Origin of the sequence: Rhodococcus sp. PML026, from assembly GCF_000963615.1 — a bacterium.
GTDB classification, from domain to species: Bacteria; Actinomycetota; Actinomycetes; order Mycobacteriales; family Mycobacteriaceae; genus Rhodococcoides; species Rhodococcoides fascians.
The window spans coordinates 288,926-404,268 of sequence record NZ_KQ031375.1; the positions used below are offsets into that span (position 1 = coordinate 288,926).

106 protein-coding genes and 4 tRNA genes (2 of these 110 running past the window's edge) are annotated in these 115,343 nt (G+C 65.7%); 30 read left to right on the top strand and 80 right to left on the bottom strand.

The features are described from left to right. The 3 genes in view from zwf to pgl are tightly spaced (each overlapping or abutting the next) and all read left to right on the top strand, a layout consistent with a single transcriptional unit that may run on beyond the window. A protein-coding gene (gene zwf / locus VF34_RS16790) for a glucose-6-phosphate dehydrogenase (RefSeq protein WP_032372462.1) crosses the window boundary here: on the top strand, positions 1-756 show its 3' portion. It extends 801 nt beyond the left edge of the window; the window shows 756 of its 1,557 coding nt (coding positions 802-1,557); the start codon falls outside the window, past its left edge; the stop codon is at positions 754-756. After that, positions 753-1,661 carry a glucose-6-phosphate dehydrogenase assembly protein OpcA gene (gene opcA, locus VF34_RS16795; protein WP_027497011.1) on the top strand — a complete coding sequence of 303 codons (909 nt, stop codon included), beginning with the start codon at positions 753-755 and terminating at the stop codon, positions 1,659-1,661. The genes zwf and opcA overlap by 4 nt, the downstream gene beginning before the upstream one ends. Continuing rightward, complete coding sequence (pgl, locus tag VF34_RS16800) at positions 1,654-2,397, top strand: 6-phosphogluconolactonase (RefSeq protein WP_027497010.1); 744 nt, start codon at positions 1,654-1,656, stop codon at positions 2,395-2,397. The genes opcA and pgl overlap by 8 nt, the downstream gene beginning before the upstream one ends. A gap of 53 nt (positions 2,398-2,450) precedes the next feature. On the opposite strand, the gene VF34_RS25030 is transcribed toward pgl, so the two are convergent. The 16 genes from VF34_RS25030 to rpe all read right to left on the bottom strand — a co-directional run bounded on the left by VF34_RS25030 (position 2,451) and on the right by rpe (position 18,886). Beyond that, positions 2,451-2,636, bottom strand: a complete 186-nt coding sequence (locus tag VF34_RS25030; protein ID WP_139278435.1) for a hypothetical protein — start codon at positions 2,634-2,636, stop codon at positions 2,451-2,453. Between the two features lie 61 nt (positions 2,637-2,697). Further along, positions 2,698-5,529 carry a phosphoenolpyruvate carboxylase gene (gene ppc / locus VF34_RS16805; RefSeq protein ID WP_032372464.1) on the bottom strand — a complete coding sequence of 944 codons (2,832 nt, stop codon included), beginning with the start codon at positions 5,527-5,529 and terminating at the stop codon, positions 2,698-2,700. 51 nt (positions 5,530-5,580) lie between these two features. Continuing rightward, positions 5,581-5,814, bottom strand: a complete 234-nt coding sequence (gene secG / locus VF34_RS16810; RefSeq protein WP_027497008.1) for a preprotein translocase subunit SecG — start codon at positions 5,812-5,814, stop codon at positions 5,581-5,583. Between the two features lie 119 nt (positions 5,815-5,933). After that, the gene (gene tpiA, locus VF34_RS16815; RefSeq protein ID WP_032372465.1) at positions 5,934-6,719 is read right to left on the bottom strand and encodes a triose-phosphate isomerase; all 786 of its coding nucleotides are present in this window, start codon (positions 6,717-6,719) and stop codon (positions 5,934-5,936) included. Between the two features lie 3 nt (positions 6,720-6,722). Further along, complete coding sequence (locus VF34_RS16820) at positions 6,723-7,934, bottom strand: phosphoglycerate kinase (protein WP_027497006.1); 1,212 nt, start codon at positions 7,932-7,934, stop codon at positions 6,723-6,725. Positions 7,935-7,939: 5 nt separating this feature from the next. Next, complete coding sequence (gene gap / locus VF34_RS16825; protein WP_008716538.1) at positions 7,940-8,959, bottom strand: type I glyceraldehyde-3-phosphate dehydrogenase; 1,020 nt, start codon at positions 8,957-8,959, stop codon at positions 7,940-7,942. Between the two features lie 121 nt (positions 8,960-9,080). Continuing rightward, a complete protein-coding gene (whiA, locus tag VF34_RS16830; protein WP_027497005.1) occupies positions 9,081-10,064 on the bottom strand; it encodes a DNA-binding protein WhiA in 984 nt (327 codons plus the stop codon). After that, entirely contained in the window at positions 10,055-11,083 is a 1,029-nt protein-coding gene (locus tag VF34_RS16835) for a gluconeogenesis factor YvcK family protein (RefSeq protein ID WP_045841763.1), read from the bottom strand. Before VF34_RS16835 ends, whiA begins: the two co-directional genes overlap by 10 nt. Next, entirely contained in the window at positions 11,080-11,946 is an 867-nt protein-coding gene (gene rapZ, locus VF34_RS16840; protein ID WP_032365838.1) for an RNase adapter RapZ, read from the bottom strand. The genes VF34_RS16835 and rapZ overlap by 4 nt, the downstream gene beginning before the upstream one ends. 86 nt (positions 11,947-12,032) lie before the next feature. Continuing rightward, positions 12,033-14,126: an excinuclease ABC subunit UvrC gene (gene uvrC, locus VF34_RS16845; protein ID WP_045841911.1), complete on the bottom strand. Its 2,094-nt coding sequence runs from the start codon at positions 14,124-14,126 to the stop codon at positions 12,033-12,035. An 80-nt stretch (positions 14,127-14,206) separates the two neighbouring features. Next, positions 14,207-14,680 (bottom strand): PH domain-containing protein, encoded by a 474-nt coding sequence (locus tag VF34_RS16850; RefSeq protein ID WP_027497001.1) that lies wholly within the window; start codon positions 14,678-14,680, stop codon positions 14,207-14,209. Next, positions 14,677-15,174 (bottom strand): 6,7-dimethyl-8-ribityllumazine synthase, encoded by a 498-nt coding sequence (gene ribH / locus VF34_RS16855; RefSeq protein ID WP_027497000.1) that lies wholly within the window; start codon positions 15,172-15,174, stop codon positions 14,677-14,679. Before ribH ends, VF34_RS16850 begins: the two co-directional genes overlap by 4 nt. After that, a complete protein-coding gene (locus tag VF34_RS16860; protein WP_045841912.1) occupies positions 15,171-16,481 on the bottom strand; it encodes a bifunctional 3,4-dihydroxy-2-butanone-4-phosphate synthase/GTP cyclohydrolase II in 1,311 nt (436 codons plus the stop codon). The genes ribH and VF34_RS16860 overlap by 4 nt, the downstream gene beginning before the upstream one ends. An 87-nt stretch (positions 16,482-16,568) precedes the next feature. Further along, on the bottom strand, positions 16,569-17,180 hold the full coding sequence (locus VF34_RS16865; protein ID WP_027496999.1) for a riboflavin synthase: 612 nt from the start codon (positions 17,178-17,180) through the stop codon (positions 16,569-16,571). Further along, entirely contained in the window at positions 17,181-18,173 is a 993-nt protein-coding gene (gene ribD, locus VF34_RS16870) for a bifunctional diaminohydroxyphosphoribosylaminopyrimidine deaminase/5-amino-6-(5-phosphoribosylamino)uracil reductase RibD (RefSeq protein WP_045841913.1), read from the bottom strand. A 38-nt stretch (positions 18,174-18,211) separates the two neighbouring features. Beyond that, positions 18,212-18,886: a ribulose-phosphate 3-epimerase gene (rpe, locus tag VF34_RS16875; protein WP_032365752.1), complete on the bottom strand. Its 675-nt coding sequence runs from the start codon at positions 18,884-18,886 to the stop codon at positions 18,212-18,214. A gap of 36 nt (positions 18,887-18,922) precedes the next feature. On the opposite strand from rpe, the gene VF34_RS16880 reads away from it, so the two are divergent. Beyond that, positions 18,923-19,312 carry an MmcQ/YjbR family DNA-binding protein gene (locus tag VF34_RS16880; RefSeq protein WP_032372467.1) on the top strand — a complete coding sequence of 130 codons (390 nt, stop codon included), beginning with the start codon at positions 18,923-18,925 and terminating at the stop codon, positions 19,310-19,312. On the opposite strand, the gene VF34_RS16885 is transcribed toward VF34_RS16880, so the two are convergent. The 19 genes from VF34_RS16885 to VF34_RS16980 all read right to left on the bottom strand — a co-directional run bounded on the left by VF34_RS16885 (position 19,313) and on the right by VF34_RS16980 (position 40,140). After that, positions 19,313-20,782, bottom strand: coding sequence for an RsmB/NOP family class I SAM-dependent RNA methyltransferase (locus VF34_RS16885; protein ID WP_032372468.1), 1,470 nt, complete (start codon positions 20,780-20,782; stop codon positions 19,313-19,315). Next, entirely contained in the window at positions 20,779-21,702 is a 924-nt protein-coding gene (gene fmt / locus VF34_RS16890; RefSeq protein ID WP_032372469.1) for a methionyl-tRNA formyltransferase, read from the bottom strand. Before fmt ends, VF34_RS16885 begins: the two co-directional genes overlap by 4 nt. An 87-nt stretch (positions 21,703-21,789) precedes the next feature. Continuing rightward, a complete protein-coding gene (locus VF34_RS25880) occupies positions 21,790-22,209 on the bottom strand; it encodes a PadR family transcriptional regulator (RefSeq protein WP_032372470.1) in 420 nt (139 codons plus the stop codon). Between the two features lie 513 nt (positions 22,210-22,722). Beyond that, positions 22,723-24,690 carry a primosomal protein N' gene (locus VF34_RS16905; protein ID WP_196249498.1) on the bottom strand — a complete coding sequence of 656 codons (1,968 nt, stop codon included), beginning with the start codon at positions 24,688-24,690 and terminating at the stop codon, positions 22,723-22,725. A 156-nt stretch (positions 24,691-24,846) separates the two neighbouring features. Further along, on the bottom strand, positions 24,847-26,061 hold the full coding sequence (gene metK / locus VF34_RS16910) for a methionine adenosyltransferase (RefSeq protein ID WP_032372472.1): 1,215 nt from the start codon (positions 26,059-26,061) through the stop codon (positions 24,847-24,849). A 180-nt stretch (positions 26,062-26,241) separates the two neighbouring features. Next, positions 26,242-27,495 (bottom strand): bifunctional phosphopantothenoylcysteine decarboxylase/phosphopantothenate--cysteine ligase CoaBC, encoded by a 1,254-nt coding sequence (coaBC, locus tag VF34_RS16915; RefSeq protein ID WP_032372473.1) that lies wholly within the window; start codon positions 27,493-27,495, stop codon positions 26,242-26,244. A 23-nt stretch (positions 27,496-27,518) separates the two neighbouring features. Then, on the bottom strand, positions 27,519-27,824 hold the full coding sequence (gene rpoZ, locus VF34_RS16920) for a DNA-directed RNA polymerase subunit omega (protein WP_008716576.1): 306 nt from the start codon (positions 27,822-27,824) through the stop codon (positions 27,519-27,521). 72 nt (positions 27,825-27,896) lie between these two features. Further along, complete coding sequence (gene gmk / locus VF34_RS16925; protein WP_032372474.1) at positions 27,897-28,508, bottom strand: guanylate kinase; 612 nt, start codon at positions 28,506-28,508, stop codon at positions 27,897-27,899. A 5-nt stretch (positions 28,509-28,513) separates the two neighbouring features. Next, on the bottom strand, positions 28,514-28,834 hold the full coding sequence (gene mihF, locus VF34_RS16930) for an integration host factor, actinobacterial type (protein WP_027496987.1): 321 nt from the start codon (positions 28,832-28,834) through the stop codon (positions 28,514-28,516). 205 nt (positions 28,835-29,039) lie between these two features. Continuing rightward, entirely contained in the window at positions 29,040-29,870 is an 831-nt protein-coding gene (pyrF, locus tag VF34_RS16935; RefSeq protein WP_032372475.1) for an orotidine-5'-phosphate decarboxylase, read from the bottom strand. Continuing rightward, positions 29,867-33,208 (bottom strand): carbamoyl-phosphate synthase large subunit, encoded by a 3,342-nt coding sequence (gene carB, locus VF34_RS16940; protein WP_032372476.1) that lies wholly within the window; start codon positions 33,206-33,208, stop codon positions 29,867-29,869. The genes pyrF and carB overlap by 4 nt, the downstream gene beginning before the upstream one ends. Beyond that, entirely contained in the window at positions 33,208-34,449 is a 1,242-nt protein-coding gene (gene carA, locus VF34_RS16945; protein ID WP_371828006.1) for a glutamine-hydrolyzing carbamoyl-phosphate synthase small subunit, read from the bottom strand. The genes carB and carA overlap by 1 nt, the downstream gene beginning before the upstream one ends. Further along, positions 34,335-34,841, bottom strand: coding sequence for a PH-like domain-containing protein (locus tag VF34_RS16950; protein WP_032372477.1), 507 nt, complete (start codon positions 34,839-34,841; stop codon positions 34,335-34,337). The genes carA and VF34_RS16950 overlap by 115 nt, the downstream gene beginning before the upstream one ends. 4 nt (positions 34,842-34,845) lie before the next feature. Next, positions 34,846-36,162, bottom strand: a complete 1,317-nt coding sequence (locus VF34_RS16955) for a dihydroorotase (protein ID WP_027496982.1) — start codon at positions 36,160-36,162, stop codon at positions 34,846-34,848. Further along, complete coding sequence (locus VF34_RS16960; RefSeq protein WP_032372478.1) at positions 36,159-37,127, bottom strand: aspartate carbamoyltransferase catalytic subunit; 969 nt, start codon at positions 37,125-37,127, stop codon at positions 36,159-36,161. Before VF34_RS16960 ends, VF34_RS16955 begins: the two co-directional genes overlap by 4 nt. Beyond that, positions 37,124-37,711, bottom strand: a complete 588-nt coding sequence (gene pyrR, locus VF34_RS16965; RefSeq protein WP_032372479.1) for a bifunctional pyr operon transcriptional regulator/uracil phosphoribosyltransferase PyrR — start codon at positions 37,709-37,711, stop codon at positions 37,124-37,126. Before pyrR ends, VF34_RS16960 begins: the two co-directional genes overlap by 4 nt. A 141-nt stretch (positions 37,712-37,852) precedes the next feature. Then, positions 37,853-38,407 (bottom strand): transcription antitermination factor NusB, encoded by a 555-nt coding sequence (nusB, locus tag VF34_RS16970; RefSeq protein ID WP_032370491.1) that lies wholly within the window; start codon positions 38,405-38,407, stop codon positions 37,853-37,855. Between the two features lies 1 nt (position 38,408). After that, positions 38,409-38,972 carry an elongation factor P gene (efp, locus tag VF34_RS16975; protein ID WP_027496978.1) on the bottom strand — a complete coding sequence of 188 codons (564 nt, stop codon included), beginning with the start codon at positions 38,970-38,972 and terminating at the stop codon, positions 38,409-38,411. 76 nt (positions 38,973-39,048) lie between these two features. Next, the gene (locus tag VF34_RS16980) at positions 39,049-40,140 is read right to left on the bottom strand and encodes a M24 family metallopeptidase (RefSeq protein WP_032372481.1); all 1,092 of its coding nucleotides are present in this window, start codon (positions 40,138-40,140) and stop codon (positions 39,049-39,051) included. Positions 40,141-40,255: 115 nt separating this feature from the next. Here VF34_RS16980 and VF34_RS16985 point away from each other — a divergent pair, with 115 nt between their 5' ends. Next, a complete protein-coding gene (locus tag VF34_RS16985; protein ID WP_032372786.1) occupies positions 40,256-40,906 on the top strand; it encodes a B-4DMT family transporter in 651 nt (216 codons plus the stop codon). Between the two features lie 102 nt (positions 40,907-41,008). Here the strand turns inward: VF34_RS16985 and aroB are convergent, their stop codons facing one another. The 13 genes from aroB to VF34_RS17050 form a co-directional block, all read right to left on the bottom strand. Continuing rightward, on the bottom strand, positions 41,009-42,121 hold the full coding sequence (aroB, locus tag VF34_RS16990; protein WP_032372482.1) for a 3-dehydroquinate synthase: 1,113 nt from the start codon (positions 42,119-42,121) through the stop codon (positions 41,009-41,011). Between the two features lie 10 nt (positions 42,122-42,131). Continuing rightward, positions 42,132-42,686 (bottom strand): shikimate kinase, encoded by a 555-nt coding sequence (locus VF34_RS16995; protein ID WP_032372483.1) that lies wholly within the window; start codon positions 42,684-42,686, stop codon positions 42,132-42,134. Then, positions 42,683-43,870, bottom strand: a complete 1,188-nt coding sequence (gene aroC, locus VF34_RS17000) for a chorismate synthase (protein WP_032372484.1) — start codon at positions 43,868-43,870, stop codon at positions 42,683-42,685. Before aroC ends, VF34_RS16995 begins: the two co-directional genes overlap by 4 nt. 12 nt (positions 43,871-43,882) lie before the next feature. Then, positions 43,883-44,470: a prepilin peptidase gene (locus tag VF34_RS17005; RefSeq protein WP_052062822.1), complete on the bottom strand. Its 588-nt coding sequence runs from the start codon at positions 44,468-44,470 to the stop codon at positions 43,883-43,885. Positions 44,471-44,632: 162 nt separating this feature from the next. Next, complete coding sequence (locus VF34_RS17010) at positions 44,633-45,445, bottom strand: shikimate dehydrogenase (RefSeq protein ID WP_032372485.1); 813 nt, start codon at positions 45,443-45,445, stop codon at positions 44,633-44,635. Between the two features lies 1 nt (position 45,446). Next, positions 45,447-46,880: an endolytic transglycosylase MltG gene (locus VF34_RS17015; protein ID WP_080730204.1), complete on the bottom strand. Its 1,434-nt coding sequence runs from the start codon at positions 46,878-46,880 to the stop codon at positions 45,447-45,449. Next, complete coding sequence (gene ruvX / locus VF34_RS17020) at positions 46,877-47,410, bottom strand: Holliday junction resolvase RuvX (RefSeq protein ID WP_032372486.1); 534 nt, start codon at positions 47,408-47,410, stop codon at positions 46,877-46,879. Before ruvX ends, VF34_RS17015 begins: the two co-directional genes overlap by 4 nt. Before the next feature lie 2 nt (positions 47,411-47,412). Further along, positions 47,413-50,082, bottom strand: coding sequence for an alanine--tRNA ligase (gene alaS, locus VF34_RS17025; protein ID WP_032372487.1), 2,670 nt, complete (start codon positions 50,080-50,082; stop codon positions 47,413-47,415). A 43-nt stretch (positions 50,083-50,125) separates the two neighbouring features. After that, positions 50,126-51,433 carry a replication-associated recombination protein A gene (locus VF34_RS17030; RefSeq protein ID WP_442970689.1) on the bottom strand — a complete coding sequence of 436 codons (1,308 nt, stop codon included), beginning with the start codon at positions 51,431-51,433 and terminating at the stop codon, positions 50,126-50,128. Between the two features lie 133 nt (positions 51,434-51,566). Continuing rightward, positions 51,567-52,736 (bottom strand): protein kinase family protein, encoded by a 1,170-nt coding sequence (locus tag VF34_RS17035; RefSeq protein ID WP_032372489.1) that lies wholly within the window; start codon positions 52,734-52,736, stop codon positions 51,567-51,569. 153 nt (positions 52,737-52,889) lie between these two features. Beyond that, positions 52,890-53,798 (bottom strand): transglutaminase family protein, encoded by a 909-nt coding sequence (locus tag VF34_RS17040; RefSeq protein WP_032372490.1) that lies wholly within the window; start codon positions 53,796-53,798, stop codon positions 52,890-52,892. After that, positions 53,795-56,479, bottom strand: a complete 2,685-nt coding sequence (locus tag VF34_RS17045; protein WP_032372491.1) for a circularly permuted type 2 ATP-grasp protein — start codon at positions 56,477-56,479, stop codon at positions 53,795-53,797. The genes VF34_RS17040 and VF34_RS17045 overlap by 4 nt, the downstream gene beginning before the upstream one ends. Before the next feature lie 126 nt (positions 56,480-56,605). Continuing rightward, on the bottom strand, positions 56,606-59,995 hold the full coding sequence (locus VF34_RS17050; protein ID WP_032372492.1) for a transglutaminase family protein: 3,390 nt from the start codon (positions 59,993-59,995) through the stop codon (positions 56,606-56,608). Between the two features lie 230 nt (positions 59,996-60,225). Here VF34_RS17050 and VF34_RS17055 point away from each other — a divergent pair, with 230 nt between their 5' ends. Further along, complete coding sequence (locus tag VF34_RS17055; RefSeq protein WP_032372493.1) at positions 60,226-61,272, top strand: DUF2189 domain-containing protein; 1,047 nt, start codon at positions 60,226-60,228, stop codon at positions 61,270-61,272. An 81-nt stretch (positions 61,273-61,353) separates the two neighbouring features. On the opposite strand, the gene aspS is transcribed toward VF34_RS17055, so the two are convergent. Continuing rightward, positions 61,354-63,141: an aspartate--tRNA ligase gene (gene aspS / locus VF34_RS17060; protein ID WP_032372494.1), complete on the bottom strand. Its 1,788-nt coding sequence runs from the start codon at positions 63,139-63,141 to the stop codon at positions 61,354-61,356. A gap of 169 nt (positions 63,142-63,310) precedes the next feature. Between aspS and ypfJ the strand changes: the two genes are divergently transcribed. Beyond that, the gene (gene ypfJ / locus VF34_RS17065; RefSeq protein WP_032372495.1) at positions 63,311-64,228 is read left to right on the top strand and encodes a KPN_02809 family neutral zinc metallopeptidase; all 918 of its coding nucleotides are present in this window, start codon (positions 63,311-63,313) and stop codon (positions 64,226-64,228) included. 11 nt (positions 64,229-64,239) lie between these two features. On the opposite strand, the gene VF34_RS17070 is transcribed toward ypfJ, so the two are convergent. Then, positions 64,240-65,268 (bottom strand): Rv2578c family radical SAM protein, encoded by a 1,029-nt coding sequence (locus tag VF34_RS17070; protein ID WP_032372496.1) that lies wholly within the window; start codon positions 65,266-65,268, stop codon positions 64,240-64,242. Between the two features lie 128 nt (positions 65,269-65,396). Between VF34_RS17070 and VF34_RS17075 the strand changes: the two genes are divergently transcribed. After that, the gene (locus VF34_RS17075; RefSeq protein WP_032372497.1) at positions 65,397-65,867 is read left to right on the top strand and encodes a DUF3237 domain-containing protein; all 471 of its coding nucleotides are present in this window, start codon (positions 65,397-65,399) and stop codon (positions 65,865-65,867) included. A 13-nt stretch (positions 65,868-65,880) separates the two neighbouring features. On the opposite strand, the gene VF34_RS17080 is transcribed toward VF34_RS17075, so the two are convergent. Genes VF34_RS17080 through VF34_RS17090 form a run of 3 tightly spaced genes read right to left on the bottom strand, consistent with a single transcriptional unit; the run spans position 65,881 to position 68,475 of the window. Continuing rightward, positions 65,881-66,519, bottom strand: a complete 639-nt coding sequence (locus VF34_RS17080; RefSeq protein WP_032365086.1) for a hypothetical protein — start codon at positions 66,517-66,519, stop codon at positions 65,881-65,883. Further along, the gene (hisS, locus tag VF34_RS17085; protein WP_032372788.1) at positions 66,509-67,780 is read right to left on the bottom strand and encodes a histidine--tRNA ligase; all 1,272 of its coding nucleotides are present in this window, start codon (positions 67,778-67,780) and stop codon (positions 66,509-66,511) included. Before hisS ends, VF34_RS17080 begins: the two co-directional genes overlap by 11 nt. Positions 67,781-67,782: 2 nt before the next feature. Next, the gene (locus VF34_RS17090) at positions 67,783-68,475 is read right to left on the bottom strand and encodes an MBL fold metallo-hydrolase (RefSeq protein WP_032372498.1); all 693 of its coding nucleotides are present in this window, start codon (positions 68,473-68,475) and stop codon (positions 67,783-67,785) included. Positions 68,476-68,666: 191 nt separating this feature from the next. Here VF34_RS17090 and VF34_RS17095 point away from each other — a divergent pair, with 191 nt between their 5' ends. Next, entirely contained in the window at positions 68,667-69,530 is an 864-nt protein-coding gene (locus VF34_RS17095) for a peptidylprolyl isomerase (RefSeq protein WP_027496954.1), read from the top strand. Beyond that, positions 69,527-70,324 (top strand): peptidylprolyl isomerase, encoded by a 798-nt coding sequence (locus VF34_RS17100; protein ID WP_052053307.1) that lies wholly within the window; start codon positions 69,527-69,529, stop codon positions 70,322-70,324. The genes VF34_RS17095 and VF34_RS17100 overlap by 4 nt, the downstream gene beginning before the upstream one ends. Before the next feature lie 72 nt (positions 70,325-70,396). Here the strand turns inward: VF34_RS17100 and VF34_RS17105 are convergent, their stop codons facing one another. The 12 genes from VF34_RS17105 to VF34_RS17160 form a co-directional block, all read right to left on the bottom strand. After that, complete coding sequence (locus tag VF34_RS17105) at positions 70,397-72,745, bottom strand: RelA/SpoT family protein (RefSeq protein WP_371828218.1); 2,349 nt, start codon at positions 72,743-72,745, stop codon at positions 70,397-70,399. Between the two features lie 206 nt (positions 72,746-72,951). Then, positions 72,952-73,509 (bottom strand): adenine phosphoribosyltransferase, encoded by a 558-nt coding sequence (locus VF34_RS17110; RefSeq protein ID WP_045841766.1) that lies wholly within the window; start codon positions 73,507-73,509, stop codon positions 72,952-72,954. Beyond that, positions 73,506-75,209, bottom strand: coding sequence for an ABC transporter substrate-binding protein (locus tag VF34_RS17115; RefSeq protein ID WP_032372499.1), 1,704 nt, complete (start codon positions 75,207-75,209; stop codon positions 73,506-73,508). The genes VF34_RS17110 and VF34_RS17115 overlap by 4 nt, the downstream gene beginning before the upstream one ends. A gap of 20 nt (positions 75,210-75,229) precedes the next feature. Then, positions 75,230-76,411: a protein translocase subunit SecF gene (gene secF / locus VF34_RS17120; protein ID WP_032372500.1), complete on the bottom strand. Its 1,182-nt coding sequence runs from the start codon at positions 76,409-76,411 to the stop codon at positions 75,230-75,232. 1 nt (position 76,412) lies between these two features. Then, positions 76,413-78,182, bottom strand: coding sequence for a protein translocase subunit SecD (secD, locus tag VF34_RS17125; protein ID WP_045841767.1), 1,770 nt, complete (start codon positions 78,180-78,182; stop codon positions 76,413-76,415). A 160-nt stretch (positions 78,183-78,342) separates the two neighbouring features. Beyond that, entirely contained in the window at positions 78,343-78,768 is a 426-nt protein-coding gene (gene yajC, locus VF34_RS17130) for a preprotein translocase subunit YajC (protein ID WP_027496947.1), read from the bottom strand. Between the two features lie 138 nt (positions 78,769-78,906). Further along, positions 78,907-79,935 carry a Holliday junction branch migration DNA helicase RuvB gene (ruvB, locus tag VF34_RS17135; protein WP_045841916.1) on the bottom strand — a complete coding sequence of 343 codons (1,029 nt, stop codon included), beginning with the start codon at positions 79,933-79,935 and terminating at the stop codon, positions 78,907-78,909. A gap of 54 nt (positions 79,936-79,989) precedes the next feature. Continuing rightward, entirely contained in the window at positions 79,990-80,595 is a 606-nt protein-coding gene (gene ruvA / locus VF34_RS17140) for a Holliday junction branch migration protein RuvA (protein ID WP_027496945.1), read from the bottom strand. Next, the gene (gene ruvC / locus VF34_RS17145) at positions 80,592-81,209 is read right to left on the bottom strand and encodes a crossover junction endodeoxyribonuclease RuvC (protein WP_032370470.1); all 618 of its coding nucleotides are present in this window, start codon (positions 81,207-81,209) and stop codon (positions 80,592-80,594) included. Before ruvC ends, ruvA begins: the two co-directional genes overlap by 4 nt. A gap of 106 nt (positions 81,210-81,315) precedes the next feature. Beyond that, positions 81,316-82,074 (bottom strand): YebC/PmpR family DNA-binding transcriptional regulator, encoded by a 759-nt coding sequence (locus VF34_RS17150; protein ID WP_027496944.1) that lies wholly within the window; start codon positions 82,072-82,074, stop codon positions 81,316-81,318. A gap of 88 nt (positions 82,075-82,162) precedes the next feature. After that, positions 82,163-82,765, bottom strand: a complete 603-nt coding sequence (gene pdxT, locus VF34_RS17155) for a pyridoxal 5'-phosphate synthase glutaminase subunit PdxT (protein ID WP_027496943.1) — start codon at positions 82,763-82,765, stop codon at positions 82,163-82,165. Next, positions 82,762-83,613, bottom strand: a complete 852-nt coding sequence (locus VF34_RS17160) for an acyl-CoA thioesterase (RefSeq protein WP_027496942.1) — start codon at positions 83,611-83,613, stop codon at positions 82,762-82,764. The genes pdxT and VF34_RS17160 overlap by 4 nt, the downstream gene beginning before the upstream one ends. A gap of 40 nt (positions 83,614-83,653) precedes the next feature. On the opposite strand from VF34_RS17160, the gene VF34_RS17165 reads away from it, so the two are divergent. Further along, entirely contained in the window at positions 83,654-84,307 is a 654-nt protein-coding gene (locus VF34_RS17165) for a nucleoside/nucleotide kinase family protein (protein WP_231578239.1), read from the top strand. Positions 84,308-84,329: 22 nt separating this feature from the next. On the opposite strand, the gene pdxS is transcribed toward VF34_RS17165, so the two are convergent. The 9 genes from pdxS to VF34_RS17210 form a co-directional block, all read right to left on the bottom strand. Then, complete coding sequence (pdxS, locus tag VF34_RS17170) at positions 84,330-85,205, bottom strand: pyridoxal 5'-phosphate synthase lyase subunit PdxS (RefSeq protein WP_094652899.1); 876 nt, start codon at positions 85,203-85,205, stop codon at positions 84,330-84,332. 239 nt (positions 85,206-85,444) lie between these two features. After that, positions 85,445-86,470, bottom strand: a complete 1,026-nt coding sequence (locus tag VF34_RS17175) for an NUDIX hydrolase (protein WP_032365079.1) — start codon at positions 86,468-86,470, stop codon at positions 85,445-85,447. Further along, entirely contained in the window at positions 86,470-87,594 is a 1,125-nt protein-coding gene (locus tag VF34_RS17180) for a glycosyltransferase family 4 protein (protein WP_027496938.1), read from the bottom strand. Before VF34_RS17180 ends, VF34_RS17175 begins: the two co-directional genes overlap by 1 nt. Further along, positions 87,591-88,496, bottom strand: a complete 906-nt coding sequence (locus VF34_RS17185) for a phosphatidylinositol mannoside acyltransferase (RefSeq protein WP_045841768.1) — start codon at positions 88,494-88,496, stop codon at positions 87,591-87,593. The genes VF34_RS17180 and VF34_RS17185 overlap by 4 nt, the downstream gene beginning before the upstream one ends. After that, positions 88,493-89,176, bottom strand: coding sequence for a phosphatidylinositol phosphate synthase (pgsA, locus tag VF34_RS17190; protein ID WP_045841769.1), 684 nt, complete (start codon positions 89,174-89,176; stop codon positions 88,493-88,495). Before pgsA ends, VF34_RS17185 begins: the two co-directional genes overlap by 4 nt. 25 nt (positions 89,177-89,201) lie before the next feature. Then, positions 89,202-89,756 (bottom strand): ATP adenylyltransferase, encoded by a 555-nt coding sequence (locus VF34_RS17195; RefSeq protein ID WP_027496935.1) that lies wholly within the window; start codon positions 89,754-89,756, stop codon positions 89,202-89,204. A 1-nt stretch (position 89,757) separates the two neighbouring features. Continuing rightward, positions 89,758-91,818: a threonine--tRNA ligase gene (gene thrS / locus VF34_RS17200; RefSeq protein WP_045841770.1), complete on the bottom strand. Its 2,061-nt coding sequence runs from the start codon at positions 91,816-91,818 to the stop codon at positions 89,758-89,760. Between the two features lie 101 nt (positions 91,819-91,919). After that, positions 91,920-92,312, bottom strand: coding sequence for a TIGR02611 family protein (locus tag VF34_RS17205; RefSeq protein ID WP_027496933.1), 393 nt, complete (start codon positions 92,310-92,312; stop codon positions 91,920-91,922). 147 nt (positions 92,313-92,459) lie between these two features. Then, positions 92,460-92,531, bottom strand: a tRNA-Val gene (locus VF34_RS17210). A 265-nt stretch (positions 92,532-92,796) separates the two neighbouring features. Here VF34_RS17210 and VF34_RS17215 point away from each other — a divergent pair. The 7 genes from VF34_RS17215 (at position 92,797) to VF34_RS17245 (ending at position 95,240) form a co-directional block, all read left to right on the top strand. Beyond that, positions 92,797-92,868: transfer RNA gene (locus VF34_RS17215), tRNA-Gly, on the top strand. A gap of 17 nt (positions 92,869-92,885) precedes the next feature. Beyond that, positions 92,886-92,956: transfer RNA gene (locus VF34_RS17220), tRNA-Cys, on the top strand. A gap of 38 nt (positions 92,957-92,994) precedes the next feature. Then, positions 92,995-93,069: transfer RNA gene (locus tag VF34_RS17225), tRNA-Val, on the top strand. Between the two features lie 126 nt (positions 93,070-93,195). Continuing rightward, positions 93,196-93,546: a hypothetical protein gene (locus VF34_RS17230; protein WP_052718683.1), complete on the top strand. Its 351-nt coding sequence runs from the start codon at positions 93,196-93,198 to the stop codon at positions 93,544-93,546. After that, entirely contained in the window at positions 93,539-94,246 is a 708-nt protein-coding gene (locus tag VF34_RS17235; RefSeq protein ID WP_052718684.1) for an alpha/beta hydrolase family protein, read from the top strand. The genes VF34_RS17230 and VF34_RS17235 overlap by 8 nt, the downstream gene beginning before the upstream one ends. 17 nt (positions 94,247-94,263) lie before the next feature. After that, the gene (locus VF34_RS25620) at positions 94,264-94,716 is read left to right on the top strand and encodes a hypothetical protein (RefSeq protein WP_027496931.1); all 453 of its coding nucleotides are present in this window, start codon (positions 94,264-94,266) and stop codon (positions 94,714-94,716) included. After that, on the top strand, positions 94,713-95,240 hold the full coding sequence (locus VF34_RS17245; RefSeq protein WP_045841771.1) for a GNAT family N-acetyltransferase: 528 nt from the start codon (positions 94,713-94,715) through the stop codon (positions 95,238-95,240). Before VF34_RS25620 ends, VF34_RS17245 begins: the two co-directional genes overlap by 4 nt. Positions 95,241-95,261: 21 nt before the next feature. Here VF34_RS17245 and zapE read toward each other — a convergent pair whose 3' ends face one another. Then, positions 95,262-96,275, bottom strand: coding sequence for a cell division protein ZapE (zapE, locus tag VF34_RS17250; protein WP_027496929.1), 1,014 nt, complete (start codon positions 96,273-96,275; stop codon positions 95,262-95,264). Between the two features lie 34 nt (positions 96,276-96,309). Here zapE and VF34_RS17255 point away from each other — a divergent pair, with 34 nt between their 5' ends. The 6 genes from VF34_RS17255 (at position 96,310) to VF34_RS17280 (ending at position 101,984) form a co-directional block, all read left to right on the top strand. Further along, positions 96,310-97,095 (top strand): pyrimidine reductase family protein, encoded by a 786-nt coding sequence (locus VF34_RS17255; protein WP_032370461.1) that lies wholly within the window; start codon positions 96,310-96,312, stop codon positions 97,093-97,095. A gap of 48 nt (positions 97,096-97,143) precedes the next feature. Next, positions 97,144-98,718 carry an alpha/beta fold hydrolase gene (locus VF34_RS17260; RefSeq protein WP_045841772.1) on the top strand — a complete coding sequence of 525 codons (1,575 nt, stop codon included), beginning with the start codon at positions 97,144-97,146 and terminating at the stop codon, positions 98,716-98,718. A 47-nt stretch (positions 98,719-98,765) separates the two neighbouring features. Further along, entirely contained in the window at positions 98,766-100,043 is a 1,278-nt protein-coding gene (locus tag VF34_RS17265) for a glycosyltransferase family 87 protein (protein ID WP_205912393.1), read from the top strand. A gap of 27 nt (positions 100,044-100,070) precedes the next feature. Further along, positions 100,071-100,499, top strand: a complete 429-nt coding sequence (msrB, locus tag VF34_RS17270; protein WP_027496925.1) for a peptide-methionine (R)-S-oxide reductase MsrB — start codon at positions 100,071-100,073, stop codon at positions 100,497-100,499. A 125-nt stretch (positions 100,500-100,624) separates the two neighbouring features. After that, on the top strand, positions 100,625-101,437 hold the full coding sequence (locus VF34_RS17275; RefSeq protein ID WP_045841774.1) for a polysaccharide pyruvyl transferase family protein: 813 nt from the start codon (positions 100,625-100,627) through the stop codon (positions 101,435-101,437). Between the two features lie 88 nt (positions 101,438-101,525). Beyond that, the gene (locus VF34_RS17280; RefSeq protein WP_027496923.1) at positions 101,526-101,984 is read left to right on the top strand and encodes a MaoC family dehydratase; all 459 of its coding nucleotides are present in this window, start codon (positions 101,526-101,528) and stop codon (positions 101,982-101,984) included. On the opposite strand, the gene VF34_RS17285 is transcribed toward VF34_RS17280, so the two are convergent. The 5 genes from VF34_RS17285 to hemE are packed head-to-tail and all read right to left on the bottom strand — an operon-like array spanning position 101,962 to position 108,107. Next, complete coding sequence (locus VF34_RS17285) at positions 101,962-104,283, bottom strand: molybdopterin-dependent oxidoreductase (RefSeq protein WP_231578240.1); 2,322 nt, start codon at positions 104,281-104,283, stop codon at positions 101,962-101,964. The two genes, VF34_RS17280 and VF34_RS17285, sit on opposite strands and share 23 nt — an antisense overlap. Next, positions 104,280-104,984, bottom strand: a complete 705-nt coding sequence (locus VF34_RS17290) for an HAD family hydrolase (protein ID WP_231578241.1) — start codon at positions 104,982-104,984, stop codon at positions 104,280-104,282. The genes VF34_RS17285 and VF34_RS17290 overlap by 4 nt, the downstream gene beginning before the upstream one ends. Continuing rightward, complete coding sequence (hemQ, locus tag VF34_RS17295; RefSeq protein ID WP_045841775.1) at positions 104,981-105,676, bottom strand: hydrogen peroxide-dependent heme synthase; 696 nt, start codon at positions 105,674-105,676, stop codon at positions 104,981-104,983. The genes VF34_RS17290 and hemQ overlap by 4 nt, the downstream gene beginning before the upstream one ends. A 5-nt stretch (positions 105,677-105,681) precedes the next feature. Then, on the bottom strand, positions 105,682-107,037 hold the full coding sequence (locus VF34_RS17300; protein ID WP_045841776.1) for a protoporphyrinogen oxidase: 1,356 nt from the start codon (positions 107,035-107,037) through the stop codon (positions 105,682-105,684). After that, a complete protein-coding gene (gene hemE, locus VF34_RS17305; RefSeq protein WP_032387502.1) occupies positions 107,034-108,107 on the bottom strand; it encodes a uroporphyrinogen decarboxylase in 1,074 nt (357 codons plus the stop codon). The genes VF34_RS17300 and hemE overlap by 4 nt, the downstream gene beginning before the upstream one ends. Before the next feature lie 164 nt (positions 108,108-108,271). On the opposite strand from hemE, the gene VF34_RS17310 reads away from it, so the two are divergent. The 6 genes from VF34_RS17310 to VF34_RS17335 form a co-directional block, all read left to right on the top strand. Next, positions 108,272-108,871: a DUF3000 domain-containing protein gene (locus VF34_RS17310; protein ID WP_027496917.1), complete on the top strand. Its 600-nt coding sequence runs from the start codon at positions 108,272-108,274 to the stop codon at positions 108,869-108,871. Between the two features lie 59 nt (positions 108,872-108,930). After that, positions 108,931-110,208 (top strand): HRDC domain-containing protein, encoded by a 1,278-nt coding sequence (locus VF34_RS17315; protein WP_045841777.1) that lies wholly within the window; start codon positions 108,931-108,933, stop codon positions 110,206-110,208. A gap of 72 nt (positions 110,209-110,280) precedes the next feature. Next, positions 110,281-111,507, top strand: a complete 1,227-nt coding sequence (locus VF34_RS17320) for a thiolase family protein (protein ID WP_045841778.1) — start codon at positions 110,281-110,283, stop codon at positions 111,505-111,507. After that, on the top strand, positions 111,504-113,609 hold the full coding sequence (locus tag VF34_RS17325) for a 3-hydroxyacyl-CoA dehydrogenase NAD-binding domain-containing protein (RefSeq protein WP_045841779.1): 2,106 nt from the start codon (positions 111,504-111,506) through the stop codon (positions 113,607-113,609). Before VF34_RS17320 ends, VF34_RS17325 begins: the two co-directional genes overlap by 4 nt. Positions 113,610-113,706: 97 nt before the next feature. After that, entirely contained in the window at positions 113,707-114,567 is an 861-nt protein-coding gene (gene sigJ / locus VF34_RS17330) for an RNA polymerase sigma factor SigJ (RefSeq protein WP_045841780.1), read from the top strand. A gap of 92 nt (positions 114,568-114,659) precedes the next feature. Next, on the top strand, positions 114,660-115,343 hold the 5' portion of the coding sequence (locus VF34_RS17335) for an SDR family oxidoreductase (RefSeq protein WP_045841781.1). The gene runs 63 nt beyond the window's last position; only the first 684 of its 747 coding nucleotides appear in the window; it begins with the start codon at positions 114,660-114,662; its stop codon lies beyond the right edge, outside the window.

Here is a 115,343-nt window from a genome sequence, read left to right on the forward strand (position 1 = left end):
GTCATTCAGAACCATCTCCTCCAGTTGCTCGCGATCACTGCGATGGAGGAGCCGGTGAGTTTCAACCCCACCGAGCTGCAGTCCGAGAAGATCAAGGTGCTCTCGGCGACCAAGCTCGCCGAGCCGCTCGATCGCACGTCCGCCCGCGGGCAGTACTCCGCCGGGTGGCAGGGCAGCCAGAAAGTGAAGGGGCTCAAGGAGGAAGAGGGGTTCGACTCCGAGTCGAACACCGAAACCTACGCCGCCATCACCCTCGAGGTCGACACTCGGCGCTGGGGTGGAGTTCCGTTCTATCTGCGTACGGGAAAGGCGTTGGGCCGCAGAGTCACCGAGATCGCAATGGTGTTCAAGCGTGCCCCCCATCTGCCGTTCGACGCCACCATGACCGAGGAACTGGGGCAGAACGCACTGGTCATTCGAGTCCAGCCGGACGAGGGCGTCACGATGCGCTTCGGTTCCAAAGTTCCCGGGTCCAGCATGCAGGTGCGCGACGTCAGCATGGACTTCAGCTACGGCCAGGCGTTCACCGAGTCATCTCCCGAGGCGTACGAGCGACTGATACTCGACGTACTCCTGGGTGAGCCCTCACTGTTCCCGGTCAACGCCGAAGTGGAACTGTCGTGGAAGATTCTCGACCCGATTCTCGAGTACTGGGCCTCGGGCGGCACCGCCGAACCGTACGAGGCCGGCACCTGGGGTCCGTCCTCGGGTGACGAGATGATGCACCGCACCGGACGCGAATGGAGAAGGCCTTGATTGTCGACATTCCCGCCACCACGACGGCCGAGGTCGGCAAGAAGCTCGTCGAGGTTCGTGAAGCAGGTGGCGCGGTCACCATCGGCCGTGTACTGACCTTGATCGTCGCAAGCCGTGATGCGAGCAAGGCCGAACGGGCGATCGATGCCGCCAACGAGGCGAGCCGGGAACATCCCTGTCGCGTCATCGTCCTCATCCACGGTGATCGGTCCGCCGAGTCGAGTCTCGACGCCCAGATCCGCGTCGGTGGAGACGCCGGCGCGTCCGAGGTCGTCGTACTACGACTGAACGGCGAGCTCGCCGATCACGAACACAGCGTCGTCATTCCGTTCCTGCTGCCCGATACGCCGATCGTCGCCTGGTGGCCGGACGAGGCACCGACGGTACCGGCGAAGGATCCACTGGGCCGGTTGGCGATCAGGCGGATCACCGACGCCACCAATTCGTCGGATACCACCGCAGCGATCAAGGGACGGCTGAGCAGCTACACCGAGGGTGATACGGATCTGTCGTGGAGCCGAATCACCTACTGGCGCGGCCTGCTGGCGACTGCCCTCGATCAGGCACCGTTCGAGGCCGTCACCTCGGCCACCGTGTCGGGACTGGCAGAGGAGCCTGCACTCGACATTCTGGCCGGCTGGTTGGCGGCGAAGCTCGACGTGCCGGTCTACCGGCGAGCCGGCGAGCTCAAGGTCGAGCTGACCAGGGAGAACAGCAGTATTTCGCTGACCCGTCCGCAGACCGGAAAAACCGCCACACTGCGGCGTACCGGTCAGCCCGACGCTCAGGTTGCTCTGGCACGTCGCAACACCCGCGAGTGCCTGGCCGAGGAACTGCGGCGGCTCGATACGGACGAAATCTACGAACTCGCCCTCCACGGTCTGTCGAAAGTGAGCTATGAGTAATCAGTCGGTCCTCCGATACCTCGACGCACAAGGGCTGGTCGATGCCGCCCGCACTCGCTTCGTCGACGTTGTCGTCGCGGCGCAGGCCGAGCGCGGTGTCGCGTCGGTGGTGTTGACCGGAGGCGGGACAGGAATCGCCCTCCTCGAGGCATTGCGCGCGGATTCCGGGGCCATCGACTGGTCGCGGGTGGATATCTACTTCGGTGACGAGCGCTTTCTGCCCTCGGGCGACCCCGAGCGCAACGAGGTCCAGGCATCGGACGCGCTGCTGAAGCACGTGGACGTGCACCCGGATCGACTGTTCACGATGGCGACGTCGGACGGTGCCTACGGCTCCGACCCGGAAACGGCTGCGGCGGCGTACGCACAGACGCTGCACTCACGGGCCGACGACGGTCAATGCCCCGACTTCGACATCCACCTGTTGGGTATGGGCGGCGAGGGCCACATCAACTCGCTCTTCCCGCACACCGACGCGGTGCGCGAACAGCATCGCTTTGTCGTGGCCGTCGAGGACTCCCCCAAGCCGCCGCCGGTACGCATCACACTCACCCTGCCCGCCGTCCGGAGGGCGAAGCACGTGTGGTTGCTGGTGTCCGGTGCAGGGAAGGCCGAGGCCGTTGCCGCCGCCGTCGGCGGAGCAGCGTCCGACGACTGGCCGTCGGCCGGTGCCATCGGCGCGGAATCGACGGTCTGGTTCGTCGACGAGGCAGCGGCCTCACAGCTGGACCGGTGATCGGCTCGAGCCACAGCTGACAGCAGACGTACTGCGGCGTCGATTCAGGAGATTCACTCCCCTGAATCGACGCCGTAGTCGTTCGAACCGACGCCGTCCGAAGCACTGCCGTCCGAACCACGCATGGACTCGCCGTCGTCACCGAGTCCGCCTCGGAAGTCCGCATACCGCGATCGAGCGATCACCCGATACGCCGTCCCGTCCCGCCACGCGTCGAGAGTGTTTCTGCACGTCCTCATACCCGGTTGGACGCAGACTGTCGGCCACCGGTTCCGCGGCAGCGCAGCGAGACGTACGGTGCTAGCCGCTGTTGCGTAGTGCCGTGGCCAGGCCGTTCATCGTCAGCAGGATTCCTCGTTTGACCCGTTCGTCGTCGTCGCCGTTGCGGTATCGACGCAACATCTCGACCTGCATCTGGTTGAGAGGTTCCAGGTACGGGAACCGGTTGTGTACCGATCGCTCCAGCGCCGGGTTGTCCTCAAGCAGTCGACTGTGACCGGTGATCTTCAGATACATCCGAACGGTGGTGGCGTGTTCGGCCTCGATCATGCCGAAGATGCGTGCGCGGAGGTCGGCGTCGGGAACGAGTTCCGCATACCGAGCGGCGATGCCCAGATCGGACTTGGCCATGACCTGCGCCAGGTTGGACAGCACAGTGCGGAAGAACGGCCACTTTCGATACAGATCCGCGAGTACCTCCAGCTTGGAGTCGTCGTCACCGACCCACTCCTCGAACGCCGATCCGGTGCCGTACCAGCCGGGCAGCATGACGCGGCACTGACTCCACGACATCACCCAGGGGATAGCACGCAGGTCGTACACGGAATTCGTCGGCTTACGCGACGCCGGACGCGACCCGATGTTCAACTCGCCGACCTCGGCAACGGGCGTGGACGTGCGGAAGTACTCGACGAACCCGGGCTCCTCGTGCACCAGCCGGCCGTACGCTGCCCGAGCTTTGGCCGCGAGATCGTCCAGAACGTCGTAGGCGGCCTCGGCGCCGTCACCCAATCCTTCGAGGTCGAGCAGCGTCGATTCGAGTGTGCCCGCGACCAACGATTCGAGGTTGCGCCGCGCCATCGACGGTTCGGCGTACTTCGCTGCAATGATCTCGCCCTGCTCGGTGAGACGAAGCGATCCCTGCACCACGCCGGGCGGTTGCGCCAGAATCGCGTCGTAACTGGGGCCGCCGCCGCGCCCGACGGTGCCACCGCGACCGTGGAAGAGTCGCAACCGAATTCCTGTCTTACGGGACGCTTCGAGCAGGTCGAGTTCTGCCCGATACAGCGCCCAGTTGGCCGCGAGATAGCCACCGTCCTTGTTCGAGTCCGAGTAACCGAGCATGACCTCCTGGTTCATGCCTCGACCGGCGACGAGAGCTCGATAGATCGGAACGTCGAGAGTGGCGAGCAGCGTCGCGGCACCCTGCTGCAGGTCCTCGATCGTCTCGAAGAGCGGCACGACACCCACCGTCGACGTAGGTGCCGAACCGTCGACGCCGGGATCGAAGATCCCCGCTTCCTTGAGCAGCAGGGCCGCCTCGAGCATGTCACTGACGGACTGACACATGCTGATGATGTAGTTCTGAACGGTGTCCGGGCCCAGGTGGTCGATGGCCTCCTTGGCCGCCTTGACGATGCCCAGTTCCTTCGCAGCGAGGTCACTAAGTTGCGCGGTGGGCCCGATCAAGGGACGCCGAGTGGCGAGTTCGTGGGACAGCACCGACACGCGCTCGTCCTCGTCGAGAGACCGGTAGTCCTGATGAACCCCGGCCCAGGCCAACAGCTCCGCGACCACTTCCTCGTGGGTCTCGGAGTTCTGCCGCATGTCCAGAGCCTGGAGATGAAATCCGAACGTCTCGACCGATTGCCGCAGTCGAAGCAGCCGATCGTCGGCGATCAGACCGTCTCCGTCGGCCCGGAGCGCGCGGTCCAGAGTGTCGAGATCGTCGAGGACTTCCTGCGGGCTCGCATACGGGTTGGCACCGAGATCGATTCCGGACACCGGAACCGCGTCGAGCACCGCCCGTGCCGTTGCTGTCAGCCGGGCCCGGATACCGACAACGGCAACACGGTACGGTTCGTCGGCCCGGCGGTCGTCCGGTTCCGCAGACGCCTCGGCCAGAGCCTCCAGTTCCTCGGTGACCGCGACGAGCCGCGCGGACATCGACAACTCTTTCTCCAACGCAACCAGTTCGTCGAGGTAGTGCTCGAACGCCACGTAACCGGCCTGATGAGTGGCCGTGTGCACCACCTCGCCGGTGACGTTCGGGTTACCGTCGCGGTCTCCTCCGATCCACGACCCCGGCCGAAGTATCGGCCGCGGCAGCAGGTCGTCCTCCGGCCATCGCGCTCGCAGCGCCGCGCGGACATCGGCATTGAGGGCGGGCATGACATCGAACAGCGAGGACTCGAAGTATCGGAGACCCACTTCGATCTCGTCTTGGATGCGCAATCGCGACAGCCGAATCAGGGCGGTTTCCCACAGCGTCAGCACCTGCCGGCGAATCTGCACGTCGATCACGGCCAATTCCTTGGCGGCTCCGGCGGCTTTGCCCTCCGGGGCAGCCGACGCGACCTCGCGCCGACGCATCAGTGCGGTGATCTTCGATTGGACGTCGAACACCGTTCGACGACGCGTTTCGGTGGGGTGCGCGGTGATGACCGGGGCCACCAACGCGTCGGTCAGCGCGGCGGCGACCTGCTCGCGCGACGGAGCGGCGGCGTCGATCTTCGACCACGTGGCGTCCAGGCTGCTGTCCTGCGGCGGGTCTCCGTTGTCCAGATGAATGGCTCTCCGGCGCTCACGGTGAAGATCCTCGGCCAGGTTCGCCAGCAACGAAAAGTGGCTGAACGCGCGGATCAACGGAACAGCTTGAGCCACTTCGACATCGGTGTACCGGCCGACAGAGTCGTCGCGTTCGATCTCCGAGCGGCGCACCGCGAAGGATTCCACTCGCGCGGACTCGATGAGCTCGAAGACCTCGTCGCCCTCGTGTTCCCGAATGATCTCACCGAGGATGCCGCCGAGATAGCGGATGTCCTCCCGCAGTGGCTCGGTCAACTCTCGCCCGCGAGCTGTCGGTGTGACGAATGCCGGGGAACCGACTGACTCGTAAGAGGATTCGCTCATCCCCCCAGTATCGTCGCTCGGCCGTCAACTCGCACTCGGAGCCGGGACGGATCAGGTGTACTTGATCTCGAGACCGATCCCGAGGATCGCGATGAGCCAGATGAGGCCGGTGAATACGGTGAGGCGGTCGAGGTTCTTCTCGACGACCGTGGAGCCGGACAGGCTGGACTGCACGCCGCCACCGAACAGGCTGGACAGACCGCCACCCTTGCCGCGATGCAGCAGGATCAGCAAGATCAGCGCCAGGCTGGTGATGACCAGCAGAATATCCAGAAACAGATCCATGTCCACCTCAAACTCGATTCGATGCCCTCAGCAGCCTACCTGGCCCCACGAACGACTTCGGACACCCCGCCGAAGCGAGGTGTCCGAAACCAGTTCTGTGCAGCGGTGACGATGGCCGATCAGGGCAACGGTCCCCCTGCGGCGATGGCCGACAATGTGGCGAACTCGTCCGCCTTGAGCGAAGCGCCACCGACCAGCGCGCCGTCGACGTCGGGCTGGCCGACGATCTCGCCGACGTTCTTGGCGTTGACCGAACCGCCGTACAGCACGCGGACGCCCGCGGCGACCTCGGCCGACGCCAATTCCTTCAATTCCTCCCGAATGGCACCGCACACTTCCTGAGCGTCCGACGCCGAGGCCACGCGTCCCGTGCCGATGGCCCATACCGGCTCGTAGGCGATGACGACCTTGGCGATGTCGTCGGCCGAGAGGCCGTCGAGCGAACCGCGGAGCTGAGCCACGTTGTAGGCCACGTGCTCACCGGCCTCACGGATGTTCAGACCCTCGCCGATGCACACGATCGGTGTGAGCCCGTTCTTCAAGGCAGCCTTCGTCTTCGCCAGAACGACGGCGTCGTCCTCGCGGTGCAACGTGCGTCGCTCGGAGTGGCCGACCACGACGAAGGTGCATCCCAGCTTGGCCAGCATCGACCCGCTGATCTCGCCCGTGAATGCGCCGCTGTCCTCGGCGGAGACGTCCTGCGCACCATAGGTGAGCAGGAGCTTGTCGCCTTCGATGAGCGTCTGGACGCTGCGGATGTCGGTGAACGGCGGAATGACCGTGACGTCCACCTTGTCGAAGTACTTCTCGGGCAGCGAGAAGGCGATCTTCTGCACAAGCGAGATGGCCTCGAGGTGGTTGAGGTTCATCTTCCAGTTGCCCGCGATGAGCGGCTTACGTGCCATGCGTTACGCCTCCAGGACGGATAGACCGGGCAGCTGCTTGCCCTCGAGGTATTCGAGGGATGCACCGCCACCGGTGGAGATGTGCGAGAAGCCGTCGTCGGGCAGCCCGAGGGTGCGTACCGCAGCCGCGGAATCACCACCACCGACCACGCTGAACGCGCCCTTCTCGGTGGCTCCGATGATCGCCTCTGCGATGCCCTTGGTACCGGCCGAGAACTTGTCGAACTCGAAGACGCCTGCAGGTCCGTTCCAGAAGATCGTCTTCGCATTGGACAGCACGACGGCGAAACGACTGACCGAGTCCGGTCCGATGTCCAGACCCATCCAGCCGTCCGGAATTTCGGACGCCTTCACGGTCTTCGACTCGGCGTCGGCCGCGAACTTGTCTCCTACGACGATGTCGACCGGAAGGTGGATCACGTCGCCGAAGCGCTCGAGCAGGTCCTTGCAGACCCCGATCTGATCCTCCTGAAGCAGCGAGTTACCGACCGAATAGCCCTGCGCCGCAAGGAAAGTGAACGCCATGCCGCCGCCGATGACGAGGGTGTCGACCTTGGGAGCCAACGCCTCGATGACGCCGAGCTTGTCCGAGACCTTGGAGCCGCCGAGCACCACCGCGTACGGACGAGCCGCATCCTCGGTCAGCTTGGCCAACACCTCGACCTCGGCCGCGACGAGTGTGCCCGCGTAATGCGGAAGCAGCTGCGCCACGTCGTAGACCGACGCCTGCTTGCGGTGCACGACGCCGAATCCGTCGGAGACGAATGCCGCATCGTCGCCGGCGAGAGCAACGAGCTCGCGAGCCAGTGCGGCTCGCTCGGACTCGTCCTTGCTGGTCTCACGCGGATCGAAGCGGATGTTCTCGAGCAGCAGTACGTCGCCGTCGGTCAGGCCCTCGGCGCGTGCCTCGGCGTCCTGACCCACAACGTCTCCCGCGAGCTGGACGTGCCGGCCGAGCAGTTCGCCGAGCTTGGCAGCGACCGGAGCCAGACTGTACTTCGCATCGGGCTTGCCGTCGGGGCGACCGAGGTGAGCGGTGACGATGACCTTCGCTCCGGCTTCGACCAGTGCACGAAGGGTCGGAATCGACGCCTGGATGCGGCCGGGGTCGGTGATCGTGCCGTCCTCGAGCGGGACGTTGAAGTCCGATCGCACGAGGACGCCACGTCCTTCGACACCGGCATCGAGCAGATCCTGCAGTGTCTTGACAGCCATCGGTGTCAGAGGGACTTGCCGACGAGACCGATGAGGTCGGCGAGGCGGTTGGAGTAGCCCCACTCGTTGTCGTACCAGGAGACGATCTTCACCTGGTCGTCGATGACCTTGGTCAGCGGCGCGTCGAAGATCGACGAGTGCGGATCGGTGACGATGTCCGAGGACACGATGGGATCGGTGTTGTACTTCAGGATGCCCTTCAGCGGGCCCTCCGCGGCAGCCTTCATCGCGGCGTTGATGTCCTCGGCGCTGGCCTTCTTTTTCAGCAGAGCGGTCAGGTCGGTGACAGAGCCGGTGGGGATCGGCACCCGAAGTGCGTAGCCGTCGAGCTTGCCGAGCAGCTGCGGGAGAACCAGGCCGATGGCCTTGGCTGCACCGGTACCGGTGGGGACGACATTCAGAGCTGCGGCACGTGCACGACGCAGATCGCTGTGCGGGCCGTCCTGCAGGTTCTGATCCTGCGTGTACGCGTGAATGGTCGTCATGAGACCCGAGACAATGCCGAACTCGTCGTCGAGAACCTTGGCGATGGGGCCGAGGCAGTTGGTGGTGCACGACGCGTTGGAGATGATGTTCTGGCTGCCGTCGTACTTGTCGTCGTTGACGCCCATGACGATGGTGATGTCCTCGCCCTTGGCGGGCGCGGAGATGATGACCTTCTTGGCACCGGCGTCGATGTGACCCTGAGCCTTCGCAGCGTCGGTGAAGATGCCGGTGGACTCGACGACGACGTCGACACCCAGGTCACCCCACGGAAGTGCGGACGGTCCCTCACGCAGCGACAGAGCCTTGATCTTCTGGCCGCCGACGACGATGGTGTCTTCGCCTTCGAGCGAGACGTCGTGCGGCAAGCGGCCCAGGATCGAGTCGTACTTGAGCAGGTGTGCGAGCGATGCGTTGTCGGTCAGGTCGTTGACAGCAACGATTTCGATGTCGGTGGTACCGAGCGCCTTCTGCGCGTCGACAGCCCTGAAGAAGTTACGCCCGATGCGGCCGAAGCCGTTGACGCCTACCCGGATCGTCACTGTTCGCTCCTAAAAGTTGTGAAAACAGATGTCTGGTCGTGCCTGCATGCGGGGTGCCACACGCGGTTCCTACCCTAGTGTGCGCTCCGGCGGAGCGCGCGCATCACTCGATCGAGGCGCTCTACGCCTCGTCGAGCAGCTCTGCGGTGACCGCCGACTCGGTGTCGGGTATCCCGGTCTCCTTCGCTTTCCGATCGGCCATGGACAGCAGACGCCGGATCCGACCGGCCACCGCGTCCTTGGTCATCGGCGGGTCGGCCAACTGACCGAGTTCCTCCAGCGAGGCCTGGCGGTGCTGGACTCGAAGCGATCCTGCCGCAGCGAGATGATCGGGTACGTCGTCGCCCAGAATGTGCAGAGCCCGCTCGACGCGAGCGGCGGCCGCAACCGCGGCCCGAGCGGACCGGCGCAGGTTGGCGTCGTCGAAGTTGGCCAGACGGTTGGCGGTGGCCCGCACCTCGCGGCGCATCCGGCGCTCCTCCCACACCAACCGGGTGTCCTGAGCGCCCATGCGCGTGAGCAACGCTCCGATTGCTTCGCCGTCTCGTACGACGACTCGATCGGTGCCGCGCACCTCACGTGCCTTGGCTGCCACTCCGAGGCGCCGAGCGGCACCGACGAGGGCGAGCGCTGCTTCGGGCCCGGGGCAGCTGATCTCGAGCGCGGACGACCGGCCCGGCTCGGTGAGCGAGCCGTGGGCGAGAAACGCGCCGCGCCACGCGGCCTCGGAGTCGCCGACCGTGCCGCCCACGACCTGAGCGGGCAGGCCACGCACAGGACGTCCACGGAGGTCGAGCAGCCCGGTCTGGCGGGCCAGAGCCTCACCGTCCTTGGCCACGCGCACCACGTACCGAGACGTCTTGCGCAGGCCTCCGGCACTGAGCATGTGGACATCAGAGGAGTAGCCGTACAGCTCGAAGATCTCGCGTCGCAGCCGCCGTGCGATGGAGCCGAGATCCACCTCGGCCTCCACCACCACTCGACCCGCGACGATGTGCAACCCGCCGGCGAAACGCAGCAGGGCGGACACCTCGGCCTTGCGGCAGCTGACCTGACTGACGGTGAGCCTGCTCAGCTCGTCCTTGACCTCCGCTGTCATGGCCACGAAGTGATCCCCTCTCTGCGCGCCGCTGTCGGTACCGAGCCGTCGGTGGACGACACGATGGCTCCGAGAGCAGCAGCCAGCTTTCCGTAATGATGTGCGTGAGTGCCGGTTTCGGCAACGTCGACGTAGACGACCCCAGCGCCGAGCCGGGCAGCGGCGCGCGCAACGTGCTCGCGGTTGCTGCCCTCCGGGACCGAGGCAGAATCGACCACCACGTGGTCTATTCCCAAATCAGGTGCGTGTTGGGAGAGTACGTGGACATGTCGCTCGGCGGAGAATCCGGTGGTCTCCCCCAGCTCCGGTGCCAGGTTGAGTACGAGCACCTTGGGCGCACTCGTGCGCGCCAATGCAGCGAGCTGATCCGGCACCAGAACGTGGGGAATGACACTCGAGAACCACGATCCTGGACCGAGCACGACCAGGTCCGCCGCGGCGATGGCGGTCAGCGCCTCCGGCGTCGCAGGCGGATCCGGTGGCAACAGACGCACGCGTCGAACCTTGCCGGGCGTCGTGGCGACGGCGACCTGACCGCGAATGACGCGACTCACGCGTGGGTCGTCCTCGAGGCCGGACACATCGGCTTCGATGTCGAGCGCAATCGGTGACATCGGCAGCACTCGTCCGTCGATACCGAGCATGTGCACCATCTCGTCGAGGGCAGCTATCGGGTCGCCGAGTACTTCGGTGAGCCCGGCGAGCACCAGATTGCCCACCGAGTGGCCGGCCAAGGCACCGGTGCCCCCGAATCGGTGCTGAATGACGTCGGTCCACAGCTGGGTCCTGGCGTCCGAGCGCGCCAGGGCAGCCAGCGCCATCCGGAGATCGCCGGGCGGGATGACGCCGAGTTCTGCCCGCAGACGACCCGAGGACCCGCCGTCGTCGGCGACCGTCACGACTGCAGTGACATCGCTGCTGAGCAGCCGAGCTGCCGACAGCGTCGCGTACAAACCGTGGCCGCCGCCCAGAGCGACGATCTTGGGACCCGATCCCGATACCGGACGGTGCGGAGTATCGCTCATTCGCGGCCCAGATCACGGTGCAGGACGCGGACCGATACGTCCCCCTGTTCGGCGAGAATACCGGCCAGGGCCTCCGTCATCGCGACGCTTCGGTGTTTTCCTCCGGTGCAGCCCACGGCCACCGTCATGTATCGCTTGCCTTCCCGCACGTATCCCTCGATGGTCAGATTCAACAGGTGCGTGTACGTCTGCAGGTAGTCGTGCGCCCCGTTCTGTCCGAGGACGTAGTCGCGCACATCCGCGTCCTGACCGGTGTGTTCGCGCAGTTCGGGCACCCAGTGCGGATTGGGCAGAAAACGCACGTCGCAGACCAGGTCGGCATCCATCGGTAAGCCGTACTTGAAGCCGAAGGATTGGACCGTCACGCCGACGCCGACAGTGTCGGAGGCCCCGAAGACCGTTTCGATCTTGCGCCGAAGCTGGTGCACCGACAACGAGGTCGTGTCGACGGTCAGGTCGGCGGCCGCCTTGACCTGCGCGAGCCGTAGTCGCTCGGCGGTGATCCCCTCGGTCAGAGTTCCGTCCTGGCCGTCGTTCTGCAACGGGTGACTGCGCCGATTCGATTCGAACCGCTGGACCAGCACGGCGTCGGACGCATCCAGGAACAGCACGCGATTGCGCACACCCTTGGAGTCGAGTTCCTTGACCACCCAGCCCAGATCGCCGGTGAACAGGCGGCTGCGCACGTCCATCACCAAGGCGAGACGCTCGATACGGGGCTGCGACTCCAGCCCGAGATCGACCATCTTGGAAATGAGCTCGGGCGGCAGGTTGTCGGCCACGTACCAACCCAGATCTTCGAGAATCTTGGCGGCCGTGCGCAACCCGGCGCCGGACACGCCCGTGACCAACGCCACTTCGATGCCGTCGTGCGGCGAATCTGCCCGCTCGTCGGGGTTTCCGGGGTGCGGCTCGGACGGTGGGTGTGCCTGTGTCTGGTGTTCGCTCACTACGAAGCCTGTCCCGCCGATTCCACACGCGGTTCGATCGCATGGTCGGCCGTGTTCTCGCCCGGTGTCGTTGCCGTTGCGCTGCCATCATCGCCTACATCGGCCCCGCTCGGGTCGGAACCCAACGCGGCCAGCACCGACTTGGCGGTGGTCGCGCCGATTCCGGGGACCTCGACGATCTCTTCGACCGTTGCCTTCTTGAGATTGGCCACCGATCCGAAATGCGCCACCAGCGCGGTTCTCCTCGACTCGCCGAGCCCGCGCACCGAGTCGAGGGCCGACGCAGTCATACGGCGTGATCGCTTGCTTCGATGGAAGGTGATGGCAAATCGGTGCGCCTCGTCGCGTACTCGCTGCAGGAGATAGAGCGATTCACTCGTGCGCGGGAGGATCACCGGATCCTCCTCCCCCGGTACCCACACTTCTTCCAGTCGTTTGGCGAGCCCGACGACGGCGACGTCGGTGACACCGAGTTCGTCCAGCACTGCTGCCGCCGCTGCGACCTGTGGTGCACCGCCGTCGACGACGAACAGGTTGGGCGGATAAGCGAACCTGCGTGGCCTCCCGGTTTGGGGATCGAGCGCAGCTTCGGGAGCGAGATCGCCGCCGCTGCCGACAGCGTTGGCTCCGTCTGCAGAATGACGAAGGAAACGACGCCGGGTCACCTCGGCGATGCTGGCGACGTCGTCGGAATGCCCGTCGCCTGCCGCTTCCTTGATCGCGTAGTGGCGGTAGTCGCTCTTGCGCGGCAATCCGTCCTCGAACACGACCAGTGACGCGACCACATCGGTGCCCTGCACGTGCGAGATATCGATGCATTCGATTCTCAGCGGTGCCGAATCCAGATCGAGCGCCTCCTGAATGCCTTGCAGCGCAGCAGATCTCGATGTGAAATCACCCGCACGCTTCAGCTTGTGCTGCTGCAGAGCCTCTTTGGCGTTGCGTTCGACGGTCTCGGCCAGTGCCTTCTTGTCGCCGCGCTGCGGAACCCGCAAAGTGACATTGGATCCACGCAACTCGCTGAGCCACACCTGCACTTCGTCGGCGTTGTCCGGTAACACCGGCACCAGTACCTCACGCGGAACCGCGTTGGACCCGCCGTCATCGCCGCCCGGGGTCTGCGCGGACAACGCAGCCTGTTCGCCGTAGAACTGGGTGAGGAACTGTTCGACGAGGGCGGGGAGGTCGGCCTCGTCCTGCCGTTCGATCACCTCACCCGCCTTCTCGACCACCCACCCGCGCTGTCCCCGTACGCGGCCACCGCGGACGTGGAAGACCTGAACGGCGGCTTCGAGGGCGTCGGTGGCGAATGCGACCAGATCTGCGTCGGTACCGTCACCGAGCACCACGGCCTGCTTCTCCAACGCCCGACGCAGCGCGCCCACGTCGTCACGTAACCGTGCCGCGGTCTCGAAGTCGAGATCCTCCGAGGCCGCCTGCATCTTCTTCTCGAGCTGTCGCACGAGTTTGTCGGTCTTGCCGGCCAGGAAGTCGCAGAAGTCCTGGACGGTACTGCGGTGTTCTTCGGCACTGACGCGTCCCACGCACGGCGCCGAGCACTTGTCGATGTACCCGAGCAGGCAGGGGCGACCGATCTGGTTGTGCCGCTTGAAGACTCCGGTCGAGCACGTTCGTGCCGGGAACACGCGCAGCAGCAGGTCGAGCGTCTCGCGAATGGCCCACGCATGAGCGTAGGGACCGAAGTAGCGCACGCCCTTACGGCGGGGTCCGCGGTACACGAACAGGCGTGGGAATTCCTCGTTCATCGTCACCGCGAGCATCGGGTAGCTCTTGTCGTCGCGGTAGCGGACATTGAACCGTGGATCGAATTCCTTGATCCAGTTGTACTCGAGCTGCAGTGCCTCGACTTCGGTGGTGACCACCGTCCACTCCACGGACGCCGCGGTGGTGACCATCTGCCGGGTCCTCGGATGCAGCGAGGCCACGTCGGCGAAGTAGGAATTGAGGCGACTGCGCAGGCTCTTGGCCTTGCCTACGTAGACGACGCGACCGTGCGGATCGCGGAATTTGTACACGCCCGGTTCCACCGGGATGGTTCCGGTGGCCGGACGATAGGTAGCGGGGTCGGACACGCCTTCCACGTTAGCGGTCGGGTCCGACGTTCTCCGCATCTCCAGCTCAGCAGCGGTGCACGAGAGCGTGCGGCAGAGAGTCAGTCCTGATCGACGCGAGCGGGCGCGTACTCGCGCTCGAGCGCACGGAACTTTCGAACGGCCGCGACGGCGTGCTCACGATCGTTGGACTGGATGGCCATCACATTGATGAACTCGTCGTCGGGGATGTCGACCCTGGCCCACATCGCCCCGTCGGGAAATGACAGGCCGCGCACGAGGTCCCACTCGATCATCCGCTCCGAGAACACGTTTCGGACCGCCACACCTGCCGGACCGACGCGAATGCGCGGGCGGGTGAGCAGCAGGGCCAGGCCCGCCAGCAGCACGCCTATTCCCGCCATCGCCAGCTGATCGGCGGTCCTGAAGTAGACCCCGGTCGGAGACACCCGAAGCAGCACCGCGACAGTCGAGTGAGCGACGACGAGCAACACCGCGGCAGCGATCGCGTACCGGGCCGACTTACGGGACTTCACTTCCATGTCCCATTCGGACGGGGATTCGTCGCGCGTCATTGGAAGTCCTGATTCGTCCACGGCTGCCGGAGGTGCTTGAGGGTCAGGGCCGTGTCGATGGCGGCCGCGGTGGCCTGCCCACCCTTGTCCTCGAACGAGTCGGGCAGACCGGCGCGATCGAGCGCCTGCTGCTCGTCGTTGGTGGTGAGCACCCCGTTGGTGACCGGAGTGCCCTCGTCGAGCGATACCCGTGTCAGGCCGGCTGTGACGGCATCGCAGACGTACTCGAAGTGCGGTGTGCCGCCGCGGATGACCACGCCGAGAGCGACGACGGCATCGTGGGTGCGAGCCAGGGCCTGGGCGACTACGGGTAGTTCGATGGCTCCGGCGACGCGTATGACCGTGACGTCGCGTACCCCGGCGGACTCGGCTTTGCGGAGCGCACCGGCGAGCAGCGCCTCGGAGACCGTCCGATGCCACTGACCGGCCACGACAGCCAACTTCAGATCACTCGCGCCTGCGAGCTGCAGGGTGGGTTCGCCGTCGCCGCTCATGGGTTGACCCCGTTCTCGCGGGCAGGAGTGGAGCCTGCGGAATGACCGTTTTCGCCAGTGGGGTCATTTTGCTCGAAGTCGTCCAGGCCGACCAGGTCGTGGCCCATGCGGTCGCGTTTGGTGCGCAGGTAGGTCAGGTTCTCGGCGTTGGCGCGCAACGGCATCGGCACCCGCTCGGTGACGTGCAGGCCGTAGCCGTCGAGCCCGACTCGTTTGGCCGGATTGTTGGTGAGCAGGCGCATGGACGAGACCCCGAGGTCGACGAGGATCTGGGCGCCGATTCCGTAGTCGCGGGAGTCTGCGGGCAGACCGAGCTGCAGATTGGCGTCGACGGTGTCCGAGCCTGCGTCCTGGAGTTGGTAGGCCTGGAGTTTGTGCAGCAGGCCGATTCCGCGTCCTTCGTGTCCTCGCATGTACAGCACGATTCCGCGATCCTCGGCCGCCACCATTTCGAGGGCGGCGTCGAGCTGAGGGCCGCAGTCGCAGCGCAACGATCCGAAGACGTCGCCGGTGAGGCATTCGGAGTGCACCCGGACCAGCACGTCGCTGCCGTCGGCGTCGGGGCCGGAGATGTCGCCGCGCACCAGCGCGACGTGCTCGACCTCGTCGTAGATGCTCTGGTAACCGACGGCCCGGAAGGTGCCGTGGCTGGTGGGGATTCGCGCGTCGGCGACGCGGACGACGTGCTTCTCGTGCTTACGACGCCACGCGATCAGGTCGGCGATCGAGATCAGTGCGAGGTCGTGTTCGTCGGCGAACACCCGCAGCTCGTCGGTCTGCGCCATCGCTCCCTCGTCCTTCTGGCTGACGATCTCGCAGATGACTCCGGCGGGGCGGAGGTCGGCCATGCGGGCGAGGTCCACGGCCGCCTCGGTGTGGCCGGGGCGGCGCAGTACGCCGCCTTCCTTGGCGCGCAACGGGACGACATGGCCGGGGCGGGTGAAGTCGTTCGCTCCGGTGTCGGGGTCCGCGAGCAGGCGCATCGTGGCTGCTCGGTCGGAGGCGGAGATACCGGTTCCGATACCTTCTCGCGCGTCGACGGTGACGGTGTACGCCGTTCCGTGTTTGTCCTGGTTGGTGGCGAACATCGGCGGCAGGCCGAGTCGGTCGCAATCCTCACCGGACAACGGGACACAGAGGTAGCCCGAGGTATAGCGGACCATGAAGGCAACCAGTTCCGGGGTGGCCTTCTCGGCGGCGAAGATGAGGTCGCCTTCGTTCTCGCGGTCCTCGTCGTCGACGACCACCACTGCTTTGCCCGCAGCGATGTCCGCAACTGCGCGCTCGATACTGTCGAACCTGGTCACGAAAGTGCGCTCCATAGGTCTCGGGCCTGGCTCAGCGCCCTGGAAATGTCTCCGATGCACCGTTACCTGCGTGCACTTCAACAGTACTTACTGTGCGTCGATCGCCTGCAGCCGCTCCACGTACTTGGCGATGACGTCGACTTCGAGGTTGACCGGTGAACCCACCTCGGCCGTGCCGAGTGTGGTCAGGTCGAGGGTGGTGGGGATCAGCGAGATCTCGAACCAGTGCCCGCCGTCGTCGACTCCGAGCCCGGACACGGTGAGCGAGACACCGTCGACCGTGATGGATCCTTTCTCGACGACGTAGCGCGCTACCGACGTGGGCATGGTGATGCGCACGACGGTCCAGTTCTCGGACGGGCTGCGTCCGGCTACCGTGCCGGTTCCGTCGACGTGTCCTTGGACGAGGTGCCCGCCGAGCCTGCTACCGAGTGCCGCTGCGCGTTCGAGGTTGACGCGACTGCCGACATCCAGAGCGCCGAGGCTCGATCGGTTCAACGTCTCCTGCATGACGTCGGCGGTGAATCCGCCGTCGGGAAGTACTTCGACGACGGTCAGACACACTCCGTTCACCGCGATGGAATCCCCGTGGCCGGCATCGGAGGTCACCACCGGGCCCCGGACGGTGAAGCGAGCGGCGTCGGGCAGTTCGTCCTTGGCCACGATCTCGCCCAGCTCTTCGACGATTCCGGTGAACATCTACTTCGCTCCTTCGGGCACGACACTCAGAAGAACGTCGTTGCCGATCATGGTGACTGTCTCCGTGCGGAACCGAATTGCGTCGGCAATTGTTCCGATCCCCGCATTCTCCACCGCAGCCGGGCCGGTCCCCAACACCGCAGGTGCGATGTAGGCGACAACGCGGTCCACGAGACCGGCGGCGAGGAACGCGCCTGCCAGAGTCGGACCACCTTCTATCTGAATGTCGGTGTACTCGCTCAGCGCGTCGATCACCGCAGCCGGGTCGTGTGTGTCCAGAAACACCGTCGGTGCCTCCGGACCGCGGATCGCGGCGGTCGCCGGTGCGGGCCTCGATCCGACGACGACTCGAACCGGCTGATGCGATGCCAGGGTGCCGTCGGGGCGACGAGCAGTCAGCCGTGGATCGTCGGCCAGTACGGTTCCGGTTCCGACGACGATGGCGTCGAGCTTGGCCCGTTCGGCGTGCACGTGCGCCCGCGCCTCGGGTCCGGTGATCCACTGGCTCGTTCCGTCGGCGGCGGCGCTGCGTCCGTCGAGCGTCGCGGCGTATTTCCAAGTGACGTGCGGCCGTCCGGTGCGTTGTTTGTGCAGCCAGGCCCGCAGTGGCCCCTGCTGTACCTCGCGCGTCCCCACGCCCTGTTCGACGCGAATCCCGGCGTTCCGCAGTGTGTCTGCCCCGCCGGACGCGAGCGGGTTCGGATCCGCTATCGCGAACACGACCGACGCGACCCCGGCTGCGACGAGAGCCTGCGAGCACGGTCCGGTGCGGCCCGTGTGGTTGCACGGCTCGAGTGTCACCACCGCGGTGCCGCCGCGCGCACGGTCGCCGGCCTCGGTGAGTGCGACGATCTCGGCGTGGGGGCCGCCGGGTGGACGGGTGGAGCCGGAGCCCACCACGATGCCGCGGGCGTCGAGGATCACGGCACCGACCGCGGGGTTGGGGCTGCTGATGCCCCGAGCGGCCTCGGACGCGTCGACGGCCAGAGCCATCGCCTCGACGACCGACACGGCCGAGCCCGGGGCATCGGTCACGACAGGTGGTGCGATGCGCGGGCGGCCCGGCCGCGGAGATCACGCACTGCGGCGGCGGGATCGGCGGTGTTGTACACGGCCGAACCGGCCACGAAGCAATCGATGCCGGCCTCGGCGGCCTGCTCGATGGTGTCGGAGTTTATGCCGCCGTCGATCTCGACCACCAAGCGTAGATCTCCGGAATCGACAAGTGCCCGAACAGCTTTGGCTTTGGACAGTACTTCGGGCATGAACGACTGCCCTCCGAAACCGGGCTCCACACTCATCACCAGCAGAGTGTCGAAGTCGCGCAGAATCTCGAGGTAGGGCTCGATCGGGGTACCCGGCTTCACCGACAGGCCGGCTTTCGCACCGGCGGCCCTGATGTCGCGCGCCACGGCGCTGGGGTCATCCGTTGCTTCGGCGTGGAACGTGACGTTGTATGCCCCGGCCTCGGCATACGGCGGGGCCCAGCGCGCCGGATCCTCGATCATCAAGTGGCAATCGAGGGGAATGCTCGTTGCTTTGAGCAGACTCTCGACCACCGGTAGCCCGAGGGTGAGGTTGGGGACGAAGTGTGCGTCCATGACGTCGACGTGGAGCCAATCGGCCCCCGCGACGGCATCGGCTTCGGCGGCGAGGCGCGCGAAATCGGCGGACAGAATCGAGGGAGCGATCATCGGGGAAACCACGACTGGTGAGCCTAGTCGAGCCGGTATCGTGCCGACATGGCCACCATGGACTCCGCGAGCGCCGTCCTTGCCGAATTGCCCGAAGTCACCGAAAGCGTTCGGTACGGGAATCCCGCCTGGGGCATCGGCAAGCACGTGTTCGCGTGGGTACGACCGTTCAGCAAGGCCGACCTGAAACGATTCGGCGACGAGACCCCGCCCGCCGGACCGATCCTGGCCGTCAGGACTGCCGACCTGCACGAGAAGGAAGCCATCCTCGCCGCACATCCGCGCTCGTGCTTCACGATCCCGCACTTCGACGGGTTCTCTGCCGTTCTGATCGACGTCGACAACGCCGAGGACGACGAACTGCGCGAACTCCTCGTCGACGGGTGGCTGGTGTACGCACCCGCAGACGTGGCCGAGGCGTTCCTGGCCGGAGGGTGATCAGACCGGCTTGCGCAGCGCCGCCATGAACATCGCGTCGGTACCGTGCCGATGCGGCCACAGTTGCACCGACGGGCCGTCACCCAGTTGCGGTACTCCCGGCACGAGCGCGCGGGTGTCGAGCTGTTCGACGCCGTACCGGCGTACGGCGTCTGCAACGACGGCCGCTGTTTCGGACAGATGCGGCGAGCACGTCGAGTACAGCACCACCCCGCCGGGCCGGACCAGATCGATCGCTGCCGCCAGCAATTCCTTCTGCAGGGTGACCAATGCCGCCACGTCGGACGGTTGGCGACGCCACCGCGCTTCGGGGCGACGACGCAGCGCTCCGAGACCGGTGCACGGCGCGTCGACGAGCACGCGGTCGTAACCCGCGTCGAGTCCGGACTCGCGGCCATCGACGGTGTGCACCGTCACCGGTAGGTCCTTGGTGGTCTTGGACACGAGGTCGGCGCGGTGCGGGGTCGGTTCGACGGCGTCGACCCGTGCGCCGTCGATCTCCGCCAGGGCACCGAGCAGGGCGGCCTTGCCGCCCGGACCGGCGCACAGGTCCAACCATCTGCCACCGTCGTCGCCGAGCAACGGTGCCAACGTCAGCGCGCGGCCGACGAGCTGACTGCCCTCGTCCTGGACTCCGGCCAGTCCGTCCCGGACGGCATCGAGCTTGCCGGGGTCGCCGCCGTCGAGGTGCACCGCGTACGGCGAATAGGGACCTTCCTCTCCCCCGGTGATCAGCGCCAGTTCTTCGGCGGAAATCTCTCCCGGTCGCGCGACGAGGTGGACCGAGGGACGCGCGTCGTCCGCCTCGAGCACCGCGGCGAGTTCCCCGGCATCGGCTCCGAGCGCATCGGCGAAGGCCTGCGCAATCCACTTGGGATGGGCGTATTCGAATGCCAGGTGACCGACCGGATCCGCCGTCGTCGCCGGTGCCAGCTCGTCGACCCACTGCGCTGCGGTTCGCTCGGACACTCGTCGCAGCACGGCGTTGACGAAACCTGCCTTGCCGGAACCGAATTCGGAGCGGGCGAGATCTACCGACGTGGCGACGGCTGCGTGCGGGGCAACCCGGGTGCGCAGCAGCTGATAGGCCCCGAGCCGAAGGATGTCGAGCAGTGGTCCGTCGATCTCTGCGGCAGGCCGCCCGGCCGCGTGTGCGATCACGGCGTCGAGCACACCCCGAGCGCGTGATGCGCCGTAGGCGAGTTCGGTGGCCAGCGCGGCATCGCGAGAATCCAACTTGCGCTCGCGGAGCAACCCGGGCAGCACCAGGTTCGCGTACGCATCGCGCTCCCGCACCGCTTTGAGCACGTCTCTGGCCGCACGCCGTGCCGGATCGATCGCGTCGACCGCACGGGGTCCGGTGCCCTGCGGCGGCCGGTTCCCTTTGGGCCCACGTGCCCCCGGTGACTTCTTGACGTACTTGCGGGGCTGGCTCGACTCGCGCTTACGAGGCCTGTCGGGCTCTGTCATCGTGCCACCGCCGTATCGTCCAGCCGAGCGCCGCGCGCCCAGTCGAGTGCCCTCATGACCTTCTTGCCCTGAGGTTGAATATCGCCGAGAACGACTGCGCCGGTTCCGGTTCCGATGTGTACACCGGTCTTGCGTACGTCGATCGTTCCCGGCTCCAACGTGTCCGGCGACAGCTGAACAGGAGCGATCTTGACGCGGAGATCCCCGATGGTCGTCCACGCGCCCGGGGCCGGTGTGACGGATCTGATGTGTCGGTCGACGAATGCCGCGGATCTCGTCCAGTCGATGCGCGCGGCATCGACTGTCACTTTGCTCGCGTAGGACACACCGTCCTCGGATTGCGGTAGCGCTGCCGCCGTTCCGTCCTCGATCGCGTCCAACGTCGCGGCGAGCAAGTGGGCTCCGCTCGACGCCAGACGCCCGAGCAGATCACCCGTGGTGTCGGAATCCCGAATCCGTTCGGTGGTGACACCGAGTACCGGACCGGTGTCCATCCCGACGTCGAGAAGGAACGTCGATGCGCCTGTGACGTCGTCGCCCGCGGCGATCGCGGCCTGTACCGGTGCCGCGCCACGCCACGCGGGCAACAGTGAGAAGTGCAGATTGATCCAGCCGTACCGAGGTATGTCGAGTACCTGTTGCGGCAACAACGCGCCGTACGCAACGACCGGGCACACGTCGGGGGCGAGGTCGGTCAGCGCCGCCACGAACTCCGGGTCCGACGGCCTCGCGGGAGTGAGCACCGGGATGCCGTGCTCGTCCGCCAACACTCCGACGGGCGAGCGCACGGTCTTGCGTCCACGGCCGGCTGCGGCATCGGGCCGGGTGACCACGGCGATCACCTCGTGCCGTTCGGACTCCACCAGTCGCGCGAGTGACGGGACCGCAGGTTCCGGTGTTCCGGCGAAGACGACGCGCACTGAAGGCAACTCCCTGGGATGGACGAAACGATGTCGGTTGTCCATCCTAGGGAGTCACGGCAGCGTGCGACGATTCCGCACCGACGATCACGTCGCGTCGGTGCTGTCGGAACTGTCGGAAGCGTCCTCCGCGAGGATGCGATACAGAGATCGGCGTGCCTCGATGAGCACCTCGGCTGCCTGGTCGACCTGACGCACGGTTCCGACTCCGGCCACCTGACCGGCAGCTCCCATCAATTGTCCGATCAGTGCCCGAAGATCACGCGCATCGACGCCGACGGAACCGGCTACGTCGTCCCAAGGACTGCCGAGATCTGCTCGATGGTCGTCGACATGACGCCTGCCCTCGGCCGTCAGTGCTGCCGTCTTCCGGCCGGCCACCTTGTCGATCAGCACCAAGCCCTCGTCTTCGAGCTGCGACAGGGCCGGGTAGATCGATCCCGGGCTCGGCTTCCAGGTTCCGTTGCTCTTCTCGGCGATCTGCTGGATGAGTTCGTAACCGTGCATCGGCCGGTCCTCGAGCAGCAGGAGGATCGCCGCGCGGACATCGCCACGTCGGCCCCGACCGCCTCGGCCCCGACCACGACCGAAGTCGGCATTCGGCCCGAAACCGCCGGCCCCGACACCACCGGGCCACATACCGTCACGCCCCCGCCCGACAGGACCTCCCCGACGTCTGCCGTGTTCTCCGTGACCTCTCCTTCCCCGACCTCTCTCGTGTCGTTCTCCGCCTTCTGGTTCTCCGTCTTCTGCCGGGCCGTGCTCGTCGTCCTGCGCAACCCACATCTGGAACGGCGCGCCACGTCGGCGCGGGTCTCCGTGCCGATTGCCTGCGAGTCCCATCCGGGGACCTCCGCGGCGTCCGAATTCGTGTGCAAAGCCTTCGAATGCGTAGTTCATCTCGTTCTCCTTAGTATCGATTGAACAAGTCGACGATATATCGGCAATAGAACTTTGACAAGGCCCTGAGGTTGCCTCTCTATCTGGACGTAGGGAACGCGACAGGACAGAGAAAGCCCATCACCCGATCCGAATGGGATCGATCTGAATCCGTACGCCCGCGCCGAGCTTCTTGGCGCTTCGGGACGCCTGCGCAGTCGACAGCGCTCGCGCCAGCGCTGCTCCGGTGCTTCGCGGAACCCGGATCAGCAGCCGCTGCACGTCTCCGGACAACCCGTCCTCGCTGCTCCCTGCCGGTGCGCGTTGACCGTCCGGGAGATCGACGGGACCCAGTACCTCCACCGTCTCGGGCAGATCTGCACTGTCGACCAACGCTGTGATCGCGTCGGTGGTCCCGTCGATCGCCGCCACGTGAACGGCCGGTGGAAACCGAACCTCGACTCGTTCGTCCAGCTGACTGCGCGCGTGCCACAGCGGATCCCAGCGCACCAGGGCCTGGACGGTGGGGATCTCGGACTCGGCCACCACGACCACACGTCCCCCAGCCGCCCCGGGCCGAACCATCGACGCAGCCGTCATCCAGCGGCGCAGTGTCTCCTCTGCCGCACGCAGATCCGCCCGGCCCAGCAGCGCCCAACCGTCGAGCAGCAGCGCGGCGCCGTATCCGCCGTCCACGGTCGGCTCGGCACCGACGGTCGACACCACGAGCGAACCACCGGGGCGCACGGTATCGAGGACGGTGGCCCCACCGGAGTTGTGTATCGGCACGCCAGGGAAGGCGCGGCCGAGCTCCTCGGCCGTGCGTCCCGCTCCGATCACCACGGCGCGCAGGTTGCGAGACCCGCAGACCGTACAGCGGTGTGCGGCATCGGCGATTCCGCACCAGGAACACGTCGGGCTGCCCGCGCCGTCGCTGCCCGGAGCCGAGGGCAGGGCGAGCGGACCGTTGCAGCGTCGACACCGAGCCGGATGGCGGCACTTCGCACACGCCAGCGACGGAACATAACCGGCGCGTGGAACCTGAACCAGCACAGGGGTATCCGCTTTCAGCGCCGCACGTGCGGCCTCGAAAGCGATCGCCGGTAGCCGCGCGACCCGGGCTGCCGGATCCCGAGCGAGCGCGTGGTCCGAGTCGGCCAGCGCGACCACGTGAGGTTGCCGTTCACGCACCAGCTCACGTGGGGCGACCAGGTCGTGGGCCCAGCCGGAATCGACGAGAGCCTCGGCCTCGGCCGTCCGGGAATGTCCGCCGACGACGACCGCGGCTCCCGACACGTGCGACCGGAGCAACGCCACCTCACGTGCATGCGGATACGGTGAGCGTGGTTCGGCGAAACTGTCGTCGCCGTCGTCCCAGATCGCGATCAGGCCGAGGTTCGACACGGGCGCGAACACCGCACTGCGTGTCCCTACCACGACAACGGGGCCCGACCTCAGACAGCGCAACCACTGCCGGTACCGCTTGGCCGGTCCCAAACCGGCCGACAGCGCCACCACACGGTCGGCCCCGACTGCCGCGGCGCATGCACCCTCCAGGCGATCGAGATCCCGTTGGTCGGGCACCACGACCACTGCGGACCGTCCGCTCCCCACGGTGACGGCAGCCAATTCGGCCAATCGAGCGGGCCACACCTCGCCGGGTAGGGCCTGCCACACCGCACGCGGAACACGGTGCTCGCCAAGGGCATCGAGGAAATTGGAGCCATGGGTATACGCCGCCCAGCCCGTGCGATCGACGACCGGCTCTGCTGCCTCGTCGACGACCGGAGGGGGCTCTGCCTCGACCCGTGCGTGGCGAGCCGGAACCGCCAGACGCAGCACATCCGCTCGCGTTCCTGCGTAGCGATCGGCCACCGCCGACACCAACTCGGCGATCTCGGGAGTCAGTACGCGCTCGGCGGACACGACCCGGTCCAGCCAGCCGAGACGACCGGGATGGTCGGTCTCGGCCAGCCTGGCGAGTACGAACCCGTCGACGAGCCGGCCGGCAAAACGAACGCGTACCCGCACACCGGGCTGGGCATCGTCGCTGACGTCCTCGGGAACGAGGTAATCGAACTCGCGGTCGAGGTGCGGCAGCGGAAGCATCGGAAGAATGCGCGCGATCGGCAGATCGGTTGCCGCTACCGGCGTCACACCAGCCACCGCACCTCCTTCTCGATCGTCACCCCACACTCGTCGTGGGAGCACCGAGCCGGTGCGAACAGGGTACGTGCGGCAGCATCGCTGCCGGAGTGGAGGGACCTACAGGCCTGCCGCATCCCGGAGCTTGTCGGCGCGATCGGTGGATTCCCACGGAAGATCGATGTCGGTACGTCCGAAGTGACCGTACGCGGCCGTCTGCGCGTAGATCGGGCGCAGCAGGTCGAGGTCGCGGATGATGGCACCGGGACGGAGGTCGAAGACCTCGCTGATCGCCGCCTGAATACGCGCGGGATCGGTCTTCTCGGTGCCGAACGTCTCGACGAACAGACCGACCGGTGCTGCCTTGCCGATCGCATAGGCCACCTGCACCTCGATGCGGTCGGCCAGACCGGCTGCGACCGCATTCTTGGCGACCCACCTCATTGCGTATGCGGCGCTGCGGTCGACCTTCGACGGGTCCTTGCCCGAGAATGCTCCGCCGCCGTGCCGAGCCATGCCGCCGTACGTGTCGACGATGATCTTTCGGCCGGTCAGACCGGCGTCTCCCATCGGACCACCCAGCACGAACTTTCCGGTGGGATTGACCAGCAACCGGACGTTCGAGGTGTCGAGAGTCGGTACGTCCAGCTCTGCAAGTACCGAGCCCAGGACCTTCTCGCGGATGTCGGGAGTGAGCAGGTTGTCGAGGTCGATGTCTGCTGCATGCTGCGTCGAGATCACGACGGTATCGAGACGAACGGCGTCGTCCCCGTCGTACTCGATGGTGACCTGAGTCTTGCCGTCCGGACGCAGATACGGCAGCACACCGCTCTTGCGAACCTCGGTCAGTCTCCGAGAAAGCCTGTGTGCCAACGCAATCGGCAGTGGCATGAGCTCGGGCGTATCGGTGTTGGCGTAGCCGAACATCAATCCTTGGTCGCCGGCACCCTGACGGTCGATCTCGTCGTCGGACAATCCTTCGACGCGGGCCTCGTGCGAATGGTCGACGCCCTGCGCGATCTCGGGTGACTGCGCGCCGATGGCGACGTTCACACCACAGGAGTTTCCGTCGAATCCCTTGGCGGACGAGTCGTATCCGATCTCGAGCACCTTCTCGCGCACGATCTTCGGGATGTCGGCGTAGGCGGTGGTGTTCACCTCACCTGCGACGTGGACCTGGCCCGTGGTGACGAGCGTCTCCACCGCCACTCGGGCTCGCGGATCCTCGGTGAGAAGAGCGTCGAGGATGGAATCGCTGATGGCGTCACAGATCTTGTCTGGATGACCTTCTGTAACGGACTCGCTGGTGAAAAGCCGACTACCGGACTTGCTCACGGACTTCCTCTCGACGCATGTTCTTGCCCGACCCGACGGCTGATGCCGGCCGAGCACTCCACGAAAATTGATGTTCCCTCGGTGTTATCGCCCCTGTGGGAGCCACGCAAACCTTTACGGCGCTGTCGCCCTGGTACCCAGAACGCTAGCTGCTACGACATCGATCGTGCACCCTCGACATCAGCGGGTGTCCGAAGTGGGCCGCGTATCGCGGGAGCGAAGCATCTGGGCGACCGAATCCAACACCCTGCTGGCGAGCAGAGCTTTCGAGCCCTCCCCCAGCGCGGCCTCGGAGCCGTCGGACCCCAACAACCAGCCGTCGTTGTGGTCGACCTCGAAGGCCTTGCCGTCACCCACCGCATTGACGACGAGCAGATCGCAGCCTTTGCGTTCGAGCTTGGCTCGCGCGTAGGTGAGCACGTCACCGTCGGCGTCGCCCGTCTCGGCGGCGAATCCGACGATCACCGTCGACGATCGGACGTCTCCGCTGTGCCGAGCCGACACGAGACCGGCGAGGATGTCGTCGTTGCGGACCAGAGGGATCGACGACGGTTCGTTCGAGCCCTTCTTGATCTTGCTGCTCGCGATGGACTCGGGTCTGAAGTCGGCGACCGCAGCCGCCATCACCACTGCGTCGACGTCGGTCGCATACGAGCGCACCGCGTCCTGCATATCGGACGCGGTCTTCACGTGGACCACATCGACCGCCGCGGGTGCCTCGAGGTCGCTGGTGTACCCGGCGATCAAGGTCACGTGGGCACCGCGCTGGGCTGCGACGCGAGCCAACGCGTACCCCTGCTTGCCGGAACTCCGATTCCCCAGAAAACGAACGGGATCGAGGGGTTCCCGCGTACCACCGGCCGAGATCAGAATTCGCCGTCCCTCGAGATCGCGCGGCATCGCGTCCGCACGTTCGGTCAGCAGCATGGCGAGAGCGAAAATCTCCTCGGGCTCGGGCAGTCGGCCCGAACCGGTGTCGCGTCCGGTCAACCGGCCGGACGCAGGCTCGATCACCTGGGTACCGCGCGATCGGAGCGTGGTGACGTTCGCGACGGTGGCCGGGTGTTCCCACATCTCCGTGTGCATGGCCGGGGCCAACACGACGGGGCACCGAGCGGTCAGCAACGTCGCGGTGAGCAGATCGTCCGCCCGCCCGCCCGCGATTCGAGCCATCAGGTCCGCGGTGGCCGGCGCGACGACGACGAGATCCGCTTCCTGCCCCAGCCGGACGTGCGGCACCTCGGGCACATCGGCGAACACGCCGGTGTGCACCGGCTGGCCGGACAATGCCTCGAATGTTGCGCGGCCGACGAATTCGAGCGCCGACGCAGTCGGAATCACTCGAACCTGATGGCCGTTCTCGGTGAATTTTCGAATGAGCGCACAACTCTTGTAGGCGGCGATACCGCCGCCTACTCCGACGACCACATGCACGTCAGGTGTCCCCTGTCGGGTTCTTATTCGCCTTCGGTGTGCTCGAGGAGGTCTGCGTGAATCTCGCGAAGCGCGATGGACAGCGGCTTTTCCTGCAGACCGGGCTCGACCAGCGGTCCCACGTATTCGAGGATTCCGTCACCGAGCTGGTTGTAGTAGTCGTTGATCTGGCGTGCACGCTTGGCTGCGTAGATGACGAGGGCGTACTTCGACGAGGTGCGCGCGAGCAATTCGTCGATGGGTGGATTGGTGATGCCGAGCGGCGTGTCGTAGGCCGGCAGAGCGCTGCGTCCGTCGAAGTCGGAAACGGCCGCTGAAGTGCTGCTCACTGATGATCTCCTGAAATTGCATCGTTGGTGCTACGAACTAGCTGGTCGGGGCCTCGTGCGCCGTGAATATGGTCAGCTGTTACCGACCGACGACCTACCGACCAACAAGGATACCAACTGTTCGCACGAATGGTCGACATCGGTATTGACAACGACCGTGTCGAACTCGTCCTGTGCCGCCAATTCCACCCTCGCCGTTTCCAGCCGCCGCTCGGTGGCGGCGCTCTCCTCCGTCGCTCGACCTACCAGACGAGAGACCAGGTCTTCCCACGTCGGCGGTGCCATGAACACCAGCAGGGCTTCCGGCTTGGACACCCGAACGGCACGCGCACCGGCCAGATCGAGCTCGAGCAGTACCGGACTGCCGGCTTCCAGAGCGGCGTCCACTGCGGCTGCAGGGGTTCCCGACCGCTGCAGGCCGCCGTGGATACTCGCCCACTCCAACAGCTCACCGTCGGCGATCATCCGGTCGAACTCCTCGGACGACACGAAGTGGTAGTCCTGACCATCCACCTCGCCGGGCCGCGGCGATCGCGTCGTGACCGACACACTGAAGACCAGCTCCGGTAGCGCCGCGCGCACGAGCCGAACGACACTGGACTTGCCGACGCCGGAAGGGCCGGACAGCACCACCAACCGGCCCCGCTTCTTCTCCGGCGCGGACGTCGCCGCAGTGTCACTCACCGTCGTCAGGCCTCGAAATCGAACTTCGTCAACAGCGCTTTGCGCTGCCGATCCCCGAGTCCGCGCAGTCGACGAGTGGGCGCGATCTCCAACTCCGTCATCAGCTCCGCGGCCTTGACCTTGCCCACCTTCGGCAACGCCTCGAGCAATGCGGATACCTTCATCTTGCCGAGAATCTCGTCCGTCTCGGCGTCCTTGAGAACCTGCTTGAGGTCGGTGCCGCCGCGCTTGAGGCGCTCCTTGAGCTCGGCGCGAGCCTTGCGGGCGATAGCTGCCTTCTCGAGGGCAGCAGCGCGCTGCTCGGGGGTCAATTGGGGAAGGGCCACTGTCGGTTCCTCCGTCTTCTCGTTTCGGGGCGAGCGACCGGTCCGATCAGGATCGGTACGCCGCTCATCGGTAGGTGCCTGCCGAGGACCATCCGTGCAGGGGTTCCCGGTCGATTCGCATTGTCGTCGGCAGCGTTAGCGACCGTACCGACGACGGGCGCTCACCGCTAACCCACCCCCACACGCTCGCCGACGCGACCATGGACTATGCGAGACCCGCTTCGATCTCGTCACGCAACTGCGTCGCCGCCGCACGCAACGCCGTCACCGACGGACCCGCCGCCAGCACACTCCGAGAGGAGTTCGGCAACAGCAGCTCTCGGCAATCACGGAAGATCTCTGCCAGATCGTTCACCGTGGCACCTTGGGCACCCAAGCCGGGCGCGAGCACCGGCCCGCGGTAGCCCGACAGATCGAGGCCGTGATCGCGGGTGGCGCCGACCACCAGGCCCACCGTGTCTGCATCGACACGGTTGCGCGCAGCCGCCGCGTCGACGATCGACTGCGCAACGGACCCACCCGTCGACATCGACGCGTGCTGCAGCGCGGAACCTTCCGGATTCGACGTCCGGGCAAGGACGAACACACCGCGGTCGTTTGCGACAGCTCGGTCGATCGCCGCACCCAACGAGTCGAACCCCAGGTACGGCGACACCGTGACGGCATCGGACGACAACGGAGAACCCGGCTCCAGCCACGCCTGCGCGTACGCATCCATCGTCGTTCCGATATCGCCGCGCTTGGCATCGGCGATCACCAACGTGCCTGCGTCCCGCAACACCCCGACAGTGCGCTCGAGAACCGCATAGCCGGCTGAACCGTACGACTCGAAGAACGCCACCTGAGGCTTGACGACAGCCACCTCACCGACGAACGCCTCCACACACAGCTCGGCGAAGACCTCGAGACCGTCCGCCGAGCGCGGCAGGTCCCACGCCTCGAGCAGAGCCGGATGCGGATCGATGCCGACGCACAGCCGACCGCGCGCGGCGACCGCTGCCCGGAGCCGGTCCGACCAACTGTGGTGATGACTCACGGCAGAACCAGGCCTTCCTTCAGACCCGCATGCAGATCCTGCAGGGAACGAACACCGATTCCACCGGCGATGGCGGCCTCGATGCCCTGCACTGCGGCCGACGCACCCTGCACCGTGGTGATGCACGGAATGTTCTGCGCCACAGCGGCAGAACGGATTTCGTATCCGTCGACGCGGGGACCGGAGTTGCCGTACGGGGTATTGATGACCATCGCGATGTCGCCGGCCAGGATGCGGTCGACGATCGTCTGCTCACCCTCCGGGACATCCTCGCCCGACTGCTTGTACACCTGCTCGCACTTGATTCCGTTGCGCCGCAACACATCTGCGGTTCCTTCGGTGGCCAGGATGTCGAACCCGAGATCGGCGAGTCGTTTCACCGGGAAGATCAACGACCGCTTGTCCTTGTTCGCCACCGACACGAATACTGCACCGCCGGCGGGCAGCGAACCGTACGCGGCGGTCTGACTCTTGGCGAAGGCAGTGCCGAAATCGAAGTCGATACCCATCACCTCACCGGTGGACTTCATCTCCGGGCTGAGCAGTGTGTCGACGCCGGTTCCGTCCGCGCGGCGGAACCTGTTGAACGGCAACACCGCTTCCTTGACGGCGATAGGCGCACCCGCCGGGACGGTGCCACCGTCTCCGGTCTCCGGCAGGATTCCCGCAATCCGAAGTTCGGCGATGCTCTCCCCCAACATCACTCGGGCGCAGGCCTTCGCCAGCTGCACGGCCGTCGCCTTGGACACGAACGGCACCGTCCGGCTGGCCCGAGGGTTGGCCTCGAGGACGTACAGAATGTCGTCCTTGAGGGCGTACTGCACGTTCAGCAGGCCCTGGACACCGATTCCCTTCGCGAGGGCTTCGGTCGATCGACGCACGTTCTCCAAGTCGGTCTTGCCGAGCGTGATCGGCGGGAGCGCACATGCGGAGTCGCCGGAGTGGATGCCGGCCTCCTCGATGTGCTCCATGATGCCGCCGATGTACACCTCGGTGCCGTCGCACAGCGCGTCGACGTCGATCTCCACGGCATCTTCCAGGAACCGGTCGACCAGCACCGGTCGGTCGTCCGAGATCTCCGTCGCATTGGAGATGTAGGTCGCCAGGGATGCCTCGTCGTAGACGATCTCCATACCGCGTCCGCCCAGCACGTACGACGGGCGCACCAACACCGGGTAACCGATTCCTGCGGCGATCTCACGCGCCCCGTCGAACGTCGTCGCGGTGCCGTACTTGGCTGCCGGCAGTCCTGCCGCGTCCAGTACCTTGCCGAACTCTCCGCGGTCCTCGGCGAGGTCGATGGCCTCGGGAGAGGTTCCGACGATGGGTACGCCTGCGGCTTTCAGTCGCTTCGCCAGACCGAGCGGGGTCTGTCCGCCCAGCTGCACGATGACCCCGCGCACCGTTCCCGACGCCGCCTCGGCCCGGTACACCTCGAGCACGTCCTCGAACGTCAGCGGCTCGAAGTACAGGCGATCGGCGGTGTCGTAGTCGGTGGAGACGGTCTCGGGGTTGCAGTTGACCATGACCGTCTCGTAGCCGGCCTCGGACAGCGTCAGCGCCGCGTGCACACAGCTGTAGTCGAATTCGATGCCCTGACCGATGCGGTTGGGACCGGATCCGAGGATCAGGACCTTGGGCCGGTCCGGCTGCGGGGCAACCTCGGTCTCGGCTTCGGGGTCGAGCTCGTAGGTGCCGTAGTGGTACGGGGTCTTGGCCTCGAACTCCGCCGCACAGGTGTCGACAGTCTTGTAGACCGGGTGCACACCGAGCTCGTCGCGCAGCGCCCGCACTCCGTCCTCACCGTCGAGTTCGGGTCGCAGAGCGGCGATCTGGCGATCGGACAGACCGTGGTACTTGGCCTGACGCAGCAGCGCCTCGTCGAATTCGGCCGCCTCGCGAACCTGGACGCCGAGTTCGTGGATCTGCTGGAACTGGTCGAGGAACCACGGGTCGATCTTGGTCGCCTCGAACAGCTGCTCGAGGGTGGCACCGAGAGCGAATGCCTTCTCGATCCCGTACATCCGACCGTCCTGCGGTACGGACAGGTCCTTCAGCAACGCGTCCAGACTTTCTGCCTCGACCTCGGGGCCGGTCCAGTAGCCCGCGCGCTTGGTTTCGAGCGAGCGCATCACCTTGCCGAAGGCCTCGGTGAAGTTGCGGCCGATGGACATCGCCTCGCCGACGGACTTCATCGTCGTGGTCAGTGTGCCGTCGGCACCGGGGAACTTCTCGAACGCGAATCGCGGTGCCTTGACCACCACGTAGTCCAGCGTCGGCTCGAAGCAGGCCGGCGTCTCCTTGGTGATGTCGTTGACGATCTCGTCGAGGGTGTACCCGATGGCCAGCTTGGCGGCCATCTTGGCGATCGGGTAGCCCGTGGCCTTGGACGCCAGAGCCGACGAGCGTGACACTCGCGGGTTCATCTCGATGACGACGAGTCGGCCGTCGGCCGGATCCATGGCGAACTGGATGTTGCAGCCACCGGTGTCGACGCCCACCTCGCGCAGGATGTCGATGGAGAGGTCGCGCATCTTCTGGTACTCGCGGTCGGTCAGCGTCATCGCCGGCGCGACGGTGACCGAGTCACCGGTGTGCACGCCGACGGGATCCACGTTCTCGATGGAACAGACGATGACCACGTTGTCGCGGCCGTCACGCATGAGCTCGAGCTCGTATTCCTTCCAGCCGAGGATGGACTCCTCGATCAACACGTTGGCCGTCGGGGACGCCGCCAGGCCGCCTCCCGCGATCCGAGTCAGATCCTCGTTGTTGTAGGCCAATCCCGAACCGAGCCCACCCATCGTGAACGACGGCCGGACGACGACCGGGAAACCGAGCTCGGCGACGGTCTCGCGTACCTCGTCCATCGTGTAGCAGACGGCCGACTTGGCGGATTCTCCACCGACCTTGGCGACGATGTCCTTGAACTTCTGTCGGTCCTCGCCGCGCTGGATCGCGTCGAAGTCGGCCCCGATCAGTTCGACGCCGTACTTGGTGAGAATGCCCTGATCGTGCAGAGCGACAGCAGCATTGAGAGCCGTCTGTCCGCCCAGGGTCGCGAGTACGGCCTGGATGGGGTGGCCCTGCTCGGCCTCGCGAGCGAAGATCTTCTCGATGAACTCCGCGGTGATCGGCTCGACGTACGTCGCGTCGGCGAACTCCGGGTCGGTCATGATCGTGGCCGGGTTCGAGTTGACGAGGCTGACCCGTAGGCCTTCCTCACGAAGCACTCGACACGCCTGGGTGCCGGAGTAGTCGAACTCGCAGGCCTGGCCGATGACGATCGGGCCGGATCCGATGACCAGGACGTGGTTCAGGTCTGTGCGGCGTGGCATTACTTCTTCTCCTGAAGGACGCTGGTGAAACGGTCGAAGAGGTAGGCGGCGTCGTGCGGGCCGGCCGCGGCCTCGGGGTGGTACTGCACCGAGAAGGCGCTGCCGCCGATCAGCTCGACGCCCTCGACGGTGCCGTCGTTGGCGCAGGTGTGGCTGATTCGTGCTCGACCGAAGTCGGTGTCGAACTCCTCGCCGGCTTCACCTTCGAGTGCGAACCCGTGATTCTGCGCGGTGATCGCGATGCGACCGGTGGTGTGCTCGATGACCGGGATGTTCATGCCGCGGTGGCCGAACTTCATCTTGTACGTGCCGCGACCCAGTGCCCGCCCGAAGATCTGGTTGCCGAAGCAGATGCCGAACAGCGGCAGCTCTCGTTCGAGTACCTGCCTTGTCAGCGCGACACTCGTGTCTGCCGTGGCCGGGTCTCCCGGGCCGTTGGACAGGAACACACCGTCCGGGTTCAGTTCGAGAACCTGCTCGATGCTGGTGTTCGACGGCACCACGTGCACGCGGATACCGCGCTCGGCGAACATTCGTGGAGTGTTGGTCTTGATGCCGAGATCGACTGCCACGACGGTGAATCGAGCGTCGCCGGTCGGTTCGATGGTGTACCCGGCACCGGTGGTCACCTCGCCGGCGAGATCCGCGCCGAGCATGGACTGCTGACCGGTCACCTGCTCGAGCATCTCTTCAGAGGTGCCAAGGGCGTCGCCCGAGAACACTCCCGCCCGCATCGAACCGCGCGTACGCAGGTGCCGAACCAGGGCACGCGTGTCGATTCCGGCGATGCCGACGACGTTCTGCGCCTCGAGCTGGTCTTGCAGCGTTCCGGTCGAGCGCCAGCTCGACGTCCGGCGCGCTGGATCTCGAACGACGTAACCGGCGACCCAGATCTTGTTGGGATCCTGGGCACTGGCCGCCTCGCCGTCCTCCTGGTTCCAGCCGGTGTTACCGATCTGCGGAGCCGTGGCCACCACGATCTGGCGGTGGTAGCTCGGATCGGTCAGCGTCTCCTGGTATCCGGTCATACCGGTGCAGAAGACGGCTTCGCCGAGCGTGCGTCCCTGGGCCCCGAACGTGGTGCCGCGGAACGTCCGGCCGTCCTCCAGAACAAGAACTGCGCTGCTCACGCGGTTTCCTCCTTGGTTTCTCCGGTGAAACCCTCTGTCCACACCGGGTAGATCTGCTTGTCGTCGGCCCTGAAGCCGGTGTCTATCTCGGTCCCCGTCGGCAACTCCCATCGGATCACCAGGAGACCGTCCTTGGTCATGACCTTGCCCGCGAGTCCGCGCTCGGTACGGATCGCCCGGATCGATTCGTTCGGAATCCAGATGGGTGACTCGCCGTCCCGATCGAGGAGGATTCCCTTCTCGTGTCGTGACAGCTCGCCGGTGGCGCGGTGGCCGATGTCGCCCACGGCGATCCGGTCCTGCCAACTCGGCGCAATGGTGCTGCCGACGTAGAGCCCGGTGGCCGGCTGGATTCGGTTGGCACCCAGGTCGTCCGGCACGGCCGGGAACTCGCCGATGCGTCCTTCCTGACGCTTCTGACGCCCGCGCCAACCCCGGAAGATCAGCGCGATCATCAGCGCCCAGAACAGGATGAAGCCGATGACGATGAGAACTCTGTCCACGGCTCTACTCCCCTGCCCTGTTCGCCACGACTCCGTCGCGGACGGTGATACGTCCACGGAAGACGGTCGTGGTCACCTTGGACGAGAAGCTCATGTCCTCGAACGGTGTGTTGTGTGCGACGCTGGCGAGCTTCTTGCCCGACACCGTCCAGTCGGCCTTCGGATCGACCAGCGTCAGGTTGGCGATTTCGCCCACCTCGATCGGACGGCCCTGATCTGCCAGGCCGACGATCTCGGCCGGACGTTCGCTCATGACCCTCGCCACACCGCGCCAGTCCAGCAGACCCGGGTTCACCATCGTGTCGACGACGATCGACAGCGCGGTCTCCAGTCCGAGCATCCCGGGCCGCGCGATGGAGAACTCACAGCACTTGTCCTGCTCGGCATGCGGTGCGTGATCGGTTGCCACGCAATCGATCACGCCGTCGGCAAGACCCCTGCGCAACGCGTCCACGTCGGACTTCTCGCGCAACGGCGGGTTCACCTTGTTGACGGCGTCGTACGTCTCCAGACGCGAGTCGTCGAGGAGCAGGTGATGGGGCGTTACCTCGGCGGTGATCGAAATTCCCTGCCCCCGAGCCCATTTCAGCAACTCGACGGTGCCGGCAGTGGAGGCATGGCAGATGTGCACCCGCGCATTCGCGTCCCGAGCGAGCAGGGCATCGCGCGCGACGATCGATTCCTCGGCGGCACGGGGCCATCCGGTGAGACCGAGCCGGGCGGCGTTGGGACCCTCGTGAGCGACCGAACCGACGGTCAATCGCGGTTCTTCCGCATGCTGGGCGATCAACACTCCGAGCGAACTCGAGTACTCCAGTGCGCGACGCATGATCAAGGGATCGTCGACGCAGTGGCCGTCGTCGGAGAACATCTTGACCCGACCGACCCCGGCAGCCATCGTGGCCATCTCGGCCAGCTGCTTGCCTTCGAGCCCCACGGTGACGGCCCCGACGGGGTGCACGTCGACGAGCCCGACTTCCTGTCCGCGGCGCCACACATGGTCGGTCACGACGACCGAATCCGCGACCGGCGAGGTGTTGGCCATGGCGAACACGGCGGTGTACCCGCCCAGAGCGGCTGCGGCGGAGCCGGATTCGATGGTCTCGGTGTCTTCCCGACCGGGCTCCCGCAGATGGGTGTGCATGTCGACGAATCCGGGCAGCAGAACCTGGCCGCGCGCCTCGACCACGTCGGCACCGTCGGCGTCGACGTCAGGCCCGATCTCGACGATCTCCTCGCCAGTGATCAGGACGTTCGTTTCGGGGCCCTCGCCGTACAGCAGGACTCCACGCAGCAGTACCGACGGTGCCGGAGCGGTCATGATGCTCCCCCGTCCGAACCGACCAGCAATCGGAACAGGACTGCCATCCGCACGTGAACTCCATTCGTAACCTGTTGCAAGACTGCAGTTTTGGGTGAGTCAGCCACCGAGGACGCGATCTCCATACCGCGCAGCATCGGCCCCGGATGCAGCACCACGGCGTGCTCGGGCAGCAAGTCGAGTCGGCGCTGCGAAAGCCCGTACGTGATCGAGTACTCCCGCGCCGACGGAAAGAACCCGCCGTTCATCCGCTCGGCCTGCACCCGAAGCATCAACACCGCGTCCAACCCGGGTAGCTCGGCATCGATGTCGTGCGAGACCCGAACCGGCCAGCCCTCGACACCGACCGGCAGCAGAGTCGGTGGCGCTACCAGCACGACGTCGGCTCCGAGGGTGGACAGGAGAATCGCGTTCGATCGCGCTACCCGGCTGTGCAGAACATCGCCGACGATCGCGATCCGGCGACCGGAGATATCGCCCAGGCGTTGCCGAACCGTCAGGGCATCGAGTAGCGCCTGAGTGGGGTGTTCGTGGGTACCGTCGCCCGCATTGATGACCGCAGGACCGGCACCAGCGGAACGACCATCGAGACCAGCGCCTTGGTCGGCGGTCCACCGGGCGATCTGGTGCGCGGCACCGGACGCAGGGTGGCGGACGATGAGTGCGTCGGCACCGGCCGCACGCAGGGTCATCGCAGTGTCGCGGAGGGACTCCCCCTTGGATACCGACGAACTGCTGGCGCTGACGTTGATCACGTCGGCACTCATCCATTTGCCCGCGACCTCGAACGACACCCGTGTTCGGGTGGAGTTCTCGAAGAAGACGGTCATGATCGTCCGGCCGCGCAATGTCGGCAGCTTCTTGACCTCGCGACCGAGCAGTGCCTGCTCGAAACGTTCGGCCTCGTCGAGTAGTTCGGTGGCGGATTCTGCGGTGAGGTCGGCGACCGACAGCAGGTGTTTCATCGCGTCGATCCTCCCTCGGACAAGCTGACGCCATCCCGCCCGTCGTGCTCGGAGAGCAGCACCGAGACGTCCTCGGAGCGGGCCGTGGGCACGTTCTTGCCCACGTAATCCGCCCGGAGGGGAAGTTCGCGGTGGCCGCGATCGATCAGGACCGCGAGTTGGACGGCGCGAGGGCGTCCGACATCGCGCAGCGCGTCGAGCGCCGAGCGGACGGTACGGCCGGAAAACAGCACGTCGTCGACCAGAACGACCAGGGCATCGTCGACTCCGCCGGTCGGCACCGAGGTGCGTTCGAGTGGACGGTGCGGCTTGTTGCGCAGATCGTCGCGGTACAGGGTGATGTCGAGCGAGCCGAGCGGGGGCCGCACGCCGGAGAACGCCTCGATACGTTCGGCGAGACGCTCGGCCAGAGTGGTACCGCGAGTGGGAATGCCCAGCAGCACGACACGCGGCGAGTCGGGAGCGTCGAGCGCGGTCTTCTCGATGATCTGGTGAGCCATACGAGAGATGGTCCGACCTACATCGGCTGCGGACAGCAACTCGCGGACGGCAGAATCGGCGGATGAACTTTCGGGCGCAGGCAAACTACGACCTCCTTCTCCGCCTCTCTGGACGGATCGTTAAAGGATGTCTGGCACTAGAACTGCGTAAAGCCTAGCAACGCTCTGCGAACCGGACCCACCAGGCTCGCAGAGCGTTCGGTCACACTGCCGTGGACGGGTGTGTCACTGATCGGAGTCGACCGTCGCATCGTCCGGGCCTGCGGCCTGGGGACGCGACGACACAGCTGCCGCAGCGGCGCGAACCTGCGGTGCCACGAGCACGATCTGGCCGAGTACACCGTTGACGAAGCCCGGCGAATCGTCGGTGGACAGCTGCTTGGCCAGCTCGACGGCCTCGTCGACAGCAACGACCGGTGGGACGTCGGTGGCGTGGAAGAGCTCCCACACCGCGACCCGCAAGATCGCCCGATCGACTGCGGGCAGGCGGCCGATCGTCCAATCCTTGAGATGATCGGCGATCACGCCGTCCAGTCGGTCCAGGTTCTCTGCCACCCCCTCGACCAGCGTGGAGGTGTACTCACTGACCGGTGCGATCGTGTCGTCGCCGCGCGCGAGTTCGATCCGTTCGCTGGTCAGATTCACCGGGTCGACGTTGCGCGCTTCTGCCTCGAACAGGAAATCCACGGCACGCTTGCGGGCCTTGTGGCGCGCACCCAGCTTCTTCGCGCCGGGGACGCCGTTCTGCGAACCGGAGGATGTCGACTTCTTCGATGACACGTTAGGAGTTCACACGCCCGAGGTAGTTGCCGTCACGGGAATCGACCTTGAGCTTGTCGCCGGTGTTGATGAACAACGGCACCGAGATCTCGGCTCCGGTCTCGAGCGTGGCCGGCTTGGTGCCACCGGTCGAGCGGTCTCCCTGCAGGCCGGGGTCGGTGTGCTTGACCTCGAGCTCGACGGTGACGGGCAGCTCGACGTACAGCGGGACGCCCTCGTGCATCGCGACCTGGACGCGAAGGTTCTCGAGCAGGAATCGCGCGCCGTCGCCGACGGTCGCCTCACCGATGGAGAGCTGATCGTAGGTGTCGGCATCCATGAACACGTAGTCGCTACCGTCGTGGTAGAGGTACGTCATGTCGCGTCGGTCGACCGTTGCGGTCTCGACCTTCACACCGGCGTTGAACGTCTTGTCTACGACCTTGCCCGACAGCACGTTCTTGAGCTTGGTTCGCACGAACGCAGGCCCCTTACCGGGCTTGACGTGCTGAAATTCGATGATCGACCACAGCTGGTTCTCCAGGTTGAGAACCAGTCCGTTCTTGAAATCGCTGGTGGAAGCCACTTGCTTCGCGTCTCCTCAATCGTTTGTGCGCGTGACGCGCCGTCGGTCACGTGCGGGATTCGCTCCCGCCCGCGCGCTAGACGGACGTGAGTTCCTTGCTTGTCAGGGTGAGCAGTTCCGGACCCTCGTCGCGAACGACGAGTGTGTCCTCGATCCGAACGCCGCCGCGGCCGGAGAAGTAGACACCCGGTTCGACGGTGACCGCTGCACCGCTCAGCAGTGTACCGGTGCTCGACTTCGCGATTCCCGGCGCTTCGTGAATTTCGAGGCCGACTCCGTGACCGAGCCCGTGCAGGAAGTACTCGCCGTACCCTGCCTCCTCGATGACCGACCGCGATGCGGCGTCGACCGAAGCGGTCTCGATACCGGGTGCCAGCGCCTCGCGACCTGCGGCCTGCGACCGCTGCACCAGTTCGTACAGCTCGCGCTGCCACTGCGCCGGCTCGCCGATGACGAAGGTGCGCGTCATGTCCGAGTGGTACCCGGCCACCAGCGCGCCGAAGTCCAGCTTCACGAAGTCCCCCTCGGCCAGTACGGCGTCGGTCGGCCGGTGATGCGGCACCGCGGAGTTCGCCCCGGCGGCAACGATGGTCTCGAACGAGACGGCGTCGGCACCGTGATCGAGCATCAGCGATTCGAGCTCGCGAGCCACCTCACGCTCGGTCCGGCCCGCGCGAATCCCGCCGCCGCTCAGAAGCTCGGCGAGCGCGTCGTCGGCGGCGCGGCACGCGTCTCGAAGCACACCCACCTCGTACTCGTCCTTGACCATGCGCAGCGATTCCACGACTCCCGGCGCACGCACCAGTTCGAGGCCGCCGTCGAGCTCGGCCCACGCCCGATGGGCGTCGACCGTGACCACATGACTCTCGAAGCCGACACGGGTGCCGCGACCGGAAATACCGGAACCGAGCAGGTGCAGCGCCGACGGGCGGTCGATCTCTGCGCGCAGATCGGGAACCTGCTCGGCGACCTGGGTGACGTAGCGGCCGTCGGTGCAGATCACTGTTCGCTCGTCACCTCCGGTCGACACGAGCAGCGCGGCATTCGAGCCGGTGAAGCCGGTCAGGTAGCGCACATTGAGCAGGTCGGTGATCAGAATCGAGTCGAGGCCGTCCTGGGTCAACAGCTCTCGCAAGGCACCGCGGCGGGCGCCGAAATCAGCAGACATGTTCCCGACATTACTGGTCGGCCGTCAACGGATCGGGAGCCTCGGCTGCGCCGCCCCCACTGCGAACCTGTGGGCCCCGACACACAATCGGCCACGTGCGGATATGCTGTGCCGCATGACTGGGTGGGCAGTGCGTGGCATAGGTATGGCTTTGATCAACGTCGTCGCTCGACTGCTGCTGGGGGCAGCGGTGTCGATGTGGCCTCTGAGCGGTTCGGCGCTGCGATGGGTGGCGTATGCCCTCGTCGTGCTCGTCATCGCCGTCTGGGCCGGCATCGACGGGATCCGCGACCGACGCAGGAACCCCGACCCGGACAAGGGCGAGGACCTGACGATGGTCTGGCTGAAGGCTGCTGTGGTCGGCGGACTGCTCGCCGGATTGCTCAGTTGGATCATCGATTTCTTCGTCGACTTCAGCCTGGGTCAGAACGGACTGATCTTCGAGCTGACCTCGGGCGCAGCGTTCACGATCCTGACGGTGTTCGTCGTCGCGAGCATCGCGATGTTCGTCGGCAGGCAGATCGTCAACCGCGAGGCGAAGAAGAAGTTGGCCACCTCCGACGCCGAGCGAGCACACGAGCGCCAGCTGGTGAACGCGGGCTCGGCCGAGCAGGCGGACCGGGCGGGCACGCGGTCGCAGGCCGAACCGCAATGGGCACCCGAGCACGGCGAGGCCGACACCGAGGTGTTCTCGGCTGTCGACGCCGACGGCAAGCCCCGGATGGACAAGCGCGGCAACCGTCGCGGGAGCGCCGACGCCTCCTGATCCACGCGACACACGTCCAACGGGCGGTGGTCGATGCAGTGTTTGCATCGACCACCGCCCGTTGTGTGTTCGGAGTGTGTCCCAGGCCTACAACACCCGGATCTACAACATGATGGCGGAACCACCGGCCGCCGGAGCCTCGCGCCCCACAGCCGAGAAAGCCGCGACGAGCAGAGCCGGATCCGGGCCCTCGAGTCGACCGGGCTTGGCCAATCCGTCCAGGACGACGAATCGAAGCAAGCCTGCGCGGTTCTTCTTGTCCGTCTGCATTCCCTTGAGCAGATCCGCGAACGCGTGCTCGTCGTAGGTCACCGGCAGGCCGACCGATTCGAGAATCGCCCGATGGCGGTCCGCGGTCGCGTCGTCGAGCCGGCCCGCCAGACGACCGAGCTCGGCGGCAAACACGAGCCCGACCGACACCGCAGCTCCGTGCCGCCAGCGATACTGCTCGCGTCGCTCGATGGCGTGGGCGAGGGTGTGCCCGTAGTTCAGGATCTCCCGTAGATTCGATTCCCGCAGATCGGCGGCCACGACCCTGGCCTTGACTTCCACGGACCGTCTGATGAGCTCCGGCAGTACGTCGCCGGTCGGATCGAGCGCCGCAGCGGGGTCTGATTCGATGATGTCCAGAATCACCGGGTCGGCGATGAAGCCGGTCTTGATCACCTCGGCCAGGCCCGACACGATCTCGTTCTTCGGCACGGTCTCGAGTGTCGCGAGGTCGACCAGCACCGCGGCCGGTTCGTGGAACGAGCCGACCAGGTTCTTGCCGGCATCGGTGTTGATTCCGGTCTTTCCACCGACGGCGGCGTCGACCATGGCCAGCAGAGTCGTCGGAACGTGGACGATTCGAACGCCGCGCATCCACGTCGCCGCCACGAAACCGGCGAGATCGGTGGCCGCGCCGCCGCCGAGCGAGACGATGGCGTCACTTCTGGTCAGGCCGATGCGTCCCAGTACCTCCCAGCAGAATCCGGCGACCGCGAGGTCCTTGCCGTCCTCGGCGTCCGGAACTTCGATGCGGTGTGCATCGATCCCCTTGTCCGCCAATGCAGCTCGCACTGCTTCGGCCGTCTCGGCCAGGGGTGGCTGATGGAAGATCGCGACCGTCGCGGTTCCGGCGAGCTCGTCGACGAGGTCCGTCAACAGGCCTCGGCCGATGATCACCGGGTACGGGTTGGCACTCTCGACCTGGACGCGTACGGGCTCTGTCATCGAATCACCTTCATCTACTGGGGGTTTCGTCGTTCACTTCGCGAACGGGCACCGGTGCGAGAGCAGTGAGCTTGGCCACCAACTGATTCACGACTCGGGCCGGACTACGACTGTCCGTCCGCACTCGCACGGTGGCAACCGAGCGATAGAGGGGGCGGCGGTGACGCATCAATTCCTGGTACTTGGCGCGCGGGTCCGGGCCCGCGAGCAGTGGCCGAGACGTGTTGGCTCCAGTTCGCCGAAGCCCCTCCGACACACTGATTTCCAGATAGACCACAGTGTGCGCGGCGAGCAGCTTTCGGGTTGCAGCCGACAATACGGCTCCGCCGCCGAGGGAAAGAATGCCGTCGTGCGAGGCCAGGGCATCGGCGACGATCCGCTCTTCGATCTCGCGAAATGCAGGCTCACCGTCGTGCGAGAAGATATCGGCGATGGTTCGCCCGGCTTTTCGTTCGATGGCCACGTCGGTATCGAACAGATCCAGATTCAACGCCTGGGCCAGTCGCCGTCCGATGGTCGATTTTCCTGCACCCGGCGGTCCGACGAGGACCGCGTACGGGCTCATCGCGGAGGTCGGGCGGCGGTGCCCTTCACGTAGTGGTCGACGTTGCTCGTCGTCTCCGCCAGCGAATCCCCACCGAACTTCTCCAACGCTGCCTGCGCGAGTACAAGGGCAACCATCGTCTCCGCCACGACTCCGGCGGCCGGAACAGCGCACACGTCCGAGCGCTGGTGGATGGCAACCGCTTCGTCGCCGGTCGACATGTCCACCGTCGACAGCGCGCGGGGAACCGTGGAGATGGGCTTCATCGCGGCGCGCACCCGCAGAGCCTCACCGTTGGTCATTCCGCCTTCGATCCCGCCCGCGCGGTTCGTCGAGCGGAGAATTCCGTCGGGCCCTGGCTTGATCTCGTCGTGTGCGACACTGCCGCGTCGGCGCGCGGTCTCGAAACCGTCGCCCACCTCGACACCCTTGATCGCCTGGATGCCCATCAGCGCAGCCGCCAGTCTGGCGTCGAGCTTGCGTTCACCCGAGACGAACGAGCCGAGGCCGACCGGCAGTCCGTGCACGACGACCTCGACGATGCCGCCGAGGGTGTCGCCGTCTTTCTTGGCGGCTTCGATCTCGGCGATCATGGACTCCTCGGCGGCCTTGTCGAAGGCCCGCACCGGAGACTCGTCGATGGCATCGATGTCCGCGCCCGCGGGCGGCGGGCCGACGTAGGGATCCGAGGCACCGATGGAGATCACGTGCGAGACGACGTCGATGCCGAACGCCTGCTTCAGGAACAGCCGCGCGACCGTTCCGATCGCCACCCGCGCCGCGGTCTCACGCGCACTGGCACGCTCGAGCACCGGACGTGCGTCGTCGAAGCCGTACTTGAGCATCCCGGAGAAATCGGCATGCCCGGGTCGTGGTCGAGTCAGTGGAGAGTTACGGGCCAGATCGGCGAGGACGGCCTCGTCGACGGGGTCGGCCGACATCACGTGTTCCCACTTCGGCCATTCGGTGTTGCCGACCTCGATCGCCACCGGCCCGCCCATGGTCCGGCCGTGACGAACGCCGCCCGTGAGGGTCACCTTGTCCGCTTCGAACTTCATGCGGGCACCGCGGCCGTAACCGAGGCGACGGCGAGCGAGTTGGCGAGCAATGTCGTCCGAGGTCACCTCGACTCCCGCGACCATTCCTTCGAGGATGGCGACGAGAGCGGGTCCGTGGGATTCTCCGGCAGTTATCCAGCGCAGCACTCGAACATCTTTTCACGCCGTGGCCGCCGCAACTGCCAGCAGGGTGGCCGCGCACATCGACGGCCCGTGCGCGATGCGCGCCCGGGGGTATCCGCAGGCCGCCGCGATCGACCCCACCACGGCTGTGGCCACCGGCGCCGACAACGCCGCGACGGTCCACCCGGCTGTACCGCCCAGGCAAGCGATCGAACCCACCGACCAGGCGAGCTTGACGTCACCCGCGCCGAACGCCCTCGGCGCACCGAGATGAACCACGAGGTAGATGCCGAACAGCAGCCCGCCGCCCAGCAGCGCCTGAGCCGAACCCGTCGCCACCAGCACTGCCGGAACCACGACCGCACCGGGAACGGTCAACACGTTCGGCAGCCGGCGACACCCCAGGTCGACGGCGATCAGCGCTGCGAACCACCACGTCAGTACGCACCAGGTGATCAGCCCCCACGACGCGGCATGCGGGCTGTCCCAGAACCGCCACCACGCCCACCCGGATCCGAGGACACACAGCGCCGGTAGAAGACGCGGCTCCCATCGACGCAACGCGACGCGCAGCACCACACCGGCGACAGCACCGACCGTGACAGCAACACCCAGACTCCACATAACTCGAAGCGTCGCACCGAGACGAACCGAGTCGCGCGCACAATCCAGGTCACGAAAAGACCTGTGGACAACCGCCGCCCTGTGAACAACCGTCGCCCTGTGCACAGCCGATGATCGACGGGTGCCGACGGAGGTTGCCAGTCGGCCGACAAAAGAACGCGGCTACAGAACGACGCCGAGCGCCTCTCGCATGGCCGATCGTGGTGCCGGCATACCGGTGAATTGCTCTACCTGCCCGTAGGCCTGGTTGAGCAGCATCGACAGTCCGCTGATGACGGTTCCGCCGGCGTCGTCGACCGCAGCGGCGAGTGCGGTCGGCCAGGGGTCGTAGATCGCATCGAGTACGACGGGTGCCCGGCCGAGAGCGGCCGCGAAGGGGGCAACTCCGGCTGCGGGCACGGTGCTGACCAGCACGGCCGACGCCGCTGCGACGTCGGCGAGCCCGGGATCGCTGAACTGTGCGAAGTCGGCGCGGAGCCCGGCGGCCACCGCGCACTCGAGAGTGGCCGTCGCACGATCGGCCGATCGAGCAACCACCGTGACCGACGCGGCACCCAGTGTTGCCAGTGCCACGATCGCGGGTCTCGACGTACCTCCTGCACCCACCACCGTCACGGCGGCACCGGTCAGATCGTCGATTCCAGCATCTCGCAGTGCGCCGACGACACCGTCCACGTCCGTGCAGTCCGCCCGCCATCCCGACGCCGTCCGCAGCAGAGTGTTGGCCGACCCGGCCAGGACGGCGCGTTCGGTACGTTCCGACGCGTACGTCAGAGCGGCGACCTTGCCGGGCATTGTCACCGACACGCCGACCCAATCCGGCCCGAAACCGTCGACCAGTCCGGGAAGTTGCTCGGCCGTGCACTCGATTCGGTCGTAGGTCCACTCGTCGAGGCCGAGGGCGCGGTAGGCCGCCCGATGAAGCACCGGTGACTTCGAGTGCTCGATCGGGCTGCCGAGTACGGCGGCACGCATGTCAGCGGCCGCTGTCGAGGAATCCGGCTTCCACCTTGCCGATGTTGGCCAGGTGCTCGTCGTAACTACGGGTGAACAGCGTCTCCCCAGCCTGGTTGATGGTCACGAAGTACAGCCAGTCTCCGTCGGCCGGCATCTCGACGGCCTGTACCGCACCGATGCTCGGGGACGAGATCGGAGTGGCGGGCAGCCCTTCGCTGGCATAGGTGTTCCAGGGCGTCACCGTGGCGCGATCGGCGTCGGTGGTGGCCACCTCGGTGGTGTCGAGCGAGTAGTTCACCGTCGAGTCGAATTCGAGCTTCTGCGGCACCGCGAGACGGTTGAGGATCACCCTCGCCACTTTGCTGAAGTCCTGCGGCAGGGATTCACGCTCCACCAGCGAGGCCGCAACGAGTGTGTCGTACGGGGTAAGTCCGGAGTTGCTGCCCGCGGTGAGGATTCCGGTGTCCTCGTACCGGGTGGCGCTCTCGGACACCAGTTGTTTCAGGATGTCCGCAGGAGCGGCGCTGGGATCGAAGTCCCACGTTCCGGCGGCGATCAGACCTTCGAGCTGGCGGTCTCGGTCCGGCACGCCCTCGACGCGGTCGGTTGCCCACTGCGGCACTCCCAGGGCCGCCGGATCGTCGACTGCTCCTGCTGCGTTGAGATCGTCGTAGCTGATGCACGTCGGACTGCCACTGCCGGTCCGATCCACACAGCTGGCCTCGGAGATCAGCGTGTAGATCCCCTTCTTGACCGAACCGGTGTTCACGTCTCTCGCGTCGTGCAGTTGACGCCCCTCCGAGATGACCATGTTTCCCACCCGCGAGGCAGGATCCACCAGCTCCTCGACCGCGCGGGAAGCCGGAACACCGCTGGTGAGCAGGTAAAAGCCCGGCTGGACCGACGTGATCGCATTGTTCTGCAGCGCAGCTTCGAGGAACGCTCCGGAACTCGCCACCACGCCCTTGTCCGCAGCCTCGGTACCGATTTGCTGGGCGGTGTCGTTGGGATGGACCTGAATCACAACTCCGTCACCGGACGAACCGGCCGCGAAGTCCTCGTTCGGTGTCGTTCGATTCCCGAACTTGTTCACTGCGAAGTACCCCCCTCCTGCCACGGCGACGACCAACAGCAGCCCGAGAACCAGGGCGACGACTCGGCCACGACGCTTCCGGCTGGACGCGGCGCGTTCCCTGCGACCGGCGGCGCGGCTCCGACCCACGGCCTGCGGCATCGCTCCGGCATCCGGGTCGACTGCCGGGCCACCGCCGGCCTCGCGGTCCGCACGACGGGTGCCCTGCGTATGCGGTTCACTGCGTTGCGGCGGCCGGGACCGATTCATACTCCGGTGGAACTCACTGCCCTCGTCCACGCGATACCCGATCGGATCGGTGTGGGCCTCGTCCGGGGCCACCCGCCGTCGACCCCGATCATCGGACCCATGGTTGCTCACTCGTCGACCTCCGTCGATCCTGAATTCGTCGTTGCTCGGTGCGCCGCGGCCCGTCGTTCGTCGAGCCAACCCTGCAGTATCGCTACCGCGGCGGCCTGGTCGATGACCGATCGCTGATCCTTCGCGCGCACACCACTCTCCCGTAAGGCACGCGACGCGCTCACCGTAGTCAGTCTCTCGTCGGCCATGCGAATCGGCACGCCGCCCAACCGCCTGTGCAGAGAACGGCCGAATCTCTCCGCCGCGTCGACTGCACTTCCACGTTCACCGCGCAACGTGCGAGGCAGTCCGATGACGACCTCGACGGCCTCGTACTCGGCAATGATCTCCGCCACCCGGACGACGTCCGGCGCATCGGGTCCCTTGACCTTGGACCGCGGCACCGTTTCGACGGGCGTCGCGAGGACGCCGTCGGGGTCGGACGACGCGATGCCGATGCGAACGCTCCCGACGTCGATGCCGATGCGTCTGCCGCGGCCCGGATCGTCGACGCCGGGTCGATCGGGGCCTCGCCCCTGAGTCGGCACGATCGTCAGTGGGTGGTGAGTTCGGTCAATCGCGCCCGAGCGGCGTCGATCCCTGCGGCGATGCCCGCGACATCCGAGCCCGATCCCTGGGCGAGTTCGGGCTTGCCACCACCTCGGCCACCGATGCTCGGACCGAACGACGCGACCAGCTCGCCGGCCGCGATTCCGGTCTCCTGGGCGGCCTTGTTCACCGAGACCACGAACGGGACCTTGCCGCCGACCGTGCCGAACAGCACGACGACGGCCGGATCGGTGCCGAGTCGGCCGCGGATGTCGGTGGCGAGCGTCCGCAGGTCGTTGCCGCCGACGCCGTCGGGTGCCTGCGCGACGACTGCTCGTACGTCACCGAACCGTTCGGCTTTGCCGACGTACTCTCCCGCCGAGGCCAGTACGGCCGCGGCTTTGACCGACTCCAGTTCCTTCTCGGCGACCCGAAGACGTTCGACCAGATTCTCGATGCGCGCCGGCACCTCCTCGGACGGGACCTTCAACGACGACGCGACGCCGGCCAACAGCGCGCGTTCCTTCGCCAGGTAGCGGTACGAGTCGAGGCCGACGAAGGCTTCGACGCGGCGTACTCCCGAGCCGACCGAGGATTCGCCGAGGATGGTGACCGGACCGATCTGCGACGAGTGTTGGACGTGAGTGCCACCGCACAGTTCCATCGAGAACGGCCCGCCGATCTCGACCACGCGGACCTCGTCGCCGTAGTTCTCGCCGAACAGCGCCATGGCCCCCATCTTCTTGGCGCTGTCGAGGTCGGTGACGAGGGTGTTGACCTCGTAGTCCGAGCCGACCGCATCGTTGGCGACATTCTCGATGTCGTCGCGCTGCGCCTCGGACAACGAGCCCTGCCAGGAGAAGTCGAAGCGCAGGTACCCCGGCTTGTTCAGCGAGCCTGCCTGCGTCGCATTGGGTCCGAGCACCTGGCGCAGTGCAGCGTGGACCATGTGCGTGCCCGAGTGCCCTTGGGTGGCGCCCTTGCGCCAGGCGTGGTCGACGTCGACGTGCACCGTGTCGCCCTCGGTGATCTGGCCGGCGTCGACCACGGACTTGTGGGTCCATACCTTCTTGGCGATCTTCTGCACATCGTTGACCTTGACGGTCAGGCCGGGTGCGGTGATGGTGCCGATGTCGGCGATCTGACCACCGGATTCCGCGTACAGCGGGCTGCGGTCGAGGATGATCTCCACGCTCTCGCCGGCGACCGCGGTCGGAACCCGAACGCCGTTGGAGATCAACGCGAGAACCGTTGCCTCGGAACCGAGTTCGTCGAACCCGGTGAACTCGGTCGGCGAACCGTCGACGAAATCCTTGTAGACGGTGAGGTCGGCGTGTGCATGCTTGCGCGCGCGGGCGTCCTCTTTGGCGCGAGTGCGTTGCTCGGCCATCAACGAGCGGAATCCGTCTTCGTCCACGGACAGTCCGGCCTCGGCGGCCATTTCGAGCGTCAGGTCGATCGGGAACCCGTAGGTGTCGTGCAGCGCGAAGGCTTCGGCGCCGCCGATCTTTTTCGCGCCCGACGCCTTGACGGCCTCCGCGGCACCCTCGAACAGCCGCGAGCCCGACGTCAGGGTCTTGAGGAAGGCGGTCTCCTCCCCCACTGCGACGGTGAGGATGCGATCGAAGTCCGTGACCAGGTTGGGGTACGACTCGGCCATGGTGTCGCGGACGACGGTGATGAACTGCGCCATCGTCTCGTCGGGTGCGCCGAGGAGTCGCGCGGATCGGACGATGCGACGCAGCAGGCGCCGAAGCACGTAGCCGCGGCCGTCGTTGCCGGGATTGACTCCATCGGAGATCAGCAATGCAGCGGTGCGCGCGTGGTCGGCGATGACGCGGAAGCGGACGTCGTCGTCGTGGTTACTGCCGTAGGTCCGACCCGACAGCTCCTCTGCCTTGGCGATGACCGGCCGCACGAGATCGGTCTCGTACACGTTGTCGACGCCTTGGAGCAGGAATGCGACGCGCTCGACGCCCATGCCGGTGTCGATGTTCTTCTTCGGCAGTGGGCCGAGGATCTCGAAATCGTCCTTGCTGATGCCTTGGCCGCGTTCGTTCTGCATGAAGACGAGGTTCCAGATTTCGATGTACCGGTCCTCGTCGGCTTCGGGGCCGCCTTCGGCACCGAACTCGGGGCCTCGGTCGTAGTAGATCTCCGAGCAGGGCCCACAGGGTCCGGGGATTCCCATGGACCAGTAGTTGTCGGCCATTCCACGACGTTGGATGCGTTCGTCGGGCAGACCGGCGATCTCCTTCCACAGCTCGATCGCCTCGTCGTCGTCGAGGTAGGCCGTGGCCCAGATCCGCTCGGGATCGAACCCGTAGCCGCCGTCTTCGACGCTGTCGGTCAGCAGGGTCCAGGCATGCTTGATCGCGTCGCGCTTGAAGTAATCGCCGAACGAGAAGTTTCCGGCCATCTGGAAGAACGTGTTGTGCCGAGTGGTGATACCGACGTTCTCGATGTCGAGGGTGCGCACGCACTTCTGGACGCTCGTCGCCGTCTTGTACGGCGGCGTCTGCTGCCCGAGGAAGAACGGCACGAAGGGAACCATGCCCGCGTTGACGAACAGCAGGTTGGGATCGTCGAGGATCAACGACGCACTGGGTACTTCGGTGTGTCCCGCCTTCACGAAATGGTCGAGGAAACGCCTGCGGATCTCATGGGTCTGCACTGATACAGGTTAGCGTCGTCAGACCCTGTGCCGATTCGAGGGCCTATCGGCCTCGGATGATGCGCCGCAGTTTCCCCACCCTGGTCGCGATTTCGCGCTCGGCACCGTGTTCGGTGGGCTCGTAGTAGTTCACGCCCACCAGTTCGTCGGGCGGATACTGTTGCCCCAGCACGCCACCCGGACTGCTGTGCGGGTATTTGTATCCGACCGCGTTGCCCAACCCCTGGGCACCCTTGTAGTGGCCGTCGCGCAGATGCGGAGGCACCGATCCGGACTTGCCTGCGGCGACGTCCGCCATGGCCGCTCCGAGGGCGCCGATCACGGCACCGGACTTGGGCGCTGTCGCCAGGTGAATGGTTGCCTGCGCCAGCGCCAGTCGCGCCTCCGGCATCCCGATCATCTGCACGGCACTCGCCGCGGCGGTGGCCGTCTGCAGTGCGGTGGGATCGGCCATCCCGATGTCCTCGCTCGCATGGACGACGAGCCGCCGCGCGATGAAACGGGCGTCCTCCCCCGCGGTGATCATGCGCGCGAGGTAATGGAGTGCGGCATCGACGTCGGATCCCCTGATCGACTTGATGAACGCGCTGATGACGTCGTAGTGCTGGTCGCCGTCACGGTCGTAGCGCACCGCGGCCTTGTCGACACTGGCCTCGACCGTCGCGAGGTCCAGCGTTCCGTCGGTTGCGGCGCCCGCTGCCGCCTCGAGGGCCGTCAACGCTCGGCGGGCGTCACCGGCGGAAAGCCGCACCAGGTGATCCATTGCGTCCTCGGCGATGGTCACCGCACCGTCCAGGCCTCGGGGATCGTTGGCCGCACGGGTCAGCAACAGTTCGATGTCCTCGGAGCCGAGCGGCTGCAATTGCAGCACCAGCGATCTCGACAGCAGTGGTGACACCACAGAAAAGGACGGATTCTCCGTCGTGGCGGCCACGAGCAACACGATTCGGTTCTCGACGGCGGCGAGCAGTGCGTCCTGCTGGGTCTTGGAGAAACGGTGGACCTCGTCGATGAACAACACGGTCTGCTCACCGGACAACAGCCGGCGGCGCGCGAGTTCGATGACGTTGCGCACTTCCTTGACCCCGGCCGACAGGGCGGACAACGCCTCGAACTTGCGACCGGTCGCCCCCGAGATCAACGACGCCAGCGTGGTTTTCCCTGTTCCGGGCGGGCCGTACAGCATCACCGAGGACGCTCCGGATCCCTCGACGAGACGACGCAACGGTGCGCCGGGTGCCAGCAGATGAGACTGTCCGACGACCTCGTCGAGCGTCGTCGGTCGCATGCGTACCGCGAGCGGTGCGTCGGGTCGCGTGTACGTGGAAGTAGGACGGGGCTCGTCGATCATCGGATCCGGTGCCGCGGGCGGATCGAACAATCCGTCGCCGTCCGACTCGTCGTCCGAGATGTCACTTCCGAAACCGCCGCTCACCGGTCGAACGCTACCGATTCGACGGTACGAAAGGCGAACGCGTTCGCGCTCAGCGGTCCCGCTTCGCCCGCAGAGCGGACACGACCGACTCGGCGTAGTCGGCGATATCGGGCTCTCCCGAACGCACTGCGCTGTCCTGGAGCACCGACCAACGCGAAATCAGCGCCTGCGACCGCGGTACCGACAGCTGATGTGCGCGCGCCGCGGCAATTCGAGTGTGATCGTCGGGTAGGAACCAGTACGTGGTCAGCCACACCCAGATCAACCTCGCGTCGAGCAGCTTGGTCGCCAGCACGTGGTCGTCCGCCAGTGCAGGCCAGATGCCGACGACCTCCGAACGCCACGCGTCGATCATGGCCTGCTCGCGATCGTGCGAGAGCTCGAAACTGCACAGACACCCCGGGAACGACGCCAACGCGTACGTGATGTCGAGAGTGGCGTCTCGAAAACCGCCCCACTCGTAGTCGAGGAATCGAACGCCTTCGTCGTTGACGATGATGTTGTCGGGACACAGATCCGACGGGCTGAAGGCACGGAACGCCCCGTGAGCGAACAGCCGTCCGCTGCGCGAGACCCGTTCGAGAAGGACGTCCGGTGGTGCCCCTACTCCGAGCAATCCGGTCAACATGCCGGGTACCGCGGCGAGAGCGTCGGGTATCTGCGCGGAAATTCCGTCAGCCGAGTCGGGCTGGCCGACCCGCCGAAGCAATGCTGCGAAATCGTCCTCACGGCCCACGGTTGCCGCATGCATGCGCCCGAGCGCCTGAGCCATGGCCATCAACGAGTTGGTGACCATCGATGCATCGGAACTGCGCAGCAGCGTGGGGATCGCACTGGCGTCACCGAGGTCGCTCAGAATCAACAGCCGAGCATCGAGATCGTAGGCGTGCAGCTCCGGCCCCGGCCTGCTGTCGGTGGCCAGCGCATTCGCGAACTGGTACGAGGCGGCCTCGCGCAGAAATGCACTCGACCCGGCGACATCGGTGAGCTCGGAATGCAGCTCCGATTCTCCGGGAAGATCGCGCACCTGCTTGACGACAAGGGTTCGCGGAAGCTGAAAAGGATTCTCGGACACCTTCACTCGCAACACGATGGCTTGGCCACTACCCCCGAGGTCGACGGGATCGATCAGCGTCACCGGTGCCCCGGTGCGCTTGGTCAGTAGTCGCTGGGCTGCTGCCACTACCTCGGATACAGGGTCTGCAAGTGTTGCGGTCATCGTTGTCCAAGCTACCTGTTCGCTACGTCGTACTGTGCCGTGTCGCCGGCTACGAAAGAGACACGATTGTCCGTTTTGCGGCTTTCGAGATCCTGTTCGTAGACCCGACCAGCTGGCCGGTTACCCCGAAGCCACCAAAGTATGCAGCGCGAATTACATCGGTGCAACGTCTACCGACACCGCGATCGTGCTCTTCTCGGCCTCGGTGTAGATGACCCCGCGCAGCGGCGGAACGTCGGCATAGTCGCGGCCCCAGGCGACCGTCGCGTACCGCTCGTCGACCAGCTGATCATTGGTCGGATCGAAGGCCAGCCAGCGGTCGTCGGGCATCCACACCGCGGCCCACGCATGGGTCGCATCGACACCGATCATGCGTTCCTTGCCCGGTGGCGGTTCCGTGGCGAGATAGCCCGACACGTACCGTGCCGCCAACCCCTGCGACCGCAGACAGGCGATGGCCAACCGAGCGAAGTCCTGACAGACCCCCGAACGTGCGGCGAGGACGTCGACCACGGTGGTCGATACCGTCGTGGACCCGGACAGATACCGAAAGTCGATGAAGATCCGGTGCGTCAGATCGACGATGACGTCCGCGAGCGGACGCCCCGGCGTGAAACTGGGCGCGGCGTACGCTCTCACCTCGTCCGTGATCTCCGGCGTCGGCAGATCGAGGGCGAACTCCACCGCCGATGAACGTGCCGAGTCCGCTGCATCGGTCCTGGTGGGGTCGAACATGGCCATCCGGGCCGATTCCCACGGGGCAGTCGCAGGCCACGACGTGGTCTCGTCCACCGGCCGCGGGTACACCTCGACGAGCGAATCCGCCGTGACGACCAGCTTCTCGTGATCGTTGGTCACGTGGAAGTACACGTCTTCGTTGCCGTAGACATCGACGCCGAACGATTGATCGGTGGGTGGCGGCTCCACCGTGACCGACTTCTCGACGCAGTGCTGCCCATCCATGTCCCGCGGCGCGAGAAATCCTCGCCCGTAGGACGACGTGACGCGATCGGAGTAGGTGTACGTGGTGATGTGCTTGATTCGGTACCGACGACTCGTCATCGTGCCCCGCTTCCGATCCGCGCACCGACGCTGCCCCACAGCGGCTGGGTACCGCCCGGCAGCGACATGTGCGTCGCGAGAACAACTCGGGACAGTTCTTCGAGCGAATCGTGAATACCGTCCACGAGCTCGATAAGTTCCACCCGCCGCCCGGTGGCGTCGACCGACTCCAGATCACCCGGGTCGACGCGCCGCAACCGAACCCGCATCTGCTCGACGAGTTGTTCGGGCCGCGAGCTACCGGACGCATCCGGTAGCGCCCCGAGATCGTCACGAAGGCGGTCGAGTTGGTACACCAGTGCGCGAGGGTTGCCGGCGTCGAACAGCAGCAGCTGCGCAACTGCAGCCGGCCGTGCACGACCACTGTTGCGTCGGCGATAGATCACCGAGGACTCTGCCGCAGACAGCACCGAATCGATGACCGCCTGTTCGGTGGACGGCGTCAGGGCGTGACTCAGAGTCGCTGACAGCAACGCTGTCAGTTGCAATCCCCGCTCGATTCGCTTGCCCGCGTCCATCAGGTACCAACCGGCGTCCCGAACCATCGACTCCGACGCCAGTCCGGACAGCGCGAGCAGACCACGCAGCACGCTCGATTGCGATGCAGCCAACTGGGCACCGTTGTTGACGGCCGACTCGCCCAACTCCTCGAGCGCGGTGTCGATGCGAGCGAGCACTGCCCAAGTGTCGTTCGAGAGTTGATCGCGCACCGCACGAGCTGCCTGTTGCATCCGGTCGACCGACTGCGCCAGTGAACCGAGGCGCTCCACCGAGAGCATCAGCGAGCGCATTTCGGCCATCGCATCGGCGCGGATCGTCTCGTCCAGGAATCCCGGTCCCGTGCGCGATACCTTCGTGACCGCTTCCAGCAGAATCGGCAGGCTGTCGCTGCCGTCGAGCCACGGCATCGACCGATAGTCCTGATCCCGCTCCCGGGCGGCGATGAGCAGACGCGTCATGTCCTCCGCGCGTTCGCTGTACCGACCGAACCAGAAGAGATCGCCCAGCACACGCGGGGAACTGACCACCTCGACGTTGGACGCGGCGTACTGCGGCAACTCCTCCACCGTGGCAGGCGGAGTGTGCGGAGCAGAATCGGCCGGCGTGACCCTCTCCACCGACTTGACCCACACGTCCTTGGACGCGACGGTGATGAGCGGTTCGGTGACCGGCGCCGTGATCATGACCTGACCGAGACCGCCTCGCATCGGGGTGTAGCCGACCCGCTGCGCGACGGTGAACAAGCGCATTCCGACCTGGGCGGGAGCAACCGCCAACTGCTCCCCCGACCCGCTGCCCCAGGACGAACCCACCGGAGCCAATGAGAACTCCGGCACTTCCTGACCGGTCCATTTCCACGGAGCTGCCTCGACCTCGTCCCACAGCGCCCGGGCCGCGTGCTCGGTGAGATCGTGACCCACGACCGCGCGTCGGGACACGGTGGATCTCAATACCAGCGATCGGAAGCGAGTTCGCATGTGCGAGAGTGCGATCGGATCACCACCCCAATAGGTGGGGACCGAATCGAGAGTCAGATCCTCATCCAGCAGAGCCCGGCTCAGAGCCGGCAGCAACGGTGTCAGTGCGGGATTCTCGAGGACTCCGCTACCGAGAGTGTTGACCACGCTCACCGCACCGCGCCGCAGGACCTCGACCAGACCGACCACACCCAGATGCGAATCCGGACGCAGATCGAGCGGGTCGACGAACTCGGCGTCGACGCGTCGTAACACCACGTCCACCCGTCGCAGTGTGCCGAGCGAACGCATCCACAAACAGCCGTCCCGCACCACCAGATCGGCGTTCTCGACGAGCGGAAAGCCCAGAACCGTTGCCAGATAGGCCTGGTCGAATGCCGTCTCGGAATGCGAACCCGGCGTCAACACCACCACGACAGGATCCTCGGCGGACGCGGGTGCAGCGTCACGCAGAGCCAAGCGCATCGCCCGAGCGAAAGTCGACAACGGCCTCGGATTGCTCGCCTGGAACAACTCGGGCATCGCCCGCGACATCACTCGGCGATCGGCCAGCGCATACCCCACCCCGGACGGTGCCTGAGTGCGATCCGCAACGACCGAGAACCGGCCGTCGGACCCGCGCGCGATGTCGGCTGCGTGCATGAACAACTGATGCGGACCCGGAACGGTGATGGCGTGAGCAGGCCGAAGATAGCCGGGGTTGCCGAAGATGAGCTCGGGCGGAATCGAACCGCGCCGGACTGTCTCCTGCGCTCCGTAGATGTCGGTCAGGATGGCGTCGAGCAGTTGCGAACGCTGGACCAGCCCCGCTTCGAGCCGATCCCATTCGTCCGCTGCAACGACGTACGGGACGCTGTCCAGTCCCCACCGCACAGAACTGGGCCCGGGCTCGTTGCTGCCCGTCGGAATCGGGTTGTAGGTGATTCCGTGGTCGTCGACCAGCCGACTGACCCGAGACTGCAACGTCTGCATCGCACCCGGGCCGGCGTCGCGCATACCGTCGACCAGCTCCGCCCAGTGCGGACGCACCGTGTCGTCGGCACCGAGCATCTCGTCGAACAGATCTCTACGACCCGTCACGGCCTCACGTCGACCGTGGTATTCGAGCCACGGTGACACCAGGTCGGGTGACACGGGGTCGGGCGCACCGGCCGCCGTCTCGTTGCGGCCCGCCTCACTGTGAGCGGTATCCACGGGCACCATCGAGCCGTTGTTCCTTCCGTCGGTCGATCACACTCCGTCGCCGGATGAGGTGTGGTCGTTGCCGAATCCACCCGTTCCGCGTCGGACCGCAATCGCTACCGGTCGACTCGTTCTTTTCTGCCCGCCTCAGGACGTGTGAACCCCGGTCCGGCGCAGGTCCAGCATGCCGGGCGCAGTCACGTCGATCGCTTGGCGAGCGTGCATCTCGAGCAATCTTGCTATGTCCACCTTGCCGGACGTGAACCCGCCCTCCTCGAACCGGCCGTTGCGTCGCGCTTCCGCCTCCACCGAGTTGACCGGTGGACCGTCGTACGACCGTCCGCCGGGGTGCACCACGTGATACGAACACCCACCGACTGCGCGCCCGGTCTGCATCTCCACCAGATCGAATCGCAAGGGACTCTGCACCTCGATCGTGGGATGCAGCGCGCTCGGCGGCTGCCAGGCGCGATAGCGAACTCCGGCGAAGTGGACGTCCTGTCGCTCGGTGCGCAACATCGGTACCGGCACCCCGTTGCAGGTCAACAGGTAGCGGCCCACATCGGCACCGGCAACGCGAACCTGGATGCGCTCGACCGAGGAGTCCACGTAGCGCGCCGTGCCCGACGACGTCGACTCTTCCCCGAGCGTGTTCCACGGCTCGATTGCACCGCGCAGTTCGATCTCGGCATCGCCGACGACGGTGGTACCGATGCGCGGGAAACGAAACTCGGTGAACGGGTCCAGCCAGCTGGTGTCGAATTCGATGCCGTGCTCGCGAAGATCCTCGGCGACCCGGCCGATGTCACCGATCACGAAGTGCGGCAACATGTACCGACCGTGCAGGTTGGCACCGTGCCGAATCAGTGGTGCTTCGAGCGGGGTATCCCAGAATCGCGAGACCATCGAGCGCACGAGCAAGGACTGCACCATCGCCATCTGATGATGCGGCGGCATCTCGAATCCGCGAAGTTCGAGCAGACCGAGCCTGCCGCGGGTGGAGTCGGGGCTGTACAGCTTGTCGATGCAGAACTCGGCACGGTGCGTGTTCCCGGTGATGTCGGTGAGCAGGTGCCGCAGCGCCCGATCGACGACCCACGGCGATGCCGAACGGTCGGCACCGGTCAGACGCTTGATCTCGCTGAACGCAACCTCGAGCTCGTAGAGCGACTCCTCACGACCTTCGTCGGCTCGGGGGGCCTGCGAGGTGGTACCGATGAATCGACCCGAGAACAGGTACGACAGCGACGGGTGACGTTGCCAGTGTGTCAACAGAGACACCAGCAGGTCCGGTCGGCGCAGCACCGGCGAATCGGACGGTGTGACGCCACCCAGGGTGATGTGGTTGCCACCGCCGGTGCCCCGGGTGGTGCCGTCGTTGTCGAAACCCTCGGTACTCAACCGTGATTTACGCGCCTCGAGATACAAGCGCTCCATCAGCTCGTTCTGCTCCGCCCACGACGACGTCGGCTGAACGTTCACCTCGATGACCCCGGGATCCGGAGTGACCGTGAGGGTTTGGATACGGGGATCCGAAGGCGGGCCGTAGCCCTCGAGGACGACCGGTGTCTCGATCGCGGATGCGGCGCGCTCCACCCGAGAGACCAGATCGACGAAGTCGTCCAATCGATCCATCGGCGGCATGAACACGTGCAGTACGCCGTCGCGTACCTCGGCGACCAGTGCGGTCACCGCAGTTCCACCCACTCCGGACGTCTCCCGCACCGCCTGCGCGTAGCGTGACTCGGCCGGGTCGACGGCCCGGGGTGGTTGCTGCGTCAGCTGCGGGGTCGGCAGATCGGGTTTCGGTGCGGTGGGATCGGCCGGGTTCTCGACCGGCCCCCCGTCCCACGAGATCGCTCGTAGCGGCAGACGGAGCCCGGCGGGAGAATCCCCCTCCAACAACACGATTCGCCCACGTCGCAGCTTCCAGTCGGCGCTTTGCCAGCCAGTGCCGTCCTCGGTCCGCGAGATCGGCAACACGAATGCCGCCGGTTCGTCGGTACTGGCGTCGAGCCGTTCGAGGAGAAGCCTTCTCGCAGCTGCGGAATCTGTCCCCGGTTCGAGATCGTCGGCGTCGGCCGGCGGATCCCCGTAGGGCTGACGCACCAGATCCAACAGCTTGACGAGCGGGTCCTCGTAGGCCGGACGCGCTTGCGAGGCGGGCAGACCCAATCCGTCGACCAGTCGGTCGATCAGCTTCTGCGATACTGAATTGTCGACTGGATCAGGACGCAGATCGTCCGCCGACCACGGATCGGCTATGAGGTCCGAGTCGTGCCACAGTGCCTGGCCGTCGGTGCGCCAGAACAAACCCACCTGCCATCGTGGGAGAGGCTCACCGGGATACCATTTGCCCTGGCTGCGCTGGACCATGCCGTCGGGCGCGTAGATGGTTCGAAGTCGTTCTGCGAGAACGCTGGCCAGCTTGCGCTTGTGCGGACCGTCTGCGGTGGTGTTCCACTCGGGCGCTTCCTGGTTCTCGATGGCGACGAACGTCGGCTCACCACCGACGGTCAATCGAATGTCCTGATCGAGCATGCGCCGGTCGATCTTCTCGGCCGTGGCCTCGATCGCGTCCCACTGCTCGGCCGTGTACGGCAACGTTGTACGCGGATCCTCGTGAACACGCACCACCGTGTTCGAGAAGTCCAGTTCGGCTGTGCATTTGCTCGTCGCGCCGGAAATCGCGGCCGCGGTCGACGGATGCGGCGTGGCCGACAGTGGAATGTGACCCTCGCCCGCGAACAAGCCCGAGGTGGGGTCCATTCCGACCCAACCGGCACCGGGGAGGTACACCTCGGTCCAGGCGTGCAGGTCGGTGAAGTCCTCGACCGGCCCGGACGGACCGTCCAGCGATTTCACGTCCGAGGACAATTGGACGAGGTAACCCGAGACGAAACGCGCGGCCAGGCCCATCTGACGAAGGACCGACACCAGCAACCACGCGGAGTCACGGCACGATCCCACGGCGGACGTCAACGTCAGGTCCGGGGTCTGCACTCCGGGCTCCATCCGCACTGAGTAGCCGACGTCCGCCATCACGGCCTGATTGGCCATGACGAGAAAGTCGATGGTGCGCAACGATTCTCCGCGCTCGACGACGGCGGCCTGCAGCTTCTCCACCCACGCGGACACGACCGGCCCGGGCCCGGAACCGGCCTTGTCCTCGTCCACCGGGCGAAGATAGGGCTCGAGATCGGGCAGATCGTGTTCCTCGTATGCGAAGCCGAAGTGCTCCGCCCATTCCTCGACGAAAAAATCCAACGGATTGATCGACGCCATGTCCGCAACGAGTCCGACCGTGATGGACAGATGGTCGGTTCGCTCGGGGAACACCACGCGGGCGAGAAAGTTGCCGAAGACGTCCTGCTGCCAGTTGACGAAATGCTCGGCCGGCTCGATCTTCAGCGAATACGCCTCGATCGGAGTGCGCGAATGCGGTGCCGGTCGCAGCCTGATCTCGTGCGGAAAGATCTTGACCGTGCGGTCGAATCGGTAACTGGTGCGATGTTCGAGTGCAACCTTGATGCCCACGGCGAGCCCCTCGTGATAGTCCCGGTATGGGTAGAAACAACAACCCTAGTGGGCCCCGGCCCGGTGCGCTCGGCAAGAATTCGAACCATCGACGATGCCCGACGGTATTCGGGCCCGCACGACCGTCCACGTGTCGAACGCCTTGACACAACTCAGCGGTCTACGGTTCGCTCAGCTTCGAAAATGCGGACGAATCGTCGACGTACCACGCCAGACATGAAGGGTGAATCGTGAGTGAAAACCCGCCCGACGGACCGCAATACGGTCGCGGACCCAACCCGGACAAGCCGGACCCGAACACGCCGCAGACACCGGGAAGCGGGTACCCACCGCCCGGCAACTACCCGCATCAGGGCGGTGCCCCGGGCGGTTATCCTCCCCCGCCCGGCAACTACCCGCCCCAAGGCAACTACCCGCCTCAGGGCGGCTATCCTCCCCCTCCCGGAAACTACCCACCGCCGCCCGGAAACTACCCACCTCAGGGTGCGCCCGGTGGCTATCCACCCCCGCCCGGCAATTACCCACCGCCGCCCGGGAACTACGGGAACTACGGAAATCAGAACTACGGACAGACACCTCTCGGACCCAACCCCGGTCGACTCGACGTCGGTGCTGCACTGAGCTACGGCTTCGACAAGTTCAAGGCCAACACCGGACCGTGGCTCGGTATTACGGCCATCGTGTGGGCGGTCAGCGTCGCCGTGTTCATCGTCACGTTCGCGTCGACCCTGACGGCCGCGGTCGCTGCTGCCGACCGAGGTGAAAGTACTGCCGTCGCGGCGACGTCGGGCGCATTCCTGGTGGTGACCACGATCGCGACATTCGTGTCCTACTTCGTGAATGCGGCATACGTACGGGGAGCGTTGGACGAAACGGGTGGGCCACAGAAGCCGACGTTCGGCAGGTTCTTCCAACTCACGAACGTTCCGCAGATTGCGGTACTGGCTTTGATCTGGACGGTGGCCAGCGTCGTGCTGAGCTTCGTTCCGTTCCTGGGCACCGTCCTGCTGATCGTGATCGGTTTCCTCGCGAACTTCGCACTGACTTTCCTGATCGATCGCAACCAGTCGGCGATCGAGTCGATCAAGTCGTCTATAGACCTGACGGTCAAGAACTTCGGCCCGGTCCTGCTGCTGTTGCTGGCCCTCGCCGCCATCAACTTCGTCGGCATTGTGCTGTGCGGCCTCGGTCTGCTCATCACCCTTCCGGTCTCGGTGATCGCCACCAACTACGCCTACCGCGTACTCACCGGCGGGCCCCTGACTCCCGCGCGCTGATCTCGCACCACGACAGACGCGAATGTCCCCGTAACGCACTGCGTTACGGGGACATTCGTTCTTGCGGACCTCGAGTGGAAGCTAGGCCTCTGTCGGCGCTTCTTCCTTCTTCTCCGGCTTGAAGTCGACGCCCGATTCCTTGCGCTGCTGCGCGGTGATCGGTGCAGGCGCGTCGGTCAACGGGTCGATGCCGCCACCGGACTTGGGGAATGCGATGACCTCACGGATGGAATCGACTCCGGCGAGCAGCGCGGTGATGCGATCCCAACCGAACGCGATTCCGCCGTGCGGCGGCGCGCCGTAGCTGAAGGCATCGAGAAGGAAGCCGAACTTCTCCTGGGCCTCTTCCTTGCCGATCCCCATGATCGCAAACACTCGTTCCTGAATGTCCTTGCGATGGATACGAATACTGCCGCCGCCGATCTCGTTTCCGTTGCAGACGATGTCGTAGGCGTAGGCCAGAGCAGATCCCGGATCGGTGTCGAATGTGTCCATCGACTCCGGCTTCGGCGACGTGAACGCATGGTGCACGGCCGTCCACGCCCCGGACCCGACGGCGACGTCGCCACTGGCGGTGGCGTCGGACGTGGGCTCGAACAGCGGCGCGTCGACGACCCACACGAACGCCCACGCCTTGGGGTCGATCAGGTCGAGCTTGCGTGCGATCTCGCCGCGGACGGCGCCGAGCAGTCCGCGGGAGGCCTTGACCGGACCGGCGGAGAAGAAGATCGCGTCGCCGTTCTTCGCGCCGACGTGCGCAGCGAGGCCGTCCCGTTCGGCGTCGGTCAGGTTCTTCGCGACCGGGCCGCCGAGGGTGCCGTCCTCACCGACCAGCACGTAGGCCAGGCCCTTGTGGCCACGCTGCTTGGCGAATTCCTGCCAACGGTCGAGCTGCTTACGGGGCTGCGACGCACCACCGGGCATGACGACCGCACCGACGTACGGAGCCTGAAAGACGCGGAACGTGGTGTCGGAGAAGAAGTCCGTGCACTCGACCAGTTCGATGTCGAATCGAAGATCGGGCTTGTCGGAGCCGTACCGGCGCATGGCCTCGGCATAGGTGATCCGCGGGATGGGTGCCGTGAAGTGGTGCCCGACGAGCTTCCACAGCGACGCCAGAATTTCCTCGGCCAACAGGATGACGTCGTCCTGGGTGACGAAGCTCATCTCGACGTCGAGCTGGGTGAACTCGGGCTGACGATCGGCACGGAAGTCTTCGTCTCGATAGCAGCGAGCGATCTGGTAGTACCGCTCGATACCGCCGACCATCAGCAGCTGCTTGAACAGCTGTGGGCTCTGCGGCAGTGCGTAGAAGCTACCCGGCTGCAGACGAGCGGGAACGAGGAAGTCCCGTGCGCCTTCGGGGGTGGAACGCGTCAGCGTCGGGGTCTCGACCTCGACGAACTCGTGGTGCGCCAGAACCGATCGGGCGGCGGCGTTGACGTGCGAACGCAGTCGAATGGCATGGCCGGGGCCCTCACGGCGCAAGTCTAGGTAGCGGTACTTGAGGCGTGCTTCCTCACCGGGCTGATCGTCGAGCTGGAACGGCAACGGTGCGGCCTCGGACAACACCTCGATCTCGGATGCCTCGACCTCGATGGCGCCGGTGGGGATCTCGTAGTTCGCGTTGCCCTCCGGACGACCCTCGACCTTGCCGGTCACCTTCACCACGTACTCGGCGCGCAGTCGGTGGGCCTGCTCGAGCGCAGCACCCTCACGGAACACGACCTGGGACACACCGGACGCGTCACGCAGATCGATGAAGATGACGCCACCGTGATCGCGTCGACGGGCCACCCATCCCGTCAACGTCACAGTTCGGTCGACGTGCTCGGGGCGTAATGAGCCGGCGAGATGGGTGCGCAGCACGGGTGTCCTTTCGAGAAAAATCCGCTGATCGTGTTGTTCGATCCTCGATCCTACGGAGCGCATCGCCGCAGAAGGAAACGAGATCCCGTCCCGGCATGCGAAGCTAGGGCCGACAACGGCGGTATCGGTTCGCACGGAGTATGCGGGCTCGGCGGAGGGGAACTCCAGCATGACGTTCAGAGAAGGCTCGCAAATGGAGCCGGGCCGAGTTTCCGTCGGCGGTAGCGGAGGGGGCGGCGGACGAGGCAAGTTGGCCATCGGCGGCGGAGCGGGTGGACTGGTCATCATCGTCCTTGCACTGCTGTTCGGCGGCGATCCCGGCGCAATCCTGAACCAGATCAGCGGCGGCGACAGTTCCGCCGGGCAGAACGGCTCCGGGTCGTCGGGAACTCTCGAATGCACCGTCGCAGAGGCGAACAGCAGCGTCGATTGCCGTATCGGGTTCACGGCGTCGAGCTTGGACACCGTCTGGGAATCACAATTGCAGTCGCAGACCGGCGTCGCCTACGTCCAGCCGGACGTGCGGTTGTTCTCCGGCGCTACGAACACCGGGTGCGGTAACGCGACCAGCTCCGTCGGTCCGTTCTACTGCCCGGCCGATTCCACCGCCTATTTCGACACGAGCTTCTTTCAGGTCCTCGTCGATCAATTCGGCTCCAGCGGCGGCCCCCTGGCGCAGGAGTACGTCGTGGCGCACGAGATCGGCCACCACATCCAAAATCAGCTGGGCGACATAGGCCGCGCGCAGGCCGATCCGCAGGGACCCGAGTCCGGCGGCGTCAAGGTGGAGTTGCAAGCCGACTGCTACGCCGGAATCTGGGCGCATTACGCAGCCGAGACCGTCGACCCGGACACCGGCGTCCCGTTCCTCGAACCGCTGACCGCCACCGATATCGACGATGCCCTGTCGGCAGCGTCGTCGGTGGGCGACGACCGGATTCAGCAGGCGTCCACCGGCCGGGTCAACCCCGAGGGCTGGACGCACGGCTCGTCCGCCCAGCGCCAGGCGTGGTTCTCCACCGGCTACGAGACCGGACAAGTGGCGGCCTGCGACACGTTCTCGGCTCGCGACCTCGACAATCCCTGAACCAGTACTACTCAGAACAGCGTGAGTGCCGGCCCCGAAGTCACCAACCCGCGGGGTTCGGCAGGCTCGTTCGCGGGCAACGCGCGAATCTGGTCGGCGGCGAAACCGTAGGTGTCGAGCAGCGGATCGATTCTCGCCTTCAGCCACTGCTTGTACTCCGGAGTGACGTACGCCCCGTGTCCGTAGAGCTGGCGGTATCTGCGTACCAACGCCGGGTGCTCCTTCACCAGCCAGCTCATGTACCAGTCCTTGGTGCTCGATCGAAGATGCATCGGCAGCGCCGTGACGGTCGTCGCCCCGGCCTCGGCCAGCGCAGCGATCAGCCCGTCGAGTTGTCTGGCTCCGTCGGTGAGAAACGGAATGACCGGCGCCACCAGCACACCGCAGTCGAGTCCCGCATCCCGCACGGCGCGGATGAGGTCCAATCGTGCTCGCGGACTTGGTGTTCCGGGTTCGAGCTGCTTCTGCAGCTCTGCATCGTGGATCGCCAAACTGATGCTCACGTGTACGTCGACCTTCTGTGCAGCCAGGGTCAGCAGCGGCAGATCCCGTCGCAACAGCGTTCCCTTGGTCAGGATCGAGAACGGCGTACCCGACTCGGTCAACGCGCGAATGATGCCGGGCATCAACCGATATCGCCCCTCGGCGCGTTGATAGGGATCGGTGTTGGTTCCCAGCGCGACCGGCTCCCGCTTCCAGGATCGACGTGCGAGCTCTTTGCGGAGGACTGCCGCAACGTTCGTCTTGACGACGATCTGCGAGTCGAAATCGTTGCCGGAATCGAGGTCCAGGTATTCGTGTGTCGGCCTCGCGAAGCAGTATCGGCACGCATGCGAGCATCCGCGCATCGGATTGACGGTCCACGAGAACGGCACCTGCGATTCGCCCGGAACCTCGTTCAGGGCACTCTTGCACAGCACCTCGTGAAATGTGATGCCCTCGAACTCCGGGGTCTGCACGCTGCGGACGAGCCCGGACCGTTCCAGCCCCGGTAGCGCGCCCTCGTCTGCGGCATCGAGAGTCTGACCGGCCCATCGCATGCACACAGTCGAACATTTGTTCTATGCCGTGTCAAGGTCGGCATCGCTCCCCCGCATCCCCCGGTCGGGTCCGGCGGCCGACAAGCGATAGCGTAGGGCCCGAAGTCGATCCTAGGAGTGCACCGCACGTGACCGCCCCGAACATACCGACCCTGGAACCCATTCTGCGCCTGGGCCTCACCCTGGGACCGGCCATCGAGATCGGTTCGGTGCCCGAAGGCGACCGAGTCGTCACCACCGTCCTCGGCGGGGCCGCACCCGGCCCCGACATCGAGGGCACTCTTGCTGCTCGATCGACCGTCGTCAGCGTCACCCGGCCCGACGGGTGCACCGAGTTCAGCAGCGATCTCGTCCTCGAATTGGCAACCGGCGGTTACCTTTCGCTCGACTATCGTGGAGTCCAGTTCGGACCGGCCGAGGTCATCGACGCTCTGAACGATCCCGACCGAGAGGTCGACCCGGCGACCTACTACTTCCGCGGCACGTTGCGAGTGTCGACCGCTGTTCCGAAGTTCACGTACCTCAACCGGGCCCTCGTCGTCACCTCCGGCTCACGATCGGCCGAGGCCGTGGTGCTCGACGCATTCCTGGTGACCTGAGAGCCGTCCGCTCTCATCCGAGCAGCTGCGCGACCTCCCGGTCGGTCAACGTCGCGTGCGGAGTGCGACCCTTGCTGCGAACCAGTTCGATCGCTCGGTAGAGAGGGCGCTCGTCGAGCCCGGCGTCGCGCGCCTCGGCCCGCAGCTGATCCACCAGCACCGACGCGATGGCCGCCGCGGGAACGAGTTCGGTGGTCCACAGCGAATCGGCGAGCGTGCGCAACGCAAGAATCGGCAGTTCGCGGCCGCCGCCCCTGGTGTAGAGCGCCAACGGCAGAACGATACGAGTACGACCGTCGTAGAGCCGCAGCGAGATCTGGTCGATTCCGGCCGTGCGGATGGTCATTTCCGCCGTCACCACCTCCGGCATGTTCAGCCGTCGGGTACGCAGTCCCCGAGCGCACAGCCGTGGCCCGTCGATCCACACCCGGCGGCGCAATCCCAGCCAACCCGACAGCGCCGCCGGACCACCGACGATCACTCCGACGAGGACTGCCACCCACACGGGGACGACGAGCGCCAGAACGACGCCCAGCACGACTCCGACCAGTAGCGAACCGACCACGATCTTGCGCAACCGCGGCGCGAGGAACTCCGCCGAGACCAGATCGAGGGCTACCGGACCCGCCGAGGGCCGAGGGTCATCGGCCAAGGTGCACTCCGAGGACGTCGACCACGTCGGCCAACGCGACCGTCTCCTGCTCGCCGTTCGAAAGGTCTTTCATCACGATGGATTCGGCCGACAGCTCTTGATCGCCCAGCACGAGTGCGTATCGGGCTCCCGAACGATCGGCCGCTTTCATCGCTCCCTTCATGCCGCGATTTCCGTACGCCATGTCCACCGCGATGCCACGTTCACGCAACTGCGCCGCGATGTCGACGATCGCGAGTTTGGCCGCGGCACCCATCGGGATGCCGAACACCTGACACCGCGACGTCGTGCCTGCGGTCTTGCCCTCGGCGGCCAACGCGAGGACGGTGCGGTCGACACCGAGCCCGAATCCGATACCCGACAGCGCCTGCCCGCCCAACTGCTCCATCAGGCCGTCGTAGCGGCCGCCGCCGCCGATGCCCGATTGGGCCCCGAGGCCGTCGTGCACGAACTCGAACGTCGTCTTCGTGTAGTAGTCGAGCCCACGAACCATCCGTGGGTTGACCAGGTACGGAACATTCATCACATCGAGGTAGGCCAGCACCTCGTCGAAGTGCTGCTTCGCAGAATCGGAGAGATGGTCGAGCATCAACGGCGCGTCGGCAGTCATCTCGCGGACCTCCGGCCGCTTGTCGTCGAGAACCCGCAGCGGGTTGATCTCGGCGCGTCGACGCGTGTCCTCGTCCAACGGAAGCGCAAAGAGGAAGTGCTGCAGCAACTCTCGATACTGCGGGCGGCAGGTGTCGTCACCGAGCGAGGTGATCTCGAGCCTGAAGCCGGTGAGACCGAGGGCGCGGAACCCGGCGTCGGCAACGGCGATGACCTCGGCGTCCAGCGCCGGGTCGTCGACGCCGATCGCCTCGACACCGACCTGCTGCAGTTGGCGGTAGCGGCCGGCCTGCGGGCGCTCGTACCGGAAGAACGGTCCGGCGTAGGCCAACTTGACCGGCAGCGCCCCGCGGTCCAAGCCGTGCTCGATCACAGCGCGCATGACCCCGGCGGTGCCCTCGGGACGCAATGTCACCGATCGGTCGCCGCGATCGGAGAAGGTGTACATCTCCTTGCTGACCACGTCGGTCGATTCGCCGACTCCCCGGGCGAACAACCCGGTGTCCTCGAAAATCGGGAGTTCGATATGGCCGTACCCGGCGGCGCGGGCGGCACCGAGGAGGCCCTCCCGGACAGCGACGAATTCGGCCGAATTCGGGGGGAAGTAATCGGGAATGCCCTTGGGCGCGGAAAAGGTGGTCGGCTTGCTCACGGTCACAGCTTTCCTTGCTCGGGGTCGCCGAGTCCAACGAGGAACGGATTGGACCCGCGTTCCTGACCGATGGAACTCTGTCCGCCGTGTCCGGGGAGCACGACGGTCTCGTCGCGCAGCGGCAGCAACCGCGACGCGATGGACCGTAGAAGTTGATCGTGGTCGCCGCCGGGCAGATCTGTCCGGCCGATCGACCCGGCGAACAGGGTGTCGCCGGTCAGCGCCAACGGAACATTCCCGTCGGGGCCGTCCGCCTCGGCGAGGAACACCACCGAGCCCTGCGTGTGCCCCGGAGTGTGCACGACAGTGAAGTCGATTCCCGCGAGGCTCAGACGTTGCTCGTGTGCCAACTCGATCACCTCGTCCGGTTCGTGGAACTCGAGGTCGCCGAGCACTGCAGCGAGTGTCGGACCGGTCCCTTTGATCGGGTCCGCCAACATGTATCGGTCCTCGGGCGCAATGTATGCGGGGATTCCGTACTTCGAGCAGACCGGCTCCACGGACCACGTGTGGTCCAGATGACCGTGGGTCAGCAGCACCGCTGTCGGGGTCAGCGAGGATCGCGTCAGGAAGTCGACCAACGGATCGGCGGCATCCTGGCCGGGATCGACCACGACGCACTCGGAGGCGTCGTCCTGAGCGAGGATGTAGCAGTTCGTCTGAAACATTCCTGCGGGGAATCCGGTGACGAGCAAGACAATCGCTCCTAAGAGGCAGAGGCCGAAGTACCGAGCCAGCTTAGTGGGGAGGTTCTCGTCGGGTCCCCCCAGCATGCTCTCAGGCAATGATGGCAAACTCGCGTTGGCCGATTGTCGGCCGGCTACCACACGACCCACCCGCTCAGCGAGCAGGCGTGGTCGAACCAGGACAAGCGGGAGGACACGAATTGCCCAGCAACGAGCAACGGCGCGAGGCTGCCAAGCGAAAGCTCGAACGCCAACTCGTACGACGTGCAGAGCGAGCACGACGTCGGAAGCAGTTGACGATCGCCGGCTCCATCCTCGGTGTGGTTGCGGTCGTGGCCGTTGTCTCGGTCGTCTTCGTGGTGACCCGCGGTGACGACGACGCGAGCACGGCGCAGGACTCGACCACGTCTGCACCGGCCGATTCGATCATCGCTGCGGGCCGTACGGAACCGCTGCCCGAGACGGTGAACTGTTCGTACCCTGCCGCCGCACAGCCGGCCGCCAAGCCCAACACCCCTCCCCGCACCGAGAACATCCCCACCAGCGACGAGCCCTTGAGCTACAGCATGGCCACCACCGCCGGCAACATCGGCCTGACACTGAACAACCCCGAATCCCCGTGCACGGTGAACAGTTTCGTGTCCCTGGCCAATCAGGGCTACTTCGACGGCACCACCTGCCACCGCCTGACGACAGGTGCCGGCCTGCAGGTGCTGCAGTGCGGCGATCCCACCGGCTCCGGTAGTGGCGGGCCGGGCTACCAGTTCGCCGACGAGTTCCCCACCGACACGTACGCCGAGGGCGACCCTGCCGCGCAGACTCCTGTCCTGTACCCCCGCGGAACCCTGGCGATGGCCAACGCCGGCCCGGGAACCAACGGCAGCCAGTTCTTCCTCGTCTACGGCGATTCGCAACTCCCGCCCGCCTACACCGCCTTCGGCACGATCGACGAGACCGGTCTCGCCACCTTGGATGCCATCGCGGCCAAGGGGGCGCAGGGCGGTGCCTCCGACGGCGCACCGGCCGAGCCGGTGGACATCACCTCCATGCAGAGCGACCTGTGACACGCGTACCCGGTCTGGTGATCGCAGCCTCCGCTGCGGCACTTCTTCTCGCCGGCTGCTCCGGATCGACGGAGACCGCTGCCACGCCCACTCCGGCCGGTTCGACGACCGCTGCCTCGACGTCGGCCACGACGACCACACCGCGGCCGCCGCTGAATCTGTCGCGGTTCGGTGCGCTGCCGCCCGTTCCGCAGCCGACCACCGATACGGTCTCGTGTGCGTACCCGGCGGAGTCTCCGGCCGCCAAGGAGGTCGCTCCGCCTCCGACCGAGAACATCGACGTCTTCGGAACGGTCGACGTGACGCTGTCGACGACCCAGGGCGACATCGGAATGACGCTCGACCGTACCGAAGCCCCGTGCGCCGTCAACAGTGTGGTCAGCCTGGCTCAGCAGGGCTACTTCGACGGCGCACCGTGTCATCGGTTGACCACCTCCCCCGGCCTCGAAGTGTTGCAATGCGGCGACCCGTCGGGATCGGGCCGTGGCGGCCCCGGCTACAGCTTCGCCAACGAATACCCCACAACGGCGTTCGCCGACGATCCCGCGCAGGCCCAGAACCCGGTCGTCTACCCCCGTGGCACCCTGGCCATGGCCAATGCAGGCCCTGACACCAACGGCAGCCAGTTCTTCCTGGTGTACGCCGACTCGGTGCTGCCGCCGCAGTACACGGTGTTCGGCACCATCTCCGATGCCGGCCTGCAGACCCTCGACGCCATTGCGGCCGGTGGAGTCAGCGGCGGTGCAGAGGACGGAGCGCCGGCGAATCCGGTGGTCATCACCTCGGCAACCTGACGTACCGCACGACGACGACAGGGTGAGCAGAAGTTTCTGTTCACCCTGTTGTCGTATCGGGTCGGAATTCGGTCAGGCCGCCGAGGTGAGCCGGTACACGTCGTACACGCCCTCCACGTTGCGCACGACGTTGAGCACGTGCCCCAGATGCTTGGGGTCACCCATCTCGAACGTGAACTTGCTGATCGCCACCCGATCGCCCGACGTCGCGACGGATGCCGAGAGGATGTTGACCTTCTCGTCGGCCAGAGCCTTCGTGACGTCCGAGAGCAACCGATGCCGATCCAGGGCCTCGATCTGAATGGCCACGAGGAACACCGAGGAGGCCGACGGTGCCCACTGCACCTCGATGAAGCGCTCGGACTGCTCCTCGAGCGACCGCGCATTGGTGCAGTCGGTGCGGTGGACGCTGACCGACCCGCCGCGGGTGACGAACCCGAGTATCTCGTCCCCGGGTACAGGGGTGCAGCACTTGGCGAGTTTTGCCACGACACCCTCGGCACCGGTGACCAGTACCCCGGCGTCTCCGACCTGACGCGGTCTCGTCGGAATGGTCGACGGCGTAGAGCGCTCCGCGAGCTCTTCCTCGACGTCACCGACACCACCGAGATGAGCGACCAGCCTCTGCACGACGTGGCGAGCAGAAACGTGGTTCTCACCGACCGCGGTGTACAACGCCGACACGTCCACGTACCGCAGTTCGTGGGAGATGGCCGACATGGACTCGGCATTCATCAAGCGCTGCAACGGAAGTCCGCCGCGACGGACCTCTTTCGCGATGGCGTCCTTACCGGCTTCGAGGGCCTCTTCGCGACGTTCCTTGGCGAACCACTGACGGATCTTGGTCTTCGCACGCGGTGACGCGACGAAGCCCTGCCAATCTCGGCTCGGCCCGGCCGTGACGGCCTTGGACGTGAAGACCTCGACCACCTCGCCGTTGTCGAGGGTTCGTTCGAGTGCCACCAGGCGACCGTTGACCCGGGCTCCGATACAGCGGTGACCCACTTCGGTGTGCACCGCATAGGCGAAGTCGACCGGACAGGATCCGGCGGGAAGCGTGACGACATCGCCCTTCGGGGTGAAGACGAAGATTTCCTTGACCGCCAGGTCGTAGCGCAGAGATTCGAGGAACTCGCCCGGGTCGGCCGCTTCACGCTGCCAGTCGAGCAACTGGCGCATCCACGCCATGTCGTCGACCTCGGCGTTGTCCTGCGAGTGCTTGCCCTTGGTCTCCTTGTATCGCCAGTGAGCAGCGATACCGAACTCCGCGGTGCGGTGCATGTCCCTGGTGCGAATCTGCACTTCGAGTGGCTTGCCCTCGGGCCCGATCACCGTGGTGTGCAGCGACTGGTAGACGCCGTACCGTGGCTGCGCGATGTAGTCCTTGAAGCGGCCCGCCATCGGCTGCCACAGCGAGTGCACGACGCCGACCGCGGCATAGCAGTCGCGGATCTCGTCGCACAGAATGCGCACTCCCACGAGGTCGTGGATGTCGTCGAAGTCGCGGCCCTTGACGATCATCTTCTGGTAGATCGACCAGTAGTGCTTGGGACGTCCCTCGACGACGGCGCTGATTCTCGATGCCGCGAGTGTGGCGTTGATCTCGGCCCGTACCTTCTCGAGGTACGTGTCGCGGGACGGTGCCCGATCTGCGACCAGCCGAACGATCTCGTCGTACTTCTTGGGATGGAGAATGGCAAAGGCCAGGTCTTCGAGCTCCCATTTGACGGTAGCCATACCCAGCCGATGAGCAAGCGGCGCAATGACTTCCAGTGTTTCCTTGGCCTTGCGGGCCTGCTTCTCCGGGGGTAGGAATCGCATCGTGCGCATGTTGTGCAGTCGATCGGCGACCTTGATGACCAACACCCGCGGGTCCCGCGCCATCGCGATGATCATCTTTCGGATGGTCTCGCCCTCGGCGGCCGTCCCCAGTACGACCTTGTCCAGCTTGGTGACCCCGTCGACAAGATGGGACACCTCGTCACCGAACTCCTCGGTCAACTTGGCCAACGAGTAGCCGGTGTCCTCCACCGTGTCGTGCAGCAGGGCCGCAACCAACGTTGTGGTGTCCATACCCAGTTCGGCGAGGATGTTCGCCACGGCAAGTGGATGGGTGATGTACGGATCGCCGGACTTGCGCATCTGTGTGGAATGCAGCTCGTCCGCGACGTCGTAGGCCCGCTGCAGCAGCGTCAGATCGGCCTTGGGATACAGCTCGCGATGCAGACTGACCAGGGGTTCGAGGACGGGCTTGACCGCCGCGCTGCGTCCGGCCGTGATGCGACGAGCGAGCCGCGCCCGAACTCGACGGGAGGCCGAGGTGGGCACGGGTGGCGAATTGCGTGCACCCGAGGGCGCCTGGTCGTCGGCCTGCGCCGAATCACTCGACACCGGCTCGCGCACGCCCGGTCTGTCCACCACCGGATCGTTGACCACTGCGGTATCGACGACCGCGCTCGTATCGCCGGACGCGACCGAATCCGCACCGGTTCCCGGCCGATCGGCGACTGCGGGCCGCTCGGGCAAGGGCTGATCGATGTAACGGGTCACTCTCATCACCTCCTGCCACACATTCGCGCCGACGCCAGGACAGATCCGGTCGACGCTGTATCAGTCGACTTTAGTCCTCAGACTCGAACCAGGCAGGCGAGCGGGTAGTCACTGCACTTGCTGCGGCCGTCGAGCGCCTCTATTTCCAGCACCACGGTCGCCCCGACCACCACCGCGCCCTGCTCGGCCAGCAACCGAGCTGTCGCATCGACGGTACCGCCGGTGGCGAGGACATCGTCGACCACGAGCACCCGTCGACCGGCCAGCTCGATGGAGGTCGGAATCTGCAGTTCTGCGGTTCCGTACTCGAGATCGTAGGTTCGCGAGTGCACGGGCGGCGGCAGTTTGCCCGCCTTGCGTACAGCGAGCACCCCGCAACCGAGCTCGAGTCCCACGCCCGCTCCCAGCAGAAACCCTCGGGCATCGATGCCGGCCACCAGATCGACGTTCTCGAAACCCTCCGTCAGTGCCGTGACGACACTGCGCAACGCGGGCCCCTCCGCGAACACCGGGGTCAGGTCGCCGAACCGCACCCCGTCCACGGGAAAATCGTCCACCCACCGCGTCAGCCGATGCACGGCCGACACGGCATCACCGCGCACCCCGCCGTCCTGAGTCACTGTCGCATCGCTCATTTCAGAAGTACCCACCGATCCATGTTCCAGCCGGCACCGGCCGCCGTGGGGTTGGCCACGACGTCCTGCATACCGTCGCTGACGACGGTGGTGCGCGGCTCGCTGTACAGCGGAAGCGACGGCATGTCGTTCCACAGAATGTTCTCGCCCTCGGTCGCCAACGCCAGCACGCGCTCGGGATCGTCGGTCACCGCCAGCTGGTCGACGATCGAGTCGATCCGCCCGTTGCTGTACCCGCCCACGTTGAGGCCGATACCGGTTCGCAACGAGTACCGTGCGACGACGGACGACGCCGAGCCGGTCGGCCCTGGCAGCGACCCCGCGCCGCCGAGAACGGCGTCCACTGTTCCGGCACGAAGCGCGGACGGCGTGAACTCCGGTGAGCTCGCGTCCTCGACGGTTATCCCCGCCGCCGCACAATCGGTCGCCATTCGGCTGACCAGCTGAGAGCGGCGCGCGTCCGGTGCCAGGTAGCCGACGCGCACGGTCAGCGCACTGTTACCCGACGCGGCCAGTTCCTTGCCGGCGCGGTCCAGGTCCGACCGCTGGTACCGGTCGCCGACCGTCGCGGCCACCGAGGGGTACACCAGAGTGTCCGGTTGCATCAGCCGAGAATCGACGACGCTGGAGCTGGGCCCGGCCGGCGGTGCCTCGAAGCCAGGGTGCCCGAGTGTGTCGAACAGGTCCGTTCGCGGGATGCATGCGGCCACGGCCCGGCGAGCACTCGCCTCCGCCAGCGCGCCCTGGGTCGCGAACGTCAGCTGCTCGACGCCTCGCGACGGTTCCGTGACGGTCTCGAACCCCTCGGTCGAACCCAGATCGATCGCGCCCGCACCCTGGTCGATCACGTCCAGAGATCCGTCGGCAATCTTGGCCGGGACGTCGGTGCCCTTGGGCCAGATCACGACTCTTTGCGTCTCGGGCGGAATGCCCCACCAGGCGTCGTTTGCGACCAGAACCAACCCGTCCTCGGGGGTGTACGAGTCGACGCGGTACGGACCGGCCGACGGCAACAGAGACGTGTCGACAGAACCGGGCGTCAACGTCCACCCGGTGTTCCAGAAATCGGCGATCCGAGAGACGACACCGTCATCGCCGGCCACTATGGGATCGACGACGTTCGGTACCCCGGCCGCGCGCGCAGCCACGTGTGCGGGCAACAGATCGGTGGCACCGAAGAGAGCTCGCCAGTTCTGGTAGCTGCGGCCCGGGGCGAAGACGACGGTGGCGTCCTTGGACCCGGGGACGCAGTCGATGCTCGCGATGTCGGAGTATCCCGCCGTCGACGCCGCGTCGAACAGGGGACGGTCGGTGGCGAACCGGCCGCTGTTGGCGGCCCACGCCAGCACCAGGTCATCGCACGCCATCGGTGCGCCGTCGGAGTATTTCGCCGCAGGCGCGATCGTGTACTGCAGCGTCAGAACGTCCCCAGGCACCACGGCGACGGTACCGATGTCGTTGTCCGACAGCGCATCACCGTCCGGTCCCAGATAGCTGAACCCGACCTGGACTCGTGTGAACGCCTGACGCGCTCCCGACGCGGCCCCGTCGACGGTCCTGGCGTTGTAGTTGTTCACCACGTTGTCGAACGAATACCCGATGGAAGGCACCTTGTCCTCCGAGGCCGAACATGCGGTGAGCGACGCTGCGGCCAGACCCGCTGCCAGCAGTGCCGCGCTCCACCTACGTTCCACGTGCACTCTCCATCTCTACGATCTCGCTATCGGCGCTTCTTGTTCCGCTTCCCAGTGGGGCGATTGCCGGGCTGCGGTGCCGACGCCTTGCTGACATCCACGCCGACGGCCACCGGTTCGGGTGCGAGACCGGCGGCGCGCGCCGCCGCGTCGGCACGCTTGGAGTGGACCTTGCGAGTGTGGACCGCGACCGGGCCCCACTTCTCCTTCAGGGTCACCAACAGCGGCGTGGCGAAGAAGATGGACGAGTAGGCACCGACGATCATGCCGACGAGCTGCACGAGAGCGAGATCCTTGAGCGTTCCCACGCCCAGCAGCCAGACCGCGACGATCATCAACGCGATGACCGGCAGAACACCGATCACGGTCGTGTTGATCGATCGCATCAGAGTCTGATTCACGGCGAGGTTGGCCTGCTCCGCGTACGTCTTGCGGTGCAGGTTCAAGATGCCTCGGGTGTTCTCCTCCACCTTGTCGAACACCACGACGGAGTCGTACAGCGAGAAGCCCAGAATGGTCAGCAGACCGATCACCGTGGCCGGGGTCACCTCGAAGCCGACGAGTGAATAGACGCCCGCGGTGACGACGAGGTCGAAGCCCAATGCGGCCAGGGCCGCCAGCGCCATGTCTCGTTCGTATCGGATGGCGATGTAGATGCTGACGATCACCAGGAACACCGCGAGGGCTATCAGAGCCTTCTGGGTGATCTGACTCCCCCACGTCTCACTCACGTCGGAGACGCTGATGGCATTGGGCGTTGCGGTGCCCGAGTTGTCCTGCGGCTGGAAGGACTGGAACAGCGCCTGTCGAAGAGTGTCGACTTCGGCTGGATCGAGCGCCTCGGAACGGATCTGCACCGTGGCCGCGGCACCCGAGCCGACCGTCTGGACAGACACCGGGGGCATGCCCAGCGAGTCGTTGTAGACGGTTTCGACCTGCTCGGTGGAGATGTTGTCCGCGGCGGGCAATGCGATGCGGGTGCCGCCCTCGAAGTCGATACCGAGCGTGAACCCACGCACGAGGAAGCTGAGCAGGCAGATCAGCACGATGACGCCGGTCAGCACGTAGTAGAACCTGCGGCGTCCGACGATCTCGAATGCACCGGTGCCGGTGTAGAGACGAGAGAACCAACTGTGCCTGGGCTGCGTGGACTGGTCGACGCTCGAATCGTCGAGAGGCGATGGGGTCGAGGTGGCCGTATCGGACATGTCATGCCTCCTTCGACGGCGACGCGGCGCCGGTCTTGACGGCGACTGCCTTGTTGGCGGCGCGCTTTCGTTCGAGCGCGATCTGCTGGACCGCGCCGAGACCGTTGACGGACGGCTTGGACCAGAATTTCGACTTCGACGCCAGATTCACCAGCGGCCACGTCACCAGCACCACGACGATGACATCGAGGATGGTCGTCAGTCCCAGGGTGAACGCGAAGCCGCGCACCTGACCGACTGCCAGTACGTACAGAACGGCAGCGGCGATGAAGCTGACCGCGTTGCCGGACAGGATGGTCTTGCGTGCGCGGGCCCAACCGCGGGGCACTGCTGATCGGAAGCTGCGGCCCTCGCGAATCTCGTCCTTGATGCGTTCGAAGAACACCACGAAAGAGTCCGCGGTCATGCCGATACCGATGATCAGGCCGGCGATGCCGGCGAGGTCGAGGGTGAAGCTGATCCACCTGCCGAGCAGGATCAGGATGCCGTAGACGACGAGCCCGGCCAGCGCCAACGACAGAGCCGTGAGCAGGCCGAGGGCTCGGTAGTACAACAGGCAGTAGACCAGCACGAGGGCCAAGCCGATGGCACCGGCGATCAGGCCTGCTTCGAGTGACGCCAATCCCAATGTGGCCGAGACCGTTTCGGCCTCGGAGGACACGAACGACAGAGGCAGCGAACCGTACTTGAGCGTGTTGGCCAGTTCGGAAGCGCTCTGCGCGTTGAAGTTGCCGGTGATCGACGTGGCACTACCGGCGGGAGTGGCACCCTGAATGACCGGCGCGCTGATCACCTTCGAGTCCAGTACGAATGCGGCCTGCTTCTGCAGGTTCGCAGCCGTGAACTGCGCCCAGGTGTTCGACCCCTCGGAATCGAACGTCAGGCTCACCTGGAACTGAGCCTGCTGGTTGTCGAATCCCGACGTCGCGTCGGCGATCTGCTGACCGTCGATGATCGTCGGACCGAGAAGGTAGACAGCTGTTCCGTCGGTGGAGCAGGCCACGAGCGGGAGTGCAGGATCGTCGTTGCCGGCGAGCGGGTCCGCGGCGTTGCAATCGAGCGACTGCATGGCGAGCTGCTGTATCTGCTGATCCTCGCTCTGACGAAGCGCCTTCGCGTCGGCGATCTCCTGGGCTGCGCGATCGGCGTCGGACAGCGACGCGTTTTCGGCGGGATCACTCGAGGTCGGGGCGTCCGTCGCGGGTGCGTCCGAGGCCGGAGCACCGGTTGTCGGAGCGGGGGTCGGGTCGACCGTCGTCGGATCCTGCGCCGGAAACACCCGACTCTGCGGAGCCGCTGGAGCAGCAGGATCGACGGCTGTCGCCGGATCTGCCGGCGCAGCCGGGTCCGTCGGAGTCTGCGGAGAACCCGGCGTCGCCTGGCCTGCGGATGGTGCAACCGACCCCACCACCGGACGAATGAACAGTCGAGCGGTCTGCCCCAGAGTTCTCGCCTGAGAGCTGTCGTCACCGGGCACCGTGATGACGAGATTGTCGCCGTCGATGACCACCTCGGAACCGGACACGCCGAGACCGTTGACGCGGGTCTCGATGATCTGCTGCGCCTGCTTGAGGCTGTCCTGCGACGGCGCATTCCCGTCGGGCGTGCGTGCAGTCAGCGTCACTCGCGTGCCGCCCTGCAGGTCGATTCCCAACTTCGGCGAGGGGTCTTTGTCTCCGGTGAAGAAGACCAGGGCATACACCGACGCCATCAGCACCGCGAAGACGGCGAGATAGCGGGCGGGATGCACCGATCCGCTGGAAGGTGCCACGGTGTGTGATTCTCCTCTGGGCGGTGGAAAAGTGTCTGTTCCTGTTGGCTCGTGCCTCGTTGTGTCAGCGGCGGGCGGTGCGATTGTGCACCACGACGCTCACCGCAGACGAAACCGCTGCCGGATTGTGTCTCCGACAGCGGTTCGGATCTTCGTTACGTCACTCTTTTTCGAGGCGCTTCGTCGTCTGCTCGACGGTTTCGTCGGCGGGGTTCCCGACGTCCTTGTGCAGCGACGGAGCTGCCGGCTCGGTGGGGCCGACCGCGGCGGTGCCGGCGCCGGGCACCGAATCGAAGGTGTTCTCGTCCGACTCGCCGTCGTCGAACTCGGTGTCGTCGGGCAGAACCTCACGCACGACGGCGCGTGACCACGTCGTGATGACGCCGTCGGCGATCTCGAGGTCGATCGTGTCGTCCTCGACCAGGACCACTCGTGCATACAGGCCTGCGGTGGTGACGACCTCGTCGCCGACCTTCAGCGAGTCCTGCATTTCCGTGGTCTTGGCCAGCACCTTCTTCTGTCGGCGCGCGTTGAGAAACAGCGGTACCAGAAGGGCCACGATCAGCAGCGGAAACAGCAAATCCATCGGAAGGTCAGTCCTCGAAGTTCGGTTCGATAATCGTCATTGTCTCGTGCGAGAACATCGCTGGTGCGGGCCTCGCAGCTACCCAGTGTGCCATCACCTGTGGCCCGCTCGGTCCGTTCGTCTCGTGTTGCGGCCGTTTCACTCGAATAATCCCTGCTGGACCTCGGCCGATCGCACCGAAATTCCCCCGACTGCGAGGTCCGGCGGTGGGGTGAGACCGAGGTGGTGCCAGGCGGCGGCGGTGGCGACGCGACCGCGCGGCGTGCGGGCGATCATCCCGGCCCGTACCAGGAACGGCTCACACACTTCCTCGACCGTCGAGGGCTCCTCGCCGACGGCGACAGCGAGAGTGGACACTCCCACCGGTCCCCCGCCGAAACTTCGGATCAGCGCGCTGAGGACGGCACGGTCGAGGCGATCCAGTCCGAGCTTGTCCACGTCGTAGACCACGAGCGCGGCCTTGGCGGTGTCCTGGGTGACGGTGCCGTCCCCGCGCACGTCCGCGTAGTCGCGAACTCGGCGCAGCAGTCGGTTCGCGATTCGGGGTGTGCCACGCGAGCGTCCTGCGATCTCGGCGCAGCCGTCTCGGTCGATGGGGACACCCAGAATCCCGGCGGATCGCATCAGAATTCGTTCGAGTTCACTTGGCTCGTAGAAATCCATGTGCGCCACGAACCCGAAGCGGTCGCGCAGCGGTCCGGTGAGCGCGCCGGACCGGGTGGTCGCACCGACGAGAGTGAACGGGGCGACCTCCAAGGGAATGGATGTCGCTCCCGGCCCCTTGCCGACGATCACGTCGACACGGAAGTCCTCCATGGCCAGATACAACATTTCCTCGGCCGGCCGGGCGATCCGATGAATCTCGTCGATGAACAGCACGTCCCCTTCGACGAGGTTGCTGAGCATCGCGGCCAGATCGCCCGCACGCTCGAGGGCGGGCCCGGAGGTCAACCGCAGTGACGTGCCGAGTTCCGCGGCGATGATCATCGCCATGCTGGTCTTTCCCAGGCCGGGCGGACCCGACATCAGGATGTGATCGGGGGTGCCGCCGCGCATCTTCGCCCCCGAGAGCACCAGCTGCAGTTGCTCACGCACCCGAGGCTGACCGATGAAATCGGTGAGGTTCTTCGGACGCAGACTGGTCTCGATGTCGAGGTCGTCGGACATGGCCTCCGCACCGACCTGGGATTCCCCGAACTCGTCGTCCTCGGTCACGCCGACCTACCTGGACTTACCGAGGTACGCCAACGCGGCCCGCAGTGCGGTGGACGTCGTGGCCTCGGGCTGCTGTGCGAGTACCGCGTCGGTGGCCTCCTCGGCCTGCTTCGCCGGAAATCCGAGACCGATCAGGGCTTCGACGATCTGATCGCGCATCGAGTTGCCGGCCCCGGAACCGGGCACCGCGGAACTGCCGGCGCGGCCGACAACGGCGTCGACCTTGTCTCGCAGCTCGACCACCATCCTCTCGGCCCCGCGCTTGCCGATACCGGGAACTCTGGTGAGGGCCCCGATGTCGCTGTCCGCCAAAGCTGTTCGCAGGGAGTCGGGTTCGTGTACCGCAAGTGTGGCCATCGCAATTCGTGGCCCGACTCCGGACACCGTGAGCAGCAGCTCGAACAGCTCACGTGATTCCTTGTCGGGAAACCCGTACAGCGTTTGCGAGTCCTCGCGAACGATCATGGTGGTGAGCAGAGTGGACTCGCTCCCCCGATGCAGCGTCGCCAACGTCGCCGGTGTGGCATTGACGCGATATCCGACACCGGCCGCCTCGAGTACTGCGTGATCGAGAGCGATGTCGATCACCGACCCGCGAATGGATGCGATCACCGTGCGCCCGCCTCCTTCTTGGCCAGTTTCTCGATTTTGCGCGCCACGGCGGCGCGAGCTTTGCGTTCCTCGGCCAGACGCGCGTCGTACTTGCGCTTCTGTTCGGCGGCCATCGCCTCGGCTTTGGCCATCCGGGCGATCATCGGGGCGCGCCAGCAGTGACAGATACCCAGAGCCAACGCATCTGCGGCATCAGCGGGAGTCGGCGCGGTCTGCAGCCCGAGAATGCGCATGACCATGGCGGTGACCTGCGCCTTGTCGGCCGAACCGTTGCCGGTGACGGCTGCCTTCACCTCACTGGGAGTGTGGAAGCAGACGTCGATACCGCGCCGGGCCGCAGCCAGTGCGATGACGCCGCCTGCCTGCGCGGTGCCCATGGCCGTCCGTACGTTGTGCTGAGCGAACACTCGCTCGATCGCCACGACCGACGGCTTGTGTGTATCGAGCCAGTATTCCGCTGCTTCGGATATCCGCAGCAGACGCTGCGCGAGATCCATGTCGGCGGGAGTCCGGACCACATCCACGTCGAGAGCGACGACTGTGCGACCGACGCCTCCCTCGATCAAACTGAGCCCACACCTGGTGAGACCGGGGTCGACACCCATCACCCGCACGCCACCACACCTTCCGCTTACGAACTGTTGTTCGATAGCGTAGCGGAGCGCACCGACGGATCAGGGCTACGACACCCGGTCGATCACCGTGAGCAAAAGGACCGGGTCAGTCCTCGTCGTCCAGTTCGGCCATGACCTCGTCCGACAGGTCGACGTTGGACCAGACGTTCTGCACGTCGTCGCTGTCTTCGAGGGCGTCGATCAGCTTGAAGACCTTGCGCGCTCCGTCTGCGTCCACCGGGACGTTGACCGAAGCCTGGAAGCTCGCCTCCGCGGAGTCGTAGTCGATGCCCGCGTCCTGCAGTGCGGTACGCACTGCGATCAAATCGGTCGGCTCACTGACGATCTCGAACGTGTCGCCGTTGTCGTTCACTTCCTCGGCACCGGCCTCGAGAACCGCCATCAACACGTCGTCCTCGCTCTGTCCGTTCTTCTCGAGCGTCACGACGCCTTTGCGTGAGAAGAGGTAGGACACCGAACCCGGATCGGCCATGTTTCCGCCGTTTCGAGTCATTGCTACTCGAACCTCGCCTGCTGCACGATTGCGGTTGTCGGTGAGGCACTCGATGAGGATGGCGACACCGTTGGGGCCGTAACCCTCGTACATGATGGTCTGCCAGTCGGCTCCGCCCGCTTCTTCGCCGGCTCCGCGCTTGCGCGCACGTTCGATGTTGTCGTTGGGAACCGACGTCTTCTTCGCCTTCTGGATGGCGTCGTAGAGCGTCGGGTTGCCCGTGGGGTCACCACCACCCGTGCGGGCCGCCACCTCGATGTTCTTGATGAGCTTGGCAAACGACTTGCCGCGTCGGGCGTCGATCACCGCCTTCTTGTGCTTGGTGGTGGCCCATTTTGAGTGGCCGCTCATGCGATAGAGCCCCTTCCTGCTCGAATTCGGTGTTGTCGACTTTACTCGCCCGTGTCATCGCTCCGCCCCAACCGGCGATTACGGGTTTCTACGCGCTGCGCACCATGTCCACGAAGAGTCGGTGCACTCGATCGTCTCCGGTGACCTCGGGATGGAAGCTGGTGGCCAGCACTCGGTTCTGCCGCACGGCAACCACGCGGCCCGCAGCTGGCCCGTTCGGGACGGTGGCGAGTACTTCGACGTCCGCACCGACACGCTCGACCCAAGGCGCACGAATGAACACTGCGCGCATCGGTCCGCCCTCGATCTCGGCGAATTCGAGATCGGTCTCGAACGAGTCGACCTGTCGGCCGAAAGCGTTGCGGCGCACGGTGATATCGAGACCGTCGAGGTGTTCCGCGTCGGGCCTGGTGTCGAGAATGTCCGACGCCAACAGGATCATCCCCGCGCACGATCCGTACGCGGGCATACCCTCGGCCAGACGAGCGCGCAGCGGCCCGAGCAGATCGAATACACCGAGCAGAGTGCTCATCGTCGTGGATTCGCCGCCGGGAATGATCAACCCGTCGATTCGGGCGAGTTCGTCCGGCCTCCGCACGGTGATTCCGTGCGCACCGCTCGACTCCAGTGCGGCCAAGTGCTCGCGAACATCGCCCTGCAGTGCGAGTACGCCGATCGTCGGCGGCGTCACTTCAATCCGAAGGGATCGACGTGTGGCTTCGAGGTGTCCCGCTCGAAGCGCATCAGTCCCTCTTGGACGACGGCGGCGACCATACGACCGGAGATGTCGAAGATTCGCCCCTGTGCCAGTGCTCGTCCGAAATCAGCGGACGGCGACGTCTGGTCGTAGAGCAGCCATTCGTCCGCTCGGAACGGCCTGAGGAACCACAGCGCGTGATCGAGGGAGGCCGTCTGCGTGACGGCGTCCGGGTGCGGCACCTTGGCCGATCCGATGAGCGTCATGTCGCTCATGTAGGCGAGCGCGCAGACATGGAACACCTGATCGTCGGGCAGCGTGTCGCGGTACCTGAACCAGACCCGTTGCTGCGCAGCGAAACTGGGATGCTTGACGGTCTGATCGTCGGGAATGAGACGGATGTCCCATTCGGACCACTCCTTGTAGTAGGAGGTGTCGTACTCCGCCAGAGTGGTCGGGTCGGGCAACGATTCCGGTCCGACCACCTCGGGCATGAGGTCCTGATGGGAGATCCCGTCGTCGTCGCCGTGGAACGAGGCGGACATCGTGAAGATGGCCTTGCCGTGCTGAATTCCGGTCACTCGACGGGTGCAGAACGACCGGCCGTCCCGAATACGATCGACCATGAACACGGCCGGCTCGTTCGGGTTACCCGGCCGGAGAAAGTAGCCGTGCAGCGAATGCACGCGGAACTCGGGTGCCACGGTGCGCACGGCCGCGACGAGCGCCTGGCCGGCAACCTGGCCGCCGAACGTCCGCGGCAGCCGGCTCGGGAACGTGCGTCCCCGATAGATGTCGTTCTCGATTCGTTCCAATTCGAGAATGTCCTCGATGCTGGCCATGGCTGTGTCCACCTTTCTGTGACAACGGCTCAGGCTAACAATGAGTGGACCAGGCAAGATGGTCGGTGTGGGTCAACCGATACCGATATTTCCCGATCTTCTGACCAGGTCGATCGTCGATGCGTGCCCCGCCGGGTCGCGAACGATCGTTGTCGTCGACGGTGCCGACGCCGCGAAGCCGGTCGAGTTCGCCACTCACACAGCCGAACACGCCCGCGCACAGGGCAGGCCTGCCGACGTCGTCGACCTGCACGATTACGTCCGGCCGGCGTCCATTCGATTCGAGTATTCGCGAACGGACGAATTGAGCTACCGCACTGTGTGGTTCGACTACGATGCCGTGATCCGCGAGGTCATCGCGCCGCTGCGTTCCGGTGGCCGAGGTCACTATCTGCCGCGTCTGTGGGATGAGGCAACCGATCGATCCGCCCGCGCTCGTACCGTCGAGGCCGCGCCGAATCACATAGTCCTGATTGCCGGCCCGATGCTGCTGGGCCGAGGACTGGACGTCGATCTTCGAGTGCAGTTGCGGTTGTCCGAGGGTGCGCTGCGTCGGAGAACCGACACGGCCGACCAATGGACCTGCACGGCACTGCTCGAGTACTACGACTCGATCGACGACTACGCCGAGCGGCCGGACTTCGCGGTCCGGTGGGACCATCCGGACCGCCCGGCACTGGAAAGCAGTCAGTAGCTGCGCAGCCGGAAGAGGACGGTCACCAACCGCGCTCGGCGAGACGGTGTGCGACGGGCAGGTCGTCGACGTTGATGCCGACCATCGCCTCGCCGAGTCCACGGGAGACCTTGGCGAGGACATCCGGGTCGTCGAAGAAGGTAGTGGCCTTGACGATTGCCTCGGCACGTTCTTTCGGGTTGCCGGACTTGAAGATTCCCGATCCGACGAACACTCCCTCGGCACCGAGTTGCATCATCATCGCTGCGTCGGCCGGGGTGGCGATACCGCCGGCGGTGAACAACGTGACGGGCAGCTTTCCGGCACGGGCGATTTCGACGACGAGATCGTACGGAGCCTGCAATTCCTTCGCCGCGACGTAGAGCTCGTCTTCGGGAAGTGATGTGAGACGACGAATCTCGTCGCGAATCTTGCGCATGTGGGTCGTCGCGTTCGAGACGTCGCCGGTGCCGGCCTCGCCCTTGGAGCGAATCATGGCTGCGCCCTCGGTGATTCGACGCAGTGCTTCACCCAGGTTGGTGGCACCACACACGAACGGAACGGTGAAATTCCACTTGTCGATGTGATTGGCGTAGTCGGCCGGGGTGAGGACCTCGGACTCGTCGATGTAGTCGACACCCAGGCTCTGCAGGATCTGCGCCTCGACGAAGTGCCCGATGCGGGCCTTGGCCATCACCGGAATGCTGACCGAGGAGATGATGCTGTCGATCATGTCCGGATCGCTCATCCGCGACACCCCGCCCTGCGCGCGGATGTCGGCGGGAACGCGCTCGAGCGCCATGACGGCAACGGCACCGGCATCCTCGGCGATCTTCGCCTGGTCTGCGGTGACCACGTCCATGATGACGCCGCCCTTGAGCATCTCGGCCATACCGCGCTTGACGCGAGCGGTGCCGATTCCGTTCTCGTTGGACCCGCCGTCAGCGGATCCAGTGGAAGCAGCGGGCGAATTGGGGGCGTGTGGGGTACTCAAGCCAACTCCTGTGTTCTCGGCAGTCCGGATCTTCGCGCAGAGCCGCGGCCCTGCCCGCGAAGGGGCGGGCCGGCGCGGCGACGCGCCCAGAACTGTAGGCCGCTACCGCGCCGTTTCCCATAACCACTTGAAGATTGCTGGACTGGTCGGAAAGGTCCAGATTGTCAGCGGATGGCCCTGACGTCCGGGTCGCCACGTCGCGCGAGCGCTACGTTGACCTCGTCGAGAAGTTCGGCCAGATCCTGTGGGTACACGTTCTCGCCGACCGCACTCAGTGCCCGGATGTCTGCCTCGGTACACCAGCGATGCCCGGTGACGGTTCGTCGCTCGAAGTCCGTGAACCCGGCACTCTCGGGCTCGAACTCCTGCGTCCGATGTGCGAAGAACAGTTCCTCGGACCGGATCAACGTTCCGTTGAACGGGAAGGTCGCGACTCGACGCCACAGCGGTCCGCGCAGGTCGGACGCGTCGACGGTCAGGCCGGTCTCCTCGTGCACTTCGCGTACCGCGGCCTCGCGAAGGGACTCCCCCTTCTCCACCGCACCTCCGATGGTGAACCAGAAGAACGTCTCGGGCACCGTGGGGTCGTGTCCACGCAGGAGCAGGACACGGCCACGCTCGTCGAGCAACACCACCCGCGCAGAGGTACGCGGCGTCGCCCGGGTCTCACTACCGAACGTTGCCGCGGCCGAGCGCTCCGCGATCTCGAAGTACGACGGCAGGGCCGCGGTGCCGCCGAGATGCAGCCACCGCACCGGACGGCGAACCCGCAGAGCGAGGGTGTCTCGGACGGCGTCGTTGTGGAAGCGTCGTGCGATCAACACGCGTGCTTCGGCGTCGGCGAGTTCGGCGACCAGTTGTGGTGGCAGCGCAGCCGGTTCGACAACGGCGAGTGCCATGGACACCGCGTTCTCCGCTTCCTCCCGCTGAGACCGGTCGGCGCGTTCGGCTCGATCTGCCAGTGCAGCAAGCTCTTTGCTCGACGACACCGAGCCGCGGGTGGCGGCCGACACGGCTCGCGCGACGACGGCTCGGCGCGCGAGTGCGGCGTCGAGGGCCTGCCAGGCGAGGTCTGTGCGAACGTGGAGCCGATCGAGTCGGTTGGCGGTTCCGTAGGCCCACAGCCCGACGACGAGGATCAGAACCGCGATCAGTCCGAGAACCAGGATGGTGACGGCAGACAGTGTCATCAGCTCGCGGCTCGCACTTTCTGCCCGCCGAGGGTGACCGTCTCGTACACGCGCAGGATCTGCTCGGCGACGACAGGCCAGTCGTACGTGGACACGGCCGCCGAGGCGGCGTCGACGAGACGCTCGCGGACGGCGTCGTCGGACAGAATGGAGGTGACGGCTGCCGCGAGTGCCGCGGAATCGTCGATCGGAACCAGCAGGCCACATGCGCCGTCGCGTAGGACCCTACGGAAAGCGTCCAGTTCGCTTGCCACCACGGGGGTTCCGGCTGCCATCGCCTCCACCAGAACGATGCCGAAGCTTTCGCCGCCGAGGTTGGGGGCGCAATACACGTCGGCGCTACGCATCGCGGAAGCCTTCGTCGCGTCGTCCACCTGGCCGAGGAAGGTCAGATGCGAGGCCAGCGCACCTGCTTCCTTGCGGAGCTTGTCCTCGTCGCCCCGGCCGACGATGAGAATTTCGATGTCGGGGTGAGATTCGACGAGGGCCGGTAACGCGCCCAGCAGCACGGCCATTCCCTTGCGCGGTTCGTCGAAGCGGCCCAGGAACAGCACTGTCCGGCCCGGACGTGGATAGCCGTCGAGCACGTCTGCGTCGGCGAACGCCGGCACGTCGACTCCGTTCGGAATTTCGACCGCATCGGACCCGAGCGCCTCGACCTGCCATCGCCGTGCCAACTCGGACACGGCGATCCGGCCGCTGATCTTCTCGTGATAGGGCCGCAGCACGCCCTGGAACGTGCTGAGCACGAGAGACTTGGTGGTGGATGTGTGGAACGTGGCCACGATCGGGCCGTCCGCGGCCTTGAGTGCCAGCATCGACAGACTCGGCGCATTGGGCTCGTGAATGTGCAGCACGTCGAAGTCGTTCTCCGAGATCCACTTTCGGATCCGTGAGTACGTCACCGGGCCGAATCGCAGCCGGGCGACCGACCCGTTGTACGGAATGGCCAAGGCTTCTCCGGCCGACACCACGAATTCGGGGAGCTCGACGCCGTCCGAGGCGGGAGCCAGAACGCTGACCCGGTGACCGCGTTCGATGAAGACCTCGGCCAGCTGCTGGACGTGGGCCTGTACTCCGCCCGGCACGTCGAACGAGTACGGGCACACCATGCCGATTCTCATGTGCCCTCGATTCGGGCTCGTCGCTCTGCCGACCAGTCGCTCATCCACAGCGGCTGCAGCATGTGCCAATCGGCGGGATGAGCGCGGATTCCGGCGGCGAAATGATCCGCAACCGTCTGTGTCGCAGCGGCTACTCCCTGCGAGACGTCCACCGCGGGCGAGATGTCGAATCCCCAACCGTCGCCGTCGAAATAGCCGTGTACCGGGAGCAGCGTGGCACCGGTGTCGATGGCGAGCTTGGCCGCACCTGCCGGCATTCGTGTCGGTTCCCCGAAGAAGGTCACCGGTACTCCGTGCTTGGCCAGGTCTCGTTCGCCGAGCAGGCAGACCACCTTGTTCTGGCGCAGTCTGTCGGACAACGCGAGCAGGGGCGGTTGCTCGCCGCCGCTGAGCGGAAAGATCTCGAATCCCAGGCTCTCGCGATACGCCACGAAGCGTTGGTACAGCGACTCCGGCTTCAGCCTCTCGGCCACGGTCGAGAGGCCACCGTGCGTTCGTACCAACCACATTCCGGCCATGTCCCAGTTGCCGCTGTGCGGTAGTGCGAGCACCACTCCCTTGCCGGCACCGAGCGCCGCTTCGAGATGTTCCTTGCCGTACACGCATCGATCGATGACGGCCGCCTGAGCGGTCAGGTCCATCGACGGCAGCCGGAATGCCTCACGCCAGTACCGGGCGTAGGAGCGAACACTCTCTCGGATCAGGTCATCCGGGACCTGCTCCGCCGTGGTCCCCAGCACCCGAGCGAGATTGCGGCGCAGCTGATCCGGGCCGCCGTTACGGGACGAGGCGAAGTCGGCACCGCGGTCGAACAACCGACGGGCGACACCCTCGGGTAACGACCGGACGAGACGCCACCCCGCGGCGTACCCGGCGTCGGACGCGCGTTCCGACAGATTCATGACGGCTCCACACCGCCGTCGTCGGAGACCGATGGAGCCGGCGGCACGATGATGTCGCGGGCACCCTCGGATCCGCGGACGGCGAGCACTCGTTGGAACACGGTCACGATGCTCAGCGCGGCAAGAATCCACATTGCGGGATAGATGAGACTGTCCAGCCACGGTATGTCGAAATGTCTTCCGACACCGGTGAGCCCGGCCCCGACCAGAACGATGACGAGGCGGTCGGGTCGTTCGATCCAACCACCGTCCGCGGACAGGCCGCTGGCCTCGGCGCGCGCTTTGGCGTACGAGATGACCTGCGAGGTGACCAGGCAGACGAGAGTGGCAACGAGCAGTAGCTTGTCGTTCTCGGAATACACGGCCCACCAGGCCAAGCCGCCGAAGATCGCGCCGTCCGCAACGCGGTCGCACGTCGCGTCGAGAACGGCACCGTACTTGGTGCCGCCTCCGCGTGCGCGAGCCATCGCACCGTCGAGCATGTCGAACAGAACGAACAGGGTGATGACGATCGAGCCCCACCACAGGTAGCCGGCAGGGAACATCGTCACCGCAGCGGTCACGGTGACGACCGTGCCGATGATTGTCACCGAGTCCGGAGTCAGGCCGGTGCTGTTGAGCGCTCGGCCCAACGGGGCCGTCAACTTCGAGACCGGCGCACGGCCGAAGATGCTCAGCACGCCGCACTCTCCCCTTGCCGGTGGTTCATTCGTTCCAGGCCGAGGCAAGCAGGGCCCGAGTGTCGCGGAGCAGTTGCGGCATCACCTTGGCACCGCCGATCACCGTGATGAAGTTCGCGTCACCACCCCACCGCGGCACGATGTGCTGGTGCAGGTGCTCGGCCAGCGAACCGCCTGCAGCCGCCCCGAGGTTGAGGCCGACATTGAAACCGTGCGGGCTCGACACTCGCTTGATCACGCGAATCATCTTCTGCGTGAACGCCATCAGCTCCGAGCTCTCGGCGGGCGTGAGATCCTCGAGCGCCGCGACACGTCGGTACGGCACGATCATCGTGTGGCCGGGGTTGTACGGGTACAGGTTGAGTACGGCATACACCGATTCGCCGCGCGCGACGACCAGTCCGTCCTCGTCCGTCATCTTCGGGATGTCGGAGAACGGCTCCGTCGACTTCGCCGAACCCTCCGCCGAACCCTGTGGGGCCTCGGCGATATACGACATCCGATGGGGAGTCCACAATCGCTGCAGCCGATCCGGTTCACCGGCACCGGTGGCGACGATCGACTCGTCGTGTTCTTCCATGTCAGCTCACTCCGGCGGTACTGGTCTGCACGAGTTCGGCGGTCGGTGATGCGTTGTTTCGCGCGGCGATCCACTCGGTGATCACGGTCACGGCCTCCGCCACCGGAACCCCGTTGACCTGAGTGCCGTCCCGGAATCGGAAGCTGACGGCACCTGCTTCGACGTCGCGCTCGCCGGCCAGCAGCATGAACGGGACCTTCTGCGCTGTCTGATTGAAGATTTTCTTCTGCATTCGGTCGTCGCTCGCATCGACCTCGGCCCTGACTCCGCGCTTCTTCAGTTCCTTCACCACCGCGAAGAGGTGGTCCTGATGCACCTCGGCCACCGGAATTCCGACGACCTGCACGGGCGCCAGCCAGGCCGGGAAAGCACCGGCGTAGTGCTCGGTCAGCACACCGAAGAACCGCTCGATGGATCCGAACAGGGCACGGTGAATCATCACCGGGCGCTCCTTGGTACCACCGGAACCGGTGTACTCGAGCTCGAAACGCTCGGGCAGGTTGAAGTCGAGCTGAATGGTCGACATCTGCCAGGTGCGGCCGAGCGCATCCTTCGCCTGCACCGAGATCTTCGGACCGTAGAACGCGGCACCGCCCGGGTCGGGCACCAGATCGAGACCCGACGCCGCGGCCACCTCGGCGAGGGTGGTGGTCGCCTCCTCCCAAACTTCGTCGCTGCCGACGGACTTCGCCGGATTGCGAGTCGACAGTTCGAGGTAGAAGTCGTCGAGTCCGTAGTCCTTGAGCAGTCCGAGAACGAATTCCAGAGCACGAGTCAGCTCGTCGCGCATCTGGTCGCGAGTGCAGAAGATGTGCGCGTCGTCCTGAGTCATGCCGCGTACTCGGGTCAGACCGTGGATGACGCCGGACTTCTCGTAGCGGTACACCGTTCCGAACTCGAACAGACGCAGCGGCAGTTCGCGGTACGAGCGCCCTCGGGAGCGGAAGATCAGATTGTGCATCGGGCAGTTCATCGGCTTGAGGTAGTAGTCCTGGCCGGGCTTGCGCACGTCGCCGTTCTCGTCGAGTTCGGCGTCCAGGTGCATCGCCGGGAACATGCCGTCCCGGTACCAATCGAGGTGGCCGGAGACCTCGTAGAGATGGCCCTTGGTGATGTGCGGGGTGTTGACGAACTCGTAGCCCTCTTCGATGTGGCGCTGCCGCGAGTAGTTCTCGAGTTCGTTGCGGATGACGCCGCCCTTGGGGTGGAACACCGGAAGACCGGAACCCAGTTCGTCGGGAAAGCTGAACAGGTCCAACTCGGAACCGAGCTTGCGGTGATCACGACGTTCGGCTTCGGCGAGCAACTCGAGATGCGCATCGAGCGCCTCGGTGGACTCCCAGGCGGTGCCGTAGATGCGTTGCAGATCGGCGTTGTCCTGGTTGCCCCGCCAGTACGCAGCCGAGCTGCGGGTGAGCTTGAACGCCGGCACGTACTTGGTGGTGGGGATGTGCGGGCCGCGGCACAGATCGCCCCAGATGCGTTCACCGGTACGGGGATTGAGGTTGTCGTACGCGGTGAGCTCTCCCCCGCCGACTTCCATGACCTCGGGATCGTCGATCCCGGACTTGTCGTCGATCAGTTCGAGTTTGTAGGGCTCGTTCGCCAACTCTTCACGGGCCTGATCCACCGATTCGTATACCCGACGCGAGAACCGCTGCCCGGACTTGACGATCTGCTTCATCTTCTTCTCGAGTGCAGTCAGATCCTCTGGGGTGAACGGCTGCTTCACGTCGAAGTCGTAGTAGAAGCCGTCCTTGATGAACGGTCCGATGCCCAGCTTGGCATCGGGGAAGAGTTCCTGAACGGCCTGAGCAAGAACGTGCGCAGCCGAATGCCTGATGACGCTTCGCCCGTCCTCGGTGTTGGCCGGCACGGGCTCGACCTCGGCATCGGAGTCGGGAGCCCACGACAGGTCACGGAGCTTGCCCTCCGGATCTCGCACGACGACGATCGCGTCGGGACCCTTGTTCGGCAGACCGGTGTCGCGTAGCGCCGTACCTGCGGTCGTTCCTGCCTGCACCGAGATGCGGGCGGGCGAGACGGCGGCGACAACGGGCATGCTCACAGCGATGTACTCCTCGATCGGTTCATCTGGCCAGGAAGGCCTCCGACAGCCTATCGGCAACGGGCCACCGCGCGGCCCTCAGCGCGGCGCGTGCGTCACAAGGGACTCTCGAGCCACGTCCAGTCGAGGCCGAGCCAACCTCCGACCAGTGCGAAAGTACCCAGAAGCCACAGTGTTGCGAGCACGACGACCGTCGTGAACAACACGCCGAGTCCCTTGACGACGATCGACTGCTTCGAGAACCAGGCCATGAACGCGTCGTACCTCTTGCGGACGAAGCGCAGCGCGCCCTTGGCCCACTCGAACTCCGAGGCCAGGATGCCCAGTCCTGCGAAAACGATCAGCCAGCCGGGGCCGGGGTACGGAATGGCCAGCACACCCAACGCCAACACCAGAGCTCCGACGACACCGACAGTGATCCGGTAGGCGAGATCGAGCGACTTGTTCTCGGCGATGCGAGACCGAAACCGTCGATGCTTCTTCGCCAGCTGCTCTGCCGGACCACTCGAGTCCGCTGTGCTGGTCTTGCCGTCCGCCTCGCGGGACGTGGATCCGTCGGTGCTCACCGGGTCAGATTACCGGGACGGAACACGAAAAAGCCCGCACCGACAAGCGGTGCGGGCTTTCTTCGTCTGTGGTCCCGGCTGGGATCGAACCAGCGACCTTCCGCGTGTGAAGCGGACGCTCTTCCACTGAGCCACGGGACCGAACGAGGCAAAACATTAACACGAGGTGGCGCAGTGGATCGAATCGCCTGCTCCGGCTCGTCGATGTCGCATTCGACGCCCGTGTCGAGCGCAGAGCTCGCTCCCCCGGACCCGGTCCGACCCCATCTTTCACACGGTTCACAGCCGCCAGAGACCCGAATTCTGGGGCTGACCACGAGATTTGTGAGTTTCACTCCCGTTGGGTTAATGTTTTCCCCGCACCACGGAGACAGCAACTGCCCAGCAGTGATCGCCTCCGGGGTATGCGGATGTGGCGCAGTGGTAGCGCATCACCTTGCCAAGGTGAGGGTCGCGGGTTCGAATCCCGTCATCCGCTCGAGGGTCTCGACCCATGGTGGAGTGGCCGAGTGGTGAGGCAACGGCCTGCAAAGCCGTGCACACGGGTTCGATTCCCGTCTCCACCTCGCTAGTGCATCGGTTGCGAAGGCCGATGCGAGGACATGCGCGATTAGCTCAGCGGGAGAGCGCTTCCCTGACACGGAAGAGGTCACTGGTTCAATCCCAGTATCGCGCACCACAGTCAGAACAAAGGACCCCCTTTCGAGGGGGTCCTTTTTTGTGTCTTGCCCAGTCTCGGTGGTGATTCACGCCATAGAAGTGCACAGTGGAGACGACGCACACACTTCGATGGAAGGACACTCACGTGTCGGACGATGCTCGCAGTGCACCCACGGACGAAACACCCACCGACACGGCCGGCCCCGGTAGCGCGACCGACAGCGAAGAGCCTCAGGTCGACGACGCCACACTCGAAGAAGCGAAGAAATCGGTCGAGGGACTCGACGACCGATACCGACCCGGCGCTCGGCCCACTGTGGCTCTCCCCGGAACCAACGGCACCGTCGCGGGTACAGCCTTTGCCGACATGGTCGACGACAACGGGGAGATGGTGGATGCCGACGATCAGGATGCATCCGACAGCTCCGAAACAGACAGCACGGACACCCATCACGCCGGCAGCGACGAAAAGGTAACGTCCTCGACCGATGGCTGAACACGACGTTCCCGACGCCCCCGCCGACATCGAACTCGGCGGGGGCGTCGCGTTTCTTCACACGCCGCCGATCCCGTCGCGCGGAGGGCTCGCTCTCACTCACGGTGCGGGCGGCAACTGTGGGTCGGTGCTCCTACAGAACATTGCGTCGGTGTGGGCGGCGGCCGGCTTCACGGTGTTGCGGTTCGACCTCCCGTTCCGAGTCCGCAAGGCCAAGGGTCCTCCGCATCCCTCCCGTTCCGAGGAGGACCGGATGGGGATCGCCGCGGCCGTCGATCGACTACGTGCGGAAACCGACGGGTTCGTCGTGTTCGGCGGGCATTCGTACGGCGGCAGGCAGGGATCGATGATCGCGTCGGAGCAGCCGGGTCTCGTGGACGGTCTGGTGCTGACGTCCTATCCCCTGCACCCACCGGGAAAGCCCGACAAGCTTCGGACCCACCATCTGCCCGACCTACGTACCCCCACTGTTGTGCTGCACGGCACCAAGGATCCGTTCGCTACCACCGAAGAACTCGGGGCGGCGTTCGCTATGGTTCCCGCGCCCACACTGCTGATCGACATCGACGGTGCAGGCCACGATCTCGCACCGGCGAAGTACGACGCAGCGCAGCGGACTCTCGATGCTGCTGTCTCACTGTTCGAGTCGCTGCCCGCCGATCCGTCGGGCGTCGTCCCGCTCTTCGACCCGTCACGCTGAAGTGGTGTACTGACGTTATGCCGACCTGGGGATGGTTCATCGTTGCGCTGGTCCTCGTCGATACCGCGGTGCTCGCGGCCTGGTTCCTCGCGCGTCGAAAGCCGGACAGATCGCGTGCCACGTCCCAGAGCCTGAAGCTGGTAGGACTGGACGACGGTGCGCGAGCAGAAATTCACCGATTGTTGGCCGCCGACAAGAAGATTCAGGCCATCAAGGTCTTCCGTGATCGAACCGGTGCCGGATTGCTCGATGCCAAGAACGCAATCGAGACGATGCAACGCGGAGCACCGTTTCCTCCCCCGTCGACCATTCTCGATGCAGCGAGTTCGGGTCCCGTGCGATGGGACGACCTCCTCCCCCGACTGACGGCACTCAAATCGGAAGGCAAAGCGATTGCGGCGATCAAGCTGCTGCGCGATCGAACAGGACTGTCGTTGCGGGACGCGAAGAATGCCGTCGATCAGCTGTGAGCGTTCGTGAGGCGGGCCCGGCGGATGCGCACCGAGTCGCCGATCTGGCCGCACTGACCTTCCCCTTGGCCTGCCCACCGGGAACGCAACCCGGCGATATCGAGACTTTCATCTCGAACGTGTTGTCGGCCAAGCACTTCGAGACGTACATCGCCGACCCGAACAGGACCGTACTGCTCGACGAGTCGGCCGAGGCACAGGTACTCGGATACGCGATGCTGGTGTTCGGCACTCCCACCGACTCCGGCATCCGCTCGGTGCTGTCCCACGAGCCGACGGTAGAGATCAGCAAGCTGTACGTCCGACCCACCGAACACGGCGGCGGAGTCGCAGCGCGCCTGATGACGTCGGCGCTGGACAGTGCTCGTCGGCATGGGTGCCGAGGGGCGTGGCTGGGCGTCAACCAACAGAACGTCCGCGCCCAGAAGTTCTATGCCAAGCACGGATTCGAGACAGCCGGCACCAAGACGTTCGTCGTCGGCGACCGGACGCACGACGACTACGTCATGCAGGTGCAGCTCTGAGCCTGCCTCGACCGAGGCAGGTCAGCCGACGGCAGCGAAACGAGACAGTGCGAGCAGACGGGACGTCGCACGGAGGTACTTCTTCCGGTAACCACCCGCGAGCATCTCCTCGGTGAAGATCTCGTCGAGCTTTCCACCCGAGGCCGTCACCGGAATACCCGCGTCGTACAGGCGGTCGGCGAGGACGACCAGTCGCAACGCAATTGCCTGATCGGAAGCCGGGTGCACGTTCTTCAGGAACACCGCGGGAATACCGTCCAACAATTTGCCGTAGCGCGACGGGTGCAGCGTGCTCAGGTGCGCCAGCAGGTCGTCGAAGTCGTCCAAGGTCGCGCCCTCGATACCGTCGGCACGCTCGATGAGCTCGCCCTCCGACGTCGGCTCCGGGGCCGGCGGCAGATCGCGGTGCCGGTAATCGGGACCGTCGACGCGGACGGACTCGAAGATCGAACCGAGCTTCTTGATCTCCCGCAGGAAGTCCTCGGCTGCGAAGCGGCCTTCGCCGAGCTGGCCGGGCAGGGTGTTCGACGTCGCCACGATGGACACGCCGCGCTGCGAGAGCTCCGACAGCAGTCGCGAGACCAACATCGTGTCGCCCGGATCGTCGAGCTCGAACTCGTCGATGCACAGAACACTGTGGTTCGAGAGCTCTTCGAGAGCCTTGTTGAAGCCCAATGCACCGACGACGTGCGTCAACTCCACGAACGTGCCGAACGCCTTCGGTTCGGGGACGCTGTGATAGATCGAGGCCAGCAAGTGGGTCTTACCGACGCCGAAGCCGCCGTCGAGGTAGAGCCCCGCACCGGTGGCCGGGGTCTTCTTACCGAACAGTCCGCGCTTGCCCTTGCCGCGAATCTTCTGCACCTTGTTCGCGAATTCCTCGGCTTTCGCGACTGCAGCGGCCTGCGTCGGCTCCTTGGGATCGGGAATGTAAGAGGAGAAGCTGACGTCGTCGAACATCGCCGGCGGAACCATCTGCGCGATCAGCTGATCGGAGGGGACCACGGGATTTCGGTCGACAAGGCGTGCGGGCATTGATCGAGCGTAACGACGTGGTCTCATGTGACTCATGCAGCTTCTCGATATTGGGACCTACTTCACATCGGAGCAGGCCGCCGCAGCGCTCCCCGCCATCGGAACGGAAGTGGACGACGACGGTCTGCGATCGCTGTATGCCTACCCGACCGATGTGGGCCGACCGTGGATCCGTACCAATTTCGTCTCCAGTATCGACGGGTCCGTCACCTCCGACGGTGCCTCGGCCGGATTGGGCACCCCGGCAGACACCCGGTTGTTCGGCATCCTGCGTGAGCTGTGCGATGCGGTGCTCGTCGGCGCCGGCACCGTGCGCGGAGAGAACTACGGCGGGGTCGCCCTGTCTCCCGATGTCATCTCTCGCCGGCAGGCGAACGGTCAGGAATCGGTGCCGACCATCGTGGTCGTCACCGCCTCCGGCTCCATCGATGCGCGGTCTCGCCTACTGACGGACACAGCGGTGATGCCGGTGGTGCTCACGTCCGCCGCGGCGGACCGCTCTGCGGTAGGCGAACTCCGGACGGCCGGGGCGACGGTGCTCGAGGTGTCCGGCGAATCGGTGTCGACAACCGACATTGTCGAGTCTCTGTCCCAGCTCGGGTTCGGTCGCGTGCTGTGCGAGGGCGGACCAGGACTGTTCGGTCAGCTGGTGTCCGACGGGGCGGCGGACGACGTGTGCCTGACGATCTCACCGAAGGTGATCAGTGGGCCTGCCGGCCGCATCGCCCATGCCGCACACGCCGCCGATACGTCCATGCAGCGCGCACTCGTGCTCGGCGACACCGACGGCACGCTGTTGACCCGCTGGGTGCGGCCGTGACGAGAGACGCGGGCGCGGCAGCGAAGCAAAAGTAGATAGCCTCGCACCGTGACGCAGAAACGTTCGTTGCTCGCCGCAGTACTCCTCGTCGCCACGGTCTGCGCGGCCTGTGGAGGCGGCCCGTCGATCCGTCCCGAAGTGGCGGTGGAGCAGCGCTCGCCCGGTCAGCCCGCCGAGTCGTCGCCCGAAACCCCGCCCGAACCGGCTGCACTCGCTGTTCCGACCACCGACCTCGATTGGTCCGAGTGCACCTCGGCCACCCTCGGAATGTTCGGGCTCACCGCCACCACGCCGGGCCTGACGCTCGAATGCGGTGAGTACGAGGCCGATGTCGACGCCAGCGGTCAGATGTTCGGCACCTTCGCCGTCGGGGCGCTTCGGGCCACGCTCGACCGGACACCCGTCGATGCCGGGCCCCTGGTGTTCACGTCCGGTTCGGATCGTTCGTCCATCGCAACCTTGGCCACGATGGCCGCCGGCCCACTCGCCACGCTGCTCGAGGCACATCCGATCGTTGCCGTGGATCGCCGCGGCATCGGACGCTCGACGGCCGTGGACTGCATCGACGACACACCCCAGGCGCCTACCAAGGCTGCCGTCGATGCCCTGGGACAGTTCTCCAGATCCGACTCGGACTCCGTCGACCGCGCGGTCGACGCCGGACGAGACGCCACCATCGAATGCACCGACACCCTGCAGCCGCAGGAGCTCGCCTTCGGCACCGGGTACGCCGCGGACGATCTCGATCGGCTTCGACAGTTGTGGGGCGTGGACCGGATCGGCCTGATCGGAGCGGGAAACGGTTCTCTCACCGCCATGGCCTACGCCGCGAAGTTTCCCGACAACGTCGCGCGCCTGATCCTCGATTCGCCGACGGGCGTCAACGCCGACCAGGCAACGCTCGCCGAGCAGCGAACTCAGGGCAAGGAAGCGGCGTTCGCTGCCTTCGCACAGCGTTGCGTCGCGCTGAACTGCTCGCTCGGAAGTGACCCGACGGCCGCAGTGGCACAGTTGATCAAGCGCGCCGCCGGCGGCGAATTCGCACCGCTGTCCACACACGAAATTCTCGACGCGATCACCTTTGCCCTGGCTTCGACCGCGGGAGACGCGTCGACGCGGGCGAGAGATCTGTCCTCGACGCTCTCCGCTGCCGCCGCCTCCGACACGACAGCGCTCGCAGCGCTCGCCGAACGAGGCCGGGCGGCGTACAGCACCGACGGCCAGTTCGTCGCCCGCTGCACGGACGGGCAGCAGTGGCCATCTCCGCAGGGCGTCCGCGACCTGGCGCCGGGGTGGACCGACCGCTACCCGATCTACGGAACCGATGCTGCCTTGACGGCATTGCTGTGCTCGTCCTGGCCGACAGCTCCCTCCGTCCCACTGCCCACCTCGCTGGACGTTCCGGTCCTGGTTCTGTCCAACGCCGGCGACCCGATCGTCGGCAACGGCGGCCTGTCCTCGGTCACCGGCCTGATCGGTGCGACCGGTGCCGCCGTCGCGTCGGCCGCCTGGCAGGGCAGCGGGCATCCGAGCATCGGCGGGTCGCAGTGCCTGCAGAGTGCTGCTGTCACCTACGCCCGAGACACGACGCTTCCGACCGACGGCACCGTCTGTCCGGCCTGACTCGACTCCTCGGAGGGTCGCGAAAGACACGGGCCCCGCGGGGTGTCCTGAACGGGCGCACCGACCGTCTCGGGTACCGTTCGCGGGTGTCACTTAGCTTTCTGGAGCCGCGTACCGGGCGGACCACCGCCGAAGTAATCAAGTACGCGCTCTGGCCGATCGCCATCATGACCGTCGTGCATCGGGTGGTGATCAGGGCGGTCAACGGCGATGTCACCAACGACTTCAACCCGGTGTACAACGCAGCTCTCGCGTTCCTCAACCGGCAGCCGGTGTACACCGCGAACTTCGATTCGGTCGATCCTCATTACCTGTACCAGCCGAGCGCGACGATGCTGCTCTCCCCCATCGCCATCATCGACCCGGAGCGCTCTCGCTGGCTGTTCATCCTTGCCAGCACCGTGGCCATCCTCGTCGCGCTGTACATCCTGCTGCGCATCTTCGGCTTCCGGTTGGACTCGGTGGCTGCACCCGCCCTGCTCCTGGCTGCCTTCGTCAGCGAGACGGTGACGAACACACTGGTGTTCACCAACTTCAACGGTTTCGTACTCCTCGGCGAAGTGGCGTTTCTCGGATTCCTGTTGCAGCGCAAGGATTTGTCCGCCGGTGTCGCGATGGGCTTGACCCTGGCGATCAAGCCGATGCTCGCACCACTGCTGCTGCTACCCCTGATGACGAGACAGTGGAAGGTGTTCATCACCTCGATCGCCATCCCGGTGGTGATGATGGCCATCGCCTGGCCGTTGTCCGTCGATCCCATGAATTTCATCGATCGGACGCTGCCGTACCTGCTGCAGACGCGTGACTACTTCAACAGCGCTGTCGTCGGCAACGGCCGTTACTACGGAGTGCCCGAGTTCCTGACCCTCGGCATCCGCGCCGTCCTGGGCATCATGGTGTTGGTCTCGCTGTGGTTGCTCTACCGGTACTGCCGAGAAGATCGACTGTTCTTCTTCGCCACCACCTCCGGCCTGATCCTCACCGCGCACTGGCTGCTGGGCTCACTGGGCCAGATGTACTACTCGATGATGCTGTTCCCGTTACTCATGACGGTCGTGCTCAGGAACTCGCTACTCCGGAACTGGCCGGCCTGGCTCGCGATCTACGGGTTCATGAACGCCGATCGTTGGTTGTCCGGACGGTGGATCGAAACCGGACGGGCCCTCGACTATCTCCGCACCACCTTCGGTTGGGCGCTGCTGATCGTCGTGATCTTCGGAGTGCTCGTCGGACGCTGGTTCGCCGCGAGAACAGAGGGACGGCTCGACGAGGGAATCGAGCCCAGCTACCTGTTACCGACCGCGTCACCAGCGAAAACGGCATAACCCGGCAAATCGTATTAGCGTGTCAGCATGAGTTCAGCAACAGACAACAATGCCGCTCCGGCCGTCCAGCTCACCGACGCGCAGTGGCGGGAGAAGCTGACACCCGAGGAGTACGCGGTTCTGCGTCAGGCCGGTACCGAGCGCCCGGGCGTCGGCGAATACACCGACACCACCACCGAAGGCATCTACGAGTGCCGCGCCTGCGGAGCCGAACTGTTCCGCAGCACTGAGAAGTTCGAATCGCATTGCGGATGGCCGTCTTTCTTCGACCCGGCCGACAGCGACGCCGTCATCCTGAAAGAGGACACCACCCTCGGTATGCGCCGCGTCGAGGTCGTCTGCCGCAACTGCCACAGCCACCTCGGCCACGTCTTCGAGGGCGAGGGCTACCCCACCCCGACCGACCAGCGGTACTGCATCAACTCGATTTCTCTGGTGCTCAAGCCTGCATCCTGATCGGTCCGGACATCCCGGGGATCGCCGCGCACTCGGCGAACCTGCGCTGAGGATGCGTCGAGACCGAGCCGCGAACTCCGGAGATTACCTCTGCTTGACCCGATCGTTAGGGTAGCTTTGGGGTTGTGGCCACGTCGATCAAGACCTTCTGGTGGCGCCAGGTGAAAATCACCGGCGTCACACCCAAATTCGGTGACGAATTGACGCCGGGACTGGTCGGATCATTGTTCGGGCAGAAGTGTTCCTGGCGTCGCGCGAAGCGCTGCGACATGATCGGGGCAGGTTCCACCCTGGAAATGGTCCAGCTCATGCAGGCCCGGAAGGGTCTCAAGGTCTGGGGCTCGGGTTTCATGCTCAGTGACGCCGCCCACGAACGAGACTTCAGCTACCCCGATTTCGACTTCTACGCGGTTCGCGGACATCTGTCGCTGGGACGCATCAAGTCCGAGCGCGAGGTCGCGGTCGGGGACCCCGGGCTGCTGGCGAACAAAGTCTATGCACGCTCCCCACGGGTACCCGGCCGGATCGGCCTCGTCTACCACTGGGTGCACAAGAAGGATCCCGTAGTGCGCTCGCTTGCGCGAGACAAGAGCGTCACGTTGATCGACCCGTCCAGAAAGCCGGCCAAGGTCATCGCCGACATCAGTGCCTGTGACTTCGTGATGTCCACGAGTCTGCACGGCTTGATCGTTGCTGACTCGTACGGCATCCCCAACGCATGGATAAAGCTGCCGCAAGACATAGGCGGCAACGGATACAAATTCGACGATTATTACTCTGCTTTCGACCGAGAAGCTGTCCAGCATTCATCGGACCTTGCGCGAGATCACGATCGAATCGCGCAGCTACAGCACGAATATCGGCCGGTCCCGAATCTGAAAGAAATACAGGACAATCTGATCGGAGCCTTTCCGTTCGCCCCGCCTTACACAGCCTGAATTCGACAGGCCGAAACTCGAGCCGGTCATCGTTCGCTCCCACACGATCGCTTTCGAGCGCCCTATTACGACGGTGCATACTGTGAGCATGCGCACTTTCACCTCACCAGAGCAGATCAAGGCGGCCGTCGGCGAAGAACTGGGAACCAGCGACTGGCTCCAGATCACCCAGGAACGGGTGAACACCTTCGCCGACGCCACCGGCGACCACCAGTGGATCCACGTCGACGTCGAACGAGCGAAGAAAGAAAGCCCGTTCGGCGCTCCGATCGCCCACGGATTCCTGAGCCTGTCCCTGGTGTCGATGCTCAACTGGCAGATCTACACCATCGAGAACACCAAACTCGGAATCAACTACGGCTCTAACAAAGTTCGCTTCATCAACCCGGTCAAGGTCGGATCCCATGTCCGGTTGCGGACCACCCTCACCTCTGTCGAGGACGCGTCGGGCGGAGCGTTGCAGATCGTGACGACCGCAACGCTCGAGATCGAAGGCGAGGACAAGCCGGCCTTGGTTGCCGAGATCATCTCGCGGGTGGTGTTCTGACCGATAGTGTCACCGGTGGATCGAACGCAGTGATCGGCGGCAGCGGCGCGTCGTAGCGTTCGATCTCCACCAGCACGTGCTGCCCGGTGCACCCTCGCGAGAGCGACGACGACCCGACGTCGGCGGTGAGAACGTTCACGCTGCCGTGCTTGCACATCGAATCGGGATCAGCCGGATCGAGCGGGTCGTACCAGGCCCCGGTCGACAACTGAACTACCGCTTCGAGCATCGCGTCGTCGACGACCACCCCGGCCAGGCACGAACCGCGGTCGTTGAACACTCGCACCACATCGCCGTCCGACACTCCCCTGGCCTCCGCCGCACACGGATGCATTCGTATCGGCTCTCGGCCATGAATCTTCGAGTGTCGGCTCACCGCACCGTGATCGAGCTGACTGTGCAGCCTGGTGCGCGGCTGGTTGGCGATCAAGTGCAGAGGAAACTGCTCGGCGCGTGGCCCACCGAGCCACTCCTGCGGCTCGAACCACATCGGATGCCCTCGGCAGTCGTCGTAATCGAACCCCGCGACCGTCGCCGAGAAGATCTCGATCTTGCCGCTCGGTGTCCGCAGCGCGTTGCCGATCGGGTCCTGGCGAAAATCCTCCAGAAACGTCAACTCGTCCTCGGTCTTCATCCGGAACGAACCCTCACGCGTGAAGTCGTCGAATTCCGGGGTCTGCACGCCGTCGGCCCGCAGATACTCGCGCCACTGCCCGTACATGTGCTCGAGCCATTGCTGTGACGTGCGCCCCTCGGTGAACTGCTGCCCCACACCGAGTTTCGTAGCGAGTTCCGCGAAAGTGTCGTAATCGTCGCGCGAATCGGCGAATCGCTCGGCAGCCGGCGCCATGGCCACGAGCAGTGGATCGTTGCGTGTGCAGCTCAGATCCGACCGTTCCAGCGATGTGGTCGACGGGACTACGACGTCTGCGTGCTTGGCCATCGGCGTCCAGTAGGGATCGTGGACGACGACGGTATCGGGCCTGCCGAGTGCCCGGCGCAATCGTCCCAGATCCTGGTGGTGATGAAACGGGTTGCCGCCCGCCCAATAGACCACTTTGATGTCGGGATAGACCAAACGTCGGCCGTCGTAGTCGAATTCGTACCCGGGGTTGAGCAGCATGTCCGAGACAGCTGCAACCGGAATCAGATCGGCCACCGGATTGATTCCCTGCGGCAGTGTCGGCAACGGATAGGGCACAGGAGCGAGGCCGGGCTCGTTCATCGAGCCGTATCCGTGTCCGAATCCCCCACCGGGCACGCCGATTTCGCCCAACATCGCTGCCAACGTGATGCCCATCCACGGAGCCTGTTCACCGTGCTGCGTACGTTGCAGGGACCACGTGACGGTGACCATCGTGCGTTTCGACGCCATCTCTCGGGCGAGGTCCGCGATAATCGTGGCTTCGATACCGCAGATGTCCGACGCCCACTGCGGGGTCTTGGGAGTGCCGTCCGAGACACCGAGAAGGTAGCGCTCGAACTCGGGGTAACCCTCGCAGTATTTCTCCAGAAACGCTGTGTCGTGCAGTTTTTCGTCGGCCAGGACGTATGCCAGAGCCAGCATCATCGCCACGTCGGTTCCGGGGCGTGGGGCGAGCCACCGCGCCTCGCCCGACATGTCGTTGCGCAATGGACCGACGGTGACGATTTGCCCGCCGCGGGCGCGCATCGCGTCGAGCGAACCGACGGTCGGATGATCCGACGTACCACCGTGGTTGATGCCGGTGTTCTTCACCGGGACTCCGCCGAACGCCACCAGCAGTTCGGTGTGTTCGGCGATCACGGACCAGGATGTGGAGCGCGAGAACATCTTCCAGTGCGCGCCGAGCACGTGCGGCATGATGACGCCGGTCGCACCGAGCGAATAGCTGTGCACGGATCGCGTGTAGCCGCCGATGCAGTTCAGAAAGCGGTGTACCTGACTCTGCGCATGATGAAAGCGGCCGGCACTGGCCCAACCGTACGACCCGCCGTAGATGGCGTTGTTGCCGAATGTGTCCACCACGCGGCGCAACTCGCGCGACAACAGGTCGGTGAGCTCGTCCCACGACACGTCGACGAACTCCTCGCTACCGCGCCTGTCGGTGGGGCCGGGACCGTTCTCGAGCCAGCCTCTGCGTACCGCAGGCGAGGTGACTCGGGATCGATGGGTCACCGAACCGACGAGGTTGCCCAGCACCGGGGAAGGATTGCTGTCCGTCACCTGAGGATGAATCGCGGTGACGTCGCGTCCGTCCGAGTCGGCGCGGAACATCCCCCAGTGGCCCATGTGCTGGACGCCGGTCACTCCGGTCATCGAATCCCGAACGCGCTCAACGCTGCCAGCAGTGCGTCGGGACGCTCGGCCGTCGGCACCGGATCGACGAGTGCGAAACTGCACCCGATCTCCTGTGCCGCGCCGTCGGCCTCGGCACTGTCGCCCACCATCAGCGTCCGCGCGGGCTCGACGCCGAGAGCGGCCACCGCATGTCGGAAGATCTCCGGTTGCGGTTTGACGTGCCCGACCTCGAACGAGAGCACGAATTCGTCGACGTACCGGTCCAGGCCCCGAGCAGTGAACGCAGGACGGATGTCGAAGGCAATGTTGCTCAGCACCCCGACGCGAATCGACCGTCCCGCCAATGTCGACAGTGCCGCTTCCGTGTCGGGATAGGGCGTCCAGGAGTCGGCGTCGATGACTCGTCCGTACACCGATTCGGCCTGTGCCTCGGCGGTGATGCCGGACTGCGCCAGAACGTGCAGATACGCCTGCCGATGCAGGCCCGGATCCAGATCGCGATGACGCCATGCGTGCCGAGTGGCGTCGTCGAACTCGACGGTCTCGCCGACCGGAGCGGTCATGCGTCGCATGAGCTCGGCGGCTCCGGCTCCGTCGACCGGAACGCCGTCGGCATCGTGCACACCGTCGAACCACGACGGCTCCTCTTCCAGTCGAAAGAGTGTGCCGGAGAAGTCGAAGAGAACGGCGTCGACGATGGGTGTGTCCGTCCCCGTCACGGTAGTGATTCGACGAGCGCGTCCACCTCGACCCGAGGGCCGGTGAAGAACGGCGTCTCCTCGCGCACGTGTCGGCGTGCCTCGGTGGCCCGGAGATCGCGCATCAGGTCCACGATGCGGTCGAGCTCCGGGGCTTCGAAAGCCAGGATCCACTCGTAGTCACCGAGCGCGAACGACGGGACGGTGTTGGCGCGCACGTCCTTGTAGTCGCGTGCTGCCTTCCCGTGATCGGCGAGCATCGTCCGACGCTCCTCGTCGGGCAGCAGGTACCAGTCGATCGAGCGGACGAACGGGTACACGCAGATGTACGCACCCGGATCCTCGCCCGCGATGAACGCAGGGACGTGGCTCTTGTTGAACTCGGCGGGGCGGTGCAGAGCAGTGTTGCTCCATACCGGCGTGCTCGCCTTGCCCAGCGCGGTGGTGCGCCGGAAGTCGGAGTACGTCGCCTGCAGGTCCTCGATGCGCTCGGCGTGCGTCCACACCATGAAGTCGGCGTCGGCCCGCATGCCGGCGATGTCGTAGACCCCGCGCACGACGACACCCTTGTCCTCACGGCCCTCGAAGAATGCTCTTGCTTCCTTCGCAACGGCCGCGCGGTCGTCGCCCAGAACCCCGGGTGTGACCTTGTAGACCGAGAACATCAAGTACCGAAGAGTCGAATTGAGCGCTGAGTAATCGAGGCGTGCCATGGCCCCTATCGTGCCACCTCGACCAGACGGGCGGCAGCGGTGGTGGCGGACGCAATACAGGCCGGTACCCCGACGCCGCGCTGCCACGCTCCGGTCACGGCGAGCCCGGCGAGTTCGGACACTCCGGATTCGATGGCGGCGACGCGGTCGAGGTGTCCGGGAGCGTACTGCGGCAATCCGCCCGGCCACCGCTGGACGGTCACTGCCAGCGGCCGGGTGTCGATACCCGCGACCGTCGACAGATCTGCGAGCGCAACGTCGATCGTGTCCTCGTCGGATCGCTGCGCGGCAGTGTCGTCGCCGAAACGCCCGAGCGAGGCTCGCAGCAGTACCGCGTCACGCTCGGCCAGGTGCGGCCACTTTCGACTGGACAGCGTGAACGCCTTCACGTCCAGCCCCGCGTCCGTCGCCACCAGAATTCCCGAATTCTGCGGCAGCTCGGTCGACGTCGGAAACGCCATCGCCACGACCGTCGACGACGCAAGTTCGATCTCACGGGCCGCGCGCGACGCGTCCGGTGCGAGGTCTGTGATGAGATCAGCCAGTATCGGTGCCGGTACCGCCAGCACGACCCCGTCGACCACACCCACCCGATCGACGAACCAGCCGCCCGACTCACGGCGGATCTCGCCGACGCTCGTCTCGCGCAGAACGCGAGCGTCGGTGGCTGTAACCAAAGCGTCGAGCAGCACCGCGTAGCCGTCCCGGAGTCCACCGAACACCGGCCCCGGTGACGGAGTCGGGAGTGCCGTCAGCACAGCCTCGGTCAGGTTCGCCGCGCCGTTGTCCAACGCAGCGGCCAGCGTCGGCAGCGCGGCACGGACACCGATGGAGCTCGCCGAACCGGAGTAGACCCCGCCGAGCAGTGGATCGACCGAACGGCTCACCACCTGGTTCCCGAAACGTGTGCCCACGAGATCGGCCACGCTGGCATCGGAGCCCCGGACCCATCGAAACGGCCGCTCGGTCTCGGTGTCGATGATGTGCAGCTCGGACGGATCGACCAGCTCTCGGACGGACTCCGCCGACGATGGGATACCCATCAGGGTGCCCACCGGAAGTGGATGAGTGCGACCACCGGAGAAGACGAGCGGTCGCACCGTCGACGGGTGCACGAGCTGATCGGTGAGCCCCAGTTCCGCAAGCAGCGCGGGCACCTCCGGGCGGCGACCGATGAATGCCTCGGCACCGACATCGAGCGACTGATCGCCGACCGAGGTGGTGCGCAGGGTGCCGCCCACCCGGGACGATGCCTCGACGAGAGTGATCTCTGCGTCGGGCCCGCACGCCTGCCGCAGGCGATACGCCGCGACGAGGCCGGAAATTCCGCCGCCCACGACGGCGTAACGCCGGACGGTCACAACGAATGCACCAACGAGACGACCCGAGTCAGGATGTCGGGATCGGTATCGGGAAGCACGCCGTGGCCGAGATTGAACACGTGGCCGCGGGCACCGGCCGCAATCGCACGATCCGCCTCGGCGGCAATGCGTCGGACCTCGGCCTCGACTGCATCCCAGCCCGCGAACAGCACTGCGGGATCGAGATTGCCTTGCAGAGCCTTGCCGTGGCCCACCCGGTGCACCGCGTCGTCGAGCGGAATCCGCCAGTCGACCCCGACCACGTCGGCACCGGCCTCGCCCATCGCACCGAGGAGTTCTCCGGTGCCGACCCCGAAGTGGATCTTCGGGACGCCGGCCGAGGACACAGCGTCGAACACTCGTGTCGAGTGCGGCAATACGTACTCGCGGTAATCGGCGAGCGAGAGTGCACCCGCCCAGGAGTCGAACACCTGAACGGCGTCGACGCCCGCAGCCAGCTGGGCCTGCAGAAAGGTGATCGTGGTGGAGGCCAATGCGTCGAGCAAGGCGTGCCACGTGGCCGGATCGGACCGCATCAGAGCTTTGGTCTTCTCGTGATTGCGGCTCGGACCACCCTCGACCAGGTACGACGCAAGGGTGAAGGGTGCGCCGGCAAATCCGATCAGCGGGGTGGTTCCCAGCTCACGAGTGAGAATGCGGACGGCGTCGGCCACCGGCTGCACCTGGTCGGAGGTCAGGACGGGCAGAGCCGCGACGTCCGCAGCCGAACGCACCGGATGCGCAACCACCGGTCCGGTACCGGCGACGATGTCGAGATCGATGCCCGCGGCTTTGAGCGGAACCACGATGTCGGAGAAGAGGATCGCTGCGTCGACGTCGTGACGACGTACGGGCTGCAGGGTGATCTCGGCGACCAGATCGGGCCGGAAGCACGAGTCCAACATCCCGATGCCTGCACGGATCTTGCGGTATTCCGGAAGGGACCTGCCGGCCTGACGCATGAACCACACCGGCCGCCTCGACGTCGGTCGACCGTCGATCGCGGCCAGAAACGGCGCCTCCGGAAGTTCTCGTCGGGCGGGGGCTGCGGTGTGCGATTCGGCGTTCATCACCGTCCATGCTGCCACGTGCGAGAACCGCCGCTACCCTCGAGGGCGAGACACTCATCGCAGTTCAGGACACTCGGATCGTTCGACGGACGCTCGGCGCAGTTCGATCACGGCTCGGCGCGCCTCCATCGCAGGGCAACGTGACGCGTCTAACGTCCGGTGACGTGACCGAGCACCGATCTGACGCCGAACCTGCGCCTTTCCGCGCCGCCATCGACGCGATGCATCGGGCGCAGGTACACCCGGCGATCGAAATCGGTCCGATTCGGCCGCCGCAGAGACTCGCTCCGTACAGCTATGCGATCGGTGCCGAGGTCAAGCACGCCGACTCCGAGCAGATCGACGAACAGAGCGACGGCGACGCGTTCGGCCGTCTGATCCTGTTGTACGACCCCGACGGTGCCGAGGCCTGGAACGGCACTCACCGCCTGGTCGCGTACATCCAGGCCGACGTGGACGAGTCCCTCGCCGACGATCCACTGCTCCCCGAGGTCGGCTGGAGTTGGCTGGTCGATGCCCTCGAATCGCGATCGGAACCGTTGAACGCGCTCGGCGGCACGGTCACCTCGACCAGCTCGGTTCGGTACGGCGACATCGCCGGCCCGCCGAAGGCTCACCAACTCGAACTTCGCGCGTCCTGGACGGCGACCTCGGAGGATCTCTCGACCCACGTCGAGGCGTTCTGCGAGGTGCTCGCCTACGCCGCGGGCCTGCCGCCCGCGGGCATCACCACCCTCGGGCAGCGCAGTTCCAGTCGGACATAGCAGTTCCAGTCGTACATAGTTGCCGGTCCGTTCGGCCCCAGGGCCTAGAGTCACATCTCATGTCAGCCGAGAGTTCCCCGGACGCCGCGTCGGATGTAGAAGCGAACGAGCCTGTCGCCGTTCCGTTGTTGGCCCCCGCTGACGGGGTTCCCGACGTCGTCGACACCGTCGATGCCGTTCGCGCAGCCGCAGAGGCACTTGCCGCAGGCCACGGGCCCCTCGCTGTCGACGCCGAGCGCGCGTCCGGCTTCCGCTACTCCCAACGTGCGTACCTCGTGCAGTTCCGCCGCCGCGGCGCAGGCACCGTGTTGCTCGACCCCATTCCCGTCACCGGCGACCTCGCACCCCTGGCCGAGGTCATCAACCCGCTCGAATGGGTACTGCACTCCGCGGACCAGGACCTGCCCGGTCTCGCCGAACTGGGGCTCGTCCCCGCCACGCTGTACGACACCGAACTCGCCGGCCGCCTGGCCGGATTCGACCGCGTCGGCCTCGGTGCGATAGTCGAGCGAACCCTCGGCCTGGCCCTGCAGAAGGGGCACGGCGCGGCCGACTGGTCCACCCGACCCCTCCCCGACACCTGGCTCAACTACGCCGCCCTCGACGTCGAAGTTCTGCTCGAGCTGCGAGACGCGATGGCCACCGAACTCGAGGCACAGGGCAAAACCGAGTGGGCAGCACAGGAGTTCGCCCACATCCTCGCCCTGGGCCCGCCCAAACCGAAAACCGACAGATGGCGTCGGACATCGGGAATCCATGCGATCAAGTCACCACGAACGTTGGCTGCCGTCCGCGAATTGTGGACCACGCGAGACGAATTGGCGGCCAAGCGTGACGTAGCACCGAGCCGGGTCCTGCCCGACTCGGCGATCGTCGCCGCGGCGACGGCCGATCCGAAGTCCTCACGCGAACTCGAACAGCTACCCGTCTTCGGCGGCCCCCGTCAGCGTCGGTCCTCCCGGTTGTGGGCCTCGGCCCTGACCCGAGCACGGGCGCTGCCCACCGCGGAATTGCCGTCGATGGCGGCATCGTTTGACGGGCCGCCACCGGTCAACCGATGGGCCCGCCGCGATCCGGACGCAGCGGCCCGACTCGCCGATGTGCGAGCGGCGATGACCGAGCTGAGCGAATCGGTGTCGGTACCGGTCGAGAACCTGCTGATGCCGGATCTACTTCGGCGACTCGTATGGGATTGGCAGATACCCGACGAAGACGTCGACCCAGGAGAGATGATCGACGCTCGGTTGACCGAGGGTGGGGCGCGGCCGTGGCAACGCTCGCTGGTGGTGCCGGTTCTGACGAAGGCACTGCACCCTTCCCAAGTTACCGACGGGTAATACCCGCTACAGTGGGTGGCGCGTCCGGGCACCCGGACGAGTCGTCCGCATCTGTCGGGAGGATCGAAAAGCGTGTCTGTACCCCCGTCCACCAGCTCACAGAGGAATGTTGTCTTCGTCGACGGCATCCGCACCCCGTTCGGCAAGGCAGGCCCCAAGGGCATGTACGCCGACACTCGCGCAGACGACCTCGTCGTCAAAGCGATACGCGAGCTTCTCCGCAAGAACCCCAATCTTCCTCCCGAGCGCATCGACGAGGTCGCGATCGCCGCGACCACACAGACCGGCGATCAGGGCCTGACCATCGGCCGGACCTCAGCTCTGCTGGCCGGGCTCCCCCGCAGCGTCCCAGGATTTGCGATCGACCGCATGTGCGCGGGTGCGATGACTTCGGTGACCACCACCGGATCGGGAATCGGCTTCGGCCAGTACGACGTCGTCATCGCTGGCGGAGTCGAGCACATGGGCCGCCACCCGATGGGTGAGGGTGTCGACCCCAACCCGCGCTTCCTCGCCGACAAGCTCGTCGATCCCAGTGCACTGGTGATGGGCAACACCGCCGAGAACCTGCACGACCGGTTCCCGAGCATCACCAAGGACCGCACCGACGCCTACGCCGTCGCGAGCCAGAACAAGTACGACGCGGCCAAGAAGGCCGGCTTTATCGCCGACACCCTCGTGCCCGTCGCCACCAAGTCCGCCGCCGGGTGGGGCCTGGCCACCGAGGACGAGCCGCCTCGCCCCGGCACCACCGTCGACGATCTCGCCAAGCTCAAGACGCCGTTCCGACCCGCAGGACGAGTGACCGCAGGCAATGCTGCCGGCCTGAACGACGGCGCCACCGCGGCGATCCTCGCCGGTGAGGACACCGCGCACGAGCTCGGCCTGAACATCGGGATGCGGATGGTCGGCTTCAGCTTCGCCGGCGTCGATCCCGCCGTCATGGGCATCGGCCCGGTCCCCGCAACCGAAAAGCTGCTCGGCCGAACAGGATTGAGCATCGACGACATCGGCCTGTTCGAGATCAACGAGGCCTTCGCCATCCAGGTTCTCGCCTTCCTCGAGCACTACGGCATCGCCGACGACGACCCCCGCGTCAACCAGTGGGGCGGCGCCATCGCGTGTGGCCACCCGCTCGCTTCCTCGGGCGTTCGCCTGATGACGCAGCTCAGCCGTCAGTTCGCCCAGCAACCCGACGTCCGCTACGGCCTGACCACCATGTGCATCGGTCTCGGCATGGGCGGCACCGTCATCTGGGAGAACCCCAACCACGCCGATTACTCAGGAGTCAAGGCATGAGTGACATCACGACGGCGTTCGAGGACGAGGTAGTCACGAACGCGTTCACCAAGATCATGTCCGTACCGGGGCTCGACGGCTCCATCGCCCTCGTGACCCTCGACAACGGCTTCGATCACACCAAGCCGTCGACCTTCGGTCCCGGCGGACTCGCCAAGTTCGACGCCGCACTGGACGAAGCGTTCGCAGCGAACCCGATGGCCATCGCCGTCACCGGCAAGCCGTTCATCTTCGCCGTCGGTGCCGACCTCAACGGTGTGCCGAACATCAAGACCAAGGACGAGGCGCTGCAGATCGGGCAGCTCGGCCACAAGGTGTTCCGTCGCCTGCGCGAAAGCACGATTCCGACGTTTGCCTTCATCAACGGTGCCGCACTCGGCGGTGGACTCGAAGTAGGACTGCACTCGCACTACCGGACCGTCGCGGAGAACGCTGCCGCGCTCGGCCTACCCGAGGCCTTCCTCGGCCTGGTCCCGGGATGGGGCGGAACTCAGTTGCTGCCCAACATCATCGGAGCCTCGAACGCGGTCACCGTCGTCGTCGAGAACGCACTGAACCAGAACCGCGTCCTCAAGCCGCAGCAGGCACTCGACCTCGGCATCGCCGACGCCCTCTTCGGCGGAGCCGACTTCCTCGAGCAGTCCCTCGCGTGGGCCGCTCAGGTCATCAAGGGCGAGGTCGTCCCCCACCGTCCCGAGATCGACCGCGGGCAGGCCTGGGACGACGCCATCGCCCGTGCCAGGGGCATCGTGGCCGGCAAGACCGGCAATTTCGCACCGGGACCGGTCGCTGCCGTCGACCTGCTCGAGCTGGCCAAGAACACCGACATCACCGATTCCGCGTCTCTCGACAAGGCGTTCGCGGCCGAGGACGACGCGCTGTCGACGCTGTTGGTCAAGGACGAGTTGCGTGCCGGTTTGTACGCCTTCGACTTGGTTCAGAAGCGCGCGAAGCGTCCCGCCGGTGCGCCCGACAAGTCGCTCGCCCGCAAGATCTCCGGTGTCGGCATCGTCGGTGCCGGTCTGATGGCCAGCCAGCTCGCGTTGCTGTTCGTGCGCCAGCTGAAGGTGCCGGTGATTCTCACCGACATCGATCAGGAGCGCATCGACAAGGGCGTCGGCTACGTTCACAGCGAGATCGACAAGCTGCTCGGCAAGAAGCGCCTGTCCCCCGACGCCGCAAATCGGTTGAAGGCGTTGGTGTCCGGATCGATCGACAAGTCCGCATTCGCGAACACCGACTTCGTCATCGAGGCCGTGTTCGAGAACCTGGACGTCAAGAAGAAGGTGTTCGCCGAGGTCGAGGAATTCGTCTCCGCCGAGACGATTCTCGCGACCAACACCTCGTCGTTGTCGATCACGAAGATGGCGGCCGACCTGAAGCACCCCGAGCGCGTGGTGGGCTTCCACTTCTTCAATCCCGTGGCCGTACTTCCGCTGCTCGAGGTCGTCAAGGGCGAGAAGACCGACGACGCCACTCTCGCAACGGCATTCGCGACGGCCAAGACCCTCAAGAAGTCGGCCGTGCTGTCGGCGGATCTCCCCGGATTCGTCTTCAACCGTCTCGTCACGCGCGCGTCGAACGAGATCATCAGCGCCATCGACGAGGGCACCCCGTTCGATGTGGCCGACGGCGCGGTGGGCGAACTCGGCATGCCGATGAGCCCGCTGACGTTGCTGGCACTCGTCGGACCGGCCGTCGCTCTGCACACCGCGGAAACGCTGGCCGAGGCGTACCCGGAGCGATTCAAGGACTCCGCCGGATTCCGTGCGCTCGTCGAGGCGAAGAAGCCGGGCGTGTGGACTTACGGACCCGAGGGCCAGGTCGTCGACCCCGAGGTGGCCGCACTGTGGCCGCAGGGTGATTCACCGTCGACGGCCGAACAGGTTCTCGAGCGAACCCGTAACGCCTTCGCGGACGAGATCAAGATCATGCTCGACGAAGGGGTCGTTGCCGCGGCCCAGGACATCGATCTCTGCCTGCTGCTGGGCGGAGGCTTCGGATTCTGGAACGGCGGTATCACTCCGTACCTGGATCGCAGCGGCGCGTCCGAGGCCGCGACCGGTCAGCGCTTCCTCGCGCCCGGTGTAGCCAGCGTCTAGCTCTACCCGCCGAGTTCGAGGTTATGGACGGATTTCTCCGGATTTTCGTCCATAACCTCGAACTCGGCTTTTTCGTGTCGGGATAAGGTCTGATCCGATGAACAGCGAACGCAGTCGGTTGATCGGCATCGCCTATCGAATGCTGGGTTCCTACAGCGACGCCGAGGACGCAGCATCGGAAGCGCTGCTCCGCTGGTACCGACTCACAGACGCCGAACGTGACGCCATCGACGTCCCCCGTGCGTGGCTCACCCGCGTCGTCGGCCGCATCTGTCTGGACCTGCTCGGATCTGCCCGCGTACGCCGGGAACACTATGTGGGGCAATGGCTTCCCGAACCCGTCCGAGCCCTTGCGACCGGCGACGACGGCACATCGGACCCGGCCGACCGCGTCGCCCTCCACGAGTCCGTCGGCCTGGCGTTGCTCGTCGTTCTGGACTCACTGAGCCCGGCAGAACGTGTCGCGTTCGTGCTGCACGATGCATTCGCGATTCCATTCGACGACATCGCGAACGTTCTCGGTCGGACCCCCGCCGCCTGCCGCCAACTGGCCTCGGCCGCCCGGCGACGGGTGCACGACGATCGCCGCGGCCCCAGCGCTCCCGACAACCACGACCGCGTCGTCCGCGCTTTCGTGGCTGCCGCCGCCGGCGGAGATCTCGATGCGCTCGTCGCACTGCTCGCCCCCGACGTCACCCTCGTCAGTGACGGCGGCGGACGAGTGTCGGCGGCCCGCAACCCGGTTCGCGGGGCCGATCGGGTCGCCCGCTTCGTTCTGGGTATCACCGTCAAGTCCACCGACTTCGACCGGTCGATCGAATCGGTCAACGGCCTGACCGGGATAGTCCTTCGCCGACACGGTGTGGTCACCGGTGTGATCGGTTTCCGCACCGATTCCGCCGTGGTCACCGACGTGTGGATCGTGCTCAACCCGGAGAAACTTCGACACTGGTCGTGACGGCCATACATTCTCGTGGGCTACGTCGTCAGTGCAGGTGAGGCCCGAACTTCTCGAGCCGATCGACTCCGAACAGGACAGGTGGACACACGATGAAGATCGCCGTAGCCGGTGGAACAGGGACCGTCGGAACGCATGTCGTAGACGTGGCGCGTGAGCGTGGGCACGAGGTCGTCGTGCTGTCGCGGTCGGCCGGTGTCGACCTCGTCGACGGGACCGGCCTGTCCGACGCTCTGGCCGGCGTCGACGCTGTCGTCGATGTCGCGTCGACACAAACGGTCTCGGCGAAGGAATCGACGGCGTTCTTCTCCGCCGTCACCCGCAACTTGCTGGCGGCCGAGATCGAGGCTGGAGTCGGCCACCATGTGGCGCTGTCCATCGTGGGGATAGACAAAGCTCCGCACTCGTACTACGCCGGAAAAGTCGAGCAGGAGAACATGATTCGGTCCGGGTCGGTGCCGTGGACGATCCTGCGAGCCACTCAGTTCCACGAATTCGCCGCTCAGATCCGTGCACGAGCGTCGTTCGGTCCGGTGAGCATCGTCCCGAAGATGGTCTCGCAACCGATCGCCGCCCGCGAGGTCGCCGATCGATTGATCGATCTGGCCGAGCACTCCCCCGCGGGCCGCGTTGCCGACCTCGGCGGGCCGAGACAAGAACGGATGGCCGAGATGGTGCGGCGCTATGCACGTGCCATCGGTGCTCGCGGCGTGGTGCTCGAGGTCCCGATTCCCGGCGCATACGGTCGCGCGATGCGCGACGGAACGTTGGTCACC

What these genes read in the sequence shown, in the direction of transcription:
- VF34_RS17070 (WP_032372496.1), bottom strand. Translation starts at nt 65,268, where the DNA reads ATGCGATGGGCCGGTCAGACTCTCGATGCCGCAGACGAGGGCGCGCTA.
- VF34_RS17010 (WP_032372485.1), bottom strand. Translation starts at nt 45,445, where the DNA reads ATGCGTGCCGCCGTACTCGGCAGCCCGATCGAGCACTCGAAGTCACCG.
- tpiA (WP_032372465.1), bottom strand. Translation starts at nt 6,719, where the DNA reads ATGGCACGTAAGCCGCTCATCGCGGGCAACTGGAAGATGAACCTCAAC.
- VF34_RS17110 (WP_045841766.1), bottom strand. Translation starts at nt 73,509, where the DNA reads ATGAGCGATGCGACAGTGACTCAGGACGGCGGGGTGCGCGGTGATGCC.
- yajC (WP_027496947.1), bottom strand. Translation starts at nt 78,768, where the DNA reads ATGGATTTGCTGTTTCCGCTGCTGATCGTGGCCCTTCTGGTACCGCTG.
- VF34_RS16880 (WP_032372467.1), top strand. Translation starts at nt 18,923, where the DNA reads ATGGCCACCATGGACTCCGCGAGCGCCGTCCTTGCCGAATTGCCCGAA.
- VF34_RS17255 (WP_032370461.1), top strand. Translation starts at nt 96,310, where the DNA reads ATGCAGCTTCTCGATATTGGGACCTACTTCACATCGGAGCAGGCCGCC.
- VF34_RS17315 (WP_045841777.1), top strand. Translation starts at nt 108,931, where the DNA reads ATGTCAGCCGAGAGTTCCCCGGACGCCGCGTCGGATGTAGAAGCGAAC.
- secG (WP_027497008.1), bottom strand. Translation starts at nt 5,814, where the DNA reads ATGGATCTGTTTCTGGATATTCTGCTGGTCATCACCAGCCTGGCGCTG.
- VF34_RS17180 (WP_027496938.1), bottom strand. Translation starts at nt 87,594, where the DNA reads ATGAGAATCGGCATGGTGTGCCCGTACTCGTTCGACGTGCCGGGCGGA.
- VF34_RS17045 (WP_032372491.1), bottom strand. Translation starts at nt 56,479, where the DNA reads ATGGTGCCCGTGGATACCGCTCACAGTGAGGCGGGCCGCAACGAGACG.
- ribD (WP_045841913.1), bottom strand. Translation starts at nt 18,173, where the DNA reads ATGGCTCTGGCCGTCGACGCGTCCGAGGCCGCTCGGGGCATCAGCAGC.
- VF34_RS17285 (WP_231578240.1), bottom strand. Translation starts at nt 104,283, where the DNA reads ATGACCGGAGTGACCGGCGTCCAGCACATGGGCCACTGGGGGATGTTC.
- thrS (WP_045841770.1), bottom strand. Translation starts at nt 91,818, where the DNA reads ATGCCCGTTGTCGCCGCCGTCTCGCCCGCCCGCATCTCGGTGCAGGCA.
- sigJ (WP_045841780.1), top strand. Translation starts at nt 113,707, where the DNA reads ATGAACAGCGAACGCAGTCGGTTGATCGGCATCGCCTATCGAATGCTG.
- ruvB (WP_045841916.1), bottom strand. Translation starts at nt 79,935, where the DNA reads ATGTCCGACGACCTCGACATCGAGACCAGTCTGCGTCCGAAGAACCTC.
- VF34_RS16820 (WP_027497006.1), bottom strand. Translation starts at nt 7,934, where the DNA reads ATGGCTGTCAAGACACTGCAGGATCTGCTCGATGCCGGTGTCGAAGGA.
- pgl (WP_027497010.1), top strand. Translation starts at nt 1,654, where the DNA reads ATGAGTAATCAGTCGGTCCTCCGATACCTCGACGCACAAGGGCTGGTC.
- carA (WP_371828006.1), bottom strand. Translation starts at nt 34,449, where the DNA reads ATGGGAGTTGCCGACGGGGACCGAGATAGACACCGGCTTCAGGGCCGA.
- VF34_RS16905 (WP_196249498.1), bottom strand. Translation starts at nt 24,690, where the DNA reads ATGCTTCCGCTGCCGCACCTCGACCGCGAGTTCGATTACCTCGTTCCC.
- VF34_RS17325 (WP_045841779.1), top strand. Translation starts at nt 111,504, where the DNA reads ATGAGTGACATCACGACGGCGTTCGAGGACGAGGTAGTCACGAACGCG.
- VF34_RS17280 (WP_027496923.1), top strand. Translation starts at nt 101,526, where the DNA reads ATGCGCACTTTCACCTCACCAGAGCAGATCAAGGCGGCCGTCGGCGAA.
- VF34_RS17165 (WP_231578239.1), top strand. Translation starts at nt 83,654, where the DNA reads ATGAGTGGACCAGGCAAGATGGTCGGTGTGGGTCAACCGATACCGATA.
- VF34_RS17150 (WP_027496944.1), bottom strand. Translation starts at nt 82,074, where the DNA reads ATGAGCGGCCACTCAAAATGGGCCACCACCAAGCACAAGAAGGCGGTG.
- msrB (WP_027496925.1), top strand. Translation starts at nt 100,071, where the DNA reads ATGAGTTCAGCAACAGACAACAATGCCGCTCCGGCCGTCCAGCTCACC.
- VF34_RS17160 (WP_027496942.1), bottom strand. Translation starts at nt 83,613, where the DNA reads ATGGCCAGCATCGAGGACATTCTCGAATTGGAACGAATCGAGAACGAC.
- VF34_RS17185 (WP_045841768.1), bottom strand. Translation starts at nt 88,496, where the DNA reads ATGAATCTGTCGGAACGCGCGTCCGACGCCGGGTACGCCGCGGGGTGG.
- VF34_RS17035 (WP_032372489.1), bottom strand. Translation starts at nt 52,736, where the DNA reads ATGACCGCAACACTTGCAGACCCTGTATCCGAGGTAGTGGCAGCAGCC.
- VF34_RS16835 (WP_045841763.1), bottom strand. Translation starts at nt 11,083, where the DNA reads ATGAGCGATACTCCGCACCGTCCGGTATCGGGATCGGGTCCCAAGATC.
- aroB (WP_032372482.1), bottom strand. Translation starts at nt 42,121, where the DNA reads ATGACAGAGCCCGTACGCGTCCAGGTCGAGAGTGCCAACCCGTACCCG.
- VF34_RS25030 (WP_139278435.1), bottom strand. Translation starts at nt 2,636, where the DNA reads ATGAGGACGTGCAGAAACACTCTCGACGCGTGGCGGGACGGGACGGCG.
- hemQ (WP_045841775.1), bottom strand. Translation starts at nt 105,676, where the DNA reads ATGGCACGCCTCGATTACTCAGCGCTCAATTCGACTCTTCGGTACTTG.
- hemE (WP_032387502.1), bottom strand. Translation starts at nt 108,107, where the DNA reads ATGAACGCCGAATCGCACACCGCAGCCCCCGCCCGACGAGAACTTCCG.
- VF34_RS17005 (WP_052062822.1), bottom strand. Translation starts at nt 44,470, where the DNA reads ATGTGGAGTCTGGGTGTTGCTGTCACGGTCGGTGCTGTCGCCGGTGTG.
- zapE (WP_027496929.1), bottom strand. Translation starts at nt 96,275, where the DNA reads ATGCCCGCACGCCTTGTCGACCGAAATCCCGTGGTCCCCTCCGATCAG.
- VF34_RS16960 (WP_032372478.1), bottom strand. Translation starts at nt 37,127, where the DNA reads ATGAAACACCTGCTGTCGGTCGCCGACCTCACCGCAGAATCCGCCACC.
- VF34_RS16980 (WP_032372481.1), bottom strand. Translation starts at nt 40,140, where the DNA reads ATGTCTGCTGATTTCGGCGCCCGCCGCGGTGCCTTGCGAGAGCTGTTG.
- VF34_RS17235 (WP_052718684.1), top strand. Translation starts at nt 93,539, where the DNA reads ATGGCTGAACACGACGTTCCCGACGCCCCCGCCGACATCGAACTCGGC.
- VF34_RS16850 (WP_027497001.1), bottom strand. Translation starts at nt 14,680, where the DNA reads ATGACGCGCGACGAATCCCCGTCCGAATGGGACATGGAAGTGAAGTCC.
- VF34_RS17040 (WP_032372490.1), bottom strand. Translation starts at nt 53,798, where the DNA reads ATGACGAGTCGTCGGTACCGAATCAAGCACATCACCACGTACACCTAC.
- VF34_RS17175 (WP_032365079.1), bottom strand. Translation starts at nt 86,470, where the DNA reads ATGACACTGTCTGCCGTCACCATCCTGGTTCTCGGACTGATCGCGGTT.
- VF34_RS16885 (WP_032372468.1), bottom strand. Translation starts at nt 20,782, where the DNA reads ATGACAGAGCCCGACAGGCCTCGTAAGCGCGAGTCGAGCCAGCCCCGC.
- VF34_RS17195 (WP_027496935.1), bottom strand. Translation starts at nt 89,756, where the DNA reads ATGGAAGAACACGACGAGTCGATCGTCGCCACCGGTGCCGGTGAACCG.
- carB (WP_032372476.1), bottom strand. Translation starts at nt 33,208, where the DNA reads ATGCCACGCCGCACAGACCTGAACCACGTCCTGGTCATCGGATCCGGC.
- VF34_RS16985 (WP_032372786.1), top strand. Translation starts at nt 40,256, where the DNA reads ATGACTGGGTGGGCAGTGCGTGGCATAGGTATGGCTTTGATCAACGTC.
- VF34_RS25880 (WP_032372470.1), bottom strand. Translation starts at nt 22,209, where the DNA reads ATGCACGGTTACGAACTCATCCAGCAGATCGCCGAGAAGAGCAACGGA.
- VF34_RS16865 (WP_027496999.1), bottom strand. Translation starts at nt 17,180, where the DNA reads ATGTTCACCGGAATCGTCGAAGAGCTGGGCGAGATCGTGGCCAAGGAC.
- VF34_RS16995 (WP_032372483.1), bottom strand. Translation starts at nt 42,686, where the DNA reads ATGAGCCCGTACGCGGTCCTCGTCGGACCGCCGGGTGCAGGAAAATCG.
- VF34_RS16955 (WP_027496982.1), bottom strand. Translation starts at nt 36,162, where the DNA reads ATGACCGCTCCGGCACCGTCGGTACTGCTGCGTGGAGTCCTGCTGTAC.
- ppc (WP_032372464.1), bottom strand. Translation starts at nt 5,529, where the DNA reads ATGAGCGAATCCTCTTACGAGTCAGTCGGTTCCCCGGCATTCGTCACA.
- ribH (WP_027497000.1), bottom strand. Translation starts at nt 15,174, where the DNA reads ATGAGCGGCGACGGCGAACCCACCCTGCAGCTCGCAGGCGCGAGTGAT.
- VF34_RS17030 (WP_442970689.1), bottom strand. Translation starts at nt 51,433, where the DNA reads ATGATCGACGAGCCCCGTCCTACTTCCACGTACACGCGACCCGACGCA.
- VF34_RS25620 (WP_027496931.1), top strand. Translation starts at nt 94,264, where the DNA reads ATGCCGACCTGGGGATGGTTCATCGTTGCGCTGGTCCTCGTCGATACC.
- secF (WP_032372500.1), bottom strand. Translation starts at nt 76,411, where the DNA reads ATGTCCGATACGGCCACCTCGACCCCATCGCCTCTCGACGATTCGAGC.
- ypfJ (WP_032372495.1), top strand. Translation starts at nt 63,311, where the DNA reads ATGACGTTCAGAGAAGGCTCGCAAATGGAGCCGGGCCGAGTTTCCGTC.